A 113,664-nucleotide genomic window follows, 5' to 3' on the forward strand; every position below is an offset into this window, starting at 1 on the left:
GGTGATCGCTGCGGTCAGTGTGGTTTTACCGTGGTCAACGTGACCGATGGTGCCGATGTTGCAGTGCGGTTTGCTGCGCTCAAACTTTTCCTTAGCCATGATCGAGGCGCCTTCTAGTTAAGAAATCTGGAAAGGGCCGTGATTGGCCCAAATTGGTCTACCGCGCGCGACATATTGGGTTGCGCGACAAAAATCAAGCGTGTCTTGGAACTATTGCCCCAACAGCTCCTGACGGCCCTTGTCATCCTTGTTGTCCTGCCAGCAGGCAGCCAGTTCCTCGGCTGTCGGATCGTCGCGCAAACAGGCCCTGTTTTCATGCAGCCAGGCCTCGATCGCGGCAGCGGCATTCTGGGAAAGATTTGCCATTTGCTCTTCTGCGGTCATGGTCAGGCCAGAGCCGACGATGCTGGCGCCGGTCAAGGTTTCCAGCACGATGATCTCTTTGGCTTCGTCATTGAACTTGCCGCCGGCGCGGTCATCCCATGCGGTCACCGTGATAATCAGCGCGGATTTCGGGGCCAGGAGAATCGGGATACCGGTCTGGGCCAGCACATAGCCGGACACGTTGATTCCCAGATGCACCTGACGCGTGCCCTCGTAGCGGCCCAAACGCGTCTCGACCGCATTCTTGACCGAGGCGATCCAGTCTTCCTTGGAGGCTTCGCGCGACAGCGGCCCCTTGCCGAGGTCGGGCGCGACGACAATGTTGTGGCCCAGCGTGAAATCGCCAAGATCCAGTTTTTCAGATGTCACGGGATCCTGCGGCGCCCCGCAGGCGGCAAGGGTCAGGGCAGCCAAAAGAACGGCCAGAAATCGCACCATTTGCGGGTCACTCCTCGAATTTCCTCTTAGTGCGGCATAGCCGAAGCAGGCATCTCGCGCAATCGGGCAGAGGGCCATCAGCATTTGCCCGCCTGCCGGTGGCGGCCTATGTTCGAAGGGGAAGGAGCCCACGATGTCCGCGACCCAGCCTGCCCTGCCCGCCCATGTTCCCCTTGCCACCGAACCGCTTGGCATCATGGGTTCGCTCAAGGCGGCGCGCAGCAACCTTCTGAGCATCCTGCCGGAACTGGCCGTGCGTCAGCCAATGGTGTCGGGACGCACCGGTATCCGCTGGCACATGGTGATGGAGCCGGGCGCAATCCGGCGCATCCTGCTGGAAGAGGTCGACAACTACCCCAAATCGAATGCCACCAAGAACATCCTGCGCCCCGCCATCGGAGACAGCCTGTTCATCGCCGAAGACGCCCACTGGCGCTGGCAACGACGGACGGCGGCGCCGGTTTTTTCGCATCGCAACGTCATGGCACTGGCACCGATCATGTCAACCGCCGCCCAGCGCAGTGCGGATCGCCTTGGGGCCACGGGGAATCACGCTGTCGATCTGCTGGACGAGATGGTGCGCACCACTTTTGACGTGATCTCGGACGTTACCTTTTCCGGTGAGGGCACATTCGACAGCGCAGCGGTGCATCGCGCGATTGATGGCTATATCGCGGCGGCGGGCAAGGTTTCGATTCTCGATATGCTGGGCATGCCGGACTGGCTGCCACGTCCGTCGCGATTCCGCTCTGGTCCGGTGGTGAAACAGATGCGGCGCGTCGCGGACGAGGCCATCGAAGCCCGTATGCAGCGGGGACAAGGCGACATTCCCGATCTGCTTGACCTGTTGCTGGCGGGCGAAGACCCCGAGACGAAACGGCGGATGAACACCTCGGAACTGCGCGACAACCTTCTGACCTTCATCGTGGCCGGACATGAAACCACGGCGCTGACCCTGGCCTGGGCGCTTTACCTCTGCGCTTTCGATCAGGAGGTACAAGAGCGGGCGCGGCGGCAAATCGACGAGGTTGTTACGGGAGAGACGGTTACAGGCGAAGACGCCCAGAACCTGCCGTTCCTGCGCTGTATCGTGGACGAAGCCCTGCGCCTTTATCCGCCGGCGGGCATCATCTCGCGGACCGCGCAGAAGACGGACATGCTGTGCGCGCGCGACGTCCGGCCCGGCGATACGGTGATGATCCCGATTTACGCGTTACACCGGCACAAGCAGCTTTGGGAGGAACCGGATGCCTTCCGGCCCGACCGTTTTGCCGATCGCAAGACAATAGATCGCTATGCCTATCTGCCGTTTGGCGACGGCCCGCGAATCTGTATCGGGGCCAGCTTTGCCATTCAGGAGGCGGTGATCATCCTCGCGACATTGCTTCGTCGGTTCCGGTTCAACCTTGTTCCCGGGCGTCCACCGTCGCCCGTCATGATCCTGACATTGCGGCCGGACACGGGCGTGTGGCTGACGTTGGACCCGGTCTGAGGCCCTAGTTGCAGATGCCTTGCAGGTCCTTCCATGCCTCGGCAGTCAGGATCGGCTTGGCCACGAACCCCTCGGGCGTTGCGTGATCCGCGGCTTCGATGCGTTCCGCCATGCGCGGGTGCGAAATGAAGTGCGCCTGTATCCCGTCGGTATCGCCGTATTTCGCCTTGAGCCGTTTAAACATCGCCCCCAGTGCGGCGGGCTCGACCTCGGCCTTGGCAAGCATGTCGTGGGCAAAGGCATCCGCCGCCACTTCGGCGCCCTGGCTATACTGCGCTTCGATCAGCTGCTCGGTCAGGAACAGCACAAGCGCCCCGCCTGCGAAATCGCCAAACAAAAGACCCAGCACACCAATCGAGCCGGCAGAGCGCAGGGCATGGCGGGTCGGATCGCGCGAGACCACGTGGCCGATTTCATGAGCAAAGACAGCGGCCACCTCTTCGGGCGCTTCCGCCTCGTCGATCAGGCCGCGCATAAAGACGACATGGCCACCGGGCAGGGCGAAGGCGTTGACCATCTTGTGATCCAGTACCGTCACTGTGAGCGGCACGGGCAGGTCGGTATGGTCGCTCAGGCGCGCCTGCATTTGGTTCAGCGCAACAAGGCCATCCGCATTGGTGCAGGTCTTCACCGAGATCGCCTCGGACCCCAGGGCCGATTTGATCTGCTCGAGCGTGGCATCGCCCAGCGCCTTTTCTCCGGCGGGCGGAATGAAATTGGCAAGCTGGTTGGCCATGATCGGCACGAGGACAAAGATGATCAGCGCAACTGAGGCCAGCGCCGCCACCGCCCATTTCGCCAGCCTTGCGCGGGGCGCATCGGCGATGCGTTTGTGAAGGGCGGGAAACCCTTGCGCCAGGACGCGGTCATTGGTCAGGACGCGGGCTGTCGGATCAGAGGCCGCGCGCAGGACGAGGCCCTGCCGCCCCGCCTGATCCGGCACCAGCCGCACATCTGACAGGTGCCAGTCGACAACCTGCCCTCTGCCGCGGATTTCAAGCACGTCACGCATTGGATTGATCGTCAGGGCCACCTCATGCGCGGTGGCATCTTCGCCGGTGAAAAACAGCCCGTTTACCTGTTGGCCTTCTGCGGTTTTGCCAACCCGGATCACGGTCGGAATGGTCGACGTCATATCGCGGCCCCCACATCAAGCGCCTCGGCAAAGCCTTCGGCCTCTTCGAACTCGTCCCGCGGACGCTGCGAGATCGCGCCGATCTGGCCGGGATCAATCACCGTCAGGGTTTCGGCATAGTGTTTCCAGAGCGGCATGGTGATGAAAGCATGTGCCATCGCGGTCCAGATCAGGAAGATGGCAAAATATGTGGCCACGCCAGCCACCGCAAAGGCGCCTTCGCCAATCTTCGCCAATGCCTCGACGCTCGCACCGATTTCGCTGAAGATCCCCGCCGCAATGGCAGCGGCGAGGAAGAACCCGCCCAGAAAGATCGAGGCAACAAAGCCGCTGAGGAAATAGCCCCCGACATAGATCCAGAACACGCGCCCCGGACTGGGTTGGGCGCGGAACACGATGTCACCGGCGCGCTTGGCATTGGTCAGGATTTCCCAGCTTTTGACCCGATAGTAGACGATTCCAAAGGCAAACCAGACACCGCAGGCTGCGGTGACCAGAAACAGCGCGGGGTTGGCATAGGCCCCCGCAATTGCGCAGATGCCACCAACGATGGTGGGCAGAAGAACGTGGCGCACTGCCGGAAACAGCATCTGCCAGCGCCCTTCCTGTTCAAGCCGGACATCCCCGTACCAGGTGCGGTCCGTCTTATATTTCTCAAGCCAGAAGGTCATGCGCGGCCACAGGACACCGGCCGTAAGCAAGGTCAGCCCCCAATGCACCAGCGCCCGCCAGGCATAGCCCCAGGCGCCGGGTTCGAGGCCGAAGCGGATGCCGCGCCAGCGGGTGCGGGCGAGGACGTAGCGGCGGGCGCGGTAGGTGGCGTAGAACCAGAGCGGGACGACGCCAACGAAACTTAGCAGATAGGCTGCGAAATTGTCCTGAAAGAAGGAATAGCTCAGGAACATCAGCAACAGGTTCACGATGCCGATATAGAAGGCGAGGATCACCACGGCGATCAGGAATCCCAGAAGCTTTTCAAAGGGATCGCCGACATATTCCCCCGGCACACCGCCAACGCGCACGGCGGACCAGTACCAGCGGCGCATACGGGTTTTCATCCAGAAACGGTAGATACCAAGGGTCAGCACTGTGAAGATCGAGGTCTTCAGGGCAAGGCCGAAGATGCGCCCGCGACGCCCGATAAAGTCACCCTGCAACCCTTCGACATCCGGCAAATCCTGCTGTCTGTTTTGCGTCGGTATTACGTCGGTATCGCGGAGGTGCGAGTCTGCGCCGCCCTGTTGCCACGGGCCGCCGTTGATTGGCCTGTCTGAACTGCTCAAATGGATCACCAGAAATGAGAAACCGCCCCCGACAATGGGGACGGTTTGTTTGTAACATCGAAAATCGCGTCAGGTGAACTTGTGATTTCGCGGAAAGCCGTAGGGTGGCTTCTTGCCCACGCCCGCACGCTTGCCGAGCCATTCCGTCATGTCCGGCTCATGACGTGTCTTGCCGCCGCCCATTTCCCAGCTGAGACCTTCATCCCAGTTAAAGGTGGTGAGGTCGGACAGGCCGCCATCAAGTTCAAGCGTCCCCTGACGCCCGCGCGCCATGTTGTATTTCTGGATACGCACGCCCTTGCCGCGGCCCATTTCGGGCAGTTCGGACACCGGGAAAACAAGGAACTTGCCGTTCTCGGAGACTACGGCCACGTGGTCGCCCTTGATCGGATGACAGATCTTGGCGCGGGCGTCGTCCTTGACGTTCAGCACCTGCTTACCGGTCCGGGTTTGGGCGATGATGTCCTTTTCGGCCACCACGAAACCGTCGCCCGCCGACGAGGCCACCAGAAGCTTGCCCTCGGGATCGTGGATGAAGATATCAAGAATCTCGGCCTCGTTCGGCAAATCCACCATCAGGCGCAGGGGTTCGCCCATGCCACGCCCGCCCGGCAGGTTCGCGGCGCTGACGGTGTAGAAGCGGCCATTGCTGGCGAAGACCAGAAGGCGATCCGTGGTTTCGGCGTGGAAGATGAAACAGGGGCCGTCGCCGTCCTTGAATTTCAACTCACGGGTCAGGTCGATGTGGCCCGACATGGCACGGACCCAGCCCATCTGCGAACAGACAACGGTGATCGGTTCCTTGTCGATCATCGCCTCGATCGGCACCTCTTCGATTTCGCCGGCCTCGGCAAACTGGGTGCGGCGGGCGCCGCCGTCATGGTTCTTGCCGAACTTGAGCTTGGCCTCTTTCAGTTGATCCGCGATGCGCCCCCATTGCAGATCATCGCTGGCCAGAAGGTCTTCGAGACCCGCGCGCTCTTCCATCAAGGCGTCACGTTCGCGGATCAGTTCCAGCTCTTCCAGACGGCGCAAGCTGCGCAGACGCATGTTGAGGATGGCTTCGGCCTGAACTTCCGAAAGCTCCCCCGCCCCTTCCGGCGCGGGCAGCGGCGAGCGGTAATCCTCTTCGGACGTGGCGCGCACATGATCAATGCCCCAGTTTTCGGCCATCAGGGCCTGTTTGGGCGCATCGTCATAGCGGATGATGTCGATCACGCGATCGAGGTTGAGGAAGGCGATGATAAAACCTTCGAGCACCTCGAGACGGTGGTCGATCTTGTCCATCCGGTGTTTCGAGCGGCGCTGAAGCACTTCGCGACGGAAATCGAGGAAGGCGCGCAGCACCTCTTTCATCGAACAGACCTTTGGGGTCACGCCGTCGATGAGCACGTTCATGTTGAGCGAGAACCGCACCTCGAGATCGCTGCTGCGGAACATCATGCCCATCAGCACTTCGGGATCGACGTTCTTTGAGCGCGGTTCGAGGATCACCCGGATATCATCCGCCGATTCATCGCGGATGTCGGCAAGGATCGGAACCTTCTTGGTTTGGATCAGCTCCGCGATCTTCTCGATCAGCTTGGACTTCTGAACCTGGTAGGGAATCTCGGTAACGACGATCTGCCACTGGCCGCGTCCAAGGTCTTCGACCTCCCATTTACAGCGCAGGCGGAACCCGCCCTTACCCGTGCGATAGGCCTGGGCGATGGTGTCCTTGGGTTCGACAATCACGCCGCCGGTCGGGAAATCCGGCCCCGGCACATAGTTGAGCAGCGTGTCGTCGCGGGCATCCGGCGTCTTGATCAGATGCAGGCAGGCATCACACAGTTCCGAGATGTTGTGCGGCGGGATGTTGGTGGCCATGCCGACAGCGATGCCGCTTGCGCCATTGGCAAGGAGATTCGGAAATTCCGCCGGAAGAACAACCGGCTCGGTCAGGCGGCCGTCATAGTTGTCACGATAATCGACTGCGTTCTCTTCGAGCCCCTGCAACATGGCCTCGGCGATAAAGGTCATGCGCGCCTCGGTGTAGCGCGAGGCCGCCGGGTTATCGCCGTCGATGTTGCCAAAGTTGCCCTGGCCATCGACCAGCGGGTAACGGACGTTGAAATCCTGCGCGAGACGGGCCATCGCATCATAGATGGCGGCGTCGCCGTGCGGGTGGAAATCACCCATCGTATCGCCGGAAATCTTGGCCGATTTCAGGAACTTGCCATTGGCCGCCAGTTTGAGGCGGTTCATGGCATAGAGGATGCGGCGGTGGACGGGCTTCAGACCATCGCGCGCATCCGGAAGCGCGCGGTGCATGATGGTGCTGAGGGCATAGGTCAGGTAACGATCTCCGATCGCACGGCGCAGCGTTTCCGTTACTTCGCTTGTCGGGATTTCGTCGTCATCGATCAAATCTGTCATGCTCCCGGTGTAGCCCCAAGATCACAGGCGCTCAAGCAACAGGGGGGAAAATCGCCGGATTTTTTCCATGACGCAAAGCGCGTCAACCTGTCAGGTTTTGTGGAAATTCACAGTCTGTAGTAAACTTGGTCCCAGTGACCCTCCGGGGAAAATTCATCATGACTCGTTTTGTATTACTGAGCTTTGCATTCCTGGGCTGGGCCTTTTACGAGGTCAGCGGTGGTTCCGATTTTGAACCACAGACACCCGGCCGCCTTATGGTGGCCGAGGCCGCAACAACTCAGCCTGCCCCCGAGACGGCGGAGACGACGGCGCCCATAGTGACCGCCGCACTGCTGACGACCGAAGAGACTGTGACGCAATCTCCCGCTTCTCTGGATGTGCCGACTACCAGGCGCGATACAGGTCCGGCAGAAGTGCGGCCGGCGTTGGTCTCTATGCCCATGCCCACACCGGCCACGGAGCGTGTCCGGATCGGTCCGTCACCTTCGGCCCCAACCGAAGCCACCCTTGGCACGTCCGCCATCGAGCAGGAGCAGGTTGCGGATCTCCGTAGCGTGCGCGGCAGCCGGGTGAACATGCGGTCCGGTCCGGGCACGAGCTATGGTGTCATCGGAAGCCTTGTGCGCGGGGATCGCGTTGAAGTGCTGCGTGATCCCGGCAGTGGCTGGGTCAAGCTCAAGGTGGAAGAGACCGGCCGAATCGGCTGGATGTCGGCACGGCTGCTGACCAAGGCGGAGTAACCCTACAGGATTGCTTTTGCGCGCGGCCTTGGCCATAGCTGGCACGGGCAATGAACAGGGCAGTCATGGAAAAATCCATTCTAATTACCGGGTGTTCTTCGGGTATCGGGCTGGATGCGGCCCGGCAGTTGCGGGCGCGCGGGTGGCGTGTGTTTGCGGCCTGCCGGCAGGAAAAGGATTGCCTGCGGCTGCGAGAGGAAGGGTTTGACAGCCCGCGTCTCGATTACGAGGACGCCGACAGCATCAGGGCAGCGGTCGCGGAGGTTCTGGAGGCTACGGGCGGCAGGCTGGATGCGCTTTTCAACAACGGCGCCTATGCCATCCCCGGCGCGGTCGAAGACCTGCCCCGCGATGCCCTTAGCGCGATTTTCGAGGCCAACGTGGTGGGCTGGCACGACCTGACCCTGCAGGTGATCCCGGCCATGCGGGCACAGGGCCACGGACGGATTGTCAATTGCTCTTCGGTTCTGGGCCTGGTGCCGATGAAGTGGCGCGGCGCCTATATCGCGTCCAAGTTTGCCCTTGAGGGCCTGACCGACACATTGCGCCTCGAGATGCGGGACACCGACATTCATGTCGCCCTGATCGAACCCGGGCCGATCACGTCGGAGTTTCGCCGCAACGCCGTGGTGCAGTTCGAGAAATGGATCGACTGGGAAAACAGCCCGCGCGCGGACCAGTATCGCGCGAGCCTTCTGAAACGTCTTTATTCCGCAAGCGACGCGCCTGACCGTTTCGAACTTGGCCCCGAGGCAGTCACCCGGAAACTGATCCACGCGATCGAGGCAGACCGCCCGCACCCGCGGTATTTCGTGACCACGCCGACCTATATCATGAACGTCCTGCGCCGCGTCCTTCCGACACGGGTTCTGGATTGGGTGCTTGCCAAAGGGTGATCCCCTATTAAATCCCCTCGGAACGCCTTAGAGAACAACCAACCTCAATCGGGACAGGAGACGAATCATGAGCAAAGACGGACTGGCCAGCGACCCGCTTTTCTGGGTTGTCGCCGCAGCAACACTGGCCGTGCTTGTCATCCTGTCTGTCGGGATCGGCGGTTTCGCGAAGGGCGGAGAATTCAATCGCAAACATGCCAACAAGATCATGCGGTGGCGCATCGCGGCCCAGGCCGTGGCGGTCGCGCTCATCCTGCTCTTTGTCTGGCTGCGCCGGGGAGGCTAGGAAATCATGGTTGTCTTGAACAAGATCTACACCCGCACCGGGGACAAGGGCACAACCGCTTTGGGCAACGGCGAACGCGTTGCCAAACATGATGCGCGCGTTAACGCCTATGGCACCTCGGACGAATTGAACGCCACCGTCGGCGTCGCCCGCCTGCACGCCGAGGGCGACATGGACCAGCGCCTGTCGCTGATCCAGAACGATCTGTTCGATCTTGGCGCAGACCTGTGCCGCCCCGACATGGCAAGTGATGCCGAGGCCGAATACACCCCGCTGCGGGTGGTCGAAGCGCAGGTGAACCGGCTTGAGGCCGAGATCGACGCCATGAATGCGTCGCTGTCGCCCCTGCGCAGCTTTATCCTGCCCGGCGGTTCGGCGCTTTCGGCGCATCTGCATATCTGCCGCACGGTGGCCCGCCGCGCCGAGCGTCTGGCGACCGAACTTTCCGAGGTGGAAGATGTGAACCCGCTGGCGGTCAAATACCTCAACCGTCTGAGCGACTGGTTCTTCGTGGCCGCACGCACCGCCAACAACAACGGCGAAGATGACGTGCTTTGGGTGCCCGGCGCGAACCGCTAGGCACCTCCAGTTATAGTTTTGGCGACATTCTCAAAGGGCGCGTGATCAGCGCCCTTTGAAGACCGGTTTCTGCTTGGTGATGAAGGCCGCAATGGCATTCGCCGAGTCCGAGGAATTGGCGCATTTGTTCTGATATTCGCTTTCCATCAGCGCGATCTGGGCGTGGCTCTGGGTATGGGCGGCGCGCAGGATGCGCTTGCCATACCGCAGGCTGAGCGGCGCGCGCTCGGCAAGGGATGCCCCCCATGCGGCGGCCTCGGAGTCCAGCGCATCATCAGCAACAACGCGGTTGACCAGCCCCATCTCTTCGCAGTCTTTCGCCGAAATGTGGGTGGCTTCGGCAATCGCGGCAAAGGCGCGTTTTGATCCCATGTGCTGCAGCAACAGCCAGCTCAGGCCTCCGTCCGGCACCAGCGAGATATTCGAGAAGGGCGCAAAGCAGGTGGCGCTCTCAGCCATCAGCGCCAGATCACAGCTCAGCGCGATGGACAGGCCGACCCCCCCGGCGACACCGTTGATCGCGGCGATATAGATCCGGTCACTTTCGGTGATACCGTCGATGATCGGCTTGTAGTCGCGCACCGAGATGTCGAACATACCGTGCTTGCCGTGAAACTCGCCCAGTTCCTTGAGATCGGTGCCCGAGGTGAAGGCGCGGCCTGAGCCGGTCAGGATGACGACTCGGATGTTGTCGTCGGCTTCGGCCTTGGCCTGGGCCGCCAGAATCTCGCGGCGGGTGGCGGCATTCATCGAGTTCATCGCCTTGGGACGGTTGATTCGGATCGTGGCCACATGGCCGTCGCTGGAATAAACTACGTTTGCGTCTTCGGTCATTTCCGGGGTCTCCTCCGTGGGACATTGCCCAATCAAAGACCGGATTCGCCAGCATTCCCAGACCTTGGAAAAGGCGACGTTGGGGCACCTCGACCTTCCCTAGCGTCAAATAAATTTCCGTTTGGCAACAATCTTGCAAAGAAATTGCGTTCAAACCTCGAAACGCGACGTCGTATGACCTCAACGTGACGATTTTGCGCTGTTTCAAGACGGCGCAAGATTATATCAACGCGGCGAGAGCTATTCGTCGAGTCGGCTTGCCGGCTTGTAAACTGTCAAGGAGTCCAACGCCCATGAAGGTGCTCGTACCTGTCAAGCGCGTGATTGACTATAACGTGAAGGTCCGCGTGAAAGCGGACGGTAGCGGTGTCGATCTCGCGAACGTCAAAATGTCGATGAACCCGTTCGACGAAATCGCCGTCGAAGAGGCCATCCGCCTGAAAGAAGCCGGTAAGGCTGATGAAGTTGTTGCCGTATCGATCGGCGTCAAGCAAGCGCAGGAAACCCTGCGGACCGCGCTGGCCATGGGTGCCGATCGCGCGATCCTCGTTGTGGCCGCAGACGATGTGCACACCGACATCGAACCGCTGGCCGTCGCCAAGATCCTGGCGAAAGTTGTCGAAGAAGAGCAGCCGGGCATCGTTCTGGCCGGCAAGCAAGCCATCGACAACGACATGAACGCCACCGGCCAGATGCTGTCGGCGCTTCTGGGCTGGTCGCAAGGTACCTTTGCTTCCGAGCTGGACATCGAGGGCGACAGCGCCAAGGTGACCCGCGAAGTTGACGGCGGTCTGCAGACCATCAACGTGAAGATGCCTGCCATCATCACCGTTGACCTGCGCCTGAACGAGCCGCGCTATGCGTCGCTGCCCAACATCATGAAGGCGAAGAAAAAGCCGCTGGACGAGAAAACCGCCGCCGACTACGGCGTCGACGTCGCGCCGCGCCTGGAAATCGTTTCGACCACCGAGCCGGAAGCCCGCGCCGCAGGCATCACCGTGGGTTCGGTCGACGAACTGGTTGAGAAACTCAAAGAAGCGGGGGCTGTATAATGGCTGTTCTTCTTCTCGCAGAAGTCAACAACGGCGAACTGGCGCTGGACGCCACCGCCAAGGCTGTCACCGCCGCGAAAGCTCTGGGTGACGTGACCGTTCTGGCCGCTGGCGGTTCCGCTGCCGCAGCCGGTGAAGCCGCTGCCAAGATCGACGGCGTTGCCAAGGTTCTGGTTGCCGAAGACGACTCGCTGGGCCACCGCCTCGCGGAATCGACAGCGGCGCTGATCGTATCGCTGGCTGGCGACTACGAGCACATCGTTGCGCCTGCCACCACCGACGCCAAGAACGTCATGCCGCGCGTTGCAGCGCTGCTCGACGTGATGGTGATCTCGGACGCCACCGAAGTGGTTGATGGTTCGACCTTCGTGCGCCCGATCTATGCCGGCAACGCGATGCAGACCGTCAAATCGTCGGACGCCAAGAAGGTTGTCACCTTCCGGACCTCGACCTTCGACGCCGCAGGCGAAGGCGGCTCGGCCTCGGTAGAAACCGTATCGGCAGCTGCTGATCCGGGTCTGTCGAGCTGGGTTGAAGACAAGGTTGCCGCAAGCGACCGCCCCGAGCTGACCTCGGCTGGCGTTGTTGTGTCGGGCGGCCGTGGCGTCGGCTCGGAAGAAGACTTCAAACTGATCGAAACCCTGGCTGACAAGCTGGGCGCGGCTGTTGGTGCATCGCGCGCCGCGGTTGACTCGGGCTACGCACCGAACGACTGGCAGGTTGGCCAGACCGGTAAGGTTGTTGCTCCCGAGCTCTATGTCGCCATCGGCATCTCGGGCGCCATCCAGCACCTTGCTGGCATGAAGGACTCGAAGATCATCGTCGCGATCAACAAGGACGAAGAAGCCCCGATCTTCCAGGTCGCAGACTTCGGCCTCGTAGCGGACCTCTTCGACGCAGTTCCCGAACTGACCGAAAAACTGGGCTAAACCCCGGTTCACGAATTTCCGAGAAGGCCCGCCTCTGGCGGGCCTTTTTGCGTTTCAGGCCAGCATCGACAGCAGGGCATTGGCGGCCTCATCATGCGCCTGACATCCCAGCATCCGCATCGCCGCGGGGCGTTCGAGATCGCGAAACACCATGCCGCGCACGCCCTGCGACAGCGCCTCGGGGCTGACCACCGCCTCGACAAGGCCACTGACCATCGGGCGCAGCAGGTCGAGCATCTCGCGATCCACGAAAAGGGGATCACGCCCCATGCCGCGCTGCGTGCAATTCCCCGTGGGCGCATGATCGGCAAACCACAACAGGGTGACAGGGGCATCAATCGTCGCAATCAGCAGCTTCATCCGGGCAACCCAGGCCTTGCGCAACTCTTCGATCATCGCGGCGTACCTGTCAGGCGCCCGCGCGGCCAGCGCCCCGACCATGTGACGCGTGAAATGAAACTCGGTGAAGTCCAGCTCGCGGAACGTCATCTGCATGGTGCTCGAGGCCCCGGTGAAGCGGTCATTGCGGCGGGGATGCACCGAGTAATAGCGGTTCGACATGTTGTGCGCGCCCATGATCTGAATCACCGTCATCTCGGCCTGATGCGCGGCCTGAAGAACGGCCGGGGTATGCAGAAAGACATCGATCCCCGCATTCACCACGCCAAAGTTGGCGCACTGGCGCCCCGTCATCTCGGCAATCCGCTGCGGATATGGCTTGGGCACGAACTTTCCATAGGTTTCGGTCCCGCCAAGAAAGACGGTGTATTTCCCACTCAGATCCGGCTGTGGCCCACGAAAGGCCAGCCGGGAACTCGACAGTCGATACGGCATGTAATCAAGGGCGCCGTCCCCCACCTTTTCAAAGGACATGATTCCCACCACTAATTTTCACCCACCCCGAGAATCGCGCCGACAGATTGCGAAATGGCTAATGCTTCATCTTGTCTTAAGTTTTAGACGTGCCAGCCACTTGCGGGCATGGGACCGACAGGCATAAGGTCAGCACGAGATGTCAGGAGGAGCGGTCCATGGAAATCAAATCAATCGGTGTTGTCGGTGCAGGTCAGATGGGCAACGGGATCGCCCACGTCATGGCGCTTGCCGGCTATGATGTCGTTCTCAATGACATCAATCAGGACGCTCTGGACGCGGCCGTGGCGCGCATCGACAAGAACATGGATCGACAGGTCTCGCGCAACCTGATCTCGGCGGATGACAAGGCCACCGCGATGGCCCGCATCGGCACCACGCTGGAACTGCCGTCGCTTGGGCAAACCGATCTGGTGATCGAAGCCGCGACCGAGCGCGAAGACATCAAGCACAAGATTTTTGATGCGCTTCTCCCGCATCTGCAACCGCACACCATCCTGACGTCGAACACCTCGTCGATCTCGATCACGCGTCTGGCAAGCCGCACCGACCGGCCGGAAAAGTTCATGGGCTTCCACTTCATGAACCCGGTGCCGCTGATGAAGCTGGTCGAGCTGATCCGGGGTATCGCCACCGACGAAGAGACCTACCAGGCCTGCCTTGCGATCGTGAACAATCTCGGCAAGACCGCTGCCAGCGCCGAGGATTTTCCGGCCTTCATCGTGAACCGTATCCTGATCCCGATGATCAACGAGGCCTGCTATACCCTTTACGAAGGTGTGGGCAATGTGGCGTCGATCGACAACGCGATGAAGCTGGGGGCCAACCACCCGATGGGGCCGCTGGAACTGGCCGATTTCATCGGTCTCGACACCTGCCTTGCGATCATGAACGTGCTGCATGACGGGCTGGCGGATACCAAGTACCGCCCCTGCCCGCTTTTGACGAAATATGTCGAGGCCGGATGGCTGGGCCGCAAGAGCAAACGCGGCTTCTATGACTATCGCGGCGAGGTTCCGGTACCGACCCGCTGAGCCAGAGTTGAGACGGGCGCCCGAGGGCGCCCTTTTTTATGCCTGCTTGCCAAGGTCCAGCGTGTGCTGTCGAAGCCACGCCATGAAACCGCGCGGATCGGTTTCGAGGCGTGCCATTTGTTCCTCGGTCAGCGGCTTGCCGACGATGGGCGCCTGTGGCTTGTTGCAGGAGCGGACGATCTCGTGCAGCAGGAGCCCCTGCCGCAGGATCGGGGAAATCTTGCAGGCCCATTGATACCAGCGCGAGTTGGACCCCGGGAAGAAGATCGGCACCACCCGCGCGCCCGAGCGGCGGATCATCTTGGCGGTGAAGACATTCCATTCCCGTTCGATGGCCGGACCCATCCAGGTATCGGAGGACATCACCACGCCCGAGGGAAACAGGGCAACCACGCCGCCGTCGGCAAGATAGGCCATCGCCTTGGCGCGCATCTCGACCATCTTCTTCTGTGCTTCAGGGTCGTGCGGGAAGGGCACCGGGATCATGAAGGAGGTTGCGGTTTCATCAAGGCCGGTCAGGACAGAGCGCGTCAGGATGCGATAATCCTGACGAACGCGGCCGATCAGATCGGCAAAGATCATGCCGTCGACCATGCCGTGCGGGTGGTTCGCCACCACGACAACCGGACCTTCGCCGGGAATGTTTTCCAGTTGCTCCAGCGGTGTCTTGAGCTCGATGCCCATCACGTTCAACGCACCGCGCCAAAACGCCTGACCCCGGTATTCGGCATTGTTGCGCTCGAATTTTTTCACCATGCGCAAGACGCTGATCTTGCCTGTCATCCACTCGATGGCGCGAATCGCGTTGCCGGTCCAGGGATTGTCGAAGCTGTTGGCGTAGGTCAGCGTGCTGCGATCATAGACTTCGCCCTGTTGTGGTTTGGGCGGGGTATCGTGCACTGGTTCAGTCAAATCTTTCATCCTGCCCTTCCGCGCAAACTTTGCGGTCAGACTCCTTCGCCGAACTTGTCGGCCACGAGCGCTTCTATTGCATCTGCAAGCGGCCCGGCATCGGGGCCCGACGTTTCCACATGGATCGACGTGCCTTTGGAGGCCGCCAGCATCAACAAGCCCATAATACTGTCGCCGCAGGCACTCAAGCCATCCTTTGACACATCTGCCGTCGCGTCAAACCCCTCGACGACCTCGACAAGCTTGGCCGAGGCGCGGGCGTGCAGGCCTTTCTGGTTCACGATCTTGAGGGTGCGGGTCACGGTATCGGTCATGGGTCAGTCCGTATTTATGTTCTGGCTGTCGATGTACTTGCGGCCGGCCTCAAGCGAGGCGCGCACGGCATCCGGCACGCTCAGATGGCGGCTTTTGGCAAGTTTGATAAGCATCGGCAGGTTGGCACCATACATGATGCGGCGGTTGTCCGGCTGGCAGGCGCGCAGGCTCAGGTTCGAGGGCGATCCGCCGAACATGTCGGTCACGACGACAACGCCGTCGCCCTGATCGACCGTCTCGGCCGCCTCGCAGATCTCCTGCTGTTTGGCGGCGCGGTCGTGTTCATTTTCGATGGTAATGGCGAGGATGCCGGGCTTGCTGCCCACAACATGTTCCACGGCGGCCAAATATTCCTTGGCCAGCCCACCATGCGCAACGATCACTATGCCGATCAATCCAGTTCGCCCTTACTTTTCGTCTCAGGTGCGGGTCTTGGAACCAAGTTCCGCACGACGATCCAACTCGCGATGCCTAATTGACACCTGCCAGCCCTGTTGTGCAAGGGTGTGCGCCAATCTTTCGGTGGTAAAAACCGATCGGTGTTGCCCGCCGGTGCATCCGAACGCAATCGAGACATGGGACCGTCCCTCGGCAAGATAGGCCGGGAGCAGCATTTCGACCATATCACGCAGTTTGTCGAAGAACGGGGCGAACCGTTCGTCGGCACCGACATAGTCCGCAACCGGCGCATCCAGACCGTTCATCTGGCGCAGCGAGGGTTCCCAGTAGGGGTTGCGCAGGAAGCGGCAGTCAAACACCAGATCAACGCCCAGCGGCAGGCCACGCTTGTAGCTGAAGGATTGCACCGTGATCGAAAGCTTGCGGGCGCTGTCGGGGGCGAACCAGCGTTCGATCTCGGCCCGCAGGGTGTGGGGCGTCATTTCGGAGGTGTCGATCAGGATGTCGGCCCTGTCGCGGATCGGAGACAGCAGCTCCAGCTCGCGCTCGATCCCTTCCATCGGGCTTTCGCCGGGGGCCAGCGGGTGGCGGCGGCGGGTTTCGTTGTAGCGCCGTTGCAGCACTTCGGGCTGGCAATCGAGATAAAGAAGCTCTGTCGCGACACCCGCCTTGCGGTCCAGCATGTCGAGGGCAGAGAGAAGCGCCGACTGCGAGAAGTCGCGGTTGCGTACATCCAGCCCAAGCGCCATCGGACGTTCAAGCGAGGGGCCGGAGAACAGCCGTTCAAGAAGGCCCAGCGGCAAGTTGTCGATGGTCTCATAGCCCGAATCTTCCAGCGCCTTGATCGCTGTGGAACGTCCTGCACCCGAAGGCCCCGTAACAAGGACCAGTCGCTGTGCGGCGGGAGAGGCCTGAGTTGTCATCGCTTACGCTCGTCTGCCAGATGCCAAATGGAGAAGAATTGCTGCCGGGAAATGGCCCTGATCCACGCGGTGAAGCAAGGGGACGGATTGCCCCATGATCGTGGTTTCGCGCTGCGGCGGCAGGCGGTCGGTTTCCACGGTTTCGAGATCAACAACCAGCGCCACGGGGCATTCGGACATGGTAGGCGCGTTCAGGATGCCAACACCACGCGTCTCGATCATGCCTGCAAGGGGTGCCGGACAGCGGGCAATGACGCGGCCCCTTTCACATGTCAGAACCGTGCGATCATCGGCCACCAGCTTGCCCCCCAGGGCAATAAGCTGGAGCGCAAGCGCCGACTTTCCACTGCCAGAGGGGCCGGTGATCAAGACGGCGCTGCCCGCGTGGGCAACGCAGGTGGCGTGCATGATCTCTTGCGCGTGTTGAGGAGGCTGCACGCCGTCTGCCACGGATCAGATCGGAAGGCCGACGACGAAACGCGCACCCAAGGGTTCGGAGGTCACGTCTGCATCCGTCGGGCGGATGTTTTCGGCCCAGATCACACCGCCATGCGCCTCGACGATCTGCTTGGAGATCGCAAGTCCAAGGCCCGAGTTGTTGCCGAACTGATCTTCGGGGCGCTGCGAATAGAAGCGGTTGAAGATCTTGGCCAGTGCCTGATCGGGAATGCCGGGGCCGGTGTCTTCGACCACGACAAGCACGCGGTTTTCGCGGCGACGTGCCCAGACACGGATGGCATCGCCATCCTCACAGAAGCTGACGGCGTTGGTGATCAGGTTCACGAACACCTGTGCAAGCCGCGCTTCGAGACCGTTGATATGGATCGGCTTGGCGGGCAGATCGGTGATGAAATCGATCCCCTTGCCCTTGGCATCCTCGCCCAGATACTGGGTCAGGTTGCCGATCATCTCGAGCAGGTTGAACCGCTCTTCCTCTTCCTTGACCAGTTCGGAATCAAGGCGCGAGGCGTTGGAGATGTCGCTGACAAGACGGTCAAGGCGGCGCACGTCGTGGTCGATCACGTCGAGCAGTTTCTCGCGATGCTCTTCCTTCTTGACCATGCGCAGCGAGCCGACGGCCGAGCGCAGGCTGGCCAGCGGGTTCTTGATCTCGTGGGCAACGTCGGCGGCGAATTGCTCGTTGCTGTCGATCCGGTCGTAGAGCGCGGACACCATCCCGCGCAGGGCGCCGGACAGGCGGCCGATCTCGTCGGGGCGCGCGGTCAGATCGGGGATGCGAACGCGGCCGGGGTTCACCGTGTGGGAATCTCTGTCGCGGCCGATCTCTGCAGCTGCGGCAAGATCGGAAAGAGGATTGGAAATGGTCGAGGCCAGCACCATCGAGAGGCCAATCGACACCACGGTCGCGATGACGAACATCTGCAGGACGCGCTCGCGTTCACTGCGCACCAGTTGGTCCAGCTCGCCTGCGGCGCTTGTCAGAACTACGACACCCACCGGCGATCCGTTTTGCGTAAACGGCTGTGCAACGGCAAAGACCGAGCTGTCCTCGGGGCCGCGCAGCGTGGTTAGAAGCGCCTCGCCGTTCAGCGACTGGGTGGCGATGGCGGTGGCCTGATCAAGGATGCTCTGGCCCTTGGTGGAAATCAGGTCTTCTTCACCGGCGATATTCCCCCACAGCCAGTTCAGCGTGTTGGTAATCGGCGTACCGCTGGGCCGTTCGGCAAGAGCATTGGCCGCTTCCGATGTCGCGGTGCCCTGGTTGGTGCCAACCAGATTGTCGGTGGTGTCGAAGACATAGACGTGGGTGCCCTGACGAAGGGGCAGTTTTTCAAGCGTCTGGCCAACATCGACGCCATCCCCCGTCACGAGGTTGACCGGTGCACCGGCGGGCATCTGTGCCTCGAACGCACCGGCAATCAGCCGCGCTTCGGACAGAAGGCCCGATGCGCGCTGCACCGCGAGACTGTCGCGGGCCGAGTTGAGGTAGAGGATACCTGCAACAAGAATGCACAGCGCAATCAGGTTGAACGTGATGATCTTGCGGGTCAGTGGCGATTTGCTCAGGGGCAAGAGGCGGCGGCGCTCACGGCGTCCCCGCAACTCGTTTTCGACATTGGCTTCGGGGGCGACCCAATCGTCGCCCAGCACAACGTCGCCATCCCGCCCTTGGGCCATGTCGCGCACGTCTATCCTTTCGGCCAGAGCCATTTATCGCTCACTCTTCGTTGTATCTGTATCCGATGCCGTAGAGCGTCTCGATTGCGGAGAAATCGGAATCGGCTGTACGCATCTTCTTGCGCAGTCGCTTGATGTGGCTGTCGATGGTCCGGTCATCCACATAGACCTGATCGTCATAGGCGACATCCATCAGCTGATCGCGCGATTTCACGAAACCGGGGCGTTGTGCCAGGGCCTGCAGCAGCAGGAACTCCGTCACCGTGAGGGTCACGTCCTTGCCTTTCCAGCTGACCGAGTGGCGCAGCGGGTCCATTGTCAGCTCACCGCGCACCATCACCTTGGTGTCTTCGGTGTCGCCGGTCACGTTGCCTTCGACCGCGTCCTGGCGGCGCAGGAGGGCGCGGATACGTTCCACCAGAAGACGCTGCGAGAAGGGTTTCTTGACGTAGTCGTCCGCGCCCATGCGTAGGCCGAGAACCTCGTCGATCTCGTCGTCCTTGGAGGTGAGGAAAATCACCGGCATCGTGGTCTTCTGGCGCAACCGCTGAAGCAGGTCCATGCCATCCATGCGCGGCATCTTGATGTCGAGCACGGCCATGTCCGGGAGTTTCTTGTTGAATGCGTCGAGGGCCTGCTGGCCGTCGTTGTACGTTTCGACCTCAAAGCCTTCCGCTTCGAGAGTCATGGATACTGATGTGAGGATGTTCCTGTCGTCATCCACCAAGGCGATCTTCGACATTGCCTGATCCTTTACTGCTCTAATTTTTATGCCTGCTTTTTTGCGTCATTATGCGCCTTTCCGGGGATTTAGATCAATCCCAAAGTACGAATCAGGCCGGAACCACCCCATATTTGACGTCGATTTCCCTTATCAATGGCTAAAATGACTCACTGTTTTAGGCGGTTTTCTACCAATGCGGGCGTTGATGGCGCTAACGTCCACTTGGTTGCGCTAACTGCGCGAAAGCGTCCTGTTCATTCACAGAAGCGCCATGCTAAGAGCGCTGCATCGCCGCACGAGTCACGGCGAAAGGGCAATCAATTCGTTGCCCGTGAAGGAATAAACCGCCGCCTCGGACGAGCCGGCTACAGGAGTTAGAGCATGACATTTGGACGGGTAAACCCGCAATTCCGCCTCGAAGATCAAGGGATCGAAGGGCTGGGCAATGTCTATTATAACCTCATGGAGCCCGCGCTGATCGAAGCCGCGCTCAAGAACGGCGAAGGAACGCTGGGTAACGGTGGGGCATTCCTCGTTTCGACCGGCAAGTTCACCGGCCGTTCGCCCAAGGACAAGCACGTCGTCAAAACCGACAGCGTTGTCGACAGCATCTGGTGGGAAAACAACGCCGCAATGACCCCGGAAGGGTTCGACAACCTTTATGCCGACATGATCGAGCACATGAAGGGTGGCGACTACTACGTTCAGGACCTGGTTGGCGGCGCCGACGCGAAACACGCGATCAACGTGCGCTTTGTTCAGGAACTGGCCTGGCACAACCTGTTCATCCGTCACATGATGCGTCGCCCCGACCGTGAAGACCTCGACGGCTTCCTGGCGGATTACACCGTCATCAACTGCCCCAGCTTCCAGGCGAACCCGGAGCGTCACAACTGCCGTTCCGAAACCGTCATCGCGATGAACTTTGATCGCAAGATGATCCTGATCGGTGGCACCGAGTACGCAGGCGAAAACAAGAAATCGATCTTCACCCTGCTGAACTACCTCCTGCCGGAAAAAGGCATCATGCCGATGCACTGCTCGGCAAACCACGCCAACAACAACCCCGTCGACACCGCCGTCTTCTTCGGCCTGTCGGGCACCGGCAAGACCACCCTCTCGGCCGATCCGTCGCGCACCCTGATTGGGGACGATGAACACGGCTGGTCGGACAACGGCACCTTCAACTTCGAAGGCGGCTGCTATGCCAAGACCATCAGCCTGAACCCCGAGGCCGAGCCGGAAATCTATGCCACCACCTCGAAGTTCGGCACCGTGATCGAGAACATGGTCTTTGACGAAGAGACCAAGGAACTCGACTTCGAAGACGACAGCCTGACCGCCAACATGCGTTGCGCCTACCCGCTGGAGTATATCTCGAACGCGTCGAAAACCGCCGTGGGTGGCCATCCAAAGAACATCATCATGCTGACCTGTGATGCCTTCGGTGTTCTGCCTCCGATCGCGCGCCTTACCCCGGCGCAGGCGATGTACCACTTCCTGTCGGGCTTCACCTCGAAAGTGGCCGGAACCGAGCGCGGCGTGACCGAGCCCGAGCCGACCTTCTCGACCTGCTTTGGCGCACCCTTCATGCCGCGTCGCCCCGAAGCCTATGGCAACCTGCTGCGTGAGAAGATCGCCCAGCACGGTGCGACCTGCTGGCTGGTCAACACCGGTTGGACCGGTGGCGCCTATGGCACTGGGTCGCGTATGCCGATCCGCGCCACCCGCGCCCTGCTAACCGCCGCGCTGGAAGGCACGCTGAGCGAAGTCGAATTCCGCAAGGACCCGAACTTTGGTTTCGAGGTTCCGGTGAACGTACCGGGTGTTGCAGAAGTCCTGCTTGACCCGCGCCGCACCTGGGACGACGCCGACGCCTATGACCGTCAGGCCGCGAAGCTGGTCGAGATGTTCTCGAACAACTTCGAACAATACCTGCCCTACATCGACGCAGACGTGAAAGCGGCTGCCATCGGCTAAGCCGGGTTTCGGTTACAGAATTGAAAAGCCCCGCATCGCGCGGGGCTTTTTCTTTTGCGGCGGAGGCATGTGGCCCAAACGCGGCATCGGGTTTGGCGGTCAGGAACTGATCGTATTGCGGAACCGTGCAAGGCTGCCGGTCAGAAAAACGGCCCCAAGACCGAAGATGGTAAGCAGTTCGGGCCAGACCGTGCTGATCCCTGCCCCGCGGAACGCCACGGCCTGGGCAAAGGCCATATAGTGGCGCGAGGGCAAAAGCCACGAGACCGGCTGCACGATTGCCGGCTGGCTTTCAATCGGGCTCATGCCACCGGACAGCATCATCATCGGCAACACGATCATCAGCACCATCAGCGCGAACTGCGCCATCGTGCGGGCCATGGTGCCAAGCAGGATGCCAATGGCAGCAGCAGCAAACAGATAAAGACCGGTGCCCGCAATCAACAACGCCTCGGAGCCGGCAATCGGCACGTTGAGAAAGCCTTTCACCACAAAGTTCAGCGACAGGGTGAACGCCCCGATGATGACCAGCCCGTTGGCCCAGATCTTGGCCGCGGCGATTTCGAAGGCGGTCAGCGGCATCACCAGAAGGTGCTCGATGGTGCCGTGCTCCCGTTCCCGGATCAGCGCAGCACCAGTGAGCAGAATGGTCACCATCGACAGGAAATCCAAAAGGCCGGTCATCGCCGAAAACCAGACCTGTGTGCCGTTTTCATTGAAGGCACGGCGCAGGACAAGGGTGATCGGCAGGTCCGTCTGAACATCCTCGCGCGCGATGTGGCGCGAGATTTCGTCGGCAAGGATGCTTTGGATATAGCCATCCCCCAGCCCCGCCTGAAGCACCGCTGTCGCGTCGATATTGAGCTGAATTTCGGGCTTCAGCCCTTTGCGAAGATCCGCTTCGAAGCGGGGTGGAATGACCAGCGCAAAGAGGTATTCACCACGGTCCATCGCGATGTCGATCTCGTCGATGCCAAGATGGTCCGGCCGTTGGAAGAAAGGCGGATAGAAGGCATCAGAGATTTCACGGGAGAGGGGCGAATTGTCCTCGTCCACGATGACGATGGAAGCGTTGTTCAGGTTCTCGGGAATTTCAGCGGCCTGCGAATAGACCATGACGGTAAAGACAAACAGGATCAGGCCGCTCATCACCGGATCGCCGAGAACGGCGCGGAGTTCCTTGGTGCCCAGCCAGAAAATGCGCAGAAGGCTTTTCATCTTACCGCTCCTGCTTTCTGAGGCGCATGAGCGCGAGGCCAAGGAAAACCGGGACAAACACCATCATCCAGAAGACATCCGCCGAAAGCTCTTCGAGACCAAGCCCCTTGGTAATGGTGCCAACACTGATCCGCACGAAATAGGAGGCGGGCCAGAGGTTGCCGATCATCTGGCCGCCTTCCGTCAGGGTCGAGATCGGCTGAACCATGCCCGAGAACTGCACCGTCGGCATCATCGACAAGAGGGCGGCGGTAAAGACGGCGGCAACCTGGCTGTTGGTCAGGGTCGAGATCAGCAGGCCGTAGGACGTCGAGACCACGACATAGACAAGCGCCGCAAGGGTCATCGTGAGGAGCGACCCCTTGAAGGTGACCCCCAAGAGCGTCGTGATCAGGAACAGGAGCAGGAAGAAATTGACCAGACCAATCACCACGTAGGGCAATTGCTTGCCAACAAGGAATTCGATCTTCGTCGTCGGCGTCACGTAGAAGTTGGTGATGGTGCCGATTTCCTTTTCGCGGGCGACGGAGACGGCCATGAGGATGGCGGGGAACATCATCAACAGGATCGCGGGGATGGCGGGGCCCATGGCGTTGATGCTCTCGAAGGTGGGGTTATAGCGATAGCGGCTTTCGACGGCATAGGTCTCGAACGCCTCCGGATCATAGCCTTCGTCGCGGATCACCTTCTGGACCTGTTCGACATGGGCGGCGTTGACATAGCCTTCGATGGTGCCCGCGCGCATGGTGTTGGCGCCGTCCACCCAGGCCGAAATCTCTGGGGACTGACCCTGCCGCAGGTCGCGTCCAAAGCCGTTGGGGATTTCGATGGCAACGGTCACCTCGCCCTTTTGCAGAGCCTTTTCAAGCTCTTCCACGCTTTGCAGGGGCGGCTGTTCCTCGAAATACCTGGAGCCGGACAGGTTGGCGACATAGTCGCGGCTGGCCGGTGTCTGATCGAGATCGAGGGCGGCCATGGTGAGGTCTTCGACATCCATCGACACACCGTAGGACAGCACCACGAGCAACAAAGCCGAACCGACAAAGGCAAAGGCAAGACGGATCGGATCGCGGACAACTTCCATGGCTTCCCGCATGGAATAGGCCAGCAGACGCGCCATGCTGAAGCCGCGGTGACGCTTGCGTTTGGGGGCGGATTCGGGCTGTCGGTCCTGCGTCGGTATCACGTCGGTATCGCGACGGTCCCCGATGGCGTCCTCGATATAGCCGATGAACGCCTCTTCCAGAGTCTCGGCCCCGCGCTTTTCGACAAGGCCATCCGGCGTGTCCGCAACCAGCACCTCGCCCGCGTGCATGAGCGAAATGCGATCACAGCGCAGGGCTTCGTTCATGAAGTGGGTCGAGATAAAGATCGTCACCCCCTCGCCGCGCGACAGTTCAACAAGCAGTTCCCAGAAATCATCCCGCGCCACAGGGTCCACGCCCGATGTCGGTTCATCAAGGATAAGGATTTCCGGTTCGTGCAGCACCGCAACCGCCAGCGACAGGCGCTGACGCAGACCAAGAGGAAGATCGCCAGAGGGGCTGTCCATATGCGGGCTGAGACCAAAGCGATCTGCCAGCGAGGCAATGCGGTCACGAGATGCTGCGGGATCAAGACGGAACAGGCGGGCGTGCAGCGTGAGGTTTTGTTCGACCGTAAGTTCGCCATAGAGTGAAAAGGCCTGGGACATGAAGCCCACCCGCTTGCGCATCTCGATGTCAGAGGCATCAACCGGATGGCCAAACAGATAGGCCTCGCCTTCGGACATCGGCAGAAGACCTGTGAGCATCTTCATTGTGGTCGTCTTGCCGCAACCATTGGAGCCGAGAAAGCCGAAGATCTCGCCGCGCCTGATTTCGAAACTCACGTCTTTCACCGCCGTGAAATCGCCGAACCGCCGGGTCAGATGGCGGGCGGTGATGGCGGGCGTGTCGCCACTGTCTTCCAGCGGCGGGATGACAAGTTCGCGGGCATTGGCGCGCTTTTCTTCCGGCAGCAGCTGGACAAAGGCGGCCTCGAGATCATCGGTGCCGGTTTTGGCCATCAACTCCTGCGCCGTGCCAGTGTCGAGCACCCGACCCGCGTCCATCGCCACCAGCCAGTCAAAGCCCTGCGCCTCGTCCATATAGGCGGTGGAGACAAGGACGGACATGGCCGGACGATCCGCCCGAATGCCGGCGATCAGCTGCCAGAACTGGCGTCGCGACAGCGGATCGACTCCGGTGGTCGGTTCGTCAAGGATCAGAAGGTCGGGGTCATGCAGCAGGGAACAACACAGGCCCAGCTTTTGCTTCATGCCGCCCGACAGCTTGCCTGCTGGGCGGGAGAGAAAAGGATCAAGGCCGGTGGCCTGTGTCAGACGCGCGATGCGGGCTTCACGTTCCTTGGGTGTCAGGCCGAACAACTGGGCAAAGAAGGTCAGGTTCTCGCGCACGCTCAGCGTATGGTAGAGGTTCTTGCCCAGACCCTGCGGCATATAGGCGATGCGCGGACCTGCGCGCCCCCGATGGCGGGTCGAGGCCATATTGCCATCCAGCACCATCACCTCACCGGTCTGAACCGCACGGGCCCCAGAGATCAGATCAAGCAGGGTGGATTTGCCCACGCCGTCGGGACCGATCAACCCGGCCATGATCCCGGCGGGGATATCCAGCGAGATATCATCCAGTGCCACAACGCTCTTGTAGCGCTGGGACACGCCGCGCAACGAGATGACAGGGGGCTTGGGAGGGTGCATCGGCAGCCTCCTTACTGGTCAAGAATTGGGGTCGGCAGGCTGGTCTCAAGGAAGTCGGGCCAGGGCGAAGACGGTTGATCCGAGGCCAGACGCACATAGGCCACGCCACGAATGCCGGTTTTCACGAGGTCCATGCGCTGCTGGACCAGTTCCTCGGGGATGCGCACCTTAACGCGGAACATCAGCTTGTCGCGTTCGTCCGCGGTTTCGACCTGCCGCGGCGTGAACTGCGAAACGGGCGACACAAAGCTGACGGTGGCGGGCACTACGACAGGGGCCACATCAAGGCGGATACGCGCCTCGGAACCGATGGCGATGCGATGCACCTGCGAAGATGGCAGGAAGAACTCGAGATACACGTCGGACAGGTCGACCATCGTCAACAGGCGTCCGCCGGCCCCGATCACTTCGCCCGGCTCGGCCAGACGATAGAGGATGCGGCCCTTTGCGGGCGTGGCAAGCGCCGTATCCTCAAGATTGGTTGTGATCTCATCCACCACCGACTGCGCCGCATCAACGCTGCGGCGGGCCGCTTCCACCTGTGCCTGCGCCGCACGGTGATTGGCATCCGCGACGCGCTGGTCCGACATGCGCTGATCCAGCAGTTCCTGCGAAGCAACATCGCGTTCGTGCAATTGGCGGGTGCGTTCCAACTCTTGTTCGGAGAGGTGCAACAGGGCTTCGGCCTGCACCTGCGCGGCCTCGGTGGCGGCGACATTGGCGATGCTGGCGGCCACTTCGGCCTTGGCGCGTGCCAGCTGCGCCTCAAGCGCACGGCGGTCAATGGTGGCGACAACCTGGCCCGGTTCGACCATGTCGCCCTCTTTCACGCGGATTTCGTCAACCCGGCCCGCGATCTTCGAGGAAATGTCGATCTGCACCGCTTCGATCCGACCATTGCCATAGGCGATGTCCTCGGGCAGCACCTCGCCATTCTGGTTCTGGTAGACATAGTACCCAATGGCCGCAGCAATGACGGCCCCTACCAAGACAAACCCCCGATTGATCTTCATCGGCCCCTCACAATGCTTTCTTCGAATACCTCAGGGCCATCAGGCCCCGCGTCTTGTTATATATAGGGACGCAAGCGCCGCAGAGGCCACCCTCGCGCGCATACCGTCGTTGCGTCCAGCGGTCAGCACCGGCACCTTTGCCCCCATCAGAAGCCCTGTCATCTCGGCCCCGGCGAGGTGGGTCAGCTGTTTCGCAATCATCTTACCCGCTTCGAAATCGGGCGCGACAAGAATATCGGCCTGTCCTGCCACATCCGATCCGCGGCCGGGCATGGTTTTGGCAGCCACCATCGAAATGGCCGTATCAAAGGCCAACGGGCCATCAAGAACCGCGCCGGTGATCTGGCCACGATGCGCCATCTTGCACAGGGCGGCGGCATCAAGTGTCGAGGGCAGGGCGGGCGTGACCTCTTCCACCGCCGACAGGATCGCAACCCGGGGCTGATCAATCAGCAGGGTGTGTGCCAGATCGATGGCATTGCGGATGATGCCCGCCTTGGCGTCAAGATCGGGCGCGACATTGACGAGGCCGTCCGTCACCAGTAGCGGCTTCTGGTAGCCGGGCACGTCCAGCGCCACCACGTGGCTCAGGATGCGGCCCGTCTTGAGGCGCGCGCGAACAGGTTTGACCAGCTTGTCGATGCGGATCGTCCCCTGATCGATCGCGTCCACCTCGCCCGCTTCGGCAAGCGCCAGCGCGGCCTCCTGCGCGGCGCTGATGCTGTCTGTGTGCAGGATTTCCGCACCATCCAGCGAGAGGCCAGCGTCATCCGCGACCCGGCGGATCATCGGTTCGGGACCGATCAGCAGAGGATCGGAAATGCCAAGGCGACGCGCCTCGAGCGGACCTTCGAGGGTGGCCTGCGTCGCGGGGGCGATCACCGCGATGCGCGGCGAATGGAACTCGCGCCCGCGGGCCAGAAGGCGGTCATAGATCGCGCCGTGGTGATGCAGGTGCACATCGGGCAGATGCGCGCGTTCGCGGCGGATCTTGTGGTCAGGCGCAATCACCTCGGCCTCGCCAAGGATCACGGGTTTGCCGGCATCATTGAGACAGGCGCAATCCAGAACGAGGCGGGATTTGTCAGCGTGTTTCTCGCGCACGGTGACGCGGGTGGTGATGGTGTCCCCAAGGCCAACAGGCCGTCGGAAGCTGAGGGACTGGTTGAGATAGATGGTGCCGGGGCCGGGAAGTTTCGTCCCTAACACGGCAGAAATCAGGGCGCCGCCCCACATGCCGTGGGCGATGACCTTGTGAAAGATCTCGTCCTTGGCAAACTCGGGATCAAGGTGGGCGGGGTTCACGTCTCCCGACATCACCGCGAACAATTCGATGTCCTCGGCAGTCAGCGTGCGTGCCATTTCCGCGACATCGCCCACGGCGATCTCGTCGAAGGTCCGGTTCTCGATATACTGCATGGCCGCCTCAGCTCATCACGTGATAGCCGCCGTCGACGTACATGACGTTGCCCGTCATGGCAGAAGACTGGTCGGACAACAGGCACAGCGCGGCCTCGCCCACTTCGCGGATGGTCACAAGGCGGCGCAGCGGGGCGCGGGTTTCGGCCTCTCTGGCCAGTTCATCAAAGTGATCAATGCCCGAGGCAGCACGGGTCATCAGCGGGCCGGGCGAGATGGCGTTGACGCGGATGCCCTCGGGGCCGAGTTCGGCCGCCATGTAGCGGGTCAGGCTTTCGAGGGCAGACTTGACCGGACCCATCACGTTGTAATGGTCGACCACCTTCTCGGCACCATAGTAGCTGACAGTCAGGAGGCTGCCGCCGTCCCGCATCAGCGGCTCGGCGCGTTTGGCCATGCGGGCAAAGGAATGCACCGAGATGTCCATCGCCTGCATGAATCCCTCGCGCGAGGAATCCATCACACGGCCGTGCAGATCGTCCTTGGGGCAAAAGGCAATCGAATGCAGGAGGAAATCAAGCCCGCCCCATTCCGTTGCGATGCGGTCAAAGACCGCGTCCATCTGAGCATCATCCGTCACGTCCAGCGGCAACAGCAGGTCTGCCCCTGCCGCCTCTGCAACGGGTTCCACAAAGCGCCTGGCCTTGTCGGACAGGTAGGTGAGTGCCAGCGTTGCACCGGCTTCGGCCAGCACTTCTGCACAGCCTGCGGCGATGGAGTGATCGTTGGCCACACCAACAATGAGGCCACGGCGGCCTTCAAGACTACGTCCGGGGATCATCGGCTTACTCCATCATCACATAGGTGCCGGGCGCGTCGCAGAGCGGCTTGCCCATCTTTGGCGGCGCAACCGGTGCGCCCGATTGCTTATCCAGCCAAGCCGTCCATTCCGGCCACCACGACCCTTCGTGGCGTTCTGCCACCTCCTGCCAGTGTTCAGGCGAGAGGTAGCGATCCTTGTCGTTGGATGTGTGCACCATATAGTGACGGCGCGGGTGGCCGGGCTCGGATACGACGCCCGCGTTGTGGCCGCCGTTGGTCAGGACGAAGGTCACGTCGGAGCGGGTCAGCGACTCGATCTTGAAGGCCGATTTCCACGGCGCGACGTGGTCGGTCTCGGTGCCCACGGCAAAGATCGGCAGGGTGATATCACCGGGGAAGACCGGCTCCTTGCCAACCATGAACTTGCCATCCGCAAAGTCGTTGTTGAGGAACAGTTTGCGCAGGTATTCCGAATGCATCCGCGCCGGCATCCGGGTGGTATCTGCGTTCCACGACATCAGGTCGTTGTAGCGCGGTTTCTCGCCCATCAGATATTCGTGCTGGATACGCGACCAGACAAGGTCGGCCGAGCGCAGGATCTGGAAGGCACCGGACATCTGCGAGGCGTCGAGGTAGCCCTGTTTCCACATCATGTCTTCGAGGAAGGCGACCTGGCTTTCGTTGATGAACAACATCAGTTCACCGGCCTCGGTAAAGTCGATCTGGGCGGCAAACAGCGTCATGGAGGCAAGACGTTCATCGCCGTCCCGCGCCATTGTTGCGGCGGTCACGCTCAGCAACGTACCCCCGAGACAATACCCGGCAGTGTGAATCTTCGGCGCGCCAGTAATCTTCTGTACCTGATCAATCGCCGCCATTGTGCCCATCTGGCGATAGTCATCGAACCCCAGTTCCGAATCTTCGGCCCCCGGATTGCGCCACGAGATCATAAAGACAGTATAGCCCTGCTCGGTCAGGTATTTGACCATGGAGTTCTGCTGGCTGAGATCAAGGATGTAGTATTTCATGATCCACGCCGGCACGATCAGCACCGGCTCGGGGCGCACCTTGTCGGATGCCGGTTCATACTGGATCAGCTCGATCAGGTGGTTGCGGTACACCACCTTGCCCGGTGTCACGGCGAGGTTCTCGCCAACCTTGTATTCGGAGGTATCCCCAAAACGTTCATGCGCCATGATGTGACGCAGATCGTCCATGTAGTTTTCCATACCCTGAACGATGTTCATGCCGTTGGTTTCCACCGTCTTTTCGATGATCTCGGGATTGGTCATCGGAAAGTTTGCAGGCGACAGCGCATCCAGCGCCTGTCGGGCGGCAAAGCTGATGGCTTTCTCATTGGCTTCGCTGACACCCTGCACATGGGTGGTGGCCTCTTCCCACCATTCCTGGGCCATCAGGAAAGCTTCCTTGTAGGCGGCGAAGGGTTTGGCCTCCCAGTCGGGGTGGCGGAAGCGGCGATCCTTGCGGTGGGCATGGGAACAGGGGCCTTCGCCGCCCGACATCATGCACTGGGTCAGGTACTTGGAATACTCTCCCCACTTGGTGGCCGCGCTCATCATCAACTCGCCCTGCTTGCCCGGCGAGGCCGCGAGGTGCAGCGCCCAGTCCATGTAGACAAGGCCAAGGGCCGAGGGAGAGAGCCCGCCCGTCAGTGGGCTGAAGGCGGCGTGGATGGCGGTATCAACCGTATCGGCCACTTCGGCCGCCACATCATGTGCGGCGCGGGCCTTTGGGTCATCGTGTGTGTAAAGCGTGGGTTTTCTGGTCATGGTTCGAGTCCTGACAGCAATCCTGGAAATGCGGCTCCTCCTGATTTGCACGGCTGCACAAATCCCACATGACGGGCATAGGAAGCTTGTCGGGAAAGGCCCTTGATCTGGCTCAACTGTCCGCAAGTACGCAGTAGAAAGAGGGGGGCACCTGAATCGACGGACCAGATTTTTTCACACTGGTTTCAATGCATTAAATGGAAAAAGGGCAAGTACCCAAAGGAAACCTGTGAGTTTCATGAATTTTTTGCGTCAATCGCGAATGCGGGCTGCCTGCCAATAATTCAGGCGTTTTCAGCAGCCAGAACCTCGATTTCAACCACGAACTCGGGGCAGGTGAAGCCGGAGACGATGACAAGAGTCGAGGCAGGCAGGACAGGCAGGCCCTCAAGGTAGCGATCCCGCGCAGCCATGTAGCCCGCCATGTGTTCGCGCCCGGTGACGAAGGCGTTCAGGCGAATGATATTGGCGCGGTCCAACCCGGCTTCGGCCAGGATTGCATCGATGTTGGCAAGGCAAATGTCTGCCTGCGCCTCGGCCCCTTCGGGAATGCTGCCGTCTGCGGCAAGGCCAAGCTGGCCGCTGGTGGCCACAAGGCGCTTGGCCGTGACGTCGATGCCGTGGCTATAGGCGGCGAAGGGCGGGGCGATGGTATCGGGCTTCAGGGCTTTCATGCGGGCAATGCTGCCCAAGCGTGGCGCGGTAGACAAGAGCAAATCGGGCAGGGGAGATGCGCCACCCCTGCCCGCCTGTGCCGGTCGTCATACGGGAGTAATCGCGACCGGAACCCCGTTGAAGGCGGCATTGCCGCTGACAGGATCAATCCGCGTGTCATCGGTCAGGTCGTTGATCGAGACCGAGCCGACCGACGCCGCCGTTGCCACCCGCCCCTTGGCCTGACCCCAGCCCTGCGGGATCGAGACCACGCCGGGGGCCATCTCGTCGGTGACTTCCGCGGGCATGGTGACGCTGCCGGCGCGGCTGGCCACCCTGACCTGCGCCGCGTCCGAAATGCCAAGCCTCTCGGCATCCTCGGGGTGCAGCTGCACGGTGACCCGGTTGCGCCCCTTCACGAGGCGCGGGCTGTTCTGGGTCCAGCTGTTGTGGCTGCGCACAAGGCGGCGGCCGATCATGAACATCGGATAGTCATCGTCGCGCCCGTCGGGAAAGGCCAGCAGACGGGGCAGATCATCGACAAAGACCTGCGGGGCAAGGTGCAGCTTGCTATCCGGCGTTTCAAGGCGGTCGGTCAGGTTGGGCACCAGCGGGCCAAGATCGATGGAGCCCCCCGCCGCGCGCATGGCCTCGACCGTTACTGTCTCGCCGTGGTAGCCGCGCGGCAAAAGCGCCTCGAGCATCTGCGTCGGGCTGGGTGCTGGGCTGTTGGTGCCCGCGATCTTCGCCGCCAGACGGGCAAGAACTTCCCACTCCTGCGGGTTGCCGTTGGGCGGGTCAAACACGGGGTCGGCAAGAGCCGCCGTGTTGCGCACGGCAAAGCTGTGGAACACCATGTCATAGACCACCTCTTCCAGGGCCACGGTTCCGGGCAGGATCAGGTCGGCATGGCGGGTGGTGTCGTTGACGTGGATGTCGAAGCACACCATGAAGTCGAGCTTTTCCATCGCCGCCTCGATCCGCCGTCCGTTCGGGGCGGTCAGAACCGGATTCCCCGCAATGGTGACCAAGGCTTTGATCTGGCCGTCGCCCGGGGTTTCCATTTCCTCGGCCATCACGGAGACCGGAAACTCGCCGTTATAAAGCGGCTGACCGGAGACCCGCGAGCGCCGTTCGGGATAGCTGCGGTCTTTACCCTTGCGCGGGGTCATGCCGACATAGTTCAGGGCGGGCGTGGTGAACATCGCCCCGCCTTCGCTGTCAAAGTTGCCGGTGATGATGTTGAGCACATTGTTGGCCCACTGGCAGAGACCACCAAAGCTCTGGGTCGAGGCGCCCATACGGGCATAGCAGACGGCGCGCGGGGCGCTGGCAAAGCCAAGAGCAAGGTCCTTGATGGTCTCGGCCGGAATGCCTGTCATCGTGGCCGCCAGATCGGTCGTGAAGGGCTCGACCGCATCGCGCAGGGCGGCAAGCCCGATTGCGGCTTGTGACAGGTGGCCAAGATCGACCAGATCACGCACCATGATTTCGCGGATCATCGCCAGCAGCAGGAAGGCATCGGTTTCCGGGCGGATGAAATGGTGCTCGCTGGCCTTTTCGGCGGTTTCGGTGCGGCGTGGATCAATCACCACCACCCGGCCACCCCGCGCCTTCATTTCGTCCATGCGACGACCAAAGCCAGGCGCGGTCATCATCGACCCGTTCGACACCACCGGATTGCCGCCAAGGATCAGCATGAAATCGGTGCGGTCCACATCCGGCACCGGGATCAGCATCGGATGGCCCAGCATGTGGATCGAGGCCACGTGATGCGGGATCTGGTCAGCGGTGGCCGAGGAATAGCGGTTCTTCGTGCCCAGCGCCCGCACCAGACCGGGGATGTTCATCAGGTTGCCGAACTTGTGGGCGTTGGGGTTGCCGAGATAGACACCGACACCATCCTTGCCGTGGGCCTCCTGCACCGCCAGCAGACGTTCGGCGGCATAGTCCAGCGCCTCGTCCCAGCCGATTTCGACAAAGCTGCCATCCACCTTCTTGAGCGGCTTTGTCACTCGGTCGGGATCGGTCCGGAAATCCTGAAGCGCGACGGCCTTGGGGCAGATATGACCACGCGACAGAGGATCGTTCGGATCGGGTTTGATCGACAGCACCTCCTTGTCATCGTGAGTGATGACGAGGCCGCACATGGCCTCGCAGATGTTACAGGTCCGATGGTGTGTATGTGTCTCTGACATGGCTGAACTCCTCAGATTCCGCGATCCCGCAAAAGCCATTCCGCATGGCATCCCGCATCGCCCAGATGCTCTATCGCGGCGCGGGCCTTCTTCATGAACAGCCCGATATCGAGCGCATCCGTCATGCCCATGCCGCCGTGCATCTGGACCGCCTCGCGCACCGCGAGTGAGGCGGTCTTGCTGGCCTTGGCCTTGGCAGCGCGGCTCAAACGTTCGGCGTCCTCGCGCCCTTCGTCGATTGCGGCCAGCGCGGCGGCGGTGATCGCCTCGGTGGTCTGGATCTGGGTATAGAGGTCCGCCGCGCGATGCTGCAGCGCCTGAAATTGCGAGAGGGTCACGCCGAACTGTTTGCGTTCCTTCAGATAGGCGACGGTGCGCTCAGCTGCTTCCTTGGACACCCCGACCAATTCCGCCGAGGCCACGGCGCGGCCAACACGCAGGGCAGCGGCGAAACCGGCTTCGGCCTCTGGCCCCACGGCAATCTGCGCGGCCCCGTCCAGTTGAACGTTGTCAAAAGTCAGGTCAGCGGCATTGCGATTATCGACGGTGCGGTAGGCGCGGGTCGTGACACCCTCCAGTGCGGGGTCGACAAGGAACAGGCCAAGGCCCGCGTCGGTTTGTGCAGGAACGATCACGCGGGTGGCGTCGATGGCGTCGTTCACGAACCGCTTGCTGCCGTTCAGGACAAAACCGTTGCCCGAAGGGGCCGCCGTGGTCTCGATCCTGTCTGGGGCGTGTTTGGTGGTTTCGTCGGTTGCCAATGTCACCACAGCGGTTCCGCTGGCGATCTCGGCGGCCAGCGTGGTCTCGCCGACATGGCGCAAGAGGCTTGCCGACATCACGCCCGACGACAGGAACGGCGCGTTGGTCAATCGCCGTCCCATCTCTTCGGCGATCAGGCCCGCGGCCTGCGCCCCCATATCGGTTCCGCCGACGTCTTCGCCCAGAAGCATCCCGTACCAGCCCATCGCCGCGGTTTCGGCAAGGAGGGTGCGGTCATAGCCAAGGGCGCTACGATCATCGCGCAGGGCGCGCGCCGTTTCGACAGGGGCGTTTTCCGACAGGAACCCGGCCGCCATCTCGCGCACCATCGTGTTTTCTTCACTCAGTATCTGCATTGTCGTCACCCCAGTTCCAGAATGGCCTTGGAGAGGATCGACAGCATCACCTCGGATGTGCCGCCCTCGATCGAGTTGCCCTTGGAGCGCAGCCAGAGCGAGGCTTTCTCGTCGCCTGCCGCGTTCTCGAAATCCCACTCAAGCGCGGCAAGCCCGCCTGCGGCCATGATCAATTCCTGACGGCGCTTGTTGAGTTCGGTGCCCGTGTACTTGAGCGTCGCCGACTGCGCGCCCAACTGGTTGCCCGCGCGCATCCATGTCTTGGCCCGCGCCAGTTCGGCGTCAAAGGCGATCTCGTCGGCCAGGAAATCACCGATCTGGCCCCGCAGAACAGGATCGGCAAGGCGGCCATCCGCATCGACCCCGATGGCCTCGCGCGAAACATCGACGATGTCTTCGGAGCCGAACAGCGCACTGTCGGTGGCCCCGATCATCTCGCGCTCGTGGGTGAGAAGATACTTGGCAATGGTCCAGCCCTTGCCGCGTTCGCCAACGATCTGATCAGCTGGCACCTTCACGCCGTCAAAGAAGGTTTCACAGAAGGGCGACGCGCCGGAAATCAGCTGGATCGGCTTGGTCGAAACCCCGTCGCTGGTCATGTCGAACAGGAGGAAGGAAATGCCCTTGTGCTTGGGCGCCTCTGGTTCGGTGCGCACGAGACAGAAGATCCAGTCGGCCTTGTCCGCATAGGAGGTCCAGATTTTCTGGCCGGTGACTTCGAAGTGCGCTCCGCACTCGACGCCCTTGGTCTGCAACCCTGCCAAATCCGAGCCAGCGCCGGGTTCGGAATACCCCTGACACCAGCGCACCTCGCCGCGGGCGATCTGTGGCAGGAAGTGGCGTTTCTGCTCTTCCGTGCCGAATTCAAGAAGCGCGGGGCCAAGCATCCAGATGCCAAAGCTCTGCAAGGGCGGACGGGCCGAGATGCGGGCCATCTCTTCCTTGAGAATGCGGTCTTCGTCGCCGCTCAGGCCCGCACCACCATAGGCTTCGGGCCAAGTCGGCACCGTCCAGCCACGCGCGGCCATGCGGTCGAGCCACAGTTTCTGGGCCTCGGACTGGAACACCCAGTTGCGCCCGCCCCAGCACACGTCCGCCTCGGACATGGGTTGGCGCATCTCCTGCGGACAATTCTCCTCCAGCCACGCACGCGTAGCGGCGCGGAACTCCTGCAAATCCATCATCTTTTCACCTGAGATTTGAAACCGGCGGGCACCAGCGCGGGCGCCCGCCAGATAAGATTTACTCTTCGTGGACTTTCATCCAGTTGCCGTCTTTCACAACCGACACATAGACCGAGTTCGCGCCCTGGTGATCATCCGGGCCATAGTCGATGTGGTTCGCAACCAGCTCGTCCATGTAGTCGAGGCTTTCCATGCCAGCGATAAAGCTGTCGTGGGTCAGGTCGGGGCCAGCGGCCTCAAGCGCCTTGACCAGTTGCATGGCTGCCGAGTAGCCCAGCATCGAGAAGCCGACAGGGTTTTCACCAGTGACTTCCTTGTATTCCGCGATGAAGGCTGCGGGTGCCGGGTCAGATGCACGGGCCCAGAGGTCCTGCCAGCTGGCCGCTGCATAGAAGCCTTCGGTCACGCCACCGGGAACCTTGGCTACCACGGTCAGGAAGCTGGCCGACGTGCCGAGGAACTTCATGTCCGTCAGGCCCATCTTCTTGGCGGTGCCAGCGATGGTGATGGCCTGGCGTACCGGAACACCAACCGAAACGATTTCACAGCCGGCTTCTTTCAGCTTGGACAGCGAACCGACAAAGTCACTTTCATCCGGCTTGTGGGTGGTTTCAGCGACAAAGGCGATCCCGACTTCTTCGGCACCCATTTTCGTGCCTTCAAGGATTTCCTTGCCGAAGTCGTTGGGCAGGTACATCGAGCAGACGTTCTTGCCACCGAATTCTGCCGCCAGATATTTCACGCCAACACGGGCCTGATCAACGTAGCTCGAGAACGAGGTGAACTTGTTGCGCATCGGCTCTTGCAGCATCTGGCGTGCGGCGGTCAGCGGGGCCACGTTCGGAATGCCCTTGGGATCCAGTAACTTGAAGCCCGCCATGTTCATCGGCGTGCCCAGCGACTGCATCATCGCGAAAACCTTGTCGCGGTTCAGCAGCTTGTTGTAGCCCTGCATCGCGCGCGGCATCTGATAGCCGTGGTCCTCGGTCACGAACTTGATCATGCGGCCATGCACACCACCGGCGGCGTTGACCTTGTCAAAGTACATGTTCGCACCCTTCGTGGCGGGAACACCCACAGCGGCAAAGGGGCCTGACAGGTCATTGACCGATCCGATGATGACCTCGGTGTCGGTGACACCCTGCGTCTGGGCCGAGCCCATCGACGCAGCAGCAGTCAGACCCGCGGCCAACGTCAGTTTCTTTACCAATTTTTTCATTGCTTTCCTCCCGTTGGTAAATTCGTCTTCGTTTGCGTTTCCCTAGTACATATCCTCAATCAGATGCGCGTGGCGCTTCTCGACATACGAGCGTTTCAGCTTCATCGTGGCCGTCAGCTCTTCGTCTTCCGCCGTCAGAAGAACATCGATCAGGCGGAAATCCTTGATCTGTTCGACGCGGGCGAATTCCTTGTTCACCGCCTTCACTTCTTCCCCGATCAGATCTTTGACCTCCTTTGCCGCGCAAAGTGAGGCGAAATTCGAGAAGGGCACTTTCTGGTCCTGTGCGAATTTCTCGACGTTTTCCTGATCGATCATCACCAGCGCGGTCAGGTATTTCCGGCGATCCCCGATGATCACCGCATCTGAGATATAGTGCGAAAACTTCAGGCGGCTTTCAATTTCCGCAGGCGTAATGTTCTTACCCCCGGCAGTGATGATGATATCCTTGAGACGGCCGGTGATGGTGACAAAACCTTCGTCGTCCAGACGACCGACATCGCCGGTGCGCAACCAACCGTCATCGGTAAAGGTTTCTGCGGTCTTCTCGTTGTTGCGCCAGTAGCCCTGGAAGTTGTTGGCGCCCTTGGTCTGGATTTCGCCATCCTCGGCAATGCGGATCTCGTAGCCCGGAACCGCCTTGCCAATCGTGCCGATGCGGTTGTCCTGACGGGTGTTGATCGTCGCCAGCCCGGCGGTCTCGGTCATGCCGTAGCCTTCGACCAGCGGCACGCCGATCGACCAGTACCACTTGAGAAGTTCCGGCGAGATCGGGGCCGCACCGGTGCCGCCGCGACGCATCTTGTCGAGACCCAGCATACGGCGCAGGTTGCGCAGCACGAGCCGATCCCAGACCCAGTAACGCGCCGAAACGGACGCCGGAACCGGCTTGCCTTCAACAAGGAAGTCCGCCCGCGCCTTTCCGGCCGCAACCGCACGCGCATAGGCCCAGCGGCCCAAGGGTGTCGCCTCCTGGGCAAGGATCAGAACCTGCGAATAGATCTTCTCCCAGACACGCGGCACGGCGGTAAAGGTATTCGGGGACACCTCTTGCAGGTTGTTGAACACCGTTTCCGGGCTCTCCGCAAAGTTCACGACGCTCTTGCCCGCCAGGGGGAAGTAGATCGACACGTCCCTCTCGAGGATGTGGCAGAGCGGCAGGAAGCACAGCTGGTTGTCCGTCTCGAGACAGTTCAGGCGACGGGCCCCTGCCTCCATTGCGGCCATGATGTTCTCGTGGCACAGCATCGCGCCCTTGGGCATCCCGGTGGTGCCCGAGGTATAGATCAGAAGCGCGGTGTCCTGCGGTTGGGCCTTGGCGATTTCCTGTTCAAAGGCGCCCGGCTCTTCCGCTTCTGCCTTGCGGCCGATCTCGTAAAGATCGTCGATCATCAGACAGCGGGGATGGTCGAGATCGTGCAGGCCTTCATCTTCGAGGATGATGACCTTCAAAAGCCCCGGCACCTCGTTTTCGACCTGAAGGTACTTGTCGAGCTGTTCCTCGTTCTCGACGATCAGGAAACGGCTGTCGCTGTCGTTCACGAGGTACTGCAACTGCGCTTCCGAGTCGGTGGTATAGATGCCCGACGCAATCCCGCCGACGCATTGGATGCCCATGTCGAAATAGGCCCATTCCTTGCGATCTTCGGACAGGATCGAGACCACCTCTCCCCGCTTGAGACCAAGTTTGCGCAGGGCAAGACCAATCCACTTGGCGTGGGTCCAGTAGTCATCCCAGGAATAGTCCTTCCAGATCCCAAGATCCTTTTCCCGGTGCGCCGTGCGACTGCCCATGGCCTTGCAACGCGTCTCGAACAGCGAGACGATGGTGGTGCAGCCATCGACATGGATCGGGCGCTGCCCGGCCTCGGCGTTATAGCGCACCCCATTGATGACGGTGGTTTCCGGCATATTTGCTGAATCGAGCATGATTACCTCCACGTCTTCTTGCGCTTCCAGCGGCGTTCCTCACGCGCGCCTTCTTCCTGAACACCCAGATAGAAGTTCTGGATGTCCTCGGACTTCATCAGGTCGTCGGCGGTGCCGTCCATCACGATCCGCCCGACTTCCATGACATAGCCATCATGCGCCAGTTCCAGCGCCGCGCTGGCATTCTGTTCCACCAGCATCATGGTCATCTGCTGTTCTTCGTTCAGACGACGCAGGATGCCGAAGATTTCCTGAACAAGCAGCGGTGACAGGCCCAGAGACGGCTCATCCAACAGCATCACCTTGGGGCGCGCCATCAGGCCACGGCCAATCGCCAGCATCTGCTGCTGGCCGCCCGACAGGGTGCCCGCTTCCTGGTTGCGACGCTCCTTGAGGATCGGGAAATACGAAAAGACCATCTCGCGGTCCTGCTCGATGCCCGCCTTGTCATTGCGGGTATAGGCCCCGAGCGACAGGTTCTCATCCACCGTCAAAAGCGGGAACACCTCGCGCCCTTCCGGCACGTGGACGATGCCGCGATCCACGATCTTGTGCGGCTCCTGTCCCTGGATTTCCTCGCCTTCAAAGGTGATCTTGCCCTTCTCGGGATCCATCACGCCAGAAACGGTTTTCATCAGGGTGGTCTTGCCCGCACCATTGGCCCCGAGGATCGACACCACGCGGCCCGGATGCACGTCGAGCGAGACACCGCGAATGGCCATGATCGGGCCATAGAAGCTTTCGACGTTGCGGATTTTCAGAATTGGTTCGCTCATGCCGCATGCCCCAGATACGCTTCGACCACTGCGGGATCGGATTGCACTTCTGCCGGTGTTCCCAGCGCCAGCTTGGCCCCGTCGGCCATGGCCAGAACACGGTCGGACACGCCGGACACAAGGCCCATGTCATGTTCGACCATGAGAACCGTGATCCCCATCTGCCGCCGGATGTCATCAATCCACCAGCGCATGTCGGTGGTCTCTTCGACCGACAGGCCCGAGGCCGGTTCATCCAGCAACAAGAGCTTGGGGTCGGTGGCAAGCGCCCGCGCCACCTCGACCACCTTGCGCACCCCGTAGGGAAGCCCCGCGATGCGTTTTTCGCGGTAGGCCTGAAGATCGAGGAAGTCGATGATCTCTTCGACGAAGTGTCGGTTCTGAAGCTCCTGTTTCTTGACCGAAGGCGTAAAGAACAGCTCGCTCAGGAAGTTCGACTTGCGGTGGCGATGACGCCCCACCAGAAGGTTTTCCAACACCGTGGCCTGTTCGAACAGCTCGATGTTCTGGAAGGTCCGGGCAATGCCATAAGAGGCAACGCCGCTGGCCTTTTCTTTCAACAGGTCGTGGCCGTCAAAGCTGATGCGACCATTCAGTGGCGTATAGAACCGCGAGATCAGGTTGAAGACGGTGGATTTGCCAGCCCCGTTCGGACCGACGATGGCAAAGACCTCGCCCTGCTCGACCGAGAAAGACAGATCGTCCACCGCGGTCAGGCCGCCAAACTTGAGCGTCACGTTTTCGAGGTTCAGCAGGCTCATCTCAGACGCTCCGTTTTCAGATAGGATTTCTGACGTTTGAACATGTCCTTGCGATAGAAGGGGAACAGTTCGAACCACGTCCTGATCTTGAGCCAGCGACCGTAGATGCCCATCGGCTCGAACAGGATAAACAGGATCAGGATAAAGCCGAACACCCCGAATTCGAGGCCCGGAATGGCAACGTTGGCCCCACCGAAGACGGCGCCGACGTATTCCTTGGAGATCGACAGGAACTGCGGCAGGAAGCCGATCACGATGGCCCCGAAGAACGCCCCGTGGATCGATCCAAGACCGCCGATCACGATCATCATCAGAAGTTCAATCGAAATGATGACGCTGAAGGTTTCGTTGTTGAATGCCCCGGCAAACAGCCCCATCAGCGCCCCCGCCAGACCGGTCACGGCACAGGAAATGCCGAAAGAAATGGTCTTGGTGCGGGCCACGTCGACGCCCATCGCCTGGGCAGACACTTCGCTGTCACGCACGGCGATAAAGCTGCGCCCCAATGGTGCGCGCAGCAGGTTGATATAGCCCAGCGTCACGAGAACGGTGACGGCGAGGGTCAGGTAATAGAACTCGCGCGGGGTGCCCCAGCGATCGATCATGATGCCAAAGACATTGACCGGCGGCGCGTATTTGCCACCGACGCCCCCCGTCCATGTATCCGTCAGAACGATGATGTCATCGACAAGGATCGACATCGCCAGCGTGGCAATCGCAAGGTAGATGCCATGCAGCCGGAGCGCGGGAACGGCGATCACCATGCCGACAAGCCCGGTGATGATGCCTGCCAGCGGGAACGCCAGAAGGAAAGGCAGGCCCTGCTCAATCAGGATGATATTGGTATAGCACCCCATCGCCAGAAAGGCGGCGTGACCAAGACTTGCCTGACCGGTGTGCCCCGTCAGGAGCATCAGGCCAAGACCGGCAATCGCCCAGATCAGCACGTTGTTCAACTCGCCAAGATAGAAGTCGTCCACGATAAAGGGCGCGGCCACGACGACGGCAAGCAGGATGAGGTAAAGCGAGAGCTGGTAACCGTCCTTCCACGGGCGGATATCCTGCGAGTAGTTGGTTTTGAAAACGATCCGCATGGGCTTAGACCTTCTTTACTCTGACCTGGCTGAACAGGCCGTGAGGGCGGAAGATCAGCACCGCCAGCAAAAGCGCATAGGGCGCAATCTGGCTGTAGCCTGCCGCGATATAACGGCTTGCGAAAGGTTCGATCACCCCGACGATCAGACCACCGGCAAGAGCGCCCGGGAGACTGCCAAATCCACCGATCACCGCAGCGGCGAAGGCCTTGATCCCCATCAGGCCGGTGCTTGGGTCTACCGCGCCCTTTGCGGCAAACAGGATGCCGGCAATACAGGCCACGGCCCCGGCAAGCGCCCAGATAAAGCCCTGCACCCGTTTCACCGGTACGCCCATGTAATAGGCCGCAAGCTGGTTCTGCGACGCGCCCTGCATGGCGAGACCAAGCTTGGTGCGGTTGAAGAACTCGTAAAGGCCCCAGGTCAGAAGGATCGTCACCACGATCACCGCCACGTCCTCCATGCCAAGGACAAGCCCCCCAAGCGACACTTCCTTGCCGGCCAGCGGGTTTTCAAGAGACTGCGGCTCGTGACCCCAGATCATCCCGGCCAGAAAACGGATTACGAAGCCCAGCGCGATTGTCAGGATCACGACGGCGGTCTGACTCTCGCCAAACATCAGCCGGATCACGAAACGATCCAGCAGATAGCCAAGAACCGCCATCAGGCCGATGGAAATCGGCAGGGCCATCCAGAATGGAAGCCCCATGTAATCGGTGTTTGTTAGTCCAATGGTGACAAACGCGCCAAGCATCATGAAATCGCCCTGGGCGAAGTTCACGGCTTCGGTTGCCTTGTAAATCAAGACAAAGCCGAGCGCGATAAGGCCGTAAACACAGCCATTTGCCAGCCCGCTGATCAAGAGCTGCAAAGTATCCAAATTTTCCTCCCTGCGCCGGCGTATTGTTTTCTTTATGCCGGCTGATTTTTGGGTCCCCGTCTCCTCCACTTTCAGGGGACCCGTAGAACTACTATGGCGTGATGATCACCTTTCCGTCAGTCTTTTTCAGGGCATCCGCCAAACCTGACACAACGTCACGAAGGGGCAAATGCACGGAAACATCGGTTTTCCAGCGCCCGTCGGCAAATCTCGCCTGAACTTCGCCCACCACGCGCATCTGGTCGGCGGGGGGCGTCGACATCATCCACGAGGTGAGCCAGAAACCTTCGATTCGCTTTGACTGGAAAATCAGCTGCCCCATCATCGTCAGCTTGGGCAGCTCCGAGCTCAGCTTGCCATAGCTGATCCAGCGCGCCTTGTTCGGCATCGCGGCAAAGACCTGCTCCGAGAACTGGTCGGACACCGCGTCCAGAAACACCCGCGGCTTGAGCGCGGCGCTGATCTTGGCAAATTGCTGAACGGCATCTTCATCCGTGGTCACGACAACCTCGGCGGCACCCATGTCCTTGAGAGGCTGAACCGCTTCTGCGCGACGTACCAGGGCAATGGGTTTCAGCCCCAGATCCTTGCCCAGCGACACCATCAGCTTGCCCAACTGGCTGGTCGCGGCGGAGACCACGAAGGACTCACCGTCCTGGCGGGCGATGTCCACCATCGCCATCGCCGTCAGCGGGTTCACGATCTGCGCGGAACCGTCGTCGTCCGAAATGTCTGGGCGCAGCGGAATACAATTGATGGCATCGGTGGTGGCATATTCGGCCCAGGCACCGGAACATCCCAGCGCCACGACAAAGGCCACACGCTGGCCAACAAGACCTTCGGCCCCTTCACCGGCGGCCACGACATCGCCGCAACCTTCAAAACCGGCCGGATTGCCCTTGATACGGGGCTGGCCGTATTCACCCTTGATGAAGTGCAGGTCAGACGGGTTGACCGACGCGGTCCGCAACCGGATCAGAACCTGCCCCTTGCCCGGTGTCGGCACCGGAATTTCAGCGGCTTCCAGATAGTCTGCCGCATCCGCGATCGCAGGCCCCTCGGCCGTGCCGGAATAACCTTCGTGCCTTTGCAGCGCGGCAAACATGGTGGCGGGGATTTCGGTCATCAGGACACTCCGGTTTTTTTCTTGAGAGCGGCGGTCATCTCTGGCGTCCATTCGACACCGACCCCCCGCATGGCAAAACTCACCACGTCTTCGACGATGGCATTGATCTTGGCGGCGTCATCCCCGTCGCGGTGCTCGTACCAGAAGACCGGCCCGTTGATGGCGACAAGCAGACTTTGCAGAACAAAGGACATGTGAACATACGAGAACGCCCCCTGTTCCTTGCCCTCGCCCAGAACTTCGCGAAAGCGCTGTTCAAAGGCGTTACGTTGTTCGAGGTGACGCTCAAGGGCCTGACGCTGGAACTCGGTCGTGGCGCCATAGCGGCGCAGCCGCAAACCATCCAGCAGCACCTGCATATAGGCGTGGTGTTCGATCATCGCCCGCACGTGGCCGTCCGCCATCAGCGCCAACCGTCCAACGGCATCCGTATCGGCCCGATAGCCCGGGGAAATCGCGTCAAAGGCAAGCTCCATGCCGCGATCTCGGACCGCGTTGTAGAGATCCATCTTCGACGGGAAATAGTGGTAGATCCGCCCCTTGGTCGAATTCAGGTAGCGCGCCACCGTGTCGATCGAGGTCGCGGCGAAACCCTGCTGGCGAAAACACTCGGCAGCGGCCACGAGGATTTCCTCGTAACGATCCGGTTTCGTGGCGCGGGCAGCGGTGGGCACGTATTGAACTCCTGGCGACTCTGTCTTGCAACGACGAAAACATACTACTCGGTATGTTGTCAAATTCCGGGGCATCGGAACGTCGCGTCAATCACACGTCGCCCGCAATTCGACGGTGGCATGAAAAGTTCCGAATTTTCGGCTATACTCGGGCCAATGCCACGCGCGATCGGGGCGTTTTCACTTGTTTCATCATTAGTGCCCGCCTGACCTTTCAGGCGAATTTCTGAACCCAAATCCATTCACAGGAGACACCACATGGCCGTCATCGTCGCCACAGATACCAGCACCCCCATTGTTCTTCAGTCATCAGATCGGCTTTACGTCGGCGAGGATGTGGATGTCATAACCGGAACCGGCAGAGCCATCACCAGCGATACCAATGCGGTGTCACATCGCATCGCCATTGACGGCACCGTGGTTGCCATGTCCTCTCAGGCCATTCTCCTGCAGCAAGACAGTAACGGAAACGGCGTTCATGACATGCTCATCGGTGCCACCGGGGTGGTGCGCAGCCTGTTCCCCAACAACGCGGCGATCTGGATGATGGGCAGCGGTTCGAGCTTCCAGAACTATGGCGAGGTCTCGGGCACCTGGGGGCTGTATCTTGAAGGATACGCCTCTGGCTTTATCGAGAACCACGGCACGATCACCGGCGAAGACAATCAACATGCCATCGAGCTCGAGTTCGGCTCAACCGATGTCTCGATCCTGAACACTGGCCTGATGTCCGGCGGCAGCGCGGTCTACATTGATTCCGGCACGGCGACCATCAACAACAGCGGCACCATGCTGGGGAGCGGCAAGACAGAGTACGTCATCCACGTCACCGCCGGTAACGGCAGCAACGAAGTCTATAATTCCGGCGAGATCCTGAGCCTGCACGGCAACGCGATCTGGTTTGGCGAGGCCGATGACTGGCTCGACAACTCGGGGCTGATCCAGGGCTATGTCGCAACCGGCGACGGCGCGGATATCGTGCGCAACTTTTACGGCACCATCGAAGGCAGCGTGGCGCTTGGGGACGGCGATGACATCTTCCTGTCGCGCCACGGCGAAATCACCGGCGTCGTTTCCGGCGGCGCGGGCGAAGACAAGCTGCGCGGTGGCAGCAGGGACGACACGCTGTTCGGGGGTGATGACAACGATCTTGTCCGCGGCCTTGCCGGTGATGACATCCTGACAGGCGACGATGGTGCCGACACCCTGAAAGGTGGGCGGGGATCGGACGAGATGCTCGGCGGCACCGGCGCGGATGTCCTTCGGGGTGGTCAGGACAATGACACCATCAAGGCCGGCAGCGGCAACGACCTGATCGCCGGCAACCAGGGAGACGACCTCCTGACAGGCGGCCTTGGCCGGGACACTTTCGTCTTTGGCCGCAACGCCGGTGTCGACACCATCACCGATTTCCAGAACGGCAAGGACAAGATCGACCTGTCGGGCCTAGGGCTCAAGACGGGCGAGTTCGCGACCAAGATCGCGCCTGCCCTGACAAATGCCGGCAACAACACCACGCTGCTGGATCTCGAGGCCCTTGGCGGCACCGGGTCGGTCCTTATTCAGGGTCTCGCCTTCTCGGACGCCAACGGCACCGATTTCATTCTCTAGGACCTAGAGATGCCCTTCGAACGCGGCCACGACCTGTTCGTACACGCCGCGTTTAAAGGGCACGATATTGGCGATCAGCTCGTCCACCGGCAACCAGCGCCATTCCGAGAACTCGGGGTGGTCCACGGCGATGTTCACATCCGCATCGGTGCCGTGAAAACGCAGCAGATACCATTTCTGCTCCTGCCCCCTGAAACGGCCCTTCCAGATGCGTGGTACGATATCATGCGGCAGGTCATAAGCGATCCAGCCCTCGGTCTCCGCCTCGACGGTGACAAGGCGGGCCGAAACGCCGGTTTCCTCTTCCAGCTCGCGCAGCGCCGCCTCTTTCGGGCTTTCCCCCTTGTCGATACCACCCTGCGGCATCTGCCAGGCGGGCACCTCGCTATCAAGGCGCTGGCCGACAAAGGCATGACCCTCGGCATTGACCAGCATCACGCCCACGTTGCGGCGATAGGGCAGTTTGGCGATCTCTTCGGGGGTCATGGCATGCTTCCTGAAAACTGAACTGGCAAACACCTACCCAATGCCCCGCGGCCATGCAATTGCCCAGGGTTTCAATGCACCGTAAATACTCCCGCCGGAGGCATCCGCCGGTGCGGCAAACGAAAAGAGGCGCCCTGCCGGACGCCCCCCAAATCGTCTATCTGATCAGATCAGTTCTTCGGACCCAGCGCCGACAGGCCCTTGAGGATGTCGATGGCATAGGCCAGCTGGTAATCGTCCTCGCGCAGCTTGGCCGCTTCTTCCGCCTTGGCGCGATCCTCTTCGATCTGGCGGATTTCATCCTCGGTCAGGCTGTCATTGTTGAGGCTGCCGCGCAGGTCGGCCTCGCTGCGGCGGCTGCGGGTCGAGCTTTCTTCCTCTTCCTCGCTGGCTGCCGGACGACGGGGCTGTTCCACGACGATGTCGGGCGACACGCCCAGCGCCTGGATCGACCGGCCCGACGGGGTGTAGTATCGCGCGGTGGTCAAACGCATGGCGCCATTGCCTCGCAGCGGCATCACGGTCTGAACCGAGCCCTTGCCAAAGCTCTTGGTGCCGACCACGATCGCGCGGCGATGATCCTGAAGTGCGCCCGCAACGATTTCCGAAGCCGAGGCCGAACCGCCGTTGATCAGAACAACCATCGGCTTGCCTTCGGCCAGATCGCCGGGGGTGGCGTTGAAACGGTCACCATCTTCCGGATTGCGGCCACGGGTCGAGACGATCTCGCCCTTTTCGAGGAAGGCATCGGACACGGTGATCGCCTGGGTCAGCAGGCCACCGGGGTTGTTGCGCAGGTCAAGCACGATGCCGTTGACGTTTTCCATACCGCCCAGCGCCTCGACCTGTTTGGCAAAACCGGCCTCGAGGTTGGGGGTGGTCTGGTCGTTGAAGGTGGTGACACGCAGAACCACGGTGCTGCCCTCGGTGCGCGAGCGCACGGCAGTGAGCTTGATGGTGTCGCGGATTATGGTCACGTCAAAGGGTTCATCCTCGCCTTCGCGGGCGACGGTGATCACGATTTCCGAGCCAACCGGCCCCCGCATCTTTTCCACCGCCTGGTCCAGCGTCAGGCCAAGAACGCTTTCGCCGTCAACGTGGGTGATAAAGTCTCCGGCCTCGATGCCTGCGGAATCGGCAGGCGTGCCGTCGATCGGCGAGACCACTTTCACGAAGCCGTCTTCCTGGGTCACCTCGATGCCAAGACCGCCGAATTCCCCGCGTGTCTGTACGCGCATGTCCTCGGCGTCGTCGGGCGACAGGTAGGAGGAGTGCGGATCAAGCGAGGTTAGCATGCCATTGATGGCAGCTTCGATCAGATCGCCCTCGTCCACGTCCTCGACATATTGTGCGCGGATGCGTTCGAAAATGTCGCCGAACAGGTCAAGCTGTTCATAGACGTTGGTGGTGCGGGCGCTTTCCTGCGCCAGAAGCGGGCCGGCAATCTGCACGGCGAACAGCGCGCCAGCAAGAGTGCCACCCAGCGCGGCCACGACAAATTTCCTCATCGGTTATTCTTCCTTGTTTGTCCGGAACCAGGTTTCCGGGTCCACGGAATCCTTGCCCTGTCTCACTTCTATATAGAGCGTTTCCGACCGCCCGTTACCAGCCCCTTCACCGGACTGTGAGAGGATTGCCCCGATTTCCGGGTCATTTCCGCCCATCAAACCCACTGGCGTGCCCTCGGGGATCACGTCTCCGGCCTCGCCAAAGACTGTCGACAGCCCTGCAAAGACGAACATCAGCCCCGCCTGCGGCTCGAGGATCACCACGTTGCCATAGTCCAGAAGCGGACCACGATAGCGGATGGTGGCGGCCGTCGGGCTGCTGACCAGCGCATTCGGACGGGCGGCCAGCACAAGGCCCGGACGGCGGATACCGGCGGCATCAGCCTCGCCCGAGCGGCGCAGGATCTCGGCTTCGACCGGCAGGGTGATCCGGCCCTTGCGGCTTGAGATGTCGACCACGGGTGTCGGGGTTTCCCCTTCGCCCTGGATCTCGGTCAGCCCGCTGGCAAACCCTTCCAGCGTTTCGGTGGTCGCGATCAGCAGCGCCACCTTCACCGGATCGTCGGCAAATCGCTTGGGAAGGTTGGTGCGGTCGGCAATGGCCTGGCTAAGCTCGGTGCGTGCGGTCTGCACGCCGGAAAGCCCGTGCTGCAACTGGTCGGCCGCATCCTGTTGCAGCGCCCGCAGGATCGCGATTTCCTCGAGATCATGGCGCAGCGCGGCGGCGCGTTCTTCCAGCGCGGGGGTGATATCGGCAAGGATCATGCCCGACCGCGCGGTGCCGGTTGGCCCTGCCGGATGCAAAAGCATCACCGGCGCGGATCGCTGCCCCATGCCCTGAAGCACACCCAGAAGGCGGGCAATTTCATCTTCCTCGGCCTTTAGGGCGCGGCCCAGCTGCGCCTCGCGGATCGCGGCACGGCGCAGCCCTTCGCGCATGGCCACCAGCCCGGCCTCATAGGCCCGCACTGTCGCCGTCAGGGCTTTGACCCGATCACGGGCGCCACCGGCCTCTTGCAGGGAAATCGACGCGGCCTCAAGCTGCGACGCCGCCTCCCGCGCTGCCTCTGCGGGATCGGTCTCGGCGCGGGCCAGTCCCGCCACCAGTCCGAGCATCAAAAGCAGCGCATGGGATTTCATCGGATAATCAGGCTCTCTCCGGTCATTTCGGCGGGCTGTTCCAGCCCCATCAGATCCAGCAGCGACGGCGCGAGATCGGCCAGGCGACCGGCACGCAGGCCCGCCCCATCCGGCCCGTTGAACAGCACCACCGGCACGAGGTTGGTGGTATGCGCCGTGTGCGGCCCGCCGGTCACCGGATCAACCATGACCTCGCAGTTGCCGTGGTCTGCGGTCACAATCATCGTCCCGCCGACCTTGGTCAAGGCCTCGGTGACAGCGGCCAGCCCCTGATCAACCGCTTCGCAGGCCCGCATGGCGGCCTGAAGATCACCGGTATGGCCCACCATGTCGGGGTTGGCATAGTTGGTCACGATGAGGTCATAGCCCTCTTCGATCGCCGCCACGAACTGTTCGGTGACTTCACCGGCGGACATCTCGGGCTGAAGATCATAGGTCGCAACCTTGGGAGATGCGGCCATATAGCGGTCTTCGCCGGCCGCGGGCTCTTCCTTGCCGCCATTCAGGAAGAAGGTCACGTGCGGATACTTCTCGGTCTCGGCAAGGTGGAATTGGCGCAGACCCTTCTTGGCCACCCATTCGCCCAGCGTGTTGACGATCTCCTGCTTGGGATAGGCGGTGGTCATGTATTTCACGTGGTCATCCGAATAGTCGACCATGCCCAACAGTCCGGCAAGCGCCGGGCGCGGGCCGGTCTCGAACTCGGCAAAGCCCGGCTCGCCGATGGCGCGCAGGATTTCACGCGCACGGTCAGCACGGAAGTTCAGGCAGAAGAATCCGTCACCGTCCTTAACACCGGCATAGTCACCGATCACGGTGGAGGTGATGAATTCGTCGGTCTCGGAGCGTTCATAGGCATTCGACACCGCATCATGCGCGGTGGCCGCGTTCAGGCCCTCGGCCTTGATCCAGGCGTTATAGGCCTCGGACACCCGTTCCCAGCGGTTGTCGCGGTCCATGGCGAAATACCGCCCTGCGATCGTGCCGATACGGGCCCCTTCCGGCAGGCATTCTGCCAGTGTTTCGAGATAGGTAAAGGCCGATTTCGGGGCCACGTCGCGGCCATCGGTGATCGCGTGCAGGACCACCGGCACACCGGCATCCGTCACCGCCTTGGCCGCAGCGAGGATATGTTCGATATGGCCGTGTACCCCACCGTCCGAGATCATGCCCATGAAATGCGCGGTGCCGCCGGTTTCCTTGAGATTGGCCGTAAAGGCGTTGATCGCGGCGTTTTCAAAGAACGACCCGTCCTCGATGGCAAGGTCGATCTGACCAAGGTCCATCGCGACAACCCGACCGGCGCCGATATTGGTGTGACCCACTTCCGAGTTGCCCATCTGCCCCGACGGCAGGCCCACATCCGGACCATGCGTGATCAGCGTGGCATTGGGGCATTCAGCCATCATCGCGTCAAAGGTGGGCGTATCGGCAAGCGCCGGTGCATTGGCCTCGGTGGTGTCGCTCAGACCCCAGCCATCGAGAATGCACAGGACTACGGGTTTCGGGGTGCTCATCTTGGGCTGCTCCATCTCGGGTTCGGGCGCGTTTTATCGCGGCCCCGTCCCAAGGTGAACCGGTTTCAGCGGCCCTGCTGCGAAATGCCCGCTTTATTGCCGCCCTTCGCGCAACCAACCGGCAAGGATCAGGGCCGATGTCAGCAAAAGCACAAGCCAGGCAGGCAAAAGCGGGGTGCGCGCCACATCCGTCACGTCATAGGCCCCGCGCGGTGTCAGACCGATCCAGCCGCGCCCAGCCGCCGGACGCCCCTCGCGGACAGACCGCAGGGTCGGCAACCCGTCTTCCAGCGCGAAACTGCCGCCGCGCTGCGCCTCCAGAAGCGGGGCCATCGGCTCTGCACTGGCGATGGTTTCCTCGAACTCGCGCGGGGCGGCAGGGCCAAGGCCAATCACCGCCTCATGTTCGCCGTTCGCCAGCCGATAAAGGCCGATGTCCGCCCCGGTGTAGCGGGCTTCGAAATGGCCGGGGCGCTGTTCTGCCATCGACAGGGTCACCACCTCACCGGTCGGCGAGGTCACGGTCACTTCAGGCACGGTTTCCGACAGGCTGCGACGGATGATGCGCATGGTCTGGCCCTTGGCTTCGGCCCAAAGCGCCTCTTCCTCGAGCTCCGGTTCGCCCATCATCCAATGCGCCAGACGCCGCAGCACTTCCAGCTGCGGACCGCCGCCCTCATAGCCGCGCGCCCAAAGCCAAGCCTGATCCGAGGCCAAAAGCGCGACACGCCCGTCATCCACCCGATCCAGCACCAAAAGCGGCAGGCCGTCATGGCCGGTCATCACCACATCGCCGCCGGGCGATCCATCACGCCGCAGGGGTTCGATCTCGACCTGACGAAGCCACCGCCCCCAGGCCCCTTCCTGAGGCAGGTTCGCCGTCACCGGGTGGCGGGCGCCAAGATCCGAAACTTCGGGGGTAAACGGCAGATCCAGCACCCGCGCCGTGGGGCGGGCGGGGATGATGGCCGACAGGGGCGAGCGGAAGATACTGTCTGCGGTTGCGAAATCCGGCCCCGCCGCGATCAGCACGGCACCGCCCTTGCGGACATAGGCCTCGACGTTTTCAAGGTAGAGCGATGGCAGGATGCCCCGCCGCTGGTAACGGTCAAAGATGATGAGGTCGAAATCCTCGACCTTTTCCATGAACAGCTCGCGGGTGGGGAAGGCAATCAGCGACAGTTCCGACACCGGCACGCCGTCCTGTTTCTCGGGCGGACGCAGGATGGTGAAATGCACAAGATCGACCGAGGCATCGGATTTCAGCAGGTTGCGCCAGGTGCGGGTGCCGGGATGGGGTTCACCGCTGACCAGCAGAACCCGCAGGCGATCGCGCACACCGTTGATCTGCACAAGGGCGCTGTTGTTGCGGTCGGTCAACTCACCCTCGGCCGCAGGCACCGTGAACTGGATCACGTTGCGCCCGCCATGGGGCAGCATCAGCGGCATTTCCACGTCACGCCCGATCGGCACAAGGAACCGCTGTGGCGCGGCCCCGTCGATGGAAATCTCGACAGGCGCCTGCGTTTCGGCGGGGGCATTGCCGCTGTCCTCGATCCGCAGAGTCAGCAGCACTTCTTCGTCGAGAATGGCAAAGGCCGGTGCACCGGTCACCCGCAGGCGGCGGTCCCAGTCGGCACGCAAACCGCTATGCAAAAGGTGCATCGGTGCGGGAATCTCCGGCGCTCTCTCCATGTCATGCACCCGCCCGTCGCTCAGCGCGATGATACCGGCAATCCGTCCGCGCGGCTCTTCTGCGAGGGCGGTGTTGAGGGCGGCCATCATCTCGGTTCCGGCATCGCCTGTTCCGTCCGGCACGTCGATGCGGCGCACTTCCATATTGTTGCGCCCGTTGATCCGCGCGGTCAGGGCCTCGGCGGCGGCTGCGGTCCGATCCGCGCGGTCCGACAATTGCTGGCTGCTGCTCTGGTCGACCAGCATCAGGACAATATCGCTCAGGTCTTCGCGGCTTTCGCGGTGCAACACCGGACCGGCCAGCGCCCCGATCACCACCAGCGCGGCCAGACCACGAAAGGCCCATCCCGAAAGCCCGCGCCACCAGGCCCAGCCACAGGCCAGCACCGCCATGACAGACAGTCCAATCACCAGCCACAGCGGCAGAAGGGGGTCGAAAAGGATCTGTCCGGTCATTGGCCCAACCTGTCAAGAAGCGCAGGCACGTGGACCTGATCGGATTTGTAGTTGCCGGTCAGCACGTGCATCACGAGGTTCACGCCGAACCGGAACGCCAGTTCGCGCTGCCGTTCTCCAGCGCGGCCACGCCCCACCGGATAAAGCGCGTTGCCACGGGCATCCATCGCCCATGCGGCGGCCCAGTCGTTGCCGCCGACGACAACCGGCGTCACGCCATCATTGAGATTGCGGAACGGCATGCCTTCGATCTGCACCGCATCCGGCGGCGCGGCCTCGACCCAGATCTCGCGGCTGTCATAGCGCCCGGGGAAATCCTGAAGCAGATAGAAGGTGCGCGTCAGCACGTGATCGCCCGGCACCACCTCGAGCGCGGGAATATCCAGCGGCGCGGCAAGGCGTTGCAGCTTGCGGCCATTCGGGCTTGAGGCGCCATACCCCGCGACATCCGCGTCGCGGGTATCAAACAGGATCATCCCGCCCGAGCGAAGATAGGTGTTCAGCTTGGCATAGGCCTCGTCCGAGGGGATCGGCTGATCCGGGGTGATCGGCCAATAGACCAGCGGATAAAAGACCAGCTCGTCGGTCTCGAGATCAATGGTGCGGGGTGGATTGGGCTCCACAGCGGTGCGGAAGAAAAGCGTCTCGGACAGGCCGCGCAGCCCCGCCAGCGCGAGGTTGTCGATCTCGGTGTTGCCGGTCTTGATATGGGCAAAAACCACCTCGCGGGAGTCTGCGATGGCAATCGGGTTTTCCTGTGCCTCGGCCCCCTGCCCCACCAGCATCAGCGCCACCAGCCAACCGGCCACGCGCGCGCCCCAAAGCCGACCGGACACGAACAGCGATGCGGCGACATCCGCCGCAAACAGCAGAAGCGCCGCGGCAAGGAACCATCCCGACAGGTCGCGCACCGGAGTTTGCTCAAAGCCCGACACCTGAATACGCGCGGGCCAGTCTGCGGGGTGCAGCTTCGCTTCGCCATCAAGAACATTGCGCGCAACAAGGCGCAGGCCGTCGCGGTAGAGGCCGGGCTGGAGTTCGGGTCCAAGGGGCGCGCCGGCAAGGTCTTCTCCGGTCACACCGGCAAGCGTCTGCGCCTCTTGCAAGCGGCCAAACCCATCAAGCACCTTTACCGGAGACCAGATGGTGCCGGCCATGCGGGCATCGTCATCCACATCCGTGGCGCTCAGAACCGCAAGCCGGTCAAGCATCTGCACGAACAGGCCCGACAGGGGCAGCCCCGACCATTCCGCGTTGGCGGTGACATGGAACAAAACCACCTGCCCCTGCCCAAGCGTCTTTCGGGTGACCATCGGAGTGCCGTCGCTCAACTCGGCAACAACGCGATCGGCAAGGTTGGGATCGGGCTGGGCCACCACCTGCGCCTCGACCCTTACCTCATCGGGAATGGCAAGGCCGTGGAACGGGCTGTCGATGTCAAAGGGGGCGATGGACTTTGGTTCGCCCCAGCTCATCGCGCCGCCAACACTGCGGCCACCGCTGCGCAGGCGCACCGGCATCAGGGGGTCTTCCTCGTTGCGGCTGACCTCGCTTGCGGCCAAACGCGGACCGGCAAAGCGCAGAAGCAGGCCACCTTCAGACACCCAGTCCTGAAGCGCTTCGGATTCGCCCGCAGACAGAACGGCAATATCCGCCAGAACCACCACGTCGGGATTGGCGGGCAGCAGATCGGTCAGCGCCCCTTCCAGCACCTCGGCATTTTCCACCAGCGCCTGCCGCAAGTAGTGCAGCGGCGACAAGAGTTGCAGGCCCTCGCGGTCTTCGCGCCCCGCCACCAGCGCGACCTCGCGGCGGCGCAGGCTGTCATCCGAAAGCGCCACGGCCCCGGCAGAGCGCAGACCCGCGATCTCGAAACGGGAAATCCGCGCGCGCAGTTCCGCAGGCAATGACAGGTCGACGCTGGCGGTTGCCTCACCGGATGCAAATGTCATCGGCGTGGTGGCCAGCACCCGCGCCACGCCGTTGGGATCAAGGCCGTGGGCCTCGACCGTGATCTCGCGCGCGCCTCCCGTACCGGCACGCTGTCCGGTCAGGACCAGCACACCGTCCTCGTACCGCCCCGGTGCAAGGGCCACGACACCGAGGTCGTCTTCGACCACTTCAACGGCGCCGCGCGCCTCAAGCGCCGCAAGCAAATCCGGCCGTCCGGAATGCTCAAGGCCGTCGGAAATCCAGAGCGTATCAAACGCCGTTTCCGGCAGGGTTAGAGCCACATTTTCCAATGCGCCTGCCTCGGGCTGCCAGGGTTGGGGCTGGATGCCGGGCAGTTGCGATTGCCATATCGCGGGGCTTGCAAAGCGCGGGTCTTCCGGCGCAGTCAGCTGGATCAGGGCCACTTCTCGCCCGTCCCGCGCCGCCGCATCAAGCCGCGCCTCGACCATCTTCATCTTGGCCGCCCATTGCCCCGCCCCGGCCCAGCCGCCATCCATCACGATCAGAAGCGGCGCATCGCTGGCGCGCTCCTCCGGCGGGTTCAGCACTGGCCCCGCAAGGCCAAGGATCACCGCCGCCACGGCAAGCGCCCGCAACATCAGCAACCACCACGGGGTCCGGTCGCTGACCGTGTCTTCGTCCTGCAAGCCCAGCAACAGCGCGACACCGGGAAACCGCCGCCGCACGGGGGCTGGCGGGATCGCGCGCAGGATCAGCCAGAGAACCGGCAGGGCCACCAGCGCCGCCAGCATCCAGGGCGCGGTAAATCCGATCGACAACAGACCCATCACAACCGCCTTTCCAGCGCACGGTGCAGCCACAACAGGGCCGATTGCGCCGAATGGCTGGTGTCATGCAGGCCGTATTGCCATCCCGTCGTGGCACACAGCGCCCGCAGCCGTTCCTTGCGTTCCGCCAAGCGTTTCAAATAGCGCTCCTGAAGATCCGAGGCCTTGTGCGTCTCGTGCACGAGGCTCTGGGCCATGCTTTCGAAAATGGCGCGGCCCCGATAGGGAAAACTCTCTTCCGCCGGATCAAGCACCTGCAACAGGACACCGCGAATACCCCGGTCTGCGGCCTTGAGGAGAGCGGCTTCCACGGCCTCGAGGTCACCAAGGAAATCCGAGACGAACAGGGCCCGCGAATGCGGCAGCATTGCCCGCGCTTCAGGTGTGCCATAATCCGCATCTTCGCCCTTGAGGAACATCTCGGTCAGGCGCAGGATCTGCCCTTCGCCACGGCGCGGCGGCAGGGTCGTGCCTGTCAGGCCGACGCGTTCGCCCGAGCGGATCAACAGGATCGCCACCGCCAGCGCCAGAACCCGCGCACGCTCGCCCTTGGACACCCCGTTTTTCTCGGAGGCAAACCCCATCGAGGCCGACTGGTCGACCCAGAGCATCACCGACTGGGCCACCTGCCATTCCCGCTGGCGCACGAACTGCGCATCACTTTTGGCCGAACGCCGCCAATCGATCATGCGTAGGGAATCTCCCGGCTGAACCGGACGGTACTGCCAGAAATCATCGCCAAGACCGGACCTGCGCCGCCCGTGTTCCCCAAGCAGAACCGTCCCCGCCAGATGCTCGGCCTGCGCCAGCAACGGCGGCAACCGCGCCGCTTCGCTTTCGGCACGGGTGCGCAACTGGGGGTAAGAGATCACGCGGCGGCTCCGATGCCGTCCATCCCGGCAAGGGTTTCGCGAATGAGGTCACCGACGGTTTCGCCACGTGCCCGCGCCACGAAGGTCAGGGCCATACGGTGGCTCAGAACAGGGGCGGCCATGTCGATCACGTCCTGCGGGCTTGGGGCAAGGCGGCCATGCAACAGCGCCTGTGCGCGTACCGTCATCATCAGCGCCTGAGCGGCCCGTGGCCCCGGCCCCCAGGCAACGCTTTCGCGCACGGCCTCGCTTGCCGAAGGGTCCCCGGGCCGGAAGGTGCGCACAAGATCAAGGATCATCTCGACCACGTTCTCGCCCACCGGAATGCGGCGCAAAAGGGTCTGGGCCGCGATCAGCTCTTCGGCGCTGAACACCTGATGCGCCTCTTCCTCGGCCACGCCGGTGGTGGCCAGAAGGATGTCTTTCTCGGTGTCCCGCGTCGGATAGGGCACGTCGATTTGTACGAGGAAACGGTCAAGCTGGGCCTCGGGCAGCGGATAGGTGCCTTCCTGTTCGATCGGGTTCTGGGTGGCCAGAACATGGAACGGTGCATCCAGCGGCCGGTCTGCCCCCGCAACCGTGACATTTTTCTCCTGCATCGCCTGCAACAGCGCCGACTGGGTGCGCGGGCTGGCGCGGTTGATCTCGTCGGCCATCAACAGCTGACAGAAGATCGGCCCCGGCACAAAGCGGAATTCGCGCGCGCCACCCTTGGCCTTTTCGAGAACTTCCGAGCCAAGGATATCCGCCGGCATCAGGTCCGGCGTGAACTGAACCCGGTTGCCGTTCAGACCCATCACCGTCGACAGGGTATCGACCAATCGGGTTTTTCCCAGCCCGGGCAGACCGATAAGCAGACCATGCCCCCCACACAGAAGCGCCGAAAGCGTGAGGTCAACCACCCGCTCCTGACCGATGAACCGCTTGGTGATCGCCTCTTTCGCCTGCCCCAGCTTGTCGCACAGGGATTCGATTTCGATCACCAGATTGGCGTCTTCGGTCATGACAACTCTCCTGTTTCGGCTATGTATATATCCTGACCTTATCTCGCCGGACGCAAATGGCAAAAACAATGAGCGGACAAATTCCTGTGAAACCAACGGCAGACGGCATCGCGGCCTCGGCCACGGCAGCCAAGAAAGACCGGGGCCTGCCCCCTGTGCACCTGTGGAACCCGCCCTTCATGGGCGACCTCGACATGCAAATTCTGCGCGACGGGTCGTGGATTCATGAAGGCGGGCGCATCAATCGCCCGCAACTGGTGCGGCTTTTTTCGACGATCCTGAAGAAAGAGGGCGAAAACTACTTTCTGGTGACCCCGGTCGAAAAGGTTGGCATCACGGTCGAGGATGTGCCTTTCGTGGCGGTCGATGTGGATATTGCGGGCGACGGGGACGGCCGTGTTCTGACCTTCACAACCAATGTCGAAGACACCGTTGAGGCCGGACCGGATGCGCCGATTCGGGTGGAACGCGATGGGGAGAGCGGCGAACCGGCGCCTTATGTCATGGTGCGTGCGGGTCTTGAGGCGCGGATAGATCGCAAGAGCTTTTACCGCATGGTCGATGCGGGCGAAGAGCGCGAAGTCGACGGTGAGGCGTGGTTCGGCGTGACCTCGAAAGGCGCTTTCTTTCCGATGATCCCCGCCAAAGACCTGTCCTGAAACAGGACAACCCCGGGCAGACCCCGGGGTTTCCAAGAGCCGGTTCAGGCTCAGTTCACTGCGGCAAAACCCGCATCCAGCGCCGACAACAGCGTCTGAACGTCGTCCGACGTCAGCACCAGCGGCGGTGACAGGATGATATTCGGGCCGGACACCCGCACCATCGCGCCCTCTTTGTAGGCGACCTCCTGAATGGTGCCGATGGTCTTTTTATCGATGGCGGCCTTGGTGTTGCGGTCGCTGACCAGTTCCATCGCGCACATCAGGCCCTCGCCGCCGCGCACGTCGCCGATCTGTTCATACTTCGCGCCCAGCGCCTGTAGGCCGGCATAAAGCTCGGCACCCCGCGCCGCCGCGTTGTCTTTGACGTTGAGTTTGAGCGTTTCCTGAACACAGGCAATCGCCGCCGCCGCGCCAACGGGATGGCCCGAATAGGTATAGCCATGGCCAATCGCGGCCTTGCCCGAGGTGTCGTTTTCAAAGACCTCTGCCACCTTCTCGGCGATCATCACCGCGCCGAAGGGGAAATAGCCGTTGGTAATCGCCTTGGCGGTCGACATCAGGTCGGGCTGCACGCCCCAATGGCGCGATCCGGTCCAGCTGCCAGTACGGCCGAACGCGGTGATCACCTCGTCCGCGATCAGCAGGATACCGTGCTTGTCACAGATCGCCCGCACCCCGCGCATAAAGCTCTCATGCGGTACGATCACGCCACCGGCACCAAGGATCGGCTCCATGATCATCGCCGCGATGGTGCCCGCGCCCTGGAAGGCGATCTCGTCCTCCATTGCCTGCAGGCACAGCGCCGCCAGCTTTTCGGGATCGGTTTCGTTGAACGGGTTGCGATAGGTATAGGGCGCCGGAATGTGGTAGCAGCCGGGCAAGAGCGGCTCGTACTGGGTGCGGAAGTTGGCGTTCCCGTTGACCGAGGCCCCGCCCATGTGGGTGCCGTGATAGCCCTTTTTCAGCGAAAGAAACTTAGTCCGCCCCTCTTCGCCGCGGACCTTGTGGTACTGACGGGCAAGGCGCAGCGCGGTTTCCACCGAATCCGATCCGCCAGAGGTATAGAAGGCGCGGGTCAGACCATCGGGTGCATAGAAATCGCGCAGCATCTCGGAAAGTTCGATGATCGCGTCATTGGTGGTGCCACGGAAGGTCGAGTAATAGGGAAGCACGTCCAGCTGGCGGGCAATCGCCTCTTTGATCGGCTGGCACGAAAACCCGAGGTTCACGTTCCAGAGGCCGCCCACGCCGTCCACCACTTCGTGGCCGTCGACATCGGTAATGCGCACGCCCTGTGCGCCGGTCACGATGGTCGGCGGGTTGTTCAGGCAATCGGCGGGATGCGCCATCGGATGCCAAAGCGACTTGGCATTCTTTTCTTTGAGGAAGTTGCTGTCTTTCATGGATCAGACCTTTCGGGACGGAGGATTACGCGGGCACGACGAGAGATTCGCCGGCCTTCTGTTTGAATTCATCGGGGACAAAGCCGCCAAGCAGGCGGGTCATTTCAAGCGAGGCCTGCATGACCTCGTGGCGGATGGTGTTGCGCAACCCGTCGGTCATACGCGCGACCGGGGCCGCGACGGCAATCGCACCGTAACAGGATTGTCGCGCATCAAAGATCGGGCACGCGTGCGAGTGCACATCCATTTCATGGCCGCTGACCGATTCCGCGACACCGATCCGGCGCGCCTCGGCAAGGCGCGCGCGAATGGCGTTGGGGTCAGTTTCGGTTTGTTCGGTCTTTTTCTGAAGCGGTCCTGCAAGCACGGTGTCAACAAAGTCGGCGGGGCTGAAGGCAAGCACGGCGTGGCCGGAACTTGTCGAGTGAAACTCGATCTGTTCGGCGTCTTCCATCGTCACGCGGGTGCCGTGCAGCGCGCTATAGGCAAAGCTGACGACATGCAGCTTGTCGCCCTGGCGGATCGACATATGGGCGGTTTCGCCGGTGGCATCGCACAGGCGCGACAGGACTTTCTGGGCCACTTCACGCGTGGGAACGGCGGCTTCGCGCAGCGCCGCAAGGCGCGGATAGACCGGTCCTAGACGGTATTCACGGCCCGTTCCGACCTGTTCGACGAATCCCTGTTCGGCCAATTCAGTCAGTAAACGATAGACAGTTGCCTTGTTCATGCCGGACAGGCGGGTCATCTCGCTCAAACCGATCTCGGATTGGGCACGCGAGAAATAACCCAACAGTGACAATGCTTTGGCTACCGTACCCATCAGACTTTCATTCGCTCCCGCTTGTGTTTTCTGCCCCCGCGTCATCGAAAATGTGGGGCGCTTCTTAAAAGTGTTGACAGAAAGATAGTTAACCTGTCAATCTATTTTCGAACCTTTGGTTTAAATAATGAACCGATCCAAAATAGATCGAACAGGGAGACGACTATGAAAACCAAAACGCTTCTGGGCACCGCCCTTGCATTTGGCATGGCAACCCTCGGTGGGGCCGCCATCGCCGAATATCCTGAAAAGCCGGTGAGCTTCATCGTGCCGTGGCCTCCGGGTGATCTCGAAGACGTGCTGACCCGCATGATCGCCGAAGACTTCCAGGCCGAATACGGCATCTCGGCAGCCGTGGTGAACAAGCCCGGCGGTGGCGGTGGCCCCTTCCCGGGTGCGATCGACGTGGCAACCGCGCCTGCGGATGGCTACACCATCGGCTCGTTCGTGCCCGCGGTTCCCGTGATCGGCCACGAGATCGGTATTGATGAACTGGCCGACGAAGTCTTCGAGCCGGTCGGCATCTTCCTCACCTACCCCTTCGTCATCGCCACCAGCGTGGATGCGCCTTACTCCTCGATGGCGGAACTGGCGGAACACGCGAAATCGAACGACGTGGCCCTGGGCCACTTTGGCGCGGTCCTGACCCCGACCAAGGTGACCATGGCCTATGCAGTCAACGCAGGCTTCGAGTGGGGCTCGGACGCGGCCTTTGACGCGCTCGACTGCAACACGCTGGCCTCGGGTGACGCGGATGTCATCAACACCACGCTGCAGCTGATCCTGCCCTGCCTCGACAAGGTGAAGGTTCTGACCTCGATCACCGGCGAGCGTATCCCGCTGGTGCCGGATGCCCCGACCATCGGTGAACTGGATGCGTCTCTCGACATCGCCCTGTGGAACGGCCTGTTCGTTCACAAGGACACCCCGGCAGACGTCCGTGAGAAAATCGCCGCCGTCGCCGCCAAGACCGTCATGAGCGACCGGGCACAAGCCGTCGCGAAAGAGACCGGTGCACAGGTCTACTGGTCGGATGCCGCTGCTTCGGCAGAGATCATCGCCAAGGACAAGGCGACCACGGCCCACATCGGCAAACTGCTCGAGTAACCCCTGACAAACGGGCCGGAGGTGCACGAACCCCCGGCCCTTTCTGTATCCAGAGGCTGGACAGATGAGTGACCCAAAATACAGCACCTTCAGAGGCCCCCTGCGCGGACAGATCCTGTTTGCCATCGTTTTCCTGCTGGCGGCGCTGTTTCTCATGTCGCAGCTTGGCGACCAGACAAAATGGTTCAAACGGACCAAGTTCTTTGCCCAGCCGCGGTTCTGGCCGATGGTGTCGATTGGCGGCATGGTGATCTTTGGCGGGCTGCACCTTTGGAAACTGCCGCGCCGCAAGTTCGTGACCGCCGATTACACCGAGTGGAAGATCTGGTTCTTCGCCATCGAATGGGTGTTCTGGTTCCTCGCCTACGTGATGCTTGTGCCGCTGATCGGCTATCTGCCGGTGACGATGGTCTTCATGCCGATCATGTGCTGGCGGATGGGGTATCGCAGCAAATCGATGCTGTGGATTTCGGTCGCCTTTGGCGCTGCCGTCGTGGTGCTGTTCAAATCCTTCCTCGACGTGAAAATCCCCGGCTCCCTGCTCTACGAGTATCTGCCCGGTGCGATGCGCAACTTCTTCATTCTGAATTTCTGAGGATACACACATGGACCTCCTCCTCTCCTCAGTCGACATTCTGGCGCGCTGGGATGTTCTGCTCGCCCTCCTCGCAGGCTCGGTTGGTGGCGTTCTGATTGGCGCCATTCCCGGTGTCGGCCCTGCCGTGGCCATCGCCATCCTGCTGCCCGCGACCTTCTCGATGGACCCAATTGTCGGGCTCACCGTTCTCTTGGGTATCTACGGCTCGTCCATGTACGGCGGCGCGATTCCGGCGATCCTGATCAACACGCCCGGCACTGCCGTGAACGCGCTCACCACCTATGACGGCTATCCGATGACCGCGCGGGGCGAAGCGCGGCGCGCGCTGTCGCTGGCCTATTCGGCCTCGTTCTTCGGCGGCATCTTCTCGGTGGTCTGCCTCATCCTTTTTGCCCCGATCCTGGCCAAGATCGCCCCAATGTTCGGCAGTCGCGAAATCTTTCTCGCAGCCCTCCTCGGCATCATTCTGGTGATCGTGGCGCACCGTGGTCAGGCCCTGATCGCCGCCGCGCTGGCCTGTTTCGGCGTCTTCCTCAACACCGTCGGCCTCGAGCCGGTGAAATACTCCAAACGTTTCACCTTTGATCAGTCTTTCCTGTCTTCGGGCGTGAACCTGATCGTTGTGGTTCTGGGTCTCTTTGCCCTCTCGCAGGCCTTCTACCTGTTGCAGGGCGATGACGAGAAAGTCCGCATGACCAAGCTGCGCGGCGGCATGTTCCAGGGCCTGCGCGAACTGGCGCGGCACCCGCGCGTGGCCGGTGTCTCGGGCACCTTTGGCGTGGTGATGGGCATGATCCCCGGCGTCGGCGAATTCACCGCCCAGTTCCTGAGCTACACCTACGCGCAGAAATCTTCGAAACGTCCGCAGGACTTTGGCCACGGGTCCTCCGAAGGCCTGATCGCGGCCGAAACCGCCAACAACGCCGTGCCGGCCGCCGCCATGGTGCCCCTGCTGGCGCTTGGCATTCCGGGCGAGGCCCTGACGGCGATGATGCTCTCGGTGTTTTACGTGCATAACGTGGTGCCCGGCCCGCAGCTGTTCCAGAACCAGATGGACTTCGTGGTTGCCCTCTACCTCGCCCTGCTGGCGCTGAACGTGCTGGTGCTGGTGTTCCTGCTGTTTGCCACAAACCACCTGATCAAGGTGGTGAAGATTCCCAACCGGTTCCTCGGCGTCTGTATCCTCGTACTGAGTTTCGTCGGCGTCTACAGCCTGCGCAACTCGGTCACCGACTGCCTGATCGCGGCCTGTTTCGGCATCTTCGGTTTCGTTCTCAAACGCCTGTCCCTTCCGGCTGTTCCGATCATCCTCGGCATGGTTCTGGGCGGCATCATGGAGGTCAAGCTGCGTGCCGGCATGGCACGGGTAAAAACCCCCTTCGACTTCATTGACCGCCCGATCGCAATGATCCTCTTCCTGATGATCCTGGGCGTCCTGTTCATCCATTTCCGCCGAGTCTGGCTGGATCGCAAAGCAATCAAGGAGGCCAAATGGTCGACCAAACACGCATCGACGAACTTCGGCATGCACCTGTTCCGCCGCAAAAGCTATTTGTTGAGGGAACGTGGACGGAAGGTTCGGGAGAAACACTTGAAGTACAATCCCCGATCGACGGACAAACGCTAACCACACTGGTCCGCGCCTCTGCCGACGATGTGAACACCGCGGTGGCCTCGGCCCGCGCCGCCTTTGAAGATGGCCGCTGGAGCCGCATGGCACCGGCAGGCCGCAAGAAGGTGCTGATGCGGCTGGCCGAGCTGATCGAACAGAACGCCGTGGAACTGGCGGTTCTGGGCGTGCGCGACAACGGCACCGAGTTCAACATGGCCCTCAAGGCCGAGCCGGGCTCGGCTGCGGGCACCTTCCGCTACTACGCCGAGGCGCTCGACAAGGTGTATGGCGAAGTTGCCCCAACCGATCCGTCGGTTCTGGGTCTTGTCCACAAGGAACCCGTGGGCGTAGTTGGGGCCATCGTGCCGTGGAACTTCCCGCTGATGATCGGCGCATGGAAGCTCGCTCCGGCGCTGGCGATGGGCAACTCCGTTGTGCTGAAACCGGCGGAAACTGCGTCTCTATCCCTGCTGAAACTGGCCGAACTGGCCTCGGAAGCGGGCCTGCCTGACGGTGTCCTGAACGTGGTCACCGGCCAGGGGGCCGTGGCGGGCGAGGCGCTCGCGCTGTCGATGGATGTCGATGTGTTGGTCTTTACCGGCTCTGGCGGCGTCGGCCGTCGCCTGCTGGAGTACTCTGCTCGCTCAAACTTGAAGCGCTGTTACTTGGAGCTTGGCGGAAAATCCCCGAATATCGTCTTTGCCGATGCGCCCGATCTCGAAGAGGCTGCCAAGGTGTCCGCCATGGGCATCTTCCGGAACTCGGGTCAGGTGTGCGTGGCAGGGTCTCGACTTTTGGTCCAAGAGTCCATCCATGACGAGTTTGTCGAGACCCTTTCCCGCCACGCGGCGGCGCTCAGGGTTGGCAACCCGCTTGATCTCGACACCCACGTGGGTGCGGTCAACTCTCTCACACAGCTTGAAGGCAACCTTGGCTTCATCGACAGCGCCCATGCCGATGGCAACACCATCGCGCTTGGCGGCAATCGCATCCTGCAAGAGACCGGCGGCTTTTATATGGAGCCGACCATCGTGACCGGCGTGAAACCCACCGACCGCGTCGCCCAGCAAGAGGTCTTTGGTCCGGTTCTGGGTGTTCTGCCCTTCAAGACCGAGGAAGAGGCCATCGCCATTGCCAACAGCACCGATTATGGCCTTGCCGCCGGTGTCTGGACCTCCGACCTTGGCCGTGCCCACCGCATGATCCGCGGCGTACGTTCGGGGGTGATCCACGTGAACACCTATGGCGGCGCCGACAACACCGTGCCGCTGGGGGGGCACAAGCAATCGGGCAATGGCCACGACAAATCCCTGCATGCGCTCGACAAATACGTCGACCTGAAAACCGCTTGGATCAAGCTATGAATGTCGCTGCAAAAAACCTGATCGACCGGCGCGCAAAGCTGCTCGGCCCCAATGTCAGCACCTTTTACGAAGAGCCCGTGCATATCGTGCGCGGCCAAGGGGTCTGGGTCTGGGATGCCGACGGCAACAAGTTCCTCGACTGTTACAACAACGTGCCCCACGTCGGACATTGCCACCCCAAGGTGGTCGAAGCGATCTGCCAACAGGCAGGCACGCTGAACACCCACACGCGCTATCTGCACGAGGGCATTCTGGACTATGTCGAGGCGCTCACCGACACCTTTGCCGATCCGCTGAACACCGCGATCATGACCTGCACGGGCTCCGAGGCCAACGACATCGCCCTGCGCATGGCGCGCGGCATCACCGGCAATACCGGCGTGATTGCCACGGACCACACCTACCACGGCAACACCATGGCGGTGTCGCAACTGTCCTGCACCAATCCGCCCCCGGATCGCTGGGACAACGTGGCCTTTGTGCCCGCACCCGACAGCTATCGCCCCCTGGGTGGTGAGCCCGGCATGGCCCATGCCCAGGCCTTTGCGGCAGAGGTCGAAAAGGCCATCGCCGATCTCAAGGCCCGTGGCCATGGTCTCGCGGCGATGATCATCTGCCCCTATTTCGCCAACGAAGGCTTTCCCACCCTCGAAAAGGGCTGGCTGCAACCCGCCATTGACGCGGTGCGCAAGGCTGGCGGCATCGTCATCGCCGACGAGGTCCAGCCCGGGTTTGGCCGTTTGGGCACCGATTTCTGGGGCCACCAGAAGGCGGGCTTCCTGCCCGACGTGGTGACCATGGGCAAACCGATGGCCAACGGCCACCCGGTTGGCGGCGTCGTGACCAGCATGGAGATCATGTCGGCCTTCCGAAAGAACTTCCGCTATTTCAACACCTTCGGCGGCAACCCCGTCTCGGCGGCGGCGGCCCATGCCACCCTCAGGGTGGTGCAGGAAGAGGGGCTGATGGAAAACGCCCGCACGGTGGGGGACTATGCCCGCGACGGGCTGCGCAGGCTTGCCGAAACCCACGCCTGCATTGGCGACGTGCGCGGCTCGGGCCTGTTCTTCGGGGCCGAGATGGTGCTTGATCGCGAAACCCGCGCTCCGGCCACGGCCTTTACCAAGAAGATCGCCAATGCCATGCGCCAAAAGGGCGTTTTGCTGAACTTCCTTGGCATCCACTACAACGCGCTCAAGATCCGCCCACCGTTGCCATTCACGAAAGAACAGGCCGACATCCTGCTGGAACGGCTGGACGAAGCCCTGCACGAAACGCCGCTGGAACCATGAGCGACACGATCCTCAATGAGGCGCTGCGACAATGGGGGGTGTCCGGCAACCCTCACCTCGTGGCGCAACGGGAAAATCACGTCTATGCGGTGCAAAAGGACGGGACGAAATATGCCTTGCGCCTGCATCGCCCCGGCTATCGCACCCAGGCGGAACTGCGCTCGGAACTCGACTGGATGCAGCATCTCGTGGGGGCGGGCCTGACCGTTCCGACGCCGGTGCCGTCACAGCAGGGCGTCCTTCTGGCCACGATCAACGGCCAGAACGTCAGCGTGCTGACATGGCTGTCCGGCACCCCGATCGGCGAGGGCACCGAGATCACACAAGGCACCCCCACCGAAGTTGCGGGGCGGGTTGGCCGTGAAATGGCCCGCCTGCACACCGTAACGGATGCATGGGAGACACCAGCGGGGTTTTCGCGCCCGCGCTGGACGGCCCCCGAGATCCTTGGCGAGACCCCGTTGTGGGGCCGCTTCTGGGAACATCCGCATCTTTCGCAGGACGACACCGCCCTGTTGCAGGCGGTGCGTCTCAAGGCCGCCGAAGACTGCGCAGCGATGGATCAGGATATCGGCCTGATCCACGCCGACCTGCTCACGGAAAACCTGCTGGTCGAGGGTGACCGGATCGGCATCCTCGACTTTGACGATTGCGCCATCGGCTATCGCGCCTTCGAACTCGCAACCTTCCTGTTGCGCTATCTCGAACGCCCCGATTTTGGCGAGATCCGCGCCGCGCTGGTGCAGGGCTATGCCGCCCGCCGCCCGATCCCGTCCGAAGAACTGGATCTGGCGTTGCTGCTGCGCGCACTCACCTATGTTGGCTGGATCATTCCACGCCTCGACGAACCCGGCGGATACATCCGCTCGACCCGCATGATTGCCCGGGCCACGCGCCTGGCCCAAGATTACCTGGAAGGGAGACCATGATGAGCCAGGACAAAACCATCCTTGTGGTTGGCACCTACGACACCAAGGACGACGAGTTGAATTACATGTGCGAGTGCATCCGCGGACAGGGCGGCAACGTCCTGTCGATGGACATCAGCGTGCTGGGTGACCCGTCCGAGCCAACCGATTATTCCAAGCACGATGTTGCCGAAGAAGGCGGGTCTTCGATTCAGGCAGCCATCGACAGCGGCGACGAAAACACTGCCATGCAGATCATGGCGCGTGGCGGGGCCACCCTTGCCCTGCGCCTTTATCGCGAAGGCAAGGTGCATGGCGTTGTCGTGCTTGGCGGCACGATGGGCACCGATGTTGCGCTCGACATCTGTCAGGCGCTGCCGCTGGGGGTGCCGAAATACGTGGTCTCTACCGTGTCCTTTTCGCATCTCCTGCCACCCGAACGCCTTGCCGCCGACATCCAGATGATCCTCTGGGCCGGCGGGCTTTATGGTCTGAACTCGGTCTGCAAATCCTCCCTGTCGCAAGCCGCCGGCGCCGTCCTTGGTGCCGCCCGCGCGGTCGAAGCCCCCTCGCGCGACAAGCCGCTGATCGGCATGACATCCTTTGGCAAGACCATCCTGCATTACATGGTCACCCTGAAACCGGCATTGGAAGCACGCGGCTTCGAGGTCGCCGTGTTCCACGCCACCGGCATGGGCGGGCGGGCCTTTGAATCGCTGGCTTCGGAAGGCGCCTTTGCCTGCGTCATGGATTTCGCCACGCAGGAAGTGGGCAACCACCTGATGGGCGGTTTGTCGGCCGGGGCGGATCGCCTGACCAACGCGGGGGCCTCGGCGACGCCGCAGATCGTGGCCCCGGCCTGTTACGACCTTGTCGACATGGTGGGCTGGAAACCCCTGCCCGACCGCATGAGCCACAAACCCGCGCATGACCACAACCGCCTGCTGAAATCGGTGGTTCTGGATGCAGAGGAACGCCGCGAAGTGGCCCGCACCCATGCCGAGAAACTGGCCACGGCCAAGGGCAAATCGGTCTTCATCATGCCCAAGGGCGGTTGCAACGAATGGGATCGCCCCGGCGCCGACCTGCATGATGCCGAGGGCCTTGCCGCCTTTGTCGACGAGATCGAGGCCACCCTGCCCGAAACCGTGACCTACATCCCGCTGGAGGCGCATATCAACGATGCCGTTTTCTGCGACACGGTGCTCGAGGTGTTTGACGGCTGGGTCGCTGACGGCACCATCAAGACTGCGTAAATGCAAAAGGGCGGCCGCTTGGCCGCCCTCACTTTTTTTGGGGAATTGGGCTTATTTAGGGTCTGATTTTCCGTCGTACCGCGCCTGCCATTCCTTGAGGATACGGGCGCGGTTGTTGGCGGCGAATTCGAAATCATTGTCGATCATGCCTGCCTGCAACCCTTCGGGGAAATGCTCGACCGGCTTGGCGATTCCGGGAATGGCCAGCACGGCATAGCCCTTGTTGTACATCCGGTTTGCCTCTTCGGTGACCGCGAAGTCCACCAGCTTCTGCGCCGCTTCAAGGTTCATGGTGCCGGCCACGATGGCCGTGGCCTCCATGTCCCAGCCCACACCCTCGCTTGGCACGATAATCTCGAGCGGAGCACCGGCGGCCTTGGATTTGGCACCACGGAAGGCAAAGCTGATCCCGATCGGAATTTCGCCCGCCGCCGCCAGCTTGCAGGGCTTGGAGCCCGAGTGGGTATAGCGCGCGATATTCTCGTGCAGACCGTCCATATAGGCCCAGCCGCCCTCTTCTCCGAACATCTGCAACCAGCTTGACACGTCAAGGAACCCGGTGCCCGACGAGTTCGGGTTGGGCATGATCAGATGCCCCTTGTACTGCGGATCAAGCAGGTCTTTCCACGACGTAGGAACCGCCAGACCAAGCTTTTCGGCCTCGACTGTGTTGTAGCAAACCGAGGCCACCCAGGCGTCCATACCGGTCCAGTAGGGTGGATTGTCCGCGTCGACAAACTTGGAATCCAGCTTTTCGACACCCGCCGGTGCATAGGGTTCCAGCATCCCTTCGGATTTCAGCAACAGAAGCGAAGTCGCCGCCAGCCCCCACACCACATCGGCCTGTGGATTGTTCTTTTCCGCCAACAGCTTGGCCGTCACGATCCCGGTCGAATCCCGCACCCAGTTGATGGTGATATCCGGATGCTGCTCGTTGAATTTCGCGGCATAGCGGGCGAGATCCTCGGCCTCGATCGCCGAATAGACGGTCAGTTCGGTTTCCGCCACCGAGGCCGTCGCGATCCCCAACCCCGCCAGAGCCGCGAGAAGAAATTTCGATTTGCGCATCATGTCCCCCTAATGAACTTTCGCATTTGTATAATTTGTCGATCTTGAACTCTTTGATTTCAGTGAAAATAACGGTATTTGTATATTTCTCAACAGAAACTGTGACGCAGGTGCCTGCGTGTTTCAAACCGCCATGGCCCCGCCCCCCGGGCCTGCGCGCCTGTTGCGGGTTTTCCAAAACCGAAAAACTTCCTACATATCCTGTCATGAAAATCGCCTACACCATGACTCGCGGCAGGGGCGAGCTTGACCGCCTGCTTGCCGATTTCGCCGAAACGCTGGGCGCGCGCGGCGTGCGCACCTGCGGTATCGTCCAGATCAACACCGATTGCGGCTCGGGCCATCGCTGCGACATGGACGTGCAGGTTCTACCCGACGGGCCACGCATCCGGATTTCCCAGTATCTCGGCAAGGAGTCGAAAGGCTGCCGCCTTGATCCGGCCTCGCTCGAAACCTCGGTCGCGGAAGTGGGCCGCCGAATGGAAGAGGATTTCGACATCTTCATCCTCAACAAGTTCGGCAAGCAGGAATCCGAGGGCCGGGGCTTTCGTCACCTGATCGGCGATGCTTTGGCGCGCGGGGCTTCGGTTCTGGTTGGCACCAATCCGTTGAATGCGGAAAAGTTCGAAGACTTCACCGACGGCGCCGCCACCAGCATCGCCCCTGATCTCGACGCCCTGTTGCGCTGGTACGAAAGCCCTAAATAAACACCGCCCGCCGGATCAGGTTCAGGGCGGCAATGGTCAGAACAATCAGCGTCGCCTTGCGAAAGGTCTCCTGATCGATCTGGTCGTGAATGCGGGTTCCGATCCACATGCCGAACATCGCCGGTGGCAAAAGCCCGATCGACAGCGGCAGGGTCTCCCAGCGCAAGACACCCGATGTCAGGTGCGCGGCCAACAGGGCCACCGCCCCCAGCCCGTAGATCACCCCCTGCACGCGAATCTGTTCGGTCTTTTCGGTGTTCAGTGCGGTCAGGTACAGAACGGTCGGCGGCCCCCAGACACCCGACAGCCCGCCAACGATCCCGGCAAACCCGCCCACGGCCATCTCGGCGCGCGCATTGGCAACGGTCAGGCGAATCTGGACACCCAAAAGCTGAAGCCCGGCAAAGATCGCAACCGGCACGCCGATCACCAGCAACAGGATATTTTGCGGAAGAACCGGCACGAACTGGGCCGAGATCAGGAGAAAGACAAGCCCCGTCCAGAGGAACACCCGGAACTTCTTGACCGAGGCAATCGCCGCGCCCACGCCCTGGCGAAGCGCCTGCACACCGTTCGACACAAGGGTCGGCAGGATCAACCCCGCCAGTGCCAGTTCAGGTGCCATGAGCGAGCTTAGGCCGGAGATCAGCACCATCGGCATACCGAATCCCACCATGCCCTTGATCAGCCCCGCCAGCAGGGCCACCAGCACAGCCAGAAGGAAAACCACAGGGTCGAGGGAAGATAACAGCAGGTCCATGCCCAAGGTATAAGCGGCCTAGCGCTGCACCGCAAAAAATCAACGCGCAACAAACGAACAATTTCCAATAAACAAAAGTATTATTGTTGCGCTGCATGTGCAAACAGATTATGTCACAGTGCAGCAATGTGAAGGACATGAATCATGGCCCATGACGGACAGGACCTGACGATGACAAACTCTGTAATTCTTCCCGATCTCCTTGCCCTGACCGGCGCGGCTGTTGCCCCGGTCAAGGCACTGCTTGAGACCGCAACCGCAACCCTGCGTGAAACCGTATCTGCCGATGGCCGCGTTTCCGGCAGCCTTCTGGAACAGAACCAGGCAGCCGCGCATGGTCTGTCGTGGCTGGCAACCTACGAACAATCCCTGACCCAGATGCAAGCCTGGGCCGAACGTCTTCAGGGCGAGGGCAAGTTCGGTGAGATGGAACAGCTGATTCACCAGATCGCCTTTGGTGAGTACCTGAACCAGATCAAGGGCGGCATCCCGATGAGCCAGGGCGAGATTGTCCGCCTTGGCGATCTTGGCCTTGGCGTTGACGCGCTGTCGGGTCTCAACACCGCCGAGATCGATGCGCTTTGCACCTCGGGCAACACCCAGAACGCCCGTATGCGCCTTGTCGAACTGATGCAGGACAACGCGGGCCACGCCACCTTTGGCGCCTCGGGCCTCGATGAAGAACTCGAGATGATCCGCGAACAGTTCCGTCGTTACGCCGACGAACGCGTGGTGCCCCATGCCCACGAATGGCACCTCAAGGATGATTACATCCCGATGGAAATCCTCGAAGAGCTGGCCGAAATGGGCGTCTTCGGCCTGACCATCCCCGAGGAATACGGCGGTCTTGGCCTGTCCAAGGCCTCGATGGTCGTGGTGTCGGAAGAACTGTCGCGCGGCTATATCGGTGTTGGCTCGCTCGGCACCCGCTCGGAAATCGCGGCCGAACTGGTCGAGGCCGGCGGCACCGAGGAACAGAAACAACACTGGCTGCCGAAATTGGCCAGCGCCGAAATCCTGCCGACCGCCGTGTTCACTGAACCGAATACCGGTTCCGATCTCGGCAGCCTGCGCACCCGCGCCGTGAAAAACGCCGATGGCGACTACGAGATCACCGGCAACAAGACCTGGATCACCCACGCGGCCCGCACCCACGTAATGACCCTGCTGGCGCGCACCGATCCGAACTCGACCGACCACCGCGGCCTGTCTATGTTCCTTGCCGAGAAAACCCCGGGCGACGACGAGAACCCCTTCCCGACCGAAGGCATGACCGGCGGCGAGATCGAGGTGCTTGGCTATCGCGGCATGAAGGAATTCGAACTGGGCTTTGACAGCTTCAAGGTCAAGAAAGAGAACCTGCTTGGCGGCGAAGAAGGCCAGGGCTTCAAACAGCTGATGAAAACCTTTGAAGCGGCCCGCATCCAGACCGCCGCCCGCGCCATCGGCGTGGCCCAGAACGCGCTTGAGGTCGGCATGCAATACGCCGAAGACCGCAAGCAGTTTGGCAAGTCGCTGATCAACTTCCCCCGCGTCGCCGGCAAGCTGGCGATGATGGCGGTCGAGATCATGGTCGCGCGTCAGCTGACCTATTTCTCGGCCTGGGAAAAAGACCACGACCAACGCTGCGACCTCGAGGCCGGCATGGCCAAGCTGCTGGGTGCCCGCGTGGCATGGGCCGCCGCCGACAACGCGCTGCAAATCCACGGCGGCAACGGCTTTGCGCTGGAATACCAGATCAGCCGCATCCTCTGCGACGCGCGCATCCTGAACATCTTCGAAGGCGCCGCTGAAATCCAGGCCCAGGTCATCGCCCGCCGCCTGCTGGGCTAGAGTTCAGGCCTCACGATATCCAGGCTATGCCGCCCACCACTTCCAAAAGCCCCGGAGCGTTTTCGCTGCGGGGCTTTTTCGTCAGAAACACCTCAGAAGATGAAATCCGCTGCGCCCAGATCGCCAAGGTTCACGTTCAAGAGGGTGATCGTGTTGCCGGCCCCGGCGTCGATCACCACGTCTGCGCCGACCTGGCTCATGTGACCACCTGAAATGTCGGCAAAGCTGATGATGGAAGAGACCGCCACGAGGTTGATCTTCTCGTTGTTGTTGGTCGCCTCAAAGCCCTGGATCACATCGACACCGAAGCCATCGGCAAAGACAAACTCATCGGACCCGGTGCCACCGATCAACCGGTCGTTGCCCGTGTCGCCACTCAGGACATCAGCCCCCTTGCCCCCATTCAGCGTATCGTTGCCCACTCCGCCATTCAGAGTGTCCTTGCCATCCTCGCCCAGTTGCAGATCGTTGTCACCGCCACCTGCCAACAGGTCATTGCCCACGCCACCGCGCAGCGTGTCATCGCCCTGCTGCCCGCGCAGCGTGTCATTGCCATCCGCCCCCTTGAGCAGGTCGAGGCCCTCTTCCCCCAACAGGGAATCCGCGCCCGCACCGCCTTCCAGCGTGTCATCGTCAAGACCGCCGCTCAGGGTATCATTGCCGTTCTCACCCTGAAGCAGGTCGTTGTCCTCCCCGCCAATCAGCGAGTCGGCCCCAAATCCCCCTTTGAGGCTATCGTCGCCCTGATCACCCTGAAGCGTATCATTACCACGTTGCCCCCTCAGAAGGTCAGCGCCAATGCCCCCGCTCAGGTCGTCGTCACCCTTGCGCCCTGCCAGCGTATTGCTGCCTTCGTTACCGACCATCACATTGGCCAGCGCATTGCCCCGGCCATCAAGGTCCACTGTCCCCAACAAGGTCAGGTTTTCCAAGTTCTGCGCCAGCGTGTAGGTGACGAGGCTCTGAACCTCGTCGGTTCCCGCGTCCAGGTCTTCGACAAGAAGCATGGCTGCATCGTCGATGATATAGGTATCGTCACCATCGCCGCCCCGCACCGAGCCGGTCACGGTACCGCCGCGCCCGTCGAACAGGTCTGCGCCGCCCAAAAGATCGACATTCCCGGTGATCTTCCCGGAGTTTACGACGGTCTCGTTGCCATGATCCCCTCTCAAGGCCAGGCTTGTCGGGTCCCCGCCCGAGATCGTGCCCGAGTTGATCAGCGCGTTTTCGGCGTTTGTAAGCGTGTTGAAATCGACCCCGTGGAAAAGACCCGCAAGAACACCCGTATTGATCACCTTGTTACCGGTGCCCTGGACCTCGACACCTAACTGGTCCCCGTTGATCACGCCGGAATTGGACAGAAAGCTATTGTCGCCGTCCAGCAGCACCCCGTCAGTTGCCCCGAAAATCGTGCCGGAATTGGTCACACTCGCCGCGTCCCCGATCATCTGGACCCCGCGGTCCGCCAATCCTGTGACAGTGCCCCGGACGATCACCTCGTGATTGTTCCCCGCCATCTCGATGCCGTCGCTGGCACCGAACACCGAACCGGTTTCCAGCACTTCCACCGAGTTGCTGGCCGAGTTCGTGTCTGAATCGATGCCGTCCAGTTCACTGTAAATCGACCCCGAGACCGCAAGCTGGTTGCCGGTGAACGTCAGGAAATCGAACCCGTCGGATGTGTTCGTAATGTAGCGACCATTCAGCAGCACCCACAGGTCACCATTCGCATCCGCATCAACGCCCGTCGTCGTATTGAAAATCATTCGAACAGCCATAACCGACCCTCCCAAATCCAATTCTGATCCCGCCAGTCTACCAGATTCGGGCCCCACCCTATGAAACTGGGGGTCCTACGGTCCAAACTCGCCGACTGTTCGAATGTCGTGAAACATCCGATCTTTACAGTATCCCTGCGATTTCAGAGCTTTGGAGTGTTGGTGTCGTTGCACTGCCTAATTTGGGATCATAGACCCTATCAGAGAGGGCAGAGTATCTGGCGCAACCTGCAACAGATTGTCGCCGCAATGCAGCATTTTCAATGCCGCGCTTGCAAAACATCCAACACCCCCGTACCCATTTCCCATGTCTTCGACTCGCCTCTCCCCCGACAGCTGGATTCAAGCCGGCTTTGATGCGCTGATTGCGCAGGGGCCTGCTGCGCTCAAGGCAGAGGCGCTGGCCCGCGATCTCAAGACGACGAAGGGCTCGTTCTACTGGCATTTCAAGGATGTTCCGGCCTTCCACAACGCCATGCTTGAGCGGTGGGAAACCACCAGCCTTGCCCGTTTCGAAGACGCCGCCAACAGCGACGATCCCCCGGTGCAACGCCTGCGCCACCTTGCGCAGGTCGTCGAGAAGGAAGATGTCGCCGATACCCGCCGCGCGGTGGAACCGGCGATCCGGGCCTGGGCACATGGTAACGACAAGGTGGCCCAGTCGGTTGCCCGCGTTGACGCCCGCCGCATGGAAGAGCTTGATCGCCTGCTGGCCGAAGTGGGCCTGTCCAATCCCGAACTCTCGCGCATCATCTATGCCGCCAACCTTGGCATGGCCGAACTCTCGGGCCGTGACGGGCAGGCCAATGATGATGCCCTGGGCACCTTGGTGGATCTGGTTCTCGCCCTATATGGGTAGGATGACACGTATCTTTCTCGGGCTTGTTCTCGCCCTCACCCTCTCGGCCTGCTTCAAGGATGAAACCCTGACCGGATATGGCGGTGATCGCCTCTGGCAGTTGGCCGAACTGGACGGCACCCCCTTCACCGCCCGCGCCACGATCCGATTTGACAAGGACGGCAAGGTGTCCGGCCAGGCCGCCTGCAACCGCTTTTTCACCCAGCAATCCGCGCCCTACCCCTGGGTCGAATTCGGCCCCATCGGCAGCACCAAGATGGCCTGTCCCGACCTTGAGGCCGAAAGCGCCTATCTTGGCGCATTGGCCGAGATGAGCCTTGTCGAGGTCAGCGGCGACGTGATGATCCTGAGCAACGATGAGGGGCGCAGAATGGTGTTCACGGCTGCGCCAGACGGCGGCTGAACAGGTCCATCAACCGCCCCCGCGCTTCGGGCAGGGGCTTGTGGCCCAGCTCGGGCGCCAGCTTGTTCTCCATGAAGTATCCGGTTGTGCCAAGCGCCTGAAGGACCTCGTGATCCGGCGCATCGCCCTGCCCCAGCAACACCGGCGGCAGCGGCAACAGGCGATCCGCCCATTCCCCGGCCCCCTGCCGCGACACCGCCCGCCCGGAGCGCGGCGAGACATAGACCAGATCGTCGCGCCCGCCCGTCACGGCGCATTCCGAGAGATCAAGGCCAAAGCCCAGCTCTTCCAACAGCGCCACTTCCCAGCGCAGATAGGCCAGCGGCCAGATGTCGTTCTGCCCCAGAAGATCCAGAAGACGTTCGGTCTTGAGATAAAGATCACCGTGCGGTTCGCGTTCCGGCAGGCTGAAGCCCAACAGCCCCGTCACCGCGTTCAACCCGGCGAGCGCCATACGGTCCGACAGGGCCGCCGCGCGGCTGCGCAGGGGTTCCACGGTGAAACTGCCGATATGTTCCTCAAGCCGTGCGCGCCATGACACGTCAACCTGTGCGCCCGGTTGCAGGATCGGGGTCATCTTGCGGCTGGTGCCCCCGCGCACCACGCCCGCATGGCGGCCCCGTTCAGGCGTGAAAACGTCAAGGATCACCGATGTCTCGCCGTGTTTCCGGCTGCTCAGAACGATTCCCTGGTCACGCCAATCCATATCCGTTGCCCTAGTCCGCCAGCCCCGGCTCATCCAGCAGATGCCGCCCCTGACGGTCTTCCACCTCGACCACCCAAAGATCGGGATCAAACTCGCGCTGTCGGCGCAGGGCCGCATCCACCGATGGTTCGTCGCCTTCCGCCAGAACCACCCACTTGCGGTCTCCGGTCATCAGGTCAAACGACCGCTGAAAGGCCTGTGCCTGCCCGTCCAGCGTGGCCAGCTTGACAAGAACCGCCCCCGCCGTGTCATCGCCGTGGGCCATCACATAGGCCGGAATGCCCGTCAGTTCGAGCCGCGCCATATAGGCCTGCACCCAGAATTTCGCGGTCAACCTCGCCATCAGCGGTTGGTCCTTCCCGCCATCACTTGTTGCCGTCGCGGAAATCCAGCCCCATCTCGGAATAGCGCTCTTTTTCCTCAAGCCAGTTCGGGCGCACCTTCACCTGCACAAACAGGTGGACGCGGCGGCCGAGAAACTCCTCAAGCTCTTCCCGTGCGGCCTTTGACACGGCCTTGATGGTCTCGCCCTTGTTGCCAAGAACGATGCCCTTGTGCCCGTCACGCGCGACATAGACCAGCTGGTCGATGCGGGCCGAACCATCCTTGCGCTCTTCCCAGTTCTCGGTCTCGACCGTCAACTGGTAGGGTAATTCCTGATGCAGACGCAGGGTCAGCTTTTCGCGCGTCATCTCGGCGGCGATCATGCGCATGGGCAGATCGGCGATCTGATCCTCGGGGTAAAGCCACGGCCCTTCCGGCAACTCTTCGGCCAGCCACTGTTTCAAATGGTCGGCACCATGCCCCTTTTCGGCCGAGATCATGAAGGTTTCGACAAAGGGGAAACGCTCGTTCAGGTCCTTGGACAGGCCCAGCAGAACCTCGGACTTCACCTTGTCGATCTTGTTGATCGCCAGCGCGATCTTGCGCCCTTTCGGCAGTTCCTTGAGACCCTCGAGGATGGTCTCAACGCCTTCGGTGATGCCGCGATGCGCCTCGATCAACAGAACGATGATATCGGCATCCGCCGCCCCGCCCCAGGCCGCCGCCACCATGGCGCGGTCCAGTCGGCGACGCGGCCGGAACAGGCCCGGCGTATCGACAAACACCAGCTGGCTGTCACCTTCCAGCGCGACGCCGCGAATGCGGGCGCGGGTGGTCTGAACCTTGTGCGTCACGATCGACACTTTCGCCCCCACCATGCGGTTGGTGAGCGTGGATTTGCCCGCGTTGGGCTCTCCGATAAGGGCGACGAATCCGGCGCGGCTGGTCATGGGCATTCCTTGATGTTGCAAGCCTTGGGTGTACAGGAGATCAGGGCTTAGAACCAGACGGGATTTTGCCACCCGACCGCATCAGCGTATAGAGCCCGCTGCCCACGATCAGAACCGCCCCCGCCAGCGTCATCAGGTCGGGACGTTCGCCAAACCACAAGACAGCAAAGCCCAGCGCAAACAGCAGGCGGGAATAGCGGAACGGCGTGACCACGGCGATGTCGCCGGTGCGCATCGCCACCGTCAGCGCGTTATAGGCCACCACCCCGACCACCGCCGCAATAGCCACCGCCCCCAGCGAGGGCAGAGCGGGCATCTCGGTGGGCATGCCGTAAAACGGCACCAGCACCAGCCCGGCAACGACCAGCACCATGAACCCCAATGTGCCCAGCTGCCGGCCCGACATCGTCTTGGGGCTGACGCTGGTGGCAAGGTCACGGCCCGCGAACCCAAGGGTCGCCAGCAGGGCAAAGATCGAGGTGGCCTCAAAGCTTTCCGGTGTCGGGCGCAGGATCAGTAGCACGCCGACAAATCCCACCAGCATGGCAATCCATCGCCGCGGCCCCACCTTCGCGCCAAGGAACAAAACCGCCCCCAGCGTCACCACAAGAGGTGCCGATTGCAGGATGGCCGAGGTGCTCGACAGGGGCGTAAAGGCCAGAGCCAGGGCAAAGAACAGCCGCCCGCCCAGCTCAAAGACCGAACGCAGGATCATCGCCTTCGACAGAACCGCCGGATGGAACACCGCCTCGCCCGCCCGCAGGGACAAGCCGACAAAGATCACCAGACCGATCAAGCCAAACAGCGCAAGCGCAACACCCACGGGCATCTCGGCGGTGGCAAATTTGAAAAATGCGTCTTCGACCGCAAAGGCCGCCATCGCCAGAACCATCGCAAGGCTGCCGCGCAGGTTCTCGGACATGAGGCTTAGCTTTCCAGACGCGACAGCAACGCCTTGGCCGCTGCCTGCTCGGCCTTGCGCTTGGAATTGTCGCTGGCCTCGGCGCTTTCGCCGTTCTCAAGCTTAGCCGCAATCTCGAAGATCGGCGCATGGTCCGGACCGGACCGCTTCAACAGCTCGTATGTCGGCGGCTTCAGCCCCCGTGCCTGCGCCCATTCCTGCAACGAGGTCTTGGGATCGCGAGCATCAGCCTCGACCTTGCTCACGCGGTCACCCCAAAGGCGCACCACCATCTCCTTGGCGGTCTCGAATCCCGCATCAAGATAGACCGCCGCGATCAGCGCCTCCATGGCATCCCCCAGCAGGGCCTGCTTGCGGCGTCCCCCCGACAGCATTTCCGAACGGCCCAGCTTGAGCCCCGCACCAAGATCAATCTCGCGCGCAACGTCGGCACAGGCTTCCTTGCGCACCAGCGCGTTGAACCGCGGGGCCAGCTGCCCCTCGGTCGCCTTGCGATCCTGCGCCAGCATCGCCTCGGCCATCACCAGCCCAAGCACACGGTCGCCCAGAAACTCGAGCCGCTGGTTGTCATCCCGCGTCGGCGACGACATCGACGAATGCGTCACCGCACGCACCAGCAACTCTGGCCGCTTGAACGAATAGCCGATCCGCCCCTCAAGTGCCTTCAGTTCTGCCGATAGCTTCATTCGACCGCCTTGAAGAAACGGTCCTTGCGCCATGTCCAGAAGAAGAACATGGAGCGGCCCGCCGAAGAGAACATGATGCGGTCTGCGCGGCCGATCAGGTTTTCATAAGGCACGAAGCCGACCCCACGCGCAGCACGCGGTACGCGGCTGTCGGTCGAGTTGTCGCGGTTGTCACCCATGAAGAAATAATGCCCTGCCGGTACCGTGAAAACACCGGTGTTGTCGGCGCCACCCGGACCGATGTTCAGGATCGCGTGGCTGGTGCCGCCGGGCAGGGTTTCGATCTGGCGCGACTTCTCGCAGATGCCGCCATCCCCCACCGGTCCGTTTTCACAGCGCGGGCGCAGACGCTGCGGACCTTGCGGGCCGGCCACTTCCTTGAAGATACCATCATCCTCGAGCTTTACCGGATTGCCATTGATGTGCAGCACACCCTGTTTCATCTGCACCGTCTCGCCCGGCAGGCCGACAAGGCGTTTGACATAGTCATAGCCGGTCAGCGGGTGGCGGAAGACCACCACGTCGCCGCGCTTGGGCTCACCACCGAACAGGCGCTTGTTGTCACCGTCGACAAAGCCGCAGATGTCCTTGGCGTCGATATTGATCCCGAAACGCGCAATGCGGATCGACGGGCACGAGGCATAGGAATAGCCATAGGCCATCTTGTTGACGAACAGGAAATCCCCGATCAACAGCGTGTCTTTCATCGACCCCGACGGAATCCAGAACGGCTGGAAGATCAGAGAACGGAACACGCCCGCGATCAGAAGGGCATAAACGATCGTCTTGACGGTTTCGATGAAACCGTTCTGCTTCTTGGCTTCGGTTGCCATGTGCGCGCCTCTCAGGGGTTTTCTGATGGTTTTCTGCTTGCGGGTTACATGCGGTGCGCGGGCTTTTGAGTCAACCCGAACGCCCCGTTTGCGGCGCCTCATCGCGCAGCGGCCGTGCCTCGATCACCACAAAGGCCTGCGCCCAGGGGTGATCGTCGGTCAGGGTCACGTGAATAAAGGCCTCGTGACCCGCTGGCGTCATGCTGTCCAGCCGCTCCTTGGCCCAACCGGTCACCTGCATCGTCGGTTGCCCCGTGCGCAGGTTCGACACGGCCATGTCTTTCCAGCTGATGCCCATCGCAAGCCCGGTGCCCAGCGCCTTGGAACAGGCTTCCTTGGCGGCCCAGCGTTTCGCCAGCGTGCCCGCCTCGTCGCGTCGCCGCGCCGCCTTGGCAAGTTCCGTCTCGGTGAACACCCGGTTGCGAAACCGGTCTCCGAAACGCTCAAGCGTTCCGGCAACGCGGTCGATGTTGGCAAGGTCGGTTCCGATACCAAGGATCATTGCAAACGCGCCGTCAGGATTTTGAAACTGGCAAAGCCGAAGAAGCCAGCAAAGGCGAGGTCGAACCAGCGTTGCGCCTTGCCATAGCCGCGCACGATCCGTTCAGACGAAAACAGCACCGCATAGCCAAGAAAGATCATCGCCGATCCGGCATAGAGCAGCCCGAAATAGCCAAACAGCGTGGCGGGCGTGGCGTCTGCAGGGGCTACAATCGCATAGATCGCGCCCCAGCTCAGGATCGCCTTGGGGTTGGTCAGGTGGATGGCCGTGCCCTTGGTGAACAGGGTGACGAACCCGCCGCTGAACCCGCTGCCCAGCTTGGCCCCCTCGCCGCTATGGGCGGCGCGTTTCAGCGCCTTCAGAGCAAGCCAGCCAAGATAGGTCGCCCCGGCATAGCGCAGGACTTCGAACACCCAGGCATTGGCCAGCATCACGGCCGACAGCCCAAGGGCCGCGGCAATGCCCCAACTGGCCGAGCCGGCAAGAATACCCAGCGCAAAGGCCAGCGCCGGACGCCGCCCCGCGCTCATCGCCGTGCCTGCAATGCCCATGGTGGCCGGCCCCGGAGAGCCCCCTGCCATCAACCAGGCCACCCAGATCGCCATGAATTCGGGCGTGATCATTTCGATTGCCTCTGTTTTTCAAACGCCTTGATCCCGGCCCGCACGCCGAGGCCAAGGAAAAAGCGGTTGGTAAGGTAAAGCAGGCCCACGGTGATCAGAAGGATCACGAACAGCGCCGGACCACCCACAAACAGAAGGAAGTTCCAGACATCGAACCCCCTGACGGCGTAGATCGTCGTCAAAACCACAAGATAGGCCGCCTGCACCGCCAGCGCACAGCCGGTCAGTGGCCAGGCCAGTTTCCACGCCACGCCTTTTTCCAGCGGGGTGCCGGTGGTCTGGCCATGCTTCATCGCAATGTTCTGCGCCGCCACCATGGCCGGAAGCCAGATGGTGATGCCCGGCGGCAGCTGGAAATCGAACCGCTCAGCGACAAACCCCAACCCGACAAGGGCAAGCATCGTCAGGGCATATTGGATCGTATAGCTGCGCAGGTTCAGACTCATCTCAGGCTCTCTCAGGACGCGGCCCGCGCCTCGTCCATCAGGCGGCGCATTTCCTTGATCGCGGGATCAAGCCCCACAAAGATCGACTCGCCAATCAGGAAGTGCCCGATATTAAGCTCCATCACCTCGGGGAAGGCGGCAACCGGCTGAACCGTTTCATAGGTCAGGCCGTGACCGGCATGCACTTCGAGACCAAGCGAATGGGCAAAGGCCGACATCTCGCGCAGGCGCTCCAGCTCGGCATCGCGTTCCTCGAAACGGCCCTCGGCGTGGAAATCGCAATAGGCCCCGGTGTGCAGCTCGACAACCTGCGCGCCGATACGGGCCGAGGCCTCGACCTGCGCCTTGTCTGCGGCGATGAAGATCGACACCCGGCACCCGGCCTCGCGCAACGGCGCGATGTAATGGGCAAGGCGGTTTTCCTCACGCGCCACTTCCAGCCCGCCCTCGGTGGTCTTTTCCTCGCGCTTTTCCGGCACGATGCACACCGCGTGGGGTTTGTGGCGCAGGGCGATCTCCTGCATCTCTGCCGTTGCCGCCATCTCAAAGTTGAGCGGCACGGTCAGATGCTCCATCAGCGCGTCAATGTCGGCATCCAGAATGTGACGACGATCTTCACGCAGGTGCGCGGTGATCCCGTCCGCACCCGCCGCTTCGGCCAGACGGGCCGCGCGCACCGGATCGGGATAGGCCCCGCCGCGGGCATTCCGCACCGTGGCCACATGGTCGATATTCACTCCAAGACGCAGCATCTCGGTCGCTCCTTGTATCCTCTTCGAATCCGGACCCTAGTAGCGCTTTGGCGCAGGGGAAACCGGATTCTTAGGTTTGTTGATCTTCCTTGTGCGCCGCAGCCTGCTCGCGCGCCTTGGCCCGCAGCGCCTCGACCCGTTTCTTGAACTTGGCAGCGCGGCGCTTCTGATAGGCCCGAATCACCGGAACGCTCAGATAGTAGCTGATCGTGGCTGCCACGATGCCCGGCGCGATCCCACCCACAAGGTAAGGCAGGAACACCTCGTCATAGAAAATCCTCAGACCATCCCAATCCGCCTGGTGATCAAAGAACATCGACAGGAAATTGTGCCACAGGTCCGCACCTGCATCGGCAAACTTGCGCACCAGCGACCGGTGCTCGCCTTCGTGGAACTCGGTCCCAAGGATGAAATGCCCGGTCTTGAGCGAGATGATCCCGATCGGCAGATAGGTCAGCGGGTTGCCAAAGAAGGTGCTCAGAAGTGCCGCCAGAAGGTTGCCATTGAAAACCCGGGCAATCAGCGCGGCAACCACGAAGTGCAACCCATAGAAGGGTGTGAAGGTGGTGAACACACCGGCCCAGACACCACGCGCGATAAACTCGGGCGATCCCGGCAGGCGATGCAGCCGGTGCCGCACGTAGTGAAACGCACGGGTCCAGCCACCCTTGGGCCAGAGGAAATCGAGCACGATCTTGTGAATCGGCCTTTTGTCCCGGCGCTTGAACACCACGATGGTGCGTCCTCTACTCCTTTGGACCCGCAGGCACCCTTGCCCGGCTGGGATCCCGGTGTCTTTCGATCTCGGCCACGTCGCTTTCGGCGCCAAGCGCCATCAACAGCGAGTGCAAATGCTCTGCATCCCGCAGGTCGACATGTACGAGCAAGCGATAGAAATCCGGCTTCCTGTCCACGAATTCAAGGTCCGAGATATTGGCCTTGTGTTCGCCAATCAATGTGCAAATTCGCCCCAGCACCCCGGCGTCATTACCGATGGTGATATTGAGCGGCACGGTATAGATCGCCTTGTGCTTTCCGCCATGCCAATGCAGGTCGACCCAGCGCTCCGGCTGGTCCTCGTAATTGCCAAGCGAGTCGCAGTCGATGGCATGCACAACCACCCCCTGACCGCGGTAGGTGATGCCCACGATCCGCTCGCCCGGAAGCGGCGAACAACAGGGCGCTCGCTGAAAACTCTGGTCGGGGCTGAGGCCGATCACGGCGCGATCAGTTGTGATTTCCTCGCTCTCGTCAGGCACAAGATCGGGATAGACCGCCTGCACGACCTCATGGGCTGTCAGCTCGGCACTGCCCAGCCGCGCCAGCACCTCGTCCATCTCCTTGAGCCGCAGGTTCTTCGCCGCCATGTCGAGAACCTTGTCGGTGGCCTTCTTGCCCAGATGTTCGAATGCTGCCCGCGCCAGTTCGCGACCCAGCTTGATAAACCGCTCGCGGTCCATCTCGCGCAGGGCACGACGAATCGCGGTGCGCGCCTTGCCGGTGGTGGCAATATCAAGCCAGGTGGCCTGCGGCGCCTGCCCTTCGGCGGTGATGATCTCGACCGACTGGCCGTTCTTGATCCGGGTCCACAGCGGCACCCGCATGTGATCGATCTTGGCCCCGACGCAGGCGTGGCCGATCCGGGTGTGGATCGCATAGGCAAAATCAAGCGGCGTCGCCCCGCGGGGCAGCTTCACCACCTCGCCCTTCGGTGTAAAGCAGAACACCTGGTCCGAATACATCTCGAGCTTGACCGCCTCGAGAAACTCGTCGTGGTCTTCCTCGGCATCGAACTGTTCGGTCAGAGAGCTGATCCATTTCACCGGGTCAACCGCAAAGGGGTTCTCGCCGCGCACACCGTCCTTGTAAGACCAATGCGCCGCCACGCCGGTTTCGGCCACGTCGTGCATCTGCTGGGTGCGGATCTGCACCTCGACCCGCCGCCCGTCACGCCCCGACACCGTGGTGTGGATCGAACGATAGCCGTTCGATTTCGGCTGGCTGATATAATCCTTGAACCGGCCCGGAACCGCCCGCCAGCGCTGGTGGATCGCCCCCAGCACCCGATAGCAATCATTCTCGTCACGGGTGATGATGCGGAAACCATAGATGTCGGACAGGCGCGAAAAGCCCTGGTCCTTGGCCTGCATCTTGCGCCAGATCGAATAGGGCTTCTTTGCCCGGCCAAAGACCTGCGCATCAATATCGGCCTTCTCCAGCTCAAGCCGCATGTCACCGGTGATCCGTTCGATCACGTCACCGGTTTCCTTTTGCAGCGTGATGAAGCGGCGCATGATCGACGCCCGCCCCTCAGGGTTCAGCACCTTGAAAGCGAGGTCTTCAAGCTCGTCGCGCATCCACTGCATACCCATGCGGCCCGCCAGCGGTGCATAGATGTCCATGGTTTCGCGCGCCTTGACGACCTGCTTTTCCGGGCGCATCGCCTTGATGGTGCGCATGTTGTGCAGGCGGTCCGCCAGCTTGACGAGGATCACCCGCAGGTCCTTGGACATTGCCATGAACAGCTTGCGGAAGTTCTCGGCCTGCTTTGTCTCGGTCGAGGACAGTTGCAGGTTGGTCAGCTTGGTCACCCCGTCCACCAGCATCGCCACCTCGTTGCCGAACCGGTCAGCAACCTCGCCATACGAGGCCTTGGTGTCTTCGATGGTGTCGTGCAGAAGCGCCGTGATGATGGTGGCATCATCAAGGTGCTGTTCCGTCAGGATGCGGGCAACATCGATGGGGTGGGAAAAATAGGGTTCGCCGGAATGGCGAAACTGTCCCTCGTGCATTTCACGCCCGAATTCATAGGCGTCAGCAATCAGCTTTTCATTGCACTTGGGGTTATAAGTGAGAACGAGCTCTACGAGCTCATCCGCAGGAAACAGCTCGTAAGCGTCGCTCATTCTCGCCTTACCAATTCGTCCTGGCTATTAGCCCTGGCCCTGCGCTTCCATCAGCGCGCGCAGCAGCTTTTCTTCCGACATGTCGTCTTCTGCCGGGGCGTCCGATTCGGCGCCCATCAGAAGCGCCATACGGTCTTCTTCCGGCTCATCGACTTCGATCTGGGTCTGGTTCGCCTCAATCAGACGCTCACGCAGTTCGTCGGCGGTCTGGGTTTCCTCGGCGATCTCGCGCAGGCTGACAACGGGGTTCTTGTCGTTGTCACGGTCTACGGTGATCGGCGCACCGGCCGAGACTTCACGCGCACGATGGGCAGCCAGCATTACCAGCTCAAAGCGGTTCGGAACCTTGTCGACGCAATCTTCTACGGTCACGCGGGCCATAGGGCACTCCATTCTCTCAGGATCGGATCAGAAAACACGTATCTAAAAGGGATCGCCCCCCTTGACAACCCTCGTTTCACAAAGGAACGACCGCTTTTCGATCACTTTCCGGCAGGTTGTTCAGCATTTCGGCCACGCTTTGCCCGCTAACCGGGTGAATCCAGTCCGGCGCAACGTCGTTCAGGGGCACCAGAACAAAGGCTCGGTCCTGCAAACGCGGGTGCGGCAGAATCAGTTGCGAAGGGGCTGCCTTCATCTGTTCTTCCAGTGGCAGGTCCCGCCAATGCGCATAGGTCGCGGCGTCCGGCAGTACCACGTCACCGCCCCCGATCAGGTCAATATCCAACGTACGCCCGGCCCAACGGGTTTCGCGGGTGCGCCCGAACTCGGCCTCGATCTCGTGCAACCGTGCCAGCATCTCCTCTGCATCCAGCGCGCTTTCCACAACCAGTGCCGCATTCACGAAATCGGGGCCTGCCCCCGCAGGAAAACAGGGTGTTTTAAAAAAACGACTCACCTGCAAAACTCGAGATTTGACGTCATTCAGCATCAAAACGGCGCGTTTTAGCGTCACAATAGGATCACCGATTTCCGACGGCAGATTCCCACCGATCGCTAACATCCAGATATTGTTCACCTTTTCACACCTCTCAACAAAATGAGCGACAAAACAGCGCTGATTTACTTGCAGGCTGGGAGAATTGCATTACCCTATTAGGACCGTTTCGCCCAATATTTTTAAACTCACGGGACATTTCAGGGCGGCGCGGCACTAGGAAGGACATTAGATGTTTTACAAAGACGAACGGCTCGCGCTGTTCATCGATGGATCGAATCTGTATGCGGCCGCCAAGTCGCTCGGCTTCGACATCGACTACAAACTCTTAAGACAAGAGTTCATGCGGCGCGGCAAACTATTGAGAGCTTTCTACTACACGGCGCTGCTTGAGAATGACGAATATTCTCCGATTCGCCCTCTGGTAGACTGGCTGCACTACAACGGCTTCACCATGGTGACCAAGCCAGCCAAGGAGTACACGGACTCCCAGGGCCGCCGCAAGGTCAAGGGAAACATGGATATCGAGCTGGCAGTGAACGCCATGGAACTCGCACCACACGTAGACCATATCGTGCTGTTTTCGGGAGATGGGGACTTCCGGCCGCTCGTAGAGAGTCTGCAACGTCAGGGTGTACGCGTTTCGGTGGTCTCCACCATCCGCAGCCAGCCGCCGATGATCTCGGACGAGCTCCGCCGCCAGGCAGATAACTTCATCGAACTCGATGGTCTGCGCGAAGTGATCGGACGTCCGCCCCGGGAAGGCGCGATGGGCGAACGCGAAGCGGAATACTCCGACAGATAATCAGGAAAACCGGGGCCAGGCGCCCCGGTTTTTTTCTACCCGTTGCGCTCGTTGTGCATTTTGACCACGCGCTTGGGCCAGGTGCTCTTGATATAGGCCAGCACCTCGACGATATCCGCATCGCTCAGAACGTCTTCAAAGCCCGGCATCCGGCTTTCATAGCCGTTCCCGACGATCTTTGCCGTGCCGTATTTGGTGATCATGAACAGCTGCATATCCGGATGGTGCCAGGTATGGCCGCTCGCATCATGTGGCGGGGCTTTCATCAGCCCGTCTTCGTCCGGTATCCGCCAATCCGGCTCGCCTTCAAGATTCGCCCCGTGGCACGAGGCACAGTTCTCGGCATAGATCACCTCACCCCGTTGGATCGCGCCGCGATCCTCGTAGGGCAGGAACCCCTTACCCTGTTGCGCCCCTAGGCTGACGCCAAGACCGGCCATCGCCATCGCGGCCACGCTGGCCAGGGTCCATTTCATCGACATTTCTGTCCCTCCGCTTGCAATCACCCTTTGCTAACTGGCTTCCCACACGGGAAGGAAAGTCACATTTTCGCGCGTTCGGCGGGCTGGACGTACCGCCCCCAAAGCCTTACCTGTTGGCCAAGCCACGAAAGGAACCCGCATGTCCAACCCGCCTCTGACCATCCATCTGGCCGCGCCGCGCGGGTTCTGCGCCGGGGTCGACCGCGCCATCAAGATCGTGGAAATGGCGCTCGAGAAATGGGGCGCGCCGGTCTATGTGCGCCACGAGATCGTTCATAACAAGTTTGTCGTCGACGGGCTGCGTGCCAAGGGCGCCGTCTTTGTCGAGGAACTCACCGACTGCCCGGATGACCGCCCGGTAATCTTTTCGGCGCACGGTGTCGCAAAATCCGTCCCGGCCGAGGCCCAGCGCCGCGAAATGGTCTATGTCGATGCCACCTGCCCGCTGGTCTCCAAGGTTCATATCGAGGCCGAACGGCACTCGGACAATGGTCTCCAGATCATCATGATCGGCCACGCGGGCCATCCGGAAACCATTGGCACCATGGGCCAACTGCCCGAGGGCGAAGTGCTTCTGGTCGAAACCGAAGAAGATGTCGCCACGATCGAGGTGCGCGACCCCGCAAAGCTGGCCTTCGTGACCCAGACCACCCTCTCGGTGGATGACACCATCGGCATCGTTGCCGCGCTGAACGCCCGCTTCCCCAAGATCGTCGGCCCGCATAAGGAAGACATCTGTTATGCCACCACCAACCGGCAGGAAGCGGTCAAGGCGATTGCCCCCAAGGTCGACGCTATCCTCGTTGTCGGCGCCCCGAACTCCTCGAACTCCCGCCGCCTCGTCGAAGTGGGTGCCAAGAACGGCTGCGACTACTCGCAACTCGTGCAACGCGCCGAAGACATCGACTGGCGCGCGCTGGAGGGCATCCGCCACCTTGGGATAACCGCTGGCGCCTCGGCCCCCGAAGTTCTGGTGAACGAGGTGATCGACGCCTTCCGCAGCCGCTATGACGTGACCGTCGACATCGTCGAAACCGCCGTCGAGCGGGTGAACTTCAAGGTCCCGCGCGTCCTTCGGGACATGCAGGCATGATGCTTGGTATTCCCCGCACTGCACTGCTTCTTGGGCTGACTGGTCTCCTGCCCTTTCTCGCCGGCGCGTTGACAGTGGCAACCGGCTTCGAGGTCACCACAGGCGGCGGCACCAACACATCCCCCTTCGACGTGCTTGCCAGTGGCCGCGCCCTTCTACTGCACTACGGCATTATCATTCTGGCCTTCATGTCCGGCGCGCTTTGGGGGTTCGCGGCGCGGTCCGACCAACACCTTCCCTATGTCCTCTCCGTCCTTCCGGCACTCTGGGCGCTGTTCGCCACCACCGGCCCCGAGACCGGCGCCCTTCTCAACCTCGCGCTTGGCTTTACTGCTCTTCTTGGCCTTGATGGATGGTTCATGATGCGCACCCTCGCACCACCATGGTGGCTGCGTCTGCGCCTGCTGTTGACGGCGGTGGTGGTGCCATGTTTGCTGGTCGGTGCCTTCGTCTGATACAGGAACCAACATGCTGTCTGCCCAATTCCTTCTGACCGCGCTTGTGGTGGTCATCGCGCCCGGCACTGGGGTCATTTACACGCTGGCGATGGGTCTGGGCCAGGGTCGACAGGCCGCCCTCTGGGCCGCGCTTGGCTGCACTGTTGGGATCGTGCCCAGCCTTGCCGCCGCCACCCTCGGGCTTGCCGCCGTCCTGCACACCTCGGCGCTTCTTTTCAACATCGTGAAGTTCGCGGGCGTCGCTTACCTGCTCTACCTCGCGTGGCAGGCCCTGCGGGCGGGCGGCGCACTCTCGATCAGCGCCGAACGCGGCGGGGAACGCGGTCTTGTCATCGCCCGCCGCGCCGCGCTCATCAATATCCTGAACCCCAAGCTCTCGGTGTTTTTTCTCGCACTCCTGCCGCCCTTCCTGTCGGGCAACGCGGCAACCGCGACGATGGAAATGGCCCTGCTCGGCGGGGTCTTCATGGCGATGACCTTCGCGGTCTTCGTTCTCTATGGCCTGTTCGCCGCCAAGGCCCGTGACCTCATTCTCTCAAGCGCCCGCGTCATGGCCTGGCTGAACCGTGGCTTTGCCGCCATCTTCGTCGCCCTCGCAGGGCGCCTTGCACTGGAACGCGCATGAAGGATCGTGAAACCGTCGACGTCTATTCCCGCAAGGCCGAAGTCTATGCCGACCTGCCGATGACGCAGGAACAGACCGACGCGCTCGACATGTTCACCGCCGGCCTTGCCCCCGGCGCGCATATTCTCGACCTAGGTTGCGGCCCCGGCATTCACACCCTCGAACTGATGCAACGCGGCTTTAGTGCCTGCGCTATCGACGCCACTCCCGCCTTTGTCGACGCCGCCCGCGCCCGCGGCGTGGATGCCCACTTCGGCACATTTGACGACCTGACCGAAGAAGATGCCTATGACGGCATCTGGGCCAGCTTCTCTCTGTTGCACGCCCCCAAGGCCGATTTCCCCCGCCACATCGCCGCCTGCAAACGCGCCTTGCGCGACGGCGGCTGCCTGTTCCTTGGCCTGAAACTCGGCGAAGGCGAACACCGCGACGATCTCGGGCGCTTCTATGCCTTTTATACCCAAGACGAACTGCGCGGGATCCTGACCGATGCGGGGTTTGACCGCTTGCAGAGCCGGACAGGAAAGGGCAAAGGGCTGGCCGGAACCATTGACCCTTTCATTCTGCTGACCGCCCATGCCTGATCTTTTTGCCTATACCGACGGAGCCTGCTCTGGAAACCCCGGCCCCGGGGGATGGGGTGTCCTGATGCGCGCGATGGATGGCGACACCGTCGTCAAGGAACGCGAGCTTTCGGGGGGCGACGCCGCCACCACCAACAACCAGATGGAGCTCATGGCCGCCATCATGGCGCTCGAGACGCTGTCGAAACCGTCGAAAATCACCGTCGTCACCGACAGCGCCTACGTCAAGAACGGCGTCACCGGCTGGATTTTCGGCTGGAAACGGAACGGCTGGAAGACCTCGTCGAAGAAGCCGGTCAAGAACGTCGAACTCTGGCAGCGCCTTGACGCCGCCCAGGCCCGTCATGACGTGACATGGGAATGGGTCAAGGGCCACGCCGGCCACCCCGAGAACGAGAAAGCCGACGAACTCGCCCGCGCGGGCATGGCGCCCTTCAAACGCTGATCACTCGGCCGCCTGCCAGCGCTGTTCATAATCCGTCTGGTAGACCCGCACCTCGCCATCCGCCTCTTCTGCGGGCTTGCGCACTGCATAGTCGAGGATCGTGCTGGTATTGGGCAGGTTGCCCACGATACGCGGCCGCACACCGGTCTGGTTCGGGTTCGACGGCCGGATCGAGCGATGCGCATACATCGGCAACAGCGGCTGCAAACGGCACTCCAGAACCTCGTAACCAAGCGTCTTTTCCCAGAAGCCGAACACCATTTCCGGGCAGATCTGGTAGAAGCCGTGGTTGATCCAGTTGTTGCAGGGCGAATGCCCGATCAAAACCCCGCCGGGCTTGAGCATCTTGTGGATGTTGCGATAGGCCGTCGGCAGATCGAAGATGTGTTCGCAGGTACCTCCGTCATAGACCACATCGAACCGCCCATGCAGCTCTTCCGGCAACTCGCCGCCAAGATCCTGAACGATGCTCGCGTTTTCGAAATGCGAGATGTCCATTGAATCCACCTGGTCGAAACCGATCTTGCGAAAAAAGGTCTCGGAATAGGCGTCGTCGCTATTGCGCAGATCATCTTCGCTGACGCCCGGCAGGTACTGCGCCAGCGCCTTGTCGAACATATCCGCCGACCGCTTGCGCCGCCGACCGACCCAGCGTTGCCGCCCAAGCATCACCACGTTGCCCGAAAGCTCGTGTTCCTTCACGTATTCGAGAATACGCACTGCAAGAATATCAGAAATTGCCATTGCCACCCTCCGGCCTGGACGTTCCCGTTACGCGGCCTTGGTGGCCGTGTCGCTTTCCGGTGCCGACTGCGCATCAAGTGCCTTGAGGAACTCTTTGCAGCGGTCATCGCGCCGCGCCTTGCGCGCCATGCGGCGGGCCCAGTCAAAGGCCCCCTCGTGGTGCTTGCGCAGCGCCTCGTCCTGCGCCAGCAGACGGTTGCGGTACAGTTCCGCAGCAAAGAAATTCTCGGCCAGCGCGGTATCTTCCTCATCGTTGCGATCGAACTTTTTCCAGTAGGACATTTCGATCGTGCCGTGCTGGTGGTTGGCACGGCCCCGGCGTTGCTTGTTCAGGAAGGCATCCAGCGACCGCAGCGCATAGTGGTTCAGCTGCGCCACCTCGTAACCATAGGTGTCGCGCACGAACAGCGCCCCGGAAAGTTCGTCCTCGGGCAGCGGCGTGCCGTCCGGCAGCACCCAGTTGATCGGCGCGTGCTGCTGGGTCAGGAACGGACGGTGTACGCCCATCCGGTCAAACCGCGTCTTGTCGTTCCTGAACAGGGTTTTGAAAAAGCGGTGTTCGCCCGGCTTGCCCTCAAGGGGCTGGGCACGGGTAAAGCAAAGCGGCACCGGATCGTCCGAAATCTCTGTCACGTCCGCGTTTCCGAAAATCCGCCAGGGAAAGGAAATCGCATCCGCCTCGGGGTTGGCTTCCAGCAGGGCCTGGAACGTCCCGTCGCCAACCTTGATCTGGAGGTATTCATCCACATCCACGACCAGGATCCAGTCGGCCTCGCGCACCGAAGGCTCATGCTCGGCCCACATCAGTGCGCTTTTGTGCGGCCCACGGCGCATCACGCGGTTGAAACGATGGTGTACCTCGCCCATGGCATTCAACCGACGCAGGATATGGTCAGTTGGATCAGAGACGTCGTTGGTAAAGACCACGATGTCGGTTGCACCAAGAGATTTATAGTGGGCCACCCAGTCGAGGATATAGGCACCCTCGTCCTTCATGGTGGTGACCACGGTTACTTTGGGCGCGGTTGCACCGCCCCGGAATCCGAAGAAAGCCACTGCTTCTGCCTCTTTCTGCTCTGCGACCGTTTTTGTTTTTTGATGGTCGCTTGATCGCCCAAAGGTAGCGCGTCGACAGCTTTTCGTAAACCTTGTTAATAGAAATTTAACCTATGCGTGATCGCGCAATAGGTCAGCGTTACTTGCGAAAATGCGTTGGCACGATCACCAGCGCCCCGATGGACGCGATGATGGCATTCAGCCCCGGACTGCCAAATCCGATATGAAACATCCGCGTGACCATAAAGAACAGAAACGCACCGCCGACGCAGATGATGATCGAGGGAATATAGCCGTTCTTGGTGAACCCCGATCGTTCCGACGCATAGCCGATGATACCCGCGATGATCACGGTCCCGAAAAACGTAAAGAACATCCGCCGGTCCTCCCCCGCCTGATCACACCCTAAAGCTGCGCGCCCTTGGCCACAGGGAACCCGCGCAGGAACACATCTGCATCCTGCGCGCCTTTGCCCGCCCGTTGCAAGCGCAACAGCTGCACCGCGCCCTCGCCACAGGCCACGGTCAGGGCATCATCCAGCACCGCACCCGCAGCGCCGCCGCCCTCAACCAGCCGCGACGCCAGCAGCTTTACGCGCTGGCCCTCAATCTCGCACCAAGCGCCCGGAAAGGGAGAAAGCCCCCGGATCTTGCGATCAACCTCAACCGCCGGCGCGGCCCAATCCACCTTGGCCTCGGACTTGTCGATCTTGTGGGCATAGGTCACGCCCGCTTCCGGCTGCACCTCTGGCTGCAGGTCATCCAACTGCGCCAGCGCATCGACAATCGCCGCCGCCCCGATGTCGGACAAACGGTCATGCAGGCTGGCCGTGGTCTCTTCGGCCCCGATCGCTGTCTCACGCCGCAGCAGAACCGGCCCCGTGTCCAGCCCCGCTTCCATCTGCATGATGCAGACGCCGGTTTCCGCGTCGCCCGCCATGATCGCGCGATGGATCGGCGCGGCCCCGCGCCAGCGCGGCAACAGGCTCGCGTGGATATTCAGACAACCGCGCTCCGGCGCATCCAGAACCGCCTGCGGCAGCAACAGGCCATAGGCCACGACGACCGCCACATCCGCCTGCAACGCCGCCAGCGCCGCCTGTTCGTCTGCCCCCTTGAGAGACACCGGATGGCGCACTTCGAACCCCAGCTCCAGCGCGCGGGCATGGACCGGCGTCGGGCGCTCTTTCTTGCCCCGCCCCGCCGGACGCGGCGGCTGGCAGTAGACGGCGGCAATCTCGTGACCGGCCGCGACCAGCGCATCCAGAACCGGAACCGAAAACTCCGGGGTTCCCATAAAGATAACGCGCATCCGCCGCTCCCTAACTGTTGGTCAGACCTGCCGCCTCAGCGCAGCTTCCTGGCTTTCTTGATCAGCATGTCCCGCTTCACCTTGCTCAGGTGATCGAAATACATCTTGCCGTTCACATGGTCGATCTGGTGCTGCACGCTGGTCGCCCACAGCCCCACGAAATCCTTGCGCGTGATGATCCCGTTCTCGTCCATATAGCGCACCGTCACGGCACGCGGACGCTTGATCACCGCCGACACGCCAGGCAGGTTCGGGCTGGCCTCGTCATGATCGCGAAACTCGATCGAACTGTGCAGGATTTCGGGATTCGCCATGCGCACGGCCTTGCCGCGTTCCTCGCTGGCATCCACCACGATCAGACGCCGCAGCACCCCGATCTGGTTGGCCCCCATACCGACGCCCGGCATCGCTTCCATCGTGTCGATCAGATCATCCCAGACCTGGCGGTCTTCGTCGGTCAGCTCGTCCACGTCTTCCGCCGCCGTGCGCAACCGCTTGTCCGGCCAGGGAATACACTTGCGAACCGTCATACCCGTGCCCGCTCACGCTTGAGCTTCTGCGACTTGCGGGTCATCATCTGCCGCTTCATCGGGCCAAGATAATCAATGAACAGCTTGCCGTTTAGGTGATCGATCTCGTGCTGCACGCAGGTCGCCCAAAGCCCGTCGAAATCCTTTTCCTGCGGATTGCCCTTCTCGTCGATCCAGCCCACGCGCACTTCTTTCGGGCGGGTGACCTCGGCAAACTGCTCAGGTATCGACAGACAGCCTTCCTCGTAGACATTGGTCTCATCCGAAGAGGCAAGGATTTCCGGGTTGAACATGACCAGCGGCTCGGGATCACCATCCTTGACGCAATCCAGCACGATCAGCCGCTCAAGCACACCCACCTGCGGCGCGGCAAGGCCGACGCCCGGCGCATCATACATGGTGGCCAGCATATCCTTGGCCAGCGCAAGACGGTCGTCCGACAGATCGGCAACAGCATCACAGGTCTTTTTCAGACGCGGATCGGGGTGGATCAGAATGGGCAGTATCATGGCCCCCATCTAGGCCAAGCGGGCCTGTCATGCAACGCCCCCTTGCACCTGCCGCGCAATCCGCTAGCGTCAGCCTGTCAAACAGCAGGGGAAACGTGAGCATGAGTTTCGACGAGGTCATCAACCGGTTCGGCACCCACTCGGTCAAGTGGGACATGATGGAGAAAATCTACGGCGTGCCTGCCGACGACGGCATCGCCATGTGGGTCGCCGATATGGACTTCCGTCCGCCACAGTGCATCTCGGACGCCATCGGCAAGATGCACGACCACGGCGTCTATGGCTACTACGGGGATGAAACACCCTACAAGGACGCGATCTGCTGGTGGATGGAAAACCGCCACGGATGGAAAGTCGACCCCGGCGCGATCTTCACCACCCATGGCCTCGTCAACGGCACCGGCATGTGTGTCGACGCCTATACCCAACCCGGCGACGGTGTCGTTCTGTTCACCCCGGTCTACCACGCCTTTGCCCGCGTGATCTCGGCCGCGGGCCGTCAGGTGGTGGAATGCCAGCTGGTCAACAACGACGGCCGCTACGAAATGGACTTCGACGCCTACGACGCGCAGATGCAGGGCCACGAGAAAATGGTCATCCTCTGCTCGCCGCACAATCCCGGCGGCCGCGTCTGGAGCCGTGAAGAGCTCCAGGGCGTTGCAGATTTCGCCAAGCGCCACGACCTCATTCTGGTGTCTGACGAAATCCACCACGATCTGGTCTACCCCGGCCACACCCACATCCCCATGACCAACGTCGACGGCTCGATCCTCGACCGGCTGGTGATGATGACCGCCACCACCAAGACCTTCAACATCGCCGGCTCGCATTCCGGCAACGTGATCATCCCCGACGAAGCCCTGCGCGCCCGTTTCGCCGCACGCATGGCCGCGCTTGGCCTGTCGCCCAACTCTTTCGGCCTGTTCATGGCCGAAGCCGCCTATAGCCCCGAAGGCGCGGCCTGGGTCGATGATCTGGTCCAGTACCTCGACGGCAACCGCAAGCTGCTCGATGACGCCATCGCCAAGATCCCGGGGCTCAGCTCCATGCCGCTCGAGGCCACCTACCTCAGCTGGGTGGACTTCTCCGGCACCGGCATGATCCGCGAGGAATTCACCCGCCGCGTGGAACAGGGCGCGCGCATCGCCGTCAACCACGGGCCCACCTTCGGCACCGGCGGCGAGAGCTTCCTGCGGTTCAACATCGCCACCCCGCGTAGCCTTGTCCAACAGGCCTGTGAACGCCTCGCCGACGCCTTCTCGGACCTGCAATAACATGAGCACCGCCGAGGCCCTCGCCGCCATTCGCAACCGTATGGACACCCCAACCGCCAAGGTCGGGTTCATCCTTGGCTCGGGCCTCGGGCACCTGGCCGATCTGGTTGCGGGCACCGCCATCGACTATTCCGACCTGCCCGGCTTTCCCCACGCGGGCGTGTCCGGCCACAACCCCAAGCTGGTGATCGGCAAGCTCGAAGGTGTCGATGTCGCGATCCTTGGCGGGCGCGAACACTACTATGAAAACGGCCGCGCCGATGCCATGCGCGTGCCGCTTGAAGTGCTGGCCGAGCTTGGCGTCGACACGCTGTTTGCCACCAACGCCTGCGGCTCGTTCCTGCCGGAAATTCCGCCCGGCAACCTGATGCTGCTGAACGACCACATCAACTATTCCGGCCGCAGCCCCCTGATCGGCGAACCCACCGACCGCCGCTTCGTCAACCTCACCAACGCCTATGACCCGGACCTGCGCGCCCGGCTTCAGGCCGCGGCAGAGGCCGAAGGCATTCCGCTCAAGGAAGGCGTCTACGCCTGGTACTCAGGCCCGAATTTCGAAACCCCGGCCGAAATCCGGATGCTGAAACTGCTTGGCGCGGATGCGGTGGGCATGTCCACCGTGCCCGAGGTGATCTTGGGCCGCTTCCTCGACATGAAATGCTGCGCGATCTCGGTCGTGACCAATATGGCCGCCGGTCTTGGCAACGAACACATCAGCCACGAGCACACCAAGGCCAGCGCCCCCATCGGCGCAGCCAAGCTGGAACGGATCATCAAACGCGTCCTGCCCACGCTGGCCCAATGATTTTCTAGAAAATCATGCCCACCGGAAAGTCTTGCCAAAGACTTTCCCCCTCACCCTCACGCGCGATTTGCCGCCGAAATCCGGCGTCACGCCAAAAGCACCTTCCCCTCGCATCCCCCCCAAGGCTAATTCTCGGTCAGTCCATGACGAGTGCCCGATGTCCCGCCTTCTCCGTTTTCTCTGCCTGTTCGCGATCCTCGCCGGGGCGTGGCTGTTGCTGCAACGTCCGGCCACGCCGCCGCCCCCCCTCGCGCCCCTGACCGAACAGATCGATCGTATCCTGGTCGAGAAAGCCGCTCGCCGCCTCACCGTCTATCGCGGACAAGAGGCGATCCGCAGCTATGACATCGCGCTTGGCTTTACCCCCGAAGGCGACAAGCAGGTCGAAGGTGATGGCAAGACGCCCGAAGGCCATTTCACCATCAACCGCCGCAACCCGCAAAGCAGCTATCACCTCTCGCTCGGCATCAATTACCCGCAGCCCGAAGACATCGCCTTTGCCCGCACACTGAACCAATCCGCCGGCGGTGACATCTTCATTCACGGCCAGCCCAACAGCCTGCCCAAGGCCATCACCCTTCCGGGCGACTGGACGGCAGGCTGTATCGCCGTGTCGAATGCGGAAATAGAAGAGCTGTGGCGGATCACGCCCAACGGAACACCCGTCGAGATCCGCCCCTAGGACTTCGCGATCAACGCTACGGGCGCGTTCTCGCCCTTGAAGTAATCAGCCGGAGGGCGATCCTCGGCGGCGGTCGAGCGCTTGAACTCATAGTGCATCACGTCACCGTCCTCTTCCGAGGCCACGATCAGGCACTGGTAGACATGTCGTCCGCCATCATACAGATCGACAAATCCGCGCAGGTGCGGAGCATCCACGATATCCAGCGTGAAACCGCTTTCGCGAAACTTCAGCACGCGGAAAGACTGGCCATCGGCCTCGACCCGCATCTTGCTGCTTTTCTTCATGCTTTTCTTGCGGGCCGCATCCAGACCCGCCTGTACTTCTTTGGGGACCCAAGTCGACATTGTGCAATTCTCCATCCTTGCCCGTAGGGTCACCCATCCTATTGAACTGCGTCAAGAAAACTTTCCATGACATGACGGCAACTGTGCATATGCGCGCAACTCCTTTGCGCCCTGTTGCGTTTTCACATCACCGAAGCCGCGCTACCTCTGGGAGAAAGCAACATGCGTGAATGGAGATTCTCATGGGCCTTCTGGTTGACGGCAAGTGGCACGACACATGGTACGACACGAAGTCTTCGGGCGGAAAATTCATCCGCTCCGAAGCGCAGTTTCGCAACTGGATCACTACCGACGGCAGCGCCGGCCCGTCGGGTGAAGGCGGGTTTGCCGCCGAATCCGGGCGCTACCATCTCTATGTGTCCTACGCCTGCCCCTGGGCGCACCGCACCCTGATCTTCCGCCAACTCAAGGGCCTGACCGATCACATCTCTGTTTCGGTGGTGCATCCCGACATGCTGACCGAAGGCTGGACCTTCGAGACCGATGACCACGGTGCCACGGGCGATACGCTGTTCGGCAGCGACCACGCCCACCAGATCTATACCCGTGCCGACGCCACCTATTCGGGCCGCGTCACCGTGCCGATCCTCTGGGACAAACAGCGCAACACCATCGTCTCCAACGAAAGCTCCGAGATCATCCGCATGCTGAACTCGGCCTTCGACCACATCACCGGCAACACCCATGACTACTGGCCGGAAGACATGCGCGAACCCATCGAGTGCATCAACGAACGCATCTACGACACCTTCAACAACGGCGTCTACAAATGCGGTTTCGCCACCTCGCAAGAGGCCTATGACGCGGCCATCACCCCGCTGTTTGACACGCTCGACTGGCTCGAAGACATCCTGTCCGAACATCGCTACCTGCTGGGCGATGTCCTGACCGAAGCCGACTGGCGCCTGTTCACCACGCTGATCCGTTTCGATCCGGTCTATCACCTGCATTTCAAATGCAACCGCAAGCGGCTGATCGATTATCCCAACCTCTGGGCCTATACCCGCGAACTCTACCAGATGCCGGGCATTGCCGAGACAGTGAACATGCAGCACATCGTGCGCCATTATCACTACAGCCACGACACCATCAATCCGCACCGCATTATCCCGATCAACCCCGACCTGGACTATACGGAGCCGCATGGTCGCGGCTAAGCTTGGCTGATGCACGGTTCAGACCCGAGCTGCCTCGCCATAGTGGGCAACCATTGCGGCAAGATCCTCCGGCGGCGTGCCGGACTGAACGAAAGCACAGGCATTGGCGCTGTGGTTGAAGATCGACCCGTCCGAGAAGAACGAGGTGTTGGTCACAAAGATGACCCGCGCCTCGGGCCGCCGATAGCTTGCGAAATCCGCAATCGCCAGCGCCGCGCCTTCAGCCAGAACGAGATCAAGAACGATAATGTCGAACCCCAGCATACGCAGGGCGTGGATGGCGTCGGCCTGATCGCAGGCCAGCACCACCTCGGCCCCCGTTCGCTGCAGATGACGCATCCAGATACGCCCCAGGTTCGGGTCACTCTCGACAATCAATACCCGCATCGACATCCCCCTCAGACACTTTCTGCGGCTTCAGAAACTGGTTAACTCACTAACCACTCTGATCTGTCCCGAATTTACTAACAATTCGTTAACGCCGCCTTAACCAAGCCGCTTCGGCCACAGCACCACGCGCAATGCTTGCCAAATCGGCGCTTTTCCGTTTGAAGGCGCTAAGGCGACAGGGAGGTCACCATGCCGGATTCGCACCAGACAACGCCCCGCGATCACGGGGGCGGCCTTGATGCCGCGATGGCCCGCTTTGGCGGCACCCGCGCGGATTGGCTGGATCTGTCCACCGGCATCAACCCGGTGCCCTATCCGGTCGGTGCTGTCTCTGACACCGCCTGGAACGCCCTGCCGGACCGCGACGCACAAAATGGCCTTCTCGATGCTGCCCGCCAGTTCTGGAATGTCCCCGATGGGGCCGGCATCATCGCCGCCCACGGTGCCTCGGCGCTGATTGCCCGCATGCCCGCGCTGGCCGCACCGGGCATCGTCGACATTCCGACACCAACCTACAACGAACACGCCGCCGCCTTCACCGCGCAGGGCTGGCAGCTAGGCGAAACCGCGCCCTCTGCCCGCGTGCTGGTGCATCCCAACAACCCCACCGGCCACCTCTGGTCCCAATCCGATCTCACTGCGCCGCTGACCATCGTCGACGAGAGTTTCTGCGACGTGACACCGGACCACAGCCTGATCCATCACGCCGACCAAACGGGCCGCGTGGTGCTCAAGAGCTTTGGCAAGTTCTGGGGCCTTGCCGGACTGCGCCTTGGCTTTGCTATTGCACGCCCCGACACCATCCAGCGCCTGACCGACCTGACCGGCCCCTGGGCCGTGTCCGGACCCGCGCTGGAAATCGGCACCCGCGCCCTGACCGATCACGACTGGGCCAATGCCACCCGCAACCGCCTTGCCGATGACACCCGTCGCCTTGACGCCTTGATGGCCGGCAAAGGGGCCGCGCTGGTGGGCGGCACCACCCTGTTCCGCCTTTACGAGGTGGAAGATGCTCAGGCCTGGCAGGACAAGCTGGCCCGCGCCCATGTCTGGAGCCGCATCTTCCCCTATTCGAAAACCTTCCTGCGCCTCGGCCTGCCCGCGCCTGACCGCTGGGACCAACTCGAAGCCGCCCTATGAACACTGCCGAAATCCTCCTTCTCGCGCTGCTTCTGGATGCACTCCTTGGCGAACCCCGCTGGCTCTGGGATCGCTTTCCGCATCCGGCGGTCCTGATGGGCCGCGTGATCGGTGCCGCGGACAAACGGTTCAACACGGGCAGCGCCCGCATCCTCAAAGGGGGGGTGCTGATCGCTGCACTGGTGCTTGCCATGCTGCTGCTTGGCAAATTCATCGCGCTGTTCGGCTGGTTGCCACAACTCTTGCTGGCAGCCATTCTTCTCGCCCAACGCTCGCTGGTCGATCACGTCCGCGCCGTGGGCAAGGCCCTGCGCCTGTCGCTGGGCGATGGCCGTCGCGCGGTCGCCATGATCGTCAGCCGCGATACGGCGCAGATGGATCAAAGCGCGGTCACCCGTTCCGCCATCGAATCCGCGGCCGAGAACCTCTCGGACGGGATCGTTGCTCCTGCCTTCTGGTTCCTGATCGGCGGCCTTCCCGGCTTGCTGATCTACAAGATCGTCAACACCGCCGACAGCATGATCGGCTACCGGACCGCGCGCCACGAGGAATTCGGCAAGGCATCAGCCCGCCTTGACGATGTGCTGAACTGGATTCCCGCACGCCTCACCGGTGTCCTGATCGCCGCAACCCACCATGGCCTCGGACAGTGGCAAGACATCCGCAGCGACGCCGCCAAACACCGCTCGCCCAACGCCGGCTGGCCGGAATCGGCCATGGCCCGCGCCCTGAACGCCGCCATCGCAGGGCCCCGCGCCTATGACGGTGAAATGCGCGACTTTCCCTTCGTGAACCCCGATGGCCGCCGCACCCTCGGACCCGCCGACATCGACGCCACCTGCACCGCGCTGTGGAAGACATGGGGCGCGATGACCGCCATCATCTTGTTGATCGCGCTGTTCTGATCGGCATCACGGACGCGCCCGACATCAAACTTTTGATTCAAGTTTTTCGCGAAACGTTTTAGGGTCGCGGCACATTCGTTAACGAGGATCCCGATGCGTATTGCCCTGACCCTTGCCGCCCTTGCCCTTTCGACCCAGACCGCCCTCGCCGCCCAATGCGGCGGCAGCTTTTCCGGCTTCGTTCAAGACATGAAATCCGAAGCCGTCGCCAAGGGCTACAAGCAGGGCCTTGTGAACAAGTTCTTTGCCAACGTGAAACAGGATCCGCGCACCCTCAAGGCGGACCGCGCACAGGGTGTGTTCCAGAAACCCTTTGTTGATTTCTCGCGCCGCCTGATCAGCCAGAACCGCATCGACGTGGGCCGCTCCAAAGCTCGCACCTATGCCAACACCTTCGACCGCATCGAACAGAAATACGGCGTCTCGCGCGGCGTTCTTCTGGCCTTCTGGGCGTTCGAGACCGACTACGGATCGTTCCAGGGGGATTTCAACACCCTGAACTCGCTGGTCACGCTGGCCCACGACTGCCGCCGCCCCGAACTGTTCCGCCCACAGGTCTTTGCCGCGCTCGAGCTCTACAAACGCGGTGCCTTCAGCCCGACCAAGACCACCGGCGCATGGGCTGGCGAGATCGGAATGGTCCAGATGCTGCCCGCCGACATCATCGAAAACGGTGTTGACGGTGACGGCGATGGCAAGGTCAGCCTCAAGACCTCGCCACAGGATGCCCTGATGTCGGGCGGCAAGATGCTGTCCCACCTCGGGTGGCGCAAGGGCGAACCCTGGCTTCAGGAAGTCACCGTTCCCGCCAAGATGGACTGGTCGCAATCCGGCCTCGACACCACCAAGCAAGCCTCGGAATGGGCGCGCCTTGGGGTGAAACCGCGCGAAGGCAAACTGGCCAACCTGCCCGCCTCGCTTCTGCTGCCGCAGGGCCGCAAGGGGCCGGCCTTCCTCGCCTATCCCAACTTCCGCGTCTATTTCGAGTGGAACCAGAGCTTTGTCTACGTGGCCACCGCCGCCTATTTCGGCACCCGTCTGGAAGGTGCGAAACCCTATAACGCAGGCAACCCCGAACCGGGCCTTGCCGGAGCGCAGATGAAACAGCTGCAGAAGAAACTCAAGGCGCGCGGCCACGACGTCGGCAAGGTTGACGGCATCCTTGGCGCCAAGACCCGCGCCGCCGTGCAAAAGGAACAAAAGCGCCTTGGCCTGCCCGCCGACGCATGGCCCACCCCGGCCTTGCTGAACAAGCTGTGACGCCCACATTCTTTACGAAACCTTGAGGATTATGGTATCCTCTGGGGATCGAAAGTTCCTTCAGTTTCATGACCGAAGAAACGACCCGGCAGAGCTGCTACTCTGCCGGGTCACTCTTTTTCAGCCCCTTAAAGGCCTAGAAAGAGGCGGATGAGTGCGATCAGCAGCGAAAGTGCTGCGAGAATCACCATCCATCTTCGAAAGTTCCGATCACTCAGTTTCATCACCTCCTCACGCCGCGCGGGGTGCGCGACATTCAGAAATTACGTATCAAAGTGTTGGAAAATCGTTAGCACCTATGGCCGGACCGGGAACCGCTGACCATCCTCCGTCAGCACCACCAGACGCCCTGCGTTTTCAACGATCATGTCGCAGCGCGTGACCTCGGTGACATAGTCCACACAGACCACGCTGCCCTCGCGCACCCGCCACTTTCCATGCCACGTGCCACCACCGCCATAGGTGTAGGTATAGAACCCGTCCGCGAGATACACCGACTGCCCGCCGTCATAAAAGACCAGTTCCTCACCCGACAGCCGCGCTTGCAAGTCCGCCTGCGCAAACAGGATATCCCCGTCGCGTGTCTTCCACTCCTGCGCCTGCGCGGCTCCGGCGACCAGTATCGCGGCCAGTATCCATTTCCACATGATCGCCTCCCCTTCCACGACAGCTTGCCACGGAAACGGCCCAAGGCCCTGTCACGTTCGGGTGATCGGAATGGATCAGGCGACCAGCGTTTCCGCCGCTTTCAGGTCAACCGAGACAAGCTGGGAAACCCCCTGCTCGGCCATGGTCACGCCAAACAGGCGATCCATGCGGGCCATCGTCACCGCGTGGTGGGTGATGATCAGGAACCGCGTATTGGTGCGGCGGCACATCTCGTCCAAAAGGTCACAGAACCGCGTCACGTTGGCATCGTCCAGCGGCGCGTCGACCTCGTCCAGCACACAGATCGGTGCCGGATTGGCTAGGAACACCGCGAAGATCAGAGCCATCGCCGTCAGCGTCTGCTCGCCCCCCGACAACAGCGAAAGCGTCGACAACTTCTTGCCCGGCGGCTGGCACATGATCTCAAGCCCCGCCTCAAGCGGATCATCGCTTTCGACCAGAACAAGGTTCGCCTCGCCGCCACCAAACAGGTGTTTGAACAACATCGAGAAGTTCGAATTCACCTGTTCAAACGCCGTCAACAGGCGTTCCCGCCCCTCGCGGTTCAGGCTCGCGATCCCGCTGCGAAGCGCCTTGATCGCCTCTTCCAGATCCGACTTCTCGTTGGTCAGCGTGTCGAACTCTTCCTGAACTTCCTTGGCGTCTTCCTCGGCCCGCAGGTTCACGGCCCCAAGCGAATCCCGCTGCCGTTTCAACCGGTTCACATCCGCCTCGATGGCATGGGAATCGGGCATCGAATCCGGCGTCACATCAAGGCTCTCCAGCAAGGCAGCCGGAGACACCTGCTGCTCTTCGTAGATACGTTCGGCGGCATAGGACACCGTCTCGCGCGCGGCATCCGCCCGCGCTTCCGAACGCGCCCGCGCCTCGCGCGCCTCGCTCGCGGCGCGCTCTGCATCGCGCTCGGCATGTTCCGCCTCGCGCAGGGCGCTTTCGGCCTCGGCCAGCACATCGGCCGCCGCGCGGCGGCGCTCCTCTGCCTCGTCAATGGCATCGCTCAGCTCTTCGCGCTTGGCCGCGATTTCCTCGGGCGCGCTCTTGGCATCGATCAGCTCGTCTTCCGACCCGGCCTTGCGCTCAGCCAACTCGCCAATCCGCTTCTCGGCGGTCTCGAGACGGTGACGCCAGCCACTGATTTCCTTGGTGATCTGCTGGCTACGGCGCAACCGGTTTTCGCCTTCCCGGCGCAACTCGTCCTGCCCCGACCGACGCGACATCATGGTGATCCGCGCCGCTTCCACCGTCATCTTGACGTCTTCCACCTCGGCGCGCGCCGCATCCAGATCACCAAGATCGGCAAGCGCGCCTTCGGCCTCGGCCAGCTGCGCCCGCGCCGCCATCGCCTCTTCCTCGTGACGCGCCACGGCAAGCCCAAGGCTCTCCAGCTTGCCCTCGGCAAGGTTGCGGTCCGCCTCGGCACGGCTCAGCGCCCGGTTGGCATCGGCCACGGCCCGATCCGCATCCCGGCGGGCGATCCGCGCCGCCTTGTCCATTTCGGTCAACTCGCGCAGACGGGTCTGCAACATTTCATGCGCCTGCACCGCACCGTCGGTGCGCGCAGTGGCTTGCGCCATCTGCTGCTTCAACTCTTCCAGCCGGTTCAACTGCTGCAGCCGCAGCGCCGCCGCGCTTGGCGCGTCTTCGGCCCAGGCCCGGTACCCGTCCCAGCGCCACAGGTCGCCCTCAAGCGACACCAGCCGCTGGCCGGGTTTCAACAGGGCCTGCAACCGCACCGCATCCTCGGTGGTGGCAAGGCCGATCTGACTCATCCGGCGCTCAAGCACCTCCGGCACCGACACATGCGAAGACAGCGCGGTCACCCCATCGGGCAGTGCCTGATCCGCGTCGTAAGGCGGCAACACATGCCAGCCCGACGGCCCATCCTCATCCACTTCCGGCGCGCGCAGATCATCGGCCAGCGCCGCACCCAGCGCCTTTTCAAACCCCTGCTGCACCTGAAGACGATCAAGGATCTGGCCACCTTCCGCCGTGTCGCGTTCCACCAGCTTGGCCAGCGCCGTCACCTCGGCCCGCAGCGCATTCAACTCGCCCTCGGCTTCCGAACGTTCGGCCCGTGCATCCGCCTCGCGCGATTGCGTCTCGGCACGGTCTTCCTCAGCCTGCGCCAACGCCTCTTCCGCCGCCTGCGCCGCGTCAACCGCCGCCTCTTCCGCCGCCTGCGCCAGTTCGTATTCCTCGCTCGCCCGCACCAGCGCCGCCTTGGACTGATCTACAGCCTCTCGCGCCTTCACGGCCTCGGCTTCGCTCTTGGCCTGCGTCTTGCGCGAGTCCTCGACAAGGCGATGCGCCGACTGGTGCCGCGCTGCAAGCCGCGCCACATCCTCGGTCAGCTGCGAAAGATCGCTCTCGCGCTCCTGAAGGATGCTCGCCGCCTCGCGCGCGGCTTCCTTGGCCGCGTCAAGCTTTTCCTCGTGGCCTTCCCCCGCCTTGGCAATCTCGCGGGCTTCCCACTCAAGCCGCTCAATGGTCTCGCCCGCATCGCGGTTCAGCCCCGACTCGCGCTCGATATCCTTGGCAAGCTGCTCGATCCGGTTCTGCAGGGTCTCGATGATCTGAAGCGCATGGGCCTCCTGATCGTTCAGCGTATCGCGCTGCACCTGAAGCCGTTGCAGAACCGCCGCAGCAATGGCCTCTTCCTCGCGCAACGGGGGCAGGGCATCGTCCCGCTCGACCCGCAGCTTGGCTGCCGCACGGGCCGCGCCCTCGGCCTGCGCCGCCGCGGTGGTGCGCTCGCGCAGCTCCTCGTCTGCTTTGGCCCGCGCCTCGTCGGCCTCGCGCCAGCGACGGTACAGCAACATGCCTTCCGACTGCCGCAACTCCTCGCCGATGGCCCGATACCGCGCCGCCTGCCGGGCCTGCCGCGCCAATTGCGCCAACTGGCTGCCAAGCTGTTCGATCACATCATCGACGCGGGCAAGGTTGGTCTCGGCCCCCTTCAGCTTCAACTCGGCCTCGTGCCGCCGCTGGTAAAGGCCCGAAATCCCCGCCGCTTCCTCAAGGATACGCCGCCGCGCCTTGGGCTTGGCATTGATCAGCTCTGCAATCTGCCCCTGCCGCACAAGCGCTGGCGAATGCGCCCCGGTCGAGGCATCCGCAAACAGCATCTGCACATCCCGCGCCCGCACGTCCTTGGTGTTTACCTTGTAGGCCGAACCCACATCCCGCGTGATCCGCCGCACGATCTCGAGTGCGTCATCATCGTTGAACCCCGCCGGCGCCAGACGCTCCGAGTTGTCGAGATGCAACGAAACTTCGGCAAAGTTGCGCGCCGGTCGCGTCGCCGCCCCGGCAAAGATCACATCCTCCATGCCGCCGCCCCGCATCGCCGTCGGACGGTTCTCGCCCATCACCCAGCGCAGCGCTTCCAGCAGGTTGGATTTACCGCAGCCATTCGGACCCACGACACCGGTCAGACCATCGGCAATGATCAGATCGGTAGGGTCAACGAAGCTTTTGAAGCCTGTCAGTCTCAGTTTCGAAAAGCGCAAGGTAGGCTGCTATCCCTCATGATTCTTGTTATCTTCAAAGCCTGCCCAAGCGCAGCGGCCCGAGTCAACGGTTATCCACAGCATGTGCCGCCAGACCCCAAGTTATCCACAAGATATTGATCCCGCCGGCCGCAAAACCCAAGAAACCAAGGGCCATCCCCCTTCAATGCACCCGAAATACTCCGGGGTGAATTGCGCCGAACACCGTTCGGGGCAAGAGGGGCAGCGCCCCTGCCCTGCCCAATCCGGCCTCAAACAGGGGCCGCATCCCGCCCATTCACGCCCGCCGCCCCCCCTGAGACTGGACGCAGAGGCCCTGCCCTGTCACACAGACACCCGACACCACAGGGAGGACACCATGCCAGACATCAAGGTCGTTCCCGGCGATCCCCGCGATCCCCAGGCCACCGCACTCCTGCGCCAGAGCCACGCGCTCATGCAGCAACTGTTCGATCCCGAGGAAAACCACTTCCTCGACATTGACGAACTCTGCGTGCCCTCGATCCGTTTCTTCGTCGCCCGCGAAGGACAGACGGCCCTTGGCTGCGTCGCGCTTGCCAACAAGGGGGACTACGGCGAAATCAAATCCATGTTCGTCGATCCAAAGGCGCGGGGCAAAGGCATCGCTCATCACCTGATGCACCAAGTCGAGGCCGAGGCCCGCGCCCAGAACCTTGCCACCATCAAGCTGGAGACAGGCGACAAGCTGGTACAGGCCCACACCCTCTACCGCGCACATGGCTATGTGGATTGCGGCCCCTTCGGGGACTACGAGGCCAACACGTCCTCGATCTTCATGACCAAGGAACTGGCGTGAAGACCATCGGCATCCTCGGCGGCATGTCCGCGGCCTCGACACAGGGCTACTACCGTCGCCTCTGTGACCAGACCCGCGCGCGCCTCGGTGGGCTGCATTCTCCCGAGCTCCTGATCCGCTCGCTCGATTTTGCGCCTATCGCCGAGCTTCAGGCCAGGGGCGACTGGGACGCCGCAGGCGCCCTCCTGAACACTGAGGCCAAGGCGCTGGAACGCGGTGGCGCCGATCTCCTGATCCTGGCAACCAACACCATGCACAAACTAGCCGACCAGATGATGCAGGGCGTCACTATTCCACTCCTTCACATCGCGGATGCCACAGCCTCGGCAATCCGCGCGGCGGGCTACTCCCGTCCCGGCCTGATGGCCACTGCCTTCACGATGGAACAGGCCTTCTATACCGGCCGCCTTGCCACCGCTGGCCTCACACCGGTGATCCCGGAAACCGAGGACCGCGCAGAGACCCATCGGATCATCTACGAAGAGCTCTGCAAGGACATCACCACACCGCAAAGCCGCGCAATCTATGTCGAGATCGCAACCCGCCTGATGGATGCCGGCGCCGATTGTCTGATCCTTGGCTGCACCGAGGTCGGCATGCTCCTGTCCGACGACAACAGCCCCCTGCCCGTCTTTGACACCACGCTGATCCACTGCGACAGCGCACTGGACGCCGCATTGGCCTGAACGAAAAAGGGGCCGCAAAACGGCCCCTTCTCCCTAGCTCTCAAAACCTGTGAACTCAGGCTTTCACACGCTTGATCTCGCCGCTTTTCAGCTTGGCTGCATAGGCCGCCAGCTCCTTGCGGACCACCTTCATGAGGAAGTACAGCGCGAAGATGTTGACCACGGCCATGGCAAAGATCGCCGCGTCCGAGAAGTCGATGACAGGACCAAGGCTGGCCGCCGCACCGATCACCACGAAGACGCAGAAGATCAGCTTGAACACCAGTTCCGTGGTCTTGCCTTCGCCGAACAGATAGGTCCATGCCTTCAGGCCATAGTAGGACCAGGAGATCATGGTCGAGAAGGCAAACAGCACCACGGCAATCGCCAGCACATAGGGGAACCAGCTGATCGAGGCACCAAAGGCCGCCGAAGTCAGCGCCACGCCCGAGTTGCCATCAACAGTGGCAATCGCCGAACCGGCTTCGTTCAGGATATAGGTCCCTGCTTCTGCGTCCCAGATCAGCTGACCGGAAATGGTGATCACCAGCGCGGTCATGGTGCAGATCACGACGGTATCGATCAGCGGCTCAAGCAGCGAAACGAAACCTTCGGTGATCGGCTCGTTGGTGCGCACCGCCGAGTGGGCAATCGCAGCCGAACCAACACCGGCTTCGTTCGAGAATGCGGCGCGTTTGAAACCCTGGATCAGGGCACCAACGAAACCACCGGCAATCCCCAGACCGGTAAAGGCACCGGCAAAGATCTGGCCAAAGGCCCAACCGATCATGTCGTAGTTGATGATCAGGATGATCAGCGCCGCACCGACATAGAGGATACCCATGAACGGCACCACTTTCTCGGTCACGCGGGCGATCGACTTGATGCCGCCAACGATCACGAGGAACACGATAGTCGCAAAGACCAGACCGGTAATCCAGCCCGGATAGTCGCCCACGATCCCGCTGATCTGTGCGTGCGCCTGGTTGGCCTGGAACATGTTGCCACCGCCCAGCGCGCCAAGGATACAGAAGATCGAGAACAGCACCGCCAGCGCCTTGCCACCCGGCAGGCCAAGTTCCTTGAAGCCCTTGGAGATATAGTACATCGGGCCACCCGAAACCGAACCGTCCGCGTATTCGTTGCGGTACTTCACACCCAGCGTACATTCGGTGAATTTCGACGCCATGCCCAGAAGACCGGCAAGGATCATCCAGAAGGTTGCGCCGGGGCCACCAATGCCCACGGCCACGGCCACGCCGGCAATGTTACCAAGACCAACGGTCCCCGACAACGCGGTTGCCAGCGCCTGGAAGTGGCTGACCTCGCCCGCGTCGTTCGGATCCGAGTAGTCGCCCTTCACAAGGCGGATCGCATGGCCGAAGAAACGGAACTGAACCAGACCGAAGTAGAGGGTGAAGACCGAGGCGGCGATCACCAGCCACATCACGATCCAGGGAAAGCTCGTCCCCGGAAACGGTGCAAAGATCAGGCCGACGAAGGGGCCGGTGACATCAGCAAAGACCTGGTTCACCTTATCGTCGATGCCCATGGCGTCCTGGGCAAGAGCCGGAGTCGCCATAAGGGTCGCTGCCGCAGCAGCAAGTGCGGATTTATTGAACATGATTTTCTCCGGATTTAGCCGACGACGGTGACAGGCACGTCTGCGTGCATCACCAGGTTCTGGGTCGAGCTGCCAAACAGGCGTTTGGCGAAACCGCCGGCCGATGCGCGGCCCACGATGATCTGCACGGCACCGTTCTCCACGGTGATCGCATTCAGGGTTTCGGCCACGTCACCGTGCCGCACAACACCCTCTGCCTTGAACCCCGCGTCTTGCAGGCTCTTCACCGCCGGATCGACAACCCGCGAGGTTGCCGTCGCGATCTCTTCCTCGCGGCGCTTGTGGCGCTGCGCATTTTCTTCCGGAGTCTGGAAGGTATACGGCGACCATTCGATGACATAGGCAACGATCAGTTCGCAGCCCTCCATACGCGCCGCCATGTCCTTGGCAAATGCCAGGGCACGGTCTCCCGTGTCGGCCCCATCCAGGCCAACAACCAGCTTCACTGTCATGAGTTTTCCTCCATGGTTCTTATAGTACGGGAAGGATCCCGCCGAAGGCTTGGTTTTTTCGTTTTCCCCTACGCCTTCGCATGGTGTTATCAGTCATTTCCTCTAGGAATTGGTTGTTTTTTAGCAAGATTTACCCGCATAATTCTTAAAAAATAGACATTTCAAAGGGAAAATCACCATTGGACAGGGATTTGGACAGAATAGATGAGAGGATTCTCACCGAGCTCGAAGCCAACGGCCGCCTCTCCATCGTCGAACTTGCGCAGCGGGTGCACCTGACAAACACCCCGTGTTCGGAGCGGGTCAAACGCCTTGAGAAGAGCGGTTACATCCGCAAGTACAAGGCCATCCTCGACAAGGAGAAGCTTGGCCTCGGGCATGTGACCGTGGTTCAGGTCTCTCTCGCGGCCACCGCCAACAGCTCTCTGACCGATTTCAACCGCGCCGTTGCCCGCATCCCAGAGGTGGAAACCTGCATGATGGTTGCCGGCTCATTCGACTACATGCTCACCGTACGCACCCGCGATATCGCGCATTTCCGCGATGTCCTTGGCGACACCATCAACAAACTGCCCGGCGTTCACCAGACCAACTCGTTCGCAGTCATGGAAGTGGTCAAAGAAGAAAGCGCCTTCGTCCCCTGACCGATCTTGGCAAGGTCATCCGGCTTACCGCATTTCAGGATCGCGATCATCATTGCCTGATCGCCACGGATCTCGCGGACGGGACAGCCATAGGTCTCTTCCACGGCAATCTCGGCCCGCCGCCCCAGCTGCTGTGACAGACGCGGGGCCCATTCCGAATTCACCCGGATCACCTCGACCAGCTTCCCATTCCGTCTCATTTCGAAGGTGCTTGGCCCCACGCTCATACGTTCCGGGTCGATTCCGGCAAAATGAACCGAGGGCGCGTTGCAGGCCGCCAGCGCCATAAGGGCCATCCATTTCCACATGGCCACCACGAAACCACGCAACTGGTTAACAGAGGCTTACCCACCCTGTGCGCGTTTGTCGCATATATATTCCAATATTGCTATGTGTTATATATATTCCAAACACAGCATATTTAGGAGAGTCGCAATGACCACCCCCACCAAACGTCCGGCGGACAGCTATTCGCCGCTCTACTTCCTCGCCTCGCTTGGCGCGGGTGGCCTGTCGGTCACCTTTTTCATGTACCTGATGTTCTGGGTGCCGCATCCCGGCAAACCGGTGCCAACCTTCGAAGACATCTCAGCCGCCTTTGCCACCGGCAACACCCCGATGCAGGTGGCCATCGTGGTGGCCGTGATCGGCATCGCCATCATGGCCTTCCTGAACCTGAAATACCTGTTCTGGAACATCTCGGCCTATCGCGCCTTCAAAACCACCGAAAGCTACAAGGCCCTGCGCGCCTCGAACGCGGAATCCACCATCATGGCCATGCCTCTTGCCCTCGCGATGAGCGTGAACGGCATGTTCATCGTCGGCCTCGTCTTCGTGCCCGGCCTCTGGTCGATCGTGGAATACCTCTTCCCAATGGCCCTCGTCGCCTTTGCCGCAATCGCCTATCTGGCCTTCCGCATCCTCGCTGACTTCCTTGGCCGCATCCTTTCGCAAGGCGGCATCTTCGACGTCACCGCCAACAATTCCTTTGCCCAGATGCTCCCCGCCTTCGCCCTGTCGATGATCGCCGTCGGTTTCTCGGCCCCCGCCGCGATGAGCACGAACACCACCACCGCCGGCATCGCCCTGATCCTGTCGACCTTTGTCGGAACCATGGCCGCCGTCTATGCGCTGGTTGCCATCTTCACCGCCTTCAATTCGATGCTGCACCACGGCACCGCCCGCGAAGCAGGCCCGACCCTGATGGTGGTTGTCCCGATCATGACCGTTCTGGGCATCATGATGCTGCGCCAGAACCACGGCCTGCATGAACTGTTCGGCGCTCACGGCACCCCCGCCGACACCATGATGCTGCTGGCCCGTCTGCTCTCGGTTCAGGTGGTCTTCCTGCTGCTCGGCCTGCTGGTCATGCGCCGTCAGGGGTATTTCACCGATTTCGTCTTCGGCACGAAAACCTCGCCCGGCTCCTATGCGCTGGTCTGTCCCGGCGTGGCCCTGGCCGTGATGCTGCACTTCTTCGTCAACAAGGGCCTCGTTGGTGCCGGTGTCATCGACAAGTTCGGTACCGCCTACTGGGCAATCACCGCCATCGCGCTGATCTCGCAGTTCGCCATGATCGCGTTGGTCGTCCGCCTGAACCGCCAGCACTTTGCCAAACCTTCGGCAGTCGCGGCTGTCCCGGCGGAATGATCCCGACATCAAAACACGAAAAAGGGCGCCATTCGGCGCCCTTCCTTTTTCGACAAATGCCATCGCCAAACGGCAAAAAGCACCTTGCCAGAACCTTTCCCTATCGAACGCGGGTAACGGAACGCGCGATGGCTTAATCGTAGCCATTGCGGTCGCCCACACCGACGCAATACCGACATAATACCGACGTTGCACCGACAGCCCGAATTGGTCAGGTCAGTTGCATTAACCCGAATCGCCCATTGCCTCGCGCAGCACCATTCCAAGGCGCAACATACCCTCGTCGATGGTCGCTTCGTCCGCGCAGGAAAAGCTCAGGCGCAGTGTATTGCCGCCCGATCCATCCGCGAAAAACGCCCGCCCCGGCACAAAGGCCACCTTCTGGGTTTCCAGCGATCGGGCCAGCAATTCCGCGCCGTTCAACGCCTTGGGAAGGGTCAGCCAGACAAACATGCCGCCCTCGGGCCGCGTCCATTCCACGCCCTCCGGCATATGCCGCTCGAGCGCCTCGAGCATGGCATCCCGACGCGCCTTATAGGCCTCGCGCACCGTGGCTACATGGCTGTCGAAATGCGCCTTGGCAACCTCGTGAATGGCCATCTGGTTGAGCGTCGCGGAATGCAGGTCTGCGGCCTGTTTCATCAACACCAGTTGCGAAATGA

Annotated in this window: 113 protein-coding genes (1 of these 113 only partly in view); 39 read left to right on the forward strand and 74 right to left on the reverse strand. The window is 61.7% G+C overall.

From position 1 onward, the window contains the following. Positions 1-99 (reverse strand): GTP-binding protein (locus tag NNA36_RS09815; protein ID WP_255107233.1); only part of this gene is annotated, 99 nt, incomplete at its 3' end. A 111-nt stretch (positions 100-210) separates the two neighbouring features. Beyond that, on the reverse strand, positions 211-822 hold the full coding sequence (locus NNA36_RS09820) for a hypothetical protein (protein ID WP_255106847.1): 612 nt from the start codon (positions 820-822) through the stop codon (positions 211-213). 133 nt (positions 823-955) lie between these two features. Here NNA36_RS09820 and NNA36_RS09825 point away from each other — a divergent pair, with 133 nt between their 5' ends. After that, positions 956-2,314: a cytochrome P450 gene (locus tag NNA36_RS09825; RefSeq protein WP_255106848.1), complete on the forward strand. Its 1,359-nt coding sequence runs from the start codon at positions 956-958 to the stop codon at positions 2,312-2,314. 4 nt (positions 2,315-2,318) lie between these two features. Here NNA36_RS09825 and NNA36_RS09830 read toward each other — a convergent pair whose 3' ends face one another. The 3 genes from NNA36_RS09830 to parC all read right to left on the reverse strand — a co-directional run bounded on the left by NNA36_RS09830 (position 2,319) and on the right by parC (position 7,147). Beyond that, entirely contained in the window at positions 2,319-3,449 is a 1,131-nt protein-coding gene (locus tag NNA36_RS09830; protein ID WP_255106849.1) for a M48 family metallopeptidase, read from the reverse strand. Beyond that, complete coding sequence (locus NNA36_RS09835; RefSeq protein ID WP_255106850.1) at positions 3,446-4,732, reverse strand: DUF898 family protein; 1,287 nt, start codon at positions 4,730-4,732, stop codon at positions 3,446-3,448. Before NNA36_RS09835 ends, NNA36_RS09830 begins: the two co-directional genes overlap by 4 nt. A 69-nt stretch (positions 4,733-4,801) precedes the next feature. Then, entirely contained in the window at positions 4,802-7,147 is a 2,346-nt protein-coding gene (gene parC, locus NNA36_RS09840; RefSeq protein WP_255106851.1) for a DNA topoisomerase IV subunit A, read from the reverse strand. Positions 7,148-7,305: 158 nt separating this feature from the next. Between parC and NNA36_RS09845 the strand changes: the two genes are divergently transcribed. The 4 genes from NNA36_RS09845 (at position 7,306) to NNA36_RS09860 (ending at position 9,651) form a co-directional block, all read left to right on the forward strand. Then, on the forward strand, positions 7,306-7,890 hold the full coding sequence (locus NNA36_RS09845; protein ID WP_255106852.1) for an SH3 domain-containing protein: 585 nt from the start codon (positions 7,306-7,308) through the stop codon (positions 7,888-7,890). 65 nt (positions 7,891-7,955) lie between these two features. After that, positions 7,956-8,786, forward strand: a complete 831-nt coding sequence (locus NNA36_RS09850; RefSeq protein WP_255106853.1) for an SDR family oxidoreductase — start codon at positions 7,956-7,958, stop codon at positions 8,784-8,786. 82 nt (positions 8,787-8,868) lie between these two features. Further along, complete coding sequence (locus NNA36_RS09855; RefSeq protein ID WP_255107234.1) at positions 8,869-9,072, forward strand: twin transmembrane helix small protein; 204 nt, start codon at positions 8,869-8,871, stop codon at positions 9,070-9,072. 6 nt (positions 9,073-9,078) lie between these two features. Next, the gene (locus NNA36_RS09860; RefSeq protein WP_255106854.1) at positions 9,079-9,651 is read left to right on the forward strand and encodes a cob(I)yrinic acid a,c-diamide adenosyltransferase; all 573 of its coding nucleotides are present in this window, start codon (positions 9,079-9,081) and stop codon (positions 9,649-9,651) included. Positions 9,652-9,696: 45 nt separating this feature from the next. On the opposite strand, the gene NNA36_RS09865 is transcribed toward NNA36_RS09860, so the two are convergent. Next, a complete protein-coding gene (locus NNA36_RS09865) occupies positions 9,697-10,485 on the reverse strand; it encodes an enoyl-CoA hydratase/isomerase family protein (RefSeq protein ID WP_255106855.1) in 789 nt (262 codons plus the stop codon). Positions 10,486-10,778: 293 nt separating this feature from the next. Here NNA36_RS09865 and NNA36_RS09870 point away from each other — a divergent pair, with 293 nt between their 5' ends. After that, on the forward strand, positions 10,779-11,537 hold the full coding sequence (locus NNA36_RS09870) for an electron transfer flavoprotein subunit beta/FixA family protein (protein WP_255106856.1): 759 nt from the start codon (positions 10,779-10,781) through the stop codon (positions 11,535-11,537). Continuing rightward, on the forward strand, positions 11,537-12,466 hold the full coding sequence (locus NNA36_RS09875; RefSeq protein ID WP_255106857.1) for an electron transfer flavoprotein subunit alpha/FixB family protein: 930 nt from the start codon (positions 11,537-11,539) through the stop codon (positions 12,464-12,466). Before NNA36_RS09870 ends, NNA36_RS09875 begins: the two co-directional genes overlap by 1 nt. Before the next feature lie 54 nt (positions 12,467-12,520). Here NNA36_RS09875 and NNA36_RS09880 read toward each other — a convergent pair whose 3' ends face one another. Beyond that, a complete protein-coding gene (locus tag NNA36_RS09880; RefSeq protein ID WP_255106858.1) occupies positions 12,521-13,339 on the reverse strand; it encodes a DUF6473 family protein in 819 nt (272 codons plus the stop codon). A 158-nt stretch (positions 13,340-13,497) separates the two neighbouring features. Here NNA36_RS09880 and NNA36_RS09885 point away from each other — a divergent pair, with 158 nt between their 5' ends. Continuing rightward, the gene (locus NNA36_RS09885) at positions 13,498-14,373 is read left to right on the forward strand and encodes a 3-hydroxybutyryl-CoA dehydrogenase (protein WP_255106859.1); all 876 of its coding nucleotides are present in this window, start codon (positions 13,498-13,500) and stop codon (positions 14,371-14,373) included. A 36-nt stretch (positions 14,374-14,409) separates the two neighbouring features. Here NNA36_RS09885 and NNA36_RS09890 read toward each other — a convergent pair whose 3' ends face one another. Genes NNA36_RS09890 through NNA36_RS09920 form a run of 7 tightly spaced genes read right to left on the reverse strand, consistent with a single transcriptional unit; the run spans position 14,410 to position 19,803 of the window. Then, positions 14,410-15,294, reverse strand: coding sequence for a lysophospholipid acyltransferase family protein (locus tag NNA36_RS09890; RefSeq protein WP_255106860.1), 885 nt, complete (start codon positions 15,292-15,294; stop codon positions 14,410-14,412). Positions 15,295-15,320: 26 nt separating this feature from the next. Then, the gene (locus tag NNA36_RS09895; RefSeq protein WP_255106861.1) at positions 15,321-15,599 is read right to left on the reverse strand and encodes an HPr family phosphocarrier protein; all 279 of its coding nucleotides are present in this window, start codon (positions 15,597-15,599) and stop codon (positions 15,321-15,323) included. A gap of 3 nt (positions 15,600-15,602) precedes the next feature. Next, the gene (locus tag NNA36_RS09900; RefSeq protein ID WP_255106862.1) at positions 15,603-15,995 is read right to left on the reverse strand and encodes a PTS sugar transporter subunit IIA; all 393 of its coding nucleotides are present in this window, start codon (positions 15,993-15,995) and stop codon (positions 15,603-15,605) included. 24 nt (positions 15,996-16,019) lie between these two features. Continuing rightward, a complete protein-coding gene (gene rapZ / locus NNA36_RS09905) occupies positions 16,020-16,922 on the reverse strand; it encodes an RNase adapter RapZ (RefSeq protein ID WP_255106863.1) in 903 nt (300 codons plus the stop codon). Positions 16,923-16,925: 3 nt separating this feature from the next. Then, the gene (locus NNA36_RS09910; protein ID WP_255106864.1) at positions 16,926-17,330 is read right to left on the reverse strand and encodes an HPr kinase/phosphorylase; all 405 of its coding nucleotides are present in this window, start codon (positions 17,328-17,330) and stop codon (positions 16,926-16,928) included. Positions 17,331-17,375: 45 nt separating this feature from the next. After that, the gene (locus NNA36_RS09915; protein WP_255106865.1) at positions 17,376-19,094 is read right to left on the reverse strand and encodes a sensor histidine kinase; all 1,719 of its coding nucleotides are present in this window, start codon (positions 19,092-19,094) and stop codon (positions 17,376-17,378) included. Positions 19,095-19,101: 7 nt separating this feature from the next. After that, complete coding sequence (locus tag NNA36_RS09920) at positions 19,102-19,803, reverse strand: response regulator transcription factor (protein ID WP_255106866.1); 702 nt, start codon at positions 19,801-19,803, stop codon at positions 19,102-19,104. A 363-nt stretch (positions 19,804-20,166) separates the two neighbouring features. On the opposite strand from NNA36_RS09920, the gene NNA36_RS09925 reads away from it, so the two are divergent. Further along, a complete protein-coding gene (locus NNA36_RS09925; RefSeq protein WP_255106867.1) occupies positions 20,167-21,765 on the forward strand; it encodes a phosphoenolpyruvate carboxykinase in 1,599 nt (532 codons plus the stop codon). Between the two features lie 99 nt (positions 21,766-21,864). On the opposite strand, the gene NNA36_RS09930 is transcribed toward NNA36_RS09925, so the two are convergent. From NNA36_RS09930 to NNA36_RS10015, 18 genes are all read right to left on the reverse strand, one after another. Further along, positions 21,865-22,983 (reverse strand): ABC transporter permease, encoded by a 1,119-nt coding sequence (locus tag NNA36_RS09930; RefSeq protein ID WP_255106868.1) that lies wholly within the window; start codon positions 22,981-22,983, stop codon positions 21,865-21,867. A 1-nt stretch (position 22,984) separates the two neighbouring features. Continuing rightward, the gene (rbbA, locus tag NNA36_RS09935; protein ID WP_255106869.1) at positions 22,985-25,723 is read right to left on the reverse strand and encodes a ribosome-associated ATPase/putative transporter RbbA; all 2,739 of its coding nucleotides are present in this window, start codon (positions 25,721-25,723) and stop codon (positions 22,985-22,987) included. Positions 25,724-25,734: 11 nt separating this feature from the next. Then, positions 25,735-26,736 (reverse strand): HlyD family secretion protein, encoded by a 1,002-nt coding sequence (locus tag NNA36_RS09940; protein ID WP_255106870.1) that lies wholly within the window; start codon positions 26,734-26,736, stop codon positions 25,735-25,737. A gap of 39 nt (positions 26,737-26,775) precedes the next feature. Next, positions 26,776-28,155 (reverse strand): bifunctional enoyl-CoA hydratase/phosphate acetyltransferase, encoded by a 1,380-nt coding sequence (locus NNA36_RS09945; protein ID WP_255106871.1) that lies wholly within the window; start codon positions 28,153-28,155, stop codon positions 26,776-26,778. Between the two features lie 7 nt (positions 28,156-28,162). Next, positions 28,163-28,936, reverse strand: coding sequence for an enoyl-ACP reductase FabI (gene fabI, locus NNA36_RS09950; protein WP_255106872.1), 774 nt, complete (start codon positions 28,934-28,936; stop codon positions 28,163-28,165). Between the two features lie 4 nt (positions 28,937-28,940). Further along, on the reverse strand, positions 28,941-30,707 hold the full coding sequence (locus tag NNA36_RS09955) for an alpha/beta hydrolase (protein WP_255106873.1): 1,767 nt from the start codon (positions 30,705-30,707) through the stop codon (positions 28,941-28,943). Positions 30,708-30,991: 284 nt separating this feature from the next. Continuing rightward, positions 30,992-31,381, reverse strand: a complete 390-nt coding sequence (locus NNA36_RS09960) for a RidA family protein (RefSeq protein WP_255106874.1) — start codon at positions 31,379-31,381, stop codon at positions 30,992-30,994. 87 nt (positions 31,382-31,468) lie between these two features. Further along, entirely contained in the window at positions 31,469-33,559 is a 2,091-nt protein-coding gene (locus NNA36_RS09965) for a molybdopterin oxidoreductase family protein (RefSeq protein ID WP_255106875.1), read from the reverse strand. An 11-nt stretch (positions 33,560-33,570) separates the two neighbouring features. Next, positions 33,571-34,677 (reverse strand): acyl-CoA dehydrogenase family protein, encoded by a 1,107-nt coding sequence (locus NNA36_RS09970; protein WP_255106876.1) that lies wholly within the window; start codon positions 34,675-34,677, stop codon positions 33,571-33,573. A 5-nt stretch (positions 34,678-34,682) separates the two neighbouring features. Then, positions 34,683-35,861: an acyl-CoA dehydrogenase family protein gene (locus NNA36_RS09975; protein WP_255106877.1), complete on the reverse strand. Its 1,179-nt coding sequence runs from the start codon at positions 35,859-35,861 to the stop codon at positions 34,683-34,685. Between the two features lie 58 nt (positions 35,862-35,919). Beyond that, on the reverse strand, positions 35,920-37,080 hold the full coding sequence (locus NNA36_RS09980) for an ABC transporter substrate-binding protein (protein ID WP_255106878.1): 1,161 nt from the start codon (positions 37,078-37,080) through the stop codon (positions 35,920-35,922). Between the two features lie 42 nt (positions 37,081-37,122). Further along, positions 37,123-39,009: a long-chain fatty acid--CoA ligase gene (locus NNA36_RS09985; protein ID WP_255106879.1), complete on the reverse strand. Its 1,887-nt coding sequence runs from the start codon at positions 39,007-39,009 to the stop codon at positions 37,123-37,125. Between the two features lie 2 nt (positions 39,010-39,011). Next, the gene (locus tag NNA36_RS09990) at positions 39,012-39,785 is read right to left on the reverse strand and encodes an ABC transporter ATP-binding protein (RefSeq protein WP_255106880.1); all 774 of its coding nucleotides are present in this window, start codon (positions 39,783-39,785) and stop codon (positions 39,012-39,014) included. Then, a complete protein-coding gene (locus tag NNA36_RS09995; RefSeq protein WP_255106881.1) occupies positions 39,782-40,546 on the reverse strand; it encodes an ABC transporter ATP-binding protein in 765 nt (254 codons plus the stop codon). Before NNA36_RS09995 ends, NNA36_RS09990 begins: the two co-directional genes overlap by 4 nt. Then, entirely contained in the window at positions 40,543-41,640 is a 1,098-nt protein-coding gene (locus NNA36_RS10000; RefSeq protein WP_255106882.1) for a branched-chain amino acid ABC transporter permease, read from the reverse strand. The genes NNA36_RS09995 and NNA36_RS10000 overlap by 4 nt, the downstream gene beginning before the upstream one ends. A gap of 4 nt (positions 41,641-41,644) precedes the next feature. Further along, entirely contained in the window at positions 41,645-42,520 is an 876-nt protein-coding gene (locus tag NNA36_RS10005; RefSeq protein WP_255106883.1) for a branched-chain amino acid ABC transporter permease, read from the reverse strand. Between the two features lie 91 nt (positions 42,521-42,611). Then, complete coding sequence (locus NNA36_RS10010) at positions 42,612-43,646, reverse strand: zinc-binding dehydrogenase (protein WP_255106884.1); 1,035 nt, start codon at positions 43,644-43,646, stop codon at positions 42,612-42,614. Further along, positions 43,646-44,320: a TetR/AcrR family transcriptional regulator gene (locus tag NNA36_RS10015; RefSeq protein WP_255106885.1), complete on the reverse strand. Its 675-nt coding sequence runs from the start codon at positions 44,318-44,320 to the stop codon at positions 43,646-43,648. The genes NNA36_RS10010 and NNA36_RS10015 overlap by 1 nt, the downstream gene beginning before the upstream one ends. 258 nt (positions 44,321-44,578) lie before the next feature. Here NNA36_RS10015 and NNA36_RS10020 point away from each other — a divergent pair, with 258 nt between their 5' ends. Next, positions 44,579-45,931 (forward strand): calcium-binding protein, encoded by a 1,353-nt coding sequence (locus NNA36_RS10020; protein ID WP_255106886.1) that lies wholly within the window; start codon positions 44,579-44,581, stop codon positions 45,929-45,931. A gap of 3 nt (positions 45,932-45,934) precedes the next feature. Here the strand turns inward: NNA36_RS10020 and NNA36_RS10025 are convergent, their stop codons facing one another. From NNA36_RS10025 to NNA36_RS10060, 8 genes are all read right to left on the reverse strand, one after another. Beyond that, complete coding sequence (locus NNA36_RS10025; protein ID WP_255106887.1) at positions 45,935-46,417, reverse strand: RNA pyrophosphohydrolase; 483 nt, start codon at positions 46,415-46,417, stop codon at positions 45,935-45,937. A 170-nt stretch (positions 46,418-46,587) separates the two neighbouring features. Then, on the reverse strand, positions 46,588-47,925 hold the full coding sequence (locus NNA36_RS10030; RefSeq protein ID WP_255106888.1) for a S41 family peptidase: 1,338 nt from the start codon (positions 47,923-47,925) through the stop codon (positions 46,588-46,590). Positions 47,926-47,928: 3 nt separating this feature from the next. Further along, complete coding sequence (locus NNA36_RS10035; RefSeq protein ID WP_255106889.1) at positions 47,929-49,065, reverse strand: murein hydrolase activator EnvC; 1,137 nt, start codon at positions 49,063-49,065, stop codon at positions 47,929-47,931. Continuing rightward, on the reverse strand, positions 49,062-50,582 hold the full coding sequence (gpmI, locus tag NNA36_RS10040) for a 2,3-bisphosphoglycerate-independent phosphoglycerate mutase (RefSeq protein WP_255106890.1): 1,521 nt from the start codon (positions 50,580-50,582) through the stop codon (positions 49,062-49,064). The genes NNA36_RS10035 and gpmI overlap by 4 nt, the downstream gene beginning before the upstream one ends. 93 nt (positions 50,583-50,675) lie before the next feature. Further along, a complete protein-coding gene (locus tag NNA36_RS10045; RefSeq protein ID WP_255106891.1) occupies positions 50,676-52,733 on the reverse strand; it encodes a hypothetical protein in 2,058 nt (685 codons plus the stop codon). Then, positions 52,730-55,474: a DUF4159 domain-containing protein gene (locus NNA36_RS10050; protein WP_255106892.1), complete on the reverse strand. Its 2,745-nt coding sequence runs from the start codon at positions 55,472-55,474 to the stop codon at positions 52,730-52,732. The genes NNA36_RS10045 and NNA36_RS10050 overlap by 4 nt, the downstream gene beginning before the upstream one ends. Beyond that, positions 55,474-56,346 (reverse strand): DUF58 domain-containing protein, encoded by an 873-nt coding sequence (locus NNA36_RS10055; protein ID WP_255106893.1) that lies wholly within the window; start codon positions 56,344-56,346, stop codon positions 55,474-55,476. The genes NNA36_RS10050 and NNA36_RS10055 overlap by 1 nt, the downstream gene beginning before the upstream one ends. Then, on the reverse strand, positions 56,343-57,350 hold the full coding sequence (locus NNA36_RS10060) for a MoxR family ATPase (protein ID WP_255106894.1): 1,008 nt from the start codon (positions 57,348-57,350) through the stop codon (positions 56,343-56,345). The genes NNA36_RS10055 and NNA36_RS10060 overlap by 4 nt, the downstream gene beginning before the upstream one ends. Positions 57,351-57,418: 68 nt before the next feature. Here NNA36_RS10060 and NNA36_RS10065 point away from each other — a divergent pair, with 68 nt between their 5' ends. Next, a complete protein-coding gene (locus NNA36_RS10065) occupies positions 57,419-58,009 on the forward strand; it encodes a DUF1285 domain-containing protein (protein WP_255106895.1) in 591 nt (196 codons plus the stop codon). 50 nt (positions 58,010-58,059) lie between these two features. Here the strand turns inward: NNA36_RS10065 and NNA36_RS10070 are convergent, their stop codons facing one another. Continuing rightward, the gene (locus tag NNA36_RS10070) at positions 58,060-59,415 is read right to left on the reverse strand and encodes an aspartate aminotransferase family protein (protein WP_255106896.1); all 1,356 of its coding nucleotides are present in this window, start codon (positions 59,413-59,415) and stop codon (positions 58,060-58,062) included. 25 nt (positions 59,416-59,440) lie between these two features. Then, complete coding sequence (locus NNA36_RS10075; RefSeq protein ID WP_255106897.1) at positions 59,441-60,238, reverse strand: IclR family transcriptional regulator; 798 nt, start codon at positions 60,236-60,238, stop codon at positions 59,441-59,443. 165 nt (positions 60,239-60,403) lie between these two features. On the opposite strand from NNA36_RS10075, the gene NNA36_RS10080 reads away from it, so the two are divergent. The 7 genes from NNA36_RS10080 to NNA36_RS10110 all read left to right on the forward strand — a co-directional run bounded on the left by NNA36_RS10080 (position 60,404) and on the right by NNA36_RS10110 (position 68,375). Further along, positions 60,404-61,345 (forward strand): tripartite tricarboxylate transporter substrate-binding protein, encoded by a 942-nt coding sequence (locus NNA36_RS10080; RefSeq protein WP_255106898.1) that lies wholly within the window; start codon positions 60,404-60,406, stop codon positions 61,343-61,345. 64 nt (positions 61,346-61,409) lie between these two features. After that, a complete protein-coding gene (locus tag NNA36_RS10085; protein WP_255106899.1) occupies positions 61,410-61,940 on the forward strand; it encodes a tripartite tricarboxylate transporter TctB family protein in 531 nt (176 codons plus the stop codon). Positions 61,941-61,950: 10 nt separating this feature from the next. Then, positions 61,951-63,570: a tripartite tricarboxylate transporter permease gene (locus NNA36_RS10090; protein WP_255106900.1), complete on the forward strand. Its 1,620-nt coding sequence runs from the start codon at positions 61,951-61,953 to the stop codon at positions 63,568-63,570. Continuing rightward, complete coding sequence (locus NNA36_RS10095) at positions 63,552-64,919, forward strand: aldehyde dehydrogenase (protein WP_255107235.1); 1,368 nt, start codon at positions 63,552-63,554, stop codon at positions 64,917-64,919. The genes NNA36_RS10090 and NNA36_RS10095 overlap by 19 nt, the downstream gene beginning before the upstream one ends. Next, complete coding sequence (locus NNA36_RS10100; RefSeq protein ID WP_255106901.1) at positions 64,916-66,211, forward strand: aspartate aminotransferase family protein; 1,296 nt, start codon at positions 64,916-64,918, stop codon at positions 66,209-66,211. Before NNA36_RS10095 ends, NNA36_RS10100 begins: the two co-directional genes overlap by 4 nt. Next, positions 66,208-67,140, forward strand: coding sequence for a phosphotransferase enzyme family protein (locus NNA36_RS10105; protein ID WP_255106902.1), 933 nt, complete (start codon positions 66,208-66,210; stop codon positions 67,138-67,140). Before NNA36_RS10100 ends, NNA36_RS10105 begins: the two co-directional genes overlap by 4 nt. After that, positions 67,140-68,375 (forward strand): Tm-1-like ATP-binding domain-containing protein, encoded by a 1,236-nt coding sequence (locus NNA36_RS10110; protein WP_255106903.1) that lies wholly within the window; start codon positions 67,140-67,142, stop codon positions 68,373-68,375. The genes NNA36_RS10105 and NNA36_RS10110 overlap by 1 nt, the downstream gene beginning before the upstream one ends. 51 nt (positions 68,376-68,426) lie before the next feature. On the opposite strand, the gene NNA36_RS10115 is transcribed toward NNA36_RS10110, so the two are convergent. Further along, positions 68,427-69,443 carry a putative 2-aminoethylphosphonate ABC transporter substrate-binding protein gene (locus tag NNA36_RS10115; protein WP_255106904.1) on the reverse strand — a complete coding sequence of 339 codons (1,017 nt, stop codon included), beginning with the start codon at positions 69,441-69,443 and terminating at the stop codon, positions 68,427-68,429. A 206-nt stretch (positions 69,444-69,649) separates the two neighbouring features. On the opposite strand from NNA36_RS10115, the gene NNA36_RS10120 reads away from it, so the two are divergent. Then, positions 69,650-70,150, forward strand: a complete 501-nt coding sequence (locus tag NNA36_RS10120; RefSeq protein ID WP_255106905.1) for a DUF2478 domain-containing protein — start codon at positions 69,650-69,652, stop codon at positions 70,148-70,150. On the opposite strand, the gene NNA36_RS10125 is transcribed toward NNA36_RS10120, so the two are convergent. Continuing rightward, positions 70,143-70,910: a sulfite exporter TauE/SafE family protein gene (locus tag NNA36_RS10125; RefSeq protein ID WP_255106906.1), complete on the reverse strand. Its 768-nt coding sequence runs from the start codon at positions 70,908-70,910 to the stop codon at positions 70,143-70,145. The genes NNA36_RS10120 and NNA36_RS10125 overlap by 8 nt on opposite strands. A gap of 144 nt (positions 70,911-71,054) precedes the next feature. Here NNA36_RS10125 and NNA36_RS10130 point away from each other — a divergent pair, with 144 nt between their 5' ends. After that, complete coding sequence (locus NNA36_RS10130) at positions 71,055-72,743, forward strand: acyl-CoA dehydrogenase family protein (RefSeq protein ID WP_255106907.1); 1,689 nt, start codon at positions 71,055-71,057, stop codon at positions 72,741-72,743. A 92-nt stretch (positions 72,744-72,835) separates the two neighbouring features. Here NNA36_RS10130 and NNA36_RS10135 read toward each other — a convergent pair whose 3' ends face one another. Then, complete coding sequence (locus NNA36_RS10135) at positions 72,836-74,521, reverse strand: calcium-binding protein (RefSeq protein WP_255106908.1); 1,686 nt, start codon at positions 74,519-74,521, stop codon at positions 72,836-72,838. 307 nt (positions 74,522-74,828) lie between these two features. On the opposite strand from NNA36_RS10135, the gene NNA36_RS10140 reads away from it, so the two are divergent. Next, complete coding sequence (locus NNA36_RS10140) at positions 74,829-75,380, forward strand: TetR/AcrR family transcriptional regulator (RefSeq protein WP_255106909.1); 552 nt, start codon at positions 74,829-74,831, stop codon at positions 75,378-75,380. A 1-nt stretch (position 75,381) separates the two neighbouring features. Continuing rightward, entirely contained in the window at positions 75,382-75,783 is a 402-nt protein-coding gene (locus NNA36_RS10145; protein WP_255106910.1) for an META domain-containing protein, read from the forward strand. Here NNA36_RS10145 and recO read toward each other — a convergent pair. The 14 genes from recO to folK all read right to left on the reverse strand — a co-directional run bounded on the left by recO (position 75,758) and on the right by folK (position 86,436). Next, positions 75,758-76,489: a DNA repair protein RecO gene (recO, locus tag NNA36_RS10150; RefSeq protein WP_255106911.1), complete on the reverse strand. Its 732-nt coding sequence runs from the start codon at positions 76,487-76,489 to the stop codon at positions 75,758-75,760. The genes NNA36_RS10145 and recO overlap by 26 nt on opposite strands. 10 nt (positions 76,490-76,499) lie before the next feature. Further along, positions 76,500-76,832 carry a DUF1491 family protein gene (locus NNA36_RS10155; protein ID WP_255106912.1) on the reverse strand — a complete coding sequence of 111 codons (333 nt, stop codon included), beginning with the start codon at positions 76,830-76,832 and terminating at the stop codon, positions 76,500-76,502. Between the two features lie 22 nt (positions 76,833-76,854). Continuing rightward, complete coding sequence (era, locus tag NNA36_RS10160) at positions 76,855-77,763, reverse strand: GTPase Era (protein ID WP_255106913.1); 909 nt, start codon at positions 77,761-77,763, stop codon at positions 76,855-76,857. 40 nt (positions 77,764-77,803) lie between these two features. Next, the gene (locus NNA36_RS10165; protein ID WP_255106914.1) at positions 77,804-78,685 is read right to left on the reverse strand and encodes a DMT family transporter; all 882 of its coding nucleotides are present in this window, start codon (positions 78,683-78,685) and stop codon (positions 77,804-77,806) included. Between the two features lie 5 nt (positions 78,686-78,690). Continuing rightward, positions 78,691-79,371, reverse strand: coding sequence for a ribonuclease III (gene rnc / locus NNA36_RS10170; protein ID WP_255106915.1), 681 nt, complete (start codon positions 79,369-79,371; stop codon positions 78,691-78,693). Beyond that, on the reverse strand, positions 79,368-80,204 hold the full coding sequence (gene lepB, locus NNA36_RS10175; protein ID WP_255106916.1) for a signal peptidase I: 837 nt from the start codon (positions 80,202-80,204) through the stop codon (positions 79,368-79,370). Before lepB ends, rnc begins: the two co-directional genes overlap by 4 nt. Before the next feature lie 70 nt (positions 80,205-80,274). Further along, the gene (gene acpS, locus NNA36_RS10180; protein WP_255106917.1) at positions 80,275-80,706 is read right to left on the reverse strand and encodes a holo-ACP synthase; all 432 of its coding nucleotides are present in this window, start codon (positions 80,704-80,706) and stop codon (positions 80,275-80,277) included. Further along, positions 80,703-81,329 (reverse strand): LysE family translocator, encoded by a 627-nt coding sequence (locus tag NNA36_RS10185; RefSeq protein ID WP_255106918.1) that lies wholly within the window; start codon positions 81,327-81,329, stop codon positions 80,703-80,705. The genes acpS and NNA36_RS10185 overlap by 4 nt, the downstream gene beginning before the upstream one ends. Next, the gene (locus tag NNA36_RS10190) at positions 81,326-81,775 is read right to left on the reverse strand and encodes an ABZJ_00895 family protein (protein WP_255106919.1); all 450 of its coding nucleotides are present in this window, start codon (positions 81,773-81,775) and stop codon (positions 81,326-81,328) included. Before NNA36_RS10190 ends, NNA36_RS10185 begins: the two co-directional genes overlap by 4 nt. 11 nt (positions 81,776-81,786) lie before the next feature. Continuing rightward, the gene (locus NNA36_RS10195; RefSeq protein WP_255106920.1) at positions 81,787-82,527 is read right to left on the reverse strand and encodes a pyridoxine 5'-phosphate synthase; all 741 of its coding nucleotides are present in this window, start codon (positions 82,525-82,527) and stop codon (positions 81,787-81,789) included. Between the two features lie 70 nt (positions 82,528-82,597). Next, a complete protein-coding gene (locus NNA36_RS10200) occupies positions 82,598-83,260 on the reverse strand; it encodes a DUF2062 domain-containing protein (protein WP_255106921.1) in 663 nt (220 codons plus the stop codon). A 13-nt stretch (positions 83,261-83,273) separates the two neighbouring features. Next, on the reverse strand, positions 83,274-85,415 hold the full coding sequence (locus NNA36_RS10205) for a bifunctional (p)ppGpp synthetase/guanosine-3',5'-bis(diphosphate) 3'-pyrophosphohydrolase (RefSeq protein WP_255107236.1): 2,142 nt from the start codon (positions 85,413-85,415) through the stop codon (positions 83,274-83,276). A 45-nt stretch (positions 85,416-85,460) separates the two neighbouring features. Next, positions 85,461-85,814: a DNA-directed RNA polymerase subunit omega gene (gene rpoZ / locus NNA36_RS10210; RefSeq protein ID WP_255106922.1), complete on the reverse strand. Its 354-nt coding sequence runs from the start codon at positions 85,812-85,814 to the stop codon at positions 85,461-85,463. Positions 85,815-85,890: 76 nt separating this feature from the next. Continuing rightward, positions 85,891-86,436 (reverse strand): 2-amino-4-hydroxy-6-hydroxymethyldihydropteridine diphosphokinase, encoded by a 546-nt coding sequence (folK, locus tag NNA36_RS10215; RefSeq protein WP_255107237.1) that lies wholly within the window; start codon positions 86,434-86,436, stop codon positions 85,891-85,893. A 166-nt stretch (positions 86,437-86,602) separates the two neighbouring features. On the opposite strand from folK, the gene NNA36_RS10220 reads away from it, so the two are divergent. Further along, positions 86,603-87,175: an NYN domain-containing protein gene (locus tag NNA36_RS10220; RefSeq protein ID WP_255106923.1), complete on the forward strand. Its 573-nt coding sequence runs from the start codon at positions 86,603-86,605 to the stop codon at positions 87,173-87,175. A gap of 35 nt (positions 87,176-87,210) precedes the next feature. On the opposite strand, the gene NNA36_RS10225 is transcribed toward NNA36_RS10220, so the two are convergent. Next, on the reverse strand, positions 87,211-87,657 hold the full coding sequence (locus NNA36_RS10225; protein WP_255106924.1) for a c-type cytochrome: 447 nt from the start codon (positions 87,655-87,657) through the stop codon (positions 87,211-87,213). A gap of 139 nt (positions 87,658-87,796) precedes the next feature. Here NNA36_RS10225 and ispH point away from each other — a divergent pair, with 139 nt between their 5' ends. From ispH to rnhA, 5 genes are read left to right on the forward strand one after another with little or no spacing between them, the layout of a single operon-like run. Further along, positions 87,797-88,750, forward strand: coding sequence for a 4-hydroxy-3-methylbut-2-enyl diphosphate reductase (gene ispH, locus NNA36_RS10230; RefSeq protein ID WP_255106925.1), 954 nt, complete (start codon positions 87,797-87,799; stop codon positions 88,748-88,750). Next, entirely contained in the window at positions 88,750-89,205 is a 456-nt protein-coding gene (locus tag NNA36_RS10235) for a DUF3429 domain-containing protein (protein WP_255107238.1), read from the forward strand. Before ispH ends, NNA36_RS10235 begins: the two co-directional genes overlap by 1 nt. A 13-nt stretch (positions 89,206-89,218) precedes the next feature. Further along, complete coding sequence (locus NNA36_RS10240) at positions 89,219-89,833, forward strand: LysE family translocator (protein WP_255106926.1); 615 nt, start codon at positions 89,219-89,221, stop codon at positions 89,831-89,833. After that, a complete protein-coding gene (locus NNA36_RS10245; protein WP_255106927.1) occupies positions 89,830-90,417 on the forward strand; it encodes a class I SAM-dependent methyltransferase in 588 nt (195 codons plus the stop codon). Before NNA36_RS10240 ends, NNA36_RS10245 begins: the two co-directional genes overlap by 4 nt. Then, a complete protein-coding gene (gene rnhA, locus NNA36_RS10250) occupies positions 90,410-90,862 on the forward strand; it encodes a ribonuclease HI (RefSeq protein WP_255106928.1) in 453 nt (150 codons plus the stop codon). Before NNA36_RS10245 ends, rnhA begins: the two co-directional genes overlap by 8 nt. Here rnhA and NNA36_RS10255 read toward each other — a convergent pair whose 3' ends face one another. The 6 genes from NNA36_RS10255 to def (NNA36_RS10280) form a co-directional block, all read right to left on the reverse strand. Further along, positions 90,863-91,606, reverse strand: coding sequence for a class I SAM-dependent methyltransferase (locus tag NNA36_RS10255; protein ID WP_255106929.1), 744 nt, complete (start codon positions 91,604-91,606; stop codon positions 90,863-90,865). 27 nt (positions 91,607-91,633) lie between these two features. Continuing rightward, a complete protein-coding gene (locus NNA36_RS10260; RefSeq protein WP_255106930.1) occupies positions 91,634-92,662 on the reverse strand; it encodes a glycosyltransferase family 2 protein in 1,029 nt (342 codons plus the stop codon). A 139-nt stretch (positions 92,663-92,801) separates the two neighbouring features. Then, on the reverse strand, positions 92,802-93,038 hold the full coding sequence (locus NNA36_RS10265; protein ID WP_255106931.1) for a hypothetical protein: 237 nt from the start codon (positions 93,036-93,038) through the stop codon (positions 92,802-92,804). A gap of 29 nt (positions 93,039-93,067) precedes the next feature. Next, the gene (gene fmt / locus NNA36_RS10270) at positions 93,068-93,973 is read right to left on the reverse strand and encodes a methionyl-tRNA formyltransferase (protein ID WP_255106932.1); all 906 of its coding nucleotides are present in this window, start codon (positions 93,971-93,973) and stop codon (positions 93,068-93,070) included. Between the two features lie 35 nt (positions 93,974-94,008). Continuing rightward, positions 94,009-94,503 (reverse strand): peptide deformylase, encoded by a 495-nt coding sequence (gene def, locus NNA36_RS10275; RefSeq protein ID WP_255106933.1) that lies wholly within the window; start codon positions 94,501-94,503, stop codon positions 94,009-94,011. Next, complete coding sequence (gene def, locus NNA36_RS10280; protein ID WP_255106934.1) at positions 94,500-95,012, reverse strand: peptide deformylase; 513 nt, start codon at positions 95,010-95,012, stop codon at positions 94,500-94,502. The genes def (NNA36_RS10275) and def (NNA36_RS10280) overlap by 4 nt, the downstream gene beginning before the upstream one ends. A 101-nt stretch (positions 95,013-95,113) precedes the next feature. On the opposite strand from def (NNA36_RS10280), the gene NNA36_RS10285 reads away from it, so the two are divergent. The 3 genes from NNA36_RS10285 (at position 95,114) to NNA36_RS10295 (ending at position 97,773) form a co-directional block, all read left to right on the forward strand. Beyond that, positions 95,114-96,286 (forward strand): MalY/PatB family protein, encoded by a 1,173-nt coding sequence (locus NNA36_RS10285; RefSeq protein ID WP_255106935.1) that lies wholly within the window; start codon positions 95,114-95,116, stop codon positions 96,284-96,286. Position 96,287: 1 nt separating this feature from the next. Beyond that, positions 96,288-97,091 (forward strand): purine-nucleoside phosphorylase, encoded by an 804-nt coding sequence (locus NNA36_RS10290; RefSeq protein ID WP_255106936.1) that lies wholly within the window; start codon positions 96,288-96,290, stop codon positions 97,089-97,091. Positions 97,092-97,248: 157 nt separating this feature from the next. Further along, positions 97,249-97,773: a murein L,D-transpeptidase family protein gene (locus tag NNA36_RS10295; RefSeq protein ID WP_255106937.1), complete on the forward strand. Its 525-nt coding sequence runs from the start codon at positions 97,249-97,251 to the stop codon at positions 97,771-97,773. Here the strand turns inward: NNA36_RS10295 and NNA36_RS10300 are convergent. Further along, the gene (locus tag NNA36_RS10300; RefSeq protein ID WP_255106938.1) at positions 97,770-98,120 is read right to left on the reverse strand and encodes a hypothetical protein; all 351 of its coding nucleotides are present in this window, start codon (positions 98,118-98,120) and stop codon (positions 97,770-97,772) included. The genes NNA36_RS10295 and NNA36_RS10300 overlap by 4 nt on opposite strands. A 182-nt stretch (positions 98,121-98,302) precedes the next feature. Here NNA36_RS10300 and NNA36_RS10305 point away from each other — a divergent pair, with 182 nt between their 5' ends. Then, the gene (locus NNA36_RS10305) at positions 98,303-99,277 is read left to right on the forward strand and encodes a glutathione S-transferase family protein (RefSeq protein WP_255106939.1); all 975 of its coding nucleotides are present in this window, start codon (positions 98,303-98,305) and stop codon (positions 99,275-99,277) included. An 18-nt stretch (positions 99,278-99,295) separates the two neighbouring features. On the opposite strand, the gene NNA36_RS10310 is transcribed toward NNA36_RS10305, so the two are convergent. After that, positions 99,296-99,664 (reverse strand): response regulator transcription factor, encoded by a 369-nt coding sequence (locus NNA36_RS10310; RefSeq protein WP_255106940.1) that lies wholly within the window; start codon positions 99,662-99,664, stop codon positions 99,296-99,298. A 192-nt stretch (positions 99,665-99,856) separates the two neighbouring features. Between NNA36_RS10310 and NNA36_RS10315 the strand changes: the two genes are divergently transcribed. The 3 genes from NNA36_RS10315 (at position 99,857) to NNA36_RS10325 (ending at position 102,972) form a co-directional block, all read left to right on the forward strand. Beyond that, positions 99,857-100,807, forward strand: coding sequence for a threonine-phosphate decarboxylase (locus NNA36_RS10315; RefSeq protein ID WP_255106941.1), 951 nt, complete (start codon positions 99,857-99,859; stop codon positions 100,805-100,807). Further along, positions 100,804-101,712 carry an adenosylcobinamide-phosphate synthase CbiB gene (gene cbiB / locus NNA36_RS10320; protein ID WP_255106942.1) on the forward strand — a complete coding sequence of 303 codons (909 nt, stop codon included), beginning with the start codon at positions 100,804-100,806 and terminating at the stop codon, positions 101,710-101,712. Before NNA36_RS10315 ends, cbiB begins: the two co-directional genes overlap by 4 nt. 93 nt (positions 101,713-101,805) lie before the next feature. Next, positions 101,806-102,972 (forward strand): lytic murein transglycosylase, encoded by a 1,167-nt coding sequence (locus NNA36_RS10325; protein ID WP_255106943.1) that lies wholly within the window; start codon positions 101,806-101,808, stop codon positions 102,970-102,972. A gap of 296 nt (positions 102,973-103,268) precedes the next feature. On the opposite strand, the gene NNA36_RS10330 is transcribed toward NNA36_RS10325, so the two are convergent. Both NNA36_RS10330 and smc read right to left on the reverse strand, forming a co-directional pair. Continuing rightward, positions 103,269-103,619: a hypothetical protein gene (locus NNA36_RS10330; protein WP_255106944.1), complete on the reverse strand. Its 351-nt coding sequence runs from the start codon at positions 103,617-103,619 to the stop codon at positions 103,269-103,271. Between the two features lie 75 nt (positions 103,620-103,694). Continuing rightward, complete coding sequence (gene smc / locus NNA36_RS10335) at positions 103,695-107,150, reverse strand: chromosome segregation protein SMC (protein ID WP_255106945.1); 3,456 nt, start codon at positions 107,148-107,150, stop codon at positions 103,695-103,697. Between the two features lie 358 nt (positions 107,151-107,508). Here smc and NNA36_RS10340 point away from each other — a divergent pair, with 358 nt between their 5' ends. Both NNA36_RS10340 and NNA36_RS10345 read left to right on the forward strand, forming a co-directional pair. Next, positions 107,509-107,967, forward strand: coding sequence for a GNAT family N-acetyltransferase (locus tag NNA36_RS10340; protein ID WP_255106946.1), 459 nt, complete (start codon positions 107,509-107,511; stop codon positions 107,965-107,967). Next, the gene (locus NNA36_RS10345; protein WP_255106947.1) at positions 107,964-108,653 is read left to right on the forward strand and encodes an aspartate/glutamate racemase family protein; all 690 of its coding nucleotides are present in this window, start codon (positions 107,964-107,966) and stop codon (positions 108,651-108,653) included. Before NNA36_RS10340 ends, NNA36_RS10345 begins: the two co-directional genes overlap by 4 nt. 55 nt (positions 108,654-108,708) lie before the next feature. Here the strand turns inward: NNA36_RS10345 and NNA36_RS10350 are convergent, their stop codons facing one another. Continuing rightward, on the reverse strand, positions 108,709-110,256 hold the full coding sequence (locus tag NNA36_RS10350; RefSeq protein WP_255106948.1) for a sodium:alanine symporter family protein: 1,548 nt from the start codon (positions 110,254-110,256) through the stop codon (positions 108,709-108,711). Positions 110,257-110,270: 14 nt separating this feature from the next. Further along, complete coding sequence (locus NNA36_RS10355; protein WP_255106949.1) at positions 110,271-110,708, reverse strand: universal stress protein; 438 nt, start codon at positions 110,706-110,708, stop codon at positions 110,271-110,273. A gap of 191 nt (positions 110,709-110,899) precedes the next feature. On the opposite strand from NNA36_RS10355, the gene NNA36_RS10360 reads away from it, so the two are divergent. Next, the gene (locus NNA36_RS10360) at positions 110,900-111,352 is read left to right on the forward strand and encodes an Lrp/AsnC family transcriptional regulator (protein ID WP_255106950.1); all 453 of its coding nucleotides are present in this window, start codon (positions 110,900-110,902) and stop codon (positions 111,350-111,352) included. Here the strand turns inward: NNA36_RS10360 and NNA36_RS10365 are convergent. Further along, positions 111,289-111,660, reverse strand: coding sequence for a hypothetical protein (locus NNA36_RS10365; RefSeq protein ID WP_255106951.1), 372 nt, complete (start codon positions 111,658-111,660; stop codon positions 111,289-111,291). The two genes, NNA36_RS10360 and NNA36_RS10365, sit on opposite strands and share 64 nt — an antisense overlap. A 127-nt stretch (positions 111,661-111,787) precedes the next feature. Here NNA36_RS10365 and NNA36_RS10370 point away from each other — a divergent pair, with 127 nt between their 5' ends. Next, positions 111,788-113,002 (forward strand): hypothetical protein, encoded by a 1,215-nt coding sequence (locus NNA36_RS10370; RefSeq protein WP_255106952.1) that lies wholly within the window; start codon positions 111,788-111,790, stop codon positions 113,000-113,002. A gap of 225 nt (positions 113,003-113,227) precedes the next feature. On the opposite strand, the gene NNA36_RS10375 is transcribed toward NNA36_RS10370, so the two are convergent. Further along, positions 113,228-113,664 carry the end of a PLP-dependent aminotransferase family protein gene (locus tag NNA36_RS10375; protein WP_255106953.1) on the reverse strand. It continues 787 nt past the right edge of the window, so only the last 437 of its 1,224 coding nucleotides appear in the window; its start codon lies beyond the right edge, outside the window; it ends in the stop codon at positions 113,228-113,230.

Source organism: Shimia sp. CNT1-13L.2, from assembly GCF_024331145.1.
Taxonomy (GTDB): domain Bacteria; phylum Pseudomonadota; class Alphaproteobacteria; order Rhodobacterales; family Rhodobacteraceae; genus Shimia.

Coding starts and splice junctions, on each gene's coding strand:
- NNA36_RS10105 (WP_255106902.1), top strand. CDS start 66,208: ATGAGCGACACGATCCTCAATGAGGCGCTGCGACAATGGGGGGTGTCC.
- NNA36_RS10365 (WP_255106951.1), bottom strand. CDS start 111,660: ATGTGGAAATGGATGGCCCTTATGGCGCTGGCGGCCTGCAACGCGCCC.
- NNA36_RS10245 (WP_255106927.1), top strand. CDS start 89,830: ATGAAGGATCGTGAAACCGTCGACGTCTATTCCCGCAAGGCCGAAGTC.
- folK (WP_255107237.1), bottom strand. CDS start 86,436: ATGTTAGCGATCGGTGGGAATCTGCCGTCGGAAATCGGTGATCCTATT.
- NNA36_RS09965 (WP_255106875.1), bottom strand. CDS start 33,559: ATGTCAGAGACACATACACACCATCGGACCTGTAACATCTGCGAGGCC.
- acpS (WP_255106917.1), bottom strand. CDS start 80,706: ATGATCCTTGGTATCGGAACCGACCTTGCCAACATCGACCGCGTTGCC.
- def (WP_255106934.1), bottom strand. CDS start 95,012: ATGATACTGCCCATTCTGATCCACCCCGATCCGCGTCTGAAAAAGACC.
- NNA36_RS09910 (WP_255106864.1), bottom strand. CDS start 17,330: ATGCACGCCACCTGCGTTGCCCACGCGGGCAGCGCCGTCTTGATCACC.
- era (WP_255106913.1), bottom strand. CDS start 77,763: ATGACCAGCCGCGCCGGATTCGTCGCCCTTATCGGAGAGCCCAACGCG.
- NNA36_RS10085 (WP_255106899.1), top strand. CDS start 61,410: ATGAGTGACCCAAAATACAGCACCTTCAGAGGCCCCCTGCGCGGACAG.
- NNA36_RS10120 (WP_255106905.1), top strand. CDS start 69,650: ATGAAAATCGCCTACACCATGACTCGCGGCAGGGGCGAGCTTGACCGC.
- lepB (WP_255106916.1), bottom strand. CDS start 80,204: ATGGCAACCGAAGCCAAGAAGCAGAACGGTTTCATCGAAACCGTCAAG.
- NNA36_RS09970 (WP_255106876.1), bottom strand. CDS start 34,677: ATGCAGATACTGAGTGAAGAAAACACGATGGTGCGCGAGATGGCGGCC.
- NNA36_RS09975 (WP_255106877.1), bottom strand. CDS start 35,861: ATGATGGATTTGCAGGAGTTCCGCGCCGCTACGCGTGCGTGGCTGGAG.
- NNA36_RS10195 (WP_255106920.1), bottom strand. CDS start 82,527: ATGCTGCGTCTTGGAGTGAATATCGACCATGTGGCCACGGTGCGGAAT.
- parC (WP_255106851.1), bottom strand. CDS start 7,147: ATGACAGATTTGATCGATGACGACGAAATCCCGACAAGCGAAGTAACG.
- NNA36_RS10185 (WP_255106918.1), bottom strand. CDS start 81,329: ATGATCACGCCCGAATTCATGGCGATCTGGGTGGCCTGGTTGATGGCA.
- NNA36_RS10080 (WP_255106898.1), top strand. CDS start 60,404: ATGAAAACCAAAACGCTTCTGGGCACCGCCCTTGCATTTGGCATGGCA.
- NNA36_RS10310 (WP_255106940.1), bottom strand. CDS start 99,664: ATGCGGGTATTGATTGTCGAGAGTGACCCGAACCTGGGGCGTATCTGG.
- NNA36_RS10155 (WP_255106912.1), bottom strand. CDS start 76,832: ATGGCGAGGTTGACCGCGAAATTCTGGGTGCAGGCCTATATGGCGCGG.
- ispH (WP_255106925.1), top strand. CDS start 87,797: ATGTCCAACCCGCCTCTGACCATCCATCTGGCCGCGCCGCGCGGGTTC.
- NNA36_RS09880 (WP_255106858.1), bottom strand. CDS start 13,339: ATGTCCTTTGAAAAGGTGGGGGACGGCGCCCTTGATTACATGCCGTAT.
- NNA36_RS10030 (WP_255106888.1), bottom strand. CDS start 47,925: ATGAGGAAATTTGTCGTGGCCGCGCTGGGTGGCACTCTTGCTGGCGCG.
- NNA36_RS09890 (WP_255106860.1), bottom strand. CDS start 15,294: ATGAAAGATTTGACTGAACCAGTGCACGATACCCCGCCCAAACCACAA.
- NNA36_RS10065 (WP_255106895.1), top strand. CDS start 57,419: ATGAGCGGACAAATTCCTGTGAAACCAACGGCAGACGGCATCGCGGCC.
- NNA36_RS10110 (WP_255106903.1), top strand. CDS start 67,140: ATGAGCCAGGACAAAACCATCCTTGTGGTTGGCACCTACGACACCAAG.
- NNA36_RS10370 (WP_255106952.1), top strand. CDS start 111,788: ATGACCACCCCCACCAAACGTCCGGCGGACAGCTATTCGCCGCTCTAC.
- NNA36_RS10300 (WP_255106938.1), bottom strand. CDS start 98,120: ATGTCGACTTGGGTCCCCAAAGAAGTACAGGCGGGTCTGGATGCGGCC.
- NNA36_RS10070 (WP_255106896.1), bottom strand. CDS start 59,415: ATGAAAGACAGCAACTTCCTCAAAGAAAAGAATGCCAAGTCGCTTTGG.
- fmt (WP_255106932.1), bottom strand. CDS start 93,973: ATGCGCGTTATCTTTATGGGAACCCCGGAGTTTTCGGTTCCGGTTCTG.
- NNA36_RS10090 (WP_255106900.1), top strand. CDS start 61,951: ATGGACCTCCTCCTCTCCTCAGTCGACATTCTGGCGCGCTGGGATGTT.
- NNA36_RS09985 (WP_255106879.1), bottom strand. CDS start 39,009: ATGCTCGATTCAGCAAATATGCCGGAAACCACCGTCATCAATGGGGTG.
- NNA36_RS10285 (WP_255106935.1), top strand. CDS start 95,114: ATGAGTTTCGACGAGGTCATCAACCGGTTCGGCACCCACTCGGTCAAG.
- cbiB (WP_255106942.1), top strand. CDS start 100,804: ATGAACACTGCCGAAATCCTCCTTCTCGCGCTGCTTCTGGATGCACTC.
- NNA36_RS10305 (WP_255106939.1), top strand. CDS start 98,303: ATGGGCCTTCTGGTTGACGGCAAGTGGCACGACACATGGTACGACACG.
- NNA36_RS09995 (WP_255106881.1), bottom strand. CDS start 40,546: ATGAGCCTGCTGAACCTCGAAAACGTGACGCTCAAGTTTGGCGGCCTG.
- NNA36_RS09820 (WP_255106847.1), bottom strand. CDS start 822: ATGGTGCGATTTCTGGCCGTTCTTTTGGCTGCCCTGACCCTTGCCGCC.
- NNA36_RS10225 (WP_255106924.1), bottom strand. CDS start 87,657: ATGTCGATGAAATGGACCCTGGCCAGCGTGGCCGCGATGGCGATGGCC.
- recO (WP_255106911.1), bottom strand. CDS start 76,489: ATGGATTGGCGTGACCAGGGAATCGTTCTGAGCAGCCGGAAACACGGC.
- NNA36_RS10330 (WP_255106944.1), bottom strand. CDS start 103,619: ATGTGGAAATGGATACTGGCCGCGATACTGGTCGCCGGAGCCGCGCAG.
- NNA36_RS09845 (WP_255106852.1), top strand. CDS start 7,306: ATGACTCGTTTTGTATTACTGAGCTTTGCATTCCTGGGCTGGGCCTTT.
- NNA36_RS10045 (WP_255106891.1), bottom strand. CDS start 52,733: ATGACCGGACAGATCCTTTTCGACCCCCTTCTGCCGCTGTGGCTGGTG.
- NNA36_RS10165 (WP_255106914.1), bottom strand. CDS start 78,685: ATGTCCGAGAACCTGCGCGGCAGCCTTGCGATGGTTCTGGCGATGGCG.
- NNA36_RS10115 (WP_255106904.1), bottom strand. CDS start 69,443: ATGCGCAAATCGAAATTTCTTCTCGCGGCTCTGGCGGGGTTGGGGATC.
- NNA36_RS10145 (WP_255106910.1), top strand. CDS start 75,382: ATGACACGTATCTTTCTCGGGCTTGTTCTCGCCCTCACCCTCTCGGCC.
- NNA36_RS10140 (WP_255106909.1), top strand. CDS start 74,829: ATGTCTTCGACTCGCCTCTCCCCCGACAGCTGGATTCAAGCCGGCTTT.
- NNA36_RS09955 (WP_255106873.1), bottom strand. CDS start 30,707: ATGACCAGAAAACCCACGCTTTACACACACGATGACCCAAAGGCCCGC.
- NNA36_RS10020 (WP_255106886.1), top strand. CDS start 44,579: ATGGCCGTCATCGTCGCCACAGATACCAGCACCCCCATTGTTCTTCAG.
- NNA36_RS10000 (WP_255106882.1), bottom strand. CDS start 41,640: ATGCGGATCGTTTTCAAAACCAACTACTCGCAGGATATCCGCCCGTGG.
- rpoZ (WP_255106922.1), bottom strand. CDS start 85,814: ATGGCCCGCGTGACCGTAGAAGATTGCGTCGACAAGGTTCCGAACCGC.
- NNA36_RS10315 (WP_255106941.1), top strand. CDS start 99,857: ATGCCGGATTCGCACCAGACAACGCCCCGCGATCACGGGGGCGGCCTT.
- rbbA (WP_255106869.1), bottom strand. CDS start 25,723: ATGCACCCTCCCAAGCCCCCTGTCATCTCGTTGCGCGGCGTGTCCCAG.
- NNA36_RS10290 (WP_255106936.1), top strand. CDS start 96,288: ATGAGCACCGCCGAGGCCCTCGCCGCCATTCGCAACCGTATGGACACC.
- NNA36_RS10125 (WP_255106906.1), bottom strand. CDS start 70,910: ATGGACCTGCTGTTATCTTCCCTCGACCCTGTGGTTTTCCTTCTGGCT.
- NNA36_RS10340 (WP_255106946.1), top strand. CDS start 107,509: ATGCCAGACATCAAGGTCGTTCCCGGCGATCCCCGCGATCCCCAGGCC.
- NNA36_RS10010 (WP_255106884.1), bottom strand. CDS start 43,646: ATGACCGAAATCCCCGCCACCATGTTTGCCGCGCTGCAAAGGCACGAA.
- NNA36_RS09895 (WP_255106861.1), bottom strand. CDS start 15,599: ATGACCGATACCGTGACCCGCACCCTCAAGATCGTGAACCAGAAAGGC.
- NNA36_RS10130 (WP_255106907.1), top strand. CDS start 71,055: ATGGCCCATGACGGACAGGACCTGACGATGACAAACTCTGTAATTCTT.
- NNA36_RS09945 (WP_255106871.1), bottom strand. CDS start 28,155: ATGCAGTATATCGAGAACCGGACCTTCGACGAGATCGCCGTGGGCGAT.
- NNA36_RS09990 (WP_255106880.1), bottom strand. CDS start 39,785: ATGAGCGAACCAATTCTGAAAATCCGCAACGTCGAAAGCTTCTATGGC.
- NNA36_RS10060 (WP_255106894.1), bottom strand. CDS start 57,350: ATGACCGAAGACGCCAATCTGGTGATCGAAATCGAATCCCTGTGCGAC.
- NNA36_RS09930 (WP_255106868.1), bottom strand. CDS start 22,983: ATGAAAAGCCTTCTGCGCATTTTCTGGCTGGGCACCAAGGAACTCCGC.
- NNA36_RS09870 (WP_255106856.1), top strand. CDS start 10,779: ATGAAGGTGCTCGTACCTGTCAAGCGCGTGATTGACTATAACGTGAAG.
- NNA36_RS10350 (WP_255106948.1), bottom strand. CDS start 110,256: ATGTTCAATAAATCCGCACTTGCTGCTGCGGCAGCGACCCTTATGGCG.
- NNA36_RS10255 (WP_255106929.1), bottom strand. CDS start 91,606: ATGGCAATTTCTGATATTCTTGCAGTGCGTATTCTCGAATACGTGAAG.
- gpmI (WP_255106890.1), bottom strand. CDS start 50,582: ATGAGCACCCCGAAACCCGTAGTCCTGTGCATTCTCGATGGCTGGGGT.
- NNA36_RS09830 (WP_255106849.1), bottom strand. CDS start 3,449: ATGACGTCGACCATTCCGACCGTGATCCGGGTTGGCAAAACCGCAGAA.
- rapZ (WP_255106863.1), bottom strand. CDS start 16,922: ATGACAACTCAGGCCTCTCCCGCCGCACAGCGACTGGTCCTTGTTACG.
- NNA36_RS09850 (WP_255106853.1), top strand. CDS start 7,956: ATGGAAAAATCCATTCTAATTACCGGGTGTTCTTCGGGTATCGGGCTG.
- NNA36_RS10240 (WP_255106926.1), top strand. CDS start 89,219: ATGCTGTCTGCCCAATTCCTTCTGACCGCGCTTGTGGTGGTCATCGCG.
- NNA36_RS09920 (WP_255106866.1), bottom strand. CDS start 19,803: ATGTCGAAGATCGCCTTGGTGGATGACGACAGGAACATCCTCACATCA.
- NNA36_RS10075 (WP_255106897.1), bottom strand. CDS start 60,238: ATGGGTACGGTAGCCAAAGCATTGTCACTGTTGGGTTATTTCTCGCGT.
- NNA36_RS10325 (WP_255106943.1), top strand. CDS start 101,806: ATGCGTATTGCCCTGACCCTTGCCGCCCTTGCCCTTTCGACCCAGACC.
- rnc (WP_255106915.1), bottom strand. CDS start 79,371: ATGAAGCTATCGGCAGAACTGAAGGCACTTGAGGGGCGGATCGGCTAT.
- NNA36_RS10190 (WP_255106919.1), bottom strand. CDS start 81,775: ATGAGTCTGAACCTGCGCAGCTATACGATCCAATATGCCCTGACGATG.
- NNA36_RS09825 (WP_255106848.1), top strand. CDS start 956: ATGTCCGCGACCCAGCCTGCCCTGCCCGCCCATGTTCCCCTTGCCACC.
- def (WP_255106933.1), bottom strand. CDS start 94,503: ATGACGGTTCGCAAGTGTATTCCCTGGCCGGACAAGCGGTTGCGCACG.
- NNA36_RS10035 (WP_255106889.1), bottom strand. CDS start 49,065: ATGAAATCCCATGCGCTGCTTTTGATGCTCGGACTGGTGGCGGGACTG.
- NNA36_RS10235 (WP_255107238.1), top strand. CDS start 88,750: ATGCTTGGTATTCCCCGCACTGCACTGCTTCTTGGGCTGACTGGTCTC.
- NNA36_RS10100 (WP_255106901.1), top strand. CDS start 64,916: ATGAATGTCGCTGCAAAAAACCTGATCGACCGGCGCGCAAAGCTGCTC.
- NNA36_RS10050 (WP_255106892.1), bottom strand. CDS start 55,474: ATGGGTCTGTTGTCGATCGGATTTACCGCGCCCTGGATGCTGGCGGCG.
- NNA36_RS09980 (WP_255106878.1), bottom strand. CDS start 37,080: ATGAAAAAATTGGTAAAGAAACTGACGTTGGCCGCGGGTCTGACTGCT.
- NNA36_RS10220 (WP_255106923.1), top strand. CDS start 86,603: ATGTTTTACAAAGACGAACGGCTCGCGCTGTTCATCGATGGATCGAAT.
- NNA36_RS09960 (WP_255106874.1), bottom strand. CDS start 31,381: ATGAAAGCCCTGAAGCCCGATACCATCGCCCCGCCCTTCGCCGCCTAT.
- NNA36_RS10295 (WP_255106937.1), top strand. CDS start 97,249: ATGTCCCGCCTTCTCCGTTTTCTCTGCCTGTTCGCGATCCTCGCCGGG.
- NNA36_RS09875 (WP_255106857.1), top strand. CDS start 11,537: ATGGCTGTTCTTCTTCTCGCAGAAGTCAACAACGGCGAACTGGCGCTG.
- NNA36_RS09915 (WP_255106865.1), bottom strand. CDS start 19,094: ATGGCTCTGGCCGAAAGGATAGACGTGCGCGACATGGCCCAAGGGCGG.
- NNA36_RS10135 (WP_255106908.1), bottom strand. CDS start 74,521: ATGGCTGTTCGAATGATTTTCAATACGACGACGGGCGTTGATGCGGAT.
- NNA36_RS10355 (WP_255106949.1), bottom strand. CDS start 110,708: ATGACAGTGAAGCTGGTTGTTGGCCTGGATGGGGCCGACACGGGAGAC.
- NNA36_RS09860 (WP_255106854.1), top strand. CDS start 9,079: ATGGTTGTCTTGAACAAGATCTACACCCGCACCGGGGACAAGGGCACA.
- NNA36_RS09865 (WP_255106855.1), bottom strand. CDS start 10,485: ATGACCGAAGACGCAAACGTAGTTTATTCCAGCGACGGCCATGTGGCC.
- NNA36_RS10265 (WP_255106931.1), bottom strand. CDS start 93,038: ATGTTCTTTACGTTTTTCGGGACCGTGATCATCGCGGGTATCATCGGC.
- NNA36_RS09885 (WP_255106859.1), top strand. CDS start 13,498: ATGGAAATCAAATCAATCGGTGTTGTCGGTGCAGGTCAGATGGGCAAC.
- NNA36_RS09940 (WP_255106870.1), bottom strand. CDS start 26,736: ATGAAGATCAATCGGGGGTTTGTCTTGGTAGGGGCCGTCATTGCTGCG.
- fabI (WP_255106872.1), bottom strand. CDS start 28,936: ATGATCCCCGGACGTAGTCTTGAAGGCCGCCGTGGCCTCATTGTTGGT.
- NNA36_RS10025 (WP_255106887.1), bottom strand. CDS start 46,417: ATGACCCCCGAAGAGATCGCCAAACTGCCCTATCGCCGCAACGTGGGC.
- rnhA (WP_255106928.1), top strand. CDS start 90,410: ATGCCTGATCTTTTTGCCTATACCGACGGAGCCTGCTCTGGAAACCCC.
- NNA36_RS09925 (WP_255106867.1), top strand. CDS start 20,167: ATGACATTTGGACGGGTAAACCCGCAATTCCGCCTCGAAGATCAAGGG.